The organism is Streptococcus oralis (assembly GCF_016028255.1).
In the GTDB taxonomy this organism is placed as follows: domain Bacteria; phylum Bacillota; class Bacilli; order Lactobacillales; family Streptococcaceae; genus Streptococcus; species Streptococcus oralis_AC.
This window is the reverse complement of the sequence record NZ_CP065707.1, coordinates 981,028-1,096,370: the sequence shown is the minus strand read 5'-3', so window position 1 is coordinate 1,096,370 and position 115,343 is coordinate 981,028. Positions and strand designations below refer to the sequence as shown.

The 115,343-nt window shown below is 41.2% G+C and carries 92 protein-coding genes, 2 tRNA genes, 4 pseudogenes, 1 riboswitch and 1 other annotated feature (2 of these 100 only partly in view); of the genes and pseudogenes, 28 read left to right on the top strand and 70 right to left on the bottom strand.

From position 1 onward, the window contains the following. The 15 genes and pseudogenes from ezrA to I6G42_RS05225 all read right to left on the bottom strand — a co-directional run. Positions 1-1,108: the 5' portion of a septation ring formation regulator EzrA gene (gene ezrA, locus I6G42_RS05290; protein WP_038804993.1), read on the bottom strand. The gene continues 620 nt to the left of window position 1, outside the view; the window shows 1,108 of its 1,728 coding nt (coding positions 1-1,108); its start codon is at positions 1,106-1,108; the stop codon falls past the left edge of the window. Between the two features lie 80 nt (positions 1,109-1,188). Then, positions 1,189-3,135 (bottom strand): DNA topoisomerase (ATP-hydrolyzing) subunit B, encoded by a 1,947-nt coding sequence (gene gyrB, locus I6G42_RS05285; protein WP_038804992.1) that lies wholly within the window; start codon positions 3,133-3,135, stop codon positions 1,189-1,191. A 14-nt stretch (positions 3,136-3,149) separates the two neighbouring features. Continuing rightward, complete coding sequence (locus I6G42_RS05280; protein ID WP_038805632.1) at positions 3,150-3,713, bottom strand: HAD-IA family hydrolase; 564 nt, start codon at positions 3,711-3,713, stop codon at positions 3,150-3,152. A gap of 83 nt (positions 3,714-3,796) precedes the next feature. Beyond that, positions 3,797-4,351, bottom strand: a complete 555-nt coding sequence (locus I6G42_RS05275) for a DJ-1 family glyoxalase III (protein WP_001140922.1) — start codon at positions 4,349-4,351, stop codon at positions 3,797-3,799. 10 nt (positions 4,352-4,361) lie between these two features. After that, on the bottom strand, positions 4,362-5,585 hold the full coding sequence (locus I6G42_RS05270; protein WP_038804990.1) for an FtsW/RodA/SpoVE family cell cycle protein: 1,224 nt from the start codon (positions 5,583-5,585) through the stop codon (positions 4,362-4,364). A 5-nt stretch (positions 5,586-5,590) separates the two neighbouring features. Continuing rightward, the gene (locus tag I6G42_RS05265) at positions 5,591-8,080 is read right to left on the bottom strand and encodes a bifunctional DnaQ family exonuclease/ATP-dependent helicase (RefSeq protein ID WP_038805631.1); all 2,490 of its coding nucleotides are present in this window, start codon (positions 8,078-8,080) and stop codon (positions 5,591-5,593) included. Positions 8,081-8,288: 208 nt separating this feature from the next. Beyond that, a complete protein-coding gene (locus I6G42_RS05260; RefSeq protein WP_038804988.1) occupies positions 8,289-9,140 on the bottom strand; it encodes an NAD(P)H-hydrate dehydratase in 852 nt (283 codons plus the stop codon). A 126-nt stretch (positions 9,141-9,266) separates the two neighbouring features. Continuing rightward, positions 9,267-13,892, bottom strand: a pseudogene (locus I6G42_RS05255) (SIALI-17 repeat-containing surface protein); the annotation flags it as partial. A 321-nt stretch (positions 13,893-14,213) separates the two neighbouring features. Beyond that, positions 14,214-14,279 (bottom strand): annotated as a pseudogene (locus I6G42_RS10050) (YSIRK-type signal peptide-containing protein); the annotation flags it as partial. Positions 14,280-14,444: 165 nt separating this feature from the next. Next, complete coding sequence (locus I6G42_RS05250; protein ID WP_038804986.1) at positions 14,445-21,608, bottom strand: SIALI-17 repeat-containing surface protein; 7,164 nt, start codon at positions 21,606-21,608, stop codon at positions 14,445-14,447. A gap of 353 nt (positions 21,609-21,961) precedes the next feature. Then, positions 21,962-22,735, bottom strand: coding sequence for an HAD hydrolase family protein (locus I6G42_RS05245; RefSeq protein WP_000673624.1), 774 nt, complete (start codon positions 22,733-22,735; stop codon positions 21,962-21,964). Positions 22,736-22,739: 4 nt separating this feature from the next. Next, a complete protein-coding gene (locus I6G42_RS05240; RefSeq protein ID WP_038804985.1) occupies positions 22,740-23,597 on the bottom strand; it encodes a bifunctional methylenetetrahydrofolate dehydrogenase/methenyltetrahydrofolate cyclohydrolase in 858 nt (285 codons plus the stop codon). A 148-nt stretch (positions 23,598-23,745) separates the two neighbouring features. Next, positions 23,746-24,066, bottom strand: coding sequence for a TfoX/Sxy family protein (locus I6G42_RS05235; RefSeq protein WP_038804984.1), 321 nt, complete (start codon positions 24,064-24,066; stop codon positions 23,746-23,748). 33 nt (positions 24,067-24,099) lie between these two features. Then, positions 24,100-24,834, bottom strand: a complete 735-nt coding sequence (locus I6G42_RS05230) for an amino acid ABC transporter ATP-binding protein (RefSeq protein ID WP_038804982.1) — start codon at positions 24,832-24,834, stop codon at positions 24,100-24,102. After that, positions 24,834-25,517, bottom strand: a complete 684-nt coding sequence (locus I6G42_RS05225) for an amino acid ABC transporter permease (protein ID WP_038804981.1) — start codon at positions 25,515-25,517, stop codon at positions 24,834-24,836. The genes I6G42_RS05230 and I6G42_RS05225 overlap by 1 nt, the downstream gene beginning before the upstream one ends. Positions 25,518-25,707: 190 nt before the next feature. Between I6G42_RS05225 and I6G42_RS05220 the strand changes: the two genes are divergently transcribed. From I6G42_RS05220 to I6G42_RS05205, 4 genes are all read left to right on the top strand, one after another. Continuing rightward, the gene (locus I6G42_RS05220) at positions 25,708-25,938 is read left to right on the top strand and encodes a DUF1797 family protein (protein ID WP_000443579.1); all 231 of its coding nucleotides are present in this window, start codon (positions 25,708-25,710) and stop codon (positions 25,936-25,938) included. A gap of 236 nt (positions 25,939-26,174) precedes the next feature. Then, on the top strand, positions 26,175-28,433 hold the full coding sequence (locus I6G42_RS05215; RefSeq protein ID WP_038804980.1) for an ATP-dependent Clp protease ATP-binding subunit: 2,259 nt from the start codon (positions 26,175-26,177) through the stop codon (positions 28,431-28,433). 130 nt (positions 28,434-28,563) lie between these two features. Then, positions 28,564-29,016, top strand: coding sequence for an NUDIX hydrolase (locus tag I6G42_RS05210; protein WP_038804979.1), 453 nt, complete (start codon positions 28,564-28,566; stop codon positions 29,014-29,016). Positions 29,017-29,074: 58 nt separating this feature from the next. After that, on the top strand, positions 29,075-29,374 hold the full coding sequence (locus I6G42_RS05205; RefSeq protein WP_000767191.1) for a DUF1827 family protein: 300 nt from the start codon (positions 29,075-29,077) through the stop codon (positions 29,372-29,374). A gap of 70 nt (positions 29,375-29,444) precedes the next feature. Here the strand turns inward: I6G42_RS05205 and metK are convergent, their stop codons facing one another. The 6 genes from metK to I6G42_RS05175 all read right to left on the bottom strand — a co-directional run bounded on the left by metK (position 29,445) and on the right by I6G42_RS05175 (position 43,477). Beyond that, positions 29,445-30,635, bottom strand: coding sequence for a methionine adenosyltransferase (gene metK / locus I6G42_RS05200; protein ID WP_000003926.1), 1,191 nt, complete (start codon positions 30,633-30,635; stop codon positions 29,445-29,447). Between the two features lie 468 nt (positions 30,636-31,103). Continuing rightward, positions 31,104-32,447 carry a DEAD/DEAH box helicase gene (locus I6G42_RS05195; RefSeq protein WP_038804977.1) on the bottom strand — a complete coding sequence of 448 codons (1,344 nt, stop codon included), beginning with the start codon at positions 32,445-32,447 and terminating at the stop codon, positions 31,104-31,106. A gap of 246 nt (positions 32,448-32,693) precedes the next feature. Next, positions 32,694-39,488, bottom strand: a complete 6,795-nt coding sequence (locus tag I6G42_RS05190; RefSeq protein WP_197906183.1) for an SHIRT domain-containing protein — start codon at positions 39,486-39,488, stop codon at positions 32,694-32,696. A 195-nt stretch (positions 39,489-39,683) separates the two neighbouring features. Then, on the bottom strand, positions 39,684-40,499 hold the full coding sequence (locus tag I6G42_RS05185; RefSeq protein ID WP_038804975.1) for an endonuclease/exonuclease/phosphatase family protein: 816 nt from the start codon (positions 40,497-40,499) through the stop codon (positions 39,684-39,686). A gap of 51 nt (positions 40,500-40,550) precedes the next feature. After that, the gene (locus tag I6G42_RS05180; protein ID WP_152417920.1) at positions 40,551-42,737 is read right to left on the bottom strand and encodes a PTS transporter subunit IIBC; all 2,187 of its coding nucleotides are present in this window, start codon (positions 42,735-42,737) and stop codon (positions 40,551-40,553) included. A gap of 122 nt (positions 42,738-42,859) precedes the next feature. Beyond that, on the bottom strand, positions 42,860-43,477 hold the full coding sequence (locus I6G42_RS05175; RefSeq protein WP_038804974.1) for an IS30 family transposase: 618 nt from the start codon (positions 43,475-43,477) through the stop codon (positions 42,860-42,862). 301 nt (positions 43,478-43,778) lie between these two features. Here I6G42_RS05175 and I6G42_RS05170 point away from each other — a divergent pair. Beyond that, a pseudogene (locus tag I6G42_RS05170) lies at positions 43,779-45,055 on the top strand (ISL3 family transposase). A gap of 35 nt (positions 45,056-45,090) precedes the next feature. Here the strand turns inward: I6G42_RS05170 and der are convergent. Genes der through nrdR form a run of 5 tightly spaced genes read right to left on the bottom strand, consistent with a single transcriptional unit; the run spans position 45,091 to position 49,659 of the window. Then, positions 45,091-46,401 carry a ribosome biogenesis GTPase Der gene (gene der / locus I6G42_RS05165; protein ID WP_038804973.1) on the bottom strand — a complete coding sequence of 437 codons (1,311 nt, stop codon included), beginning with the start codon at positions 46,399-46,401 and terminating at the stop codon, positions 45,091-45,093. 13 nt (positions 46,402-46,414) lie between these two features. After that, a complete protein-coding gene (locus I6G42_RS05160) occupies positions 46,415-47,128 on the bottom strand; it encodes an NADPH-dependent oxidoreductase (protein ID WP_038804972.1) in 714 nt (237 codons plus the stop codon). Beyond that, positions 47,125-48,021 carry a primosomal protein DnaI gene (gene dnaI, locus I6G42_RS05155; RefSeq protein ID WP_038804971.1) on the bottom strand — a complete coding sequence of 299 codons (897 nt, stop codon included), beginning with the start codon at positions 48,019-48,021 and terminating at the stop codon, positions 47,125-47,127. Before dnaI ends, I6G42_RS05160 begins: the two co-directional genes overlap by 4 nt. Continuing rightward, positions 48,022-49,185, bottom strand: a complete 1,164-nt coding sequence (locus tag I6G42_RS05150) for a DnaD domain protein (protein ID WP_038804970.1) — start codon at positions 49,183-49,185, stop codon at positions 48,022-48,024. It abuts the gene before it with no gap. Further along, a complete protein-coding gene (nrdR, locus tag I6G42_RS05145) occupies positions 49,186-49,659 on the bottom strand; it encodes a transcriptional regulator NrdR (protein WP_001203678.1) in 474 nt (157 codons plus the stop codon). Between the two features lie 140 nt (positions 49,660-49,799). On the opposite strand from nrdR, the gene I6G42_RS05140 reads away from it, so the two are divergent. The 3 genes from I6G42_RS05140 to I6G42_RS05130 are packed head-to-tail and all read left to right on the top strand — an operon-like array spanning position 49,800 to position 51,615. Beyond that, positions 49,800-50,165, top strand: a complete 366-nt coding sequence (locus tag I6G42_RS05140; protein ID WP_000119121.1) for a GntR family transcriptional regulator — start codon at positions 49,800-49,802, stop codon at positions 50,163-50,165. A 4-nt stretch (positions 50,166-50,169) separates the two neighbouring features. Then, entirely contained in the window at positions 50,170-50,865 is a 696-nt protein-coding gene (locus I6G42_RS05135; protein WP_038804969.1) for an ABC transporter ATP-binding protein, read from the top strand. 15 nt (positions 50,866-50,880) lie between these two features. Further along, positions 50,881-51,615, top strand: a complete 735-nt coding sequence (locus I6G42_RS05130) for a hypothetical protein (RefSeq protein ID WP_038804968.1) — start codon at positions 50,881-50,883, stop codon at positions 51,613-51,615. 31 nt (positions 51,616-51,646) lie between these two features. Here I6G42_RS05130 and I6G42_RS05125 read toward each other — a convergent pair whose 3' ends face one another. Next, on the bottom strand, positions 51,647-52,342 hold the full coding sequence (locus tag I6G42_RS05125; protein ID WP_001288937.1) for an LrgB family protein: 696 nt from the start codon (positions 52,340-52,342) through the stop codon (positions 51,647-51,649). Beyond that, entirely contained in the window at positions 52,339-52,713 is a 375-nt protein-coding gene (locus tag I6G42_RS05120) for a CidA/LrgA family protein (RefSeq protein ID WP_038805625.1), read from the bottom strand. The genes I6G42_RS05125 and I6G42_RS05120 overlap by 4 nt, the downstream gene beginning before the upstream one ends. A 196-nt stretch (positions 52,714-52,909) precedes the next feature. Between I6G42_RS05120 and I6G42_RS05115 the strand changes: the two genes are divergently transcribed. The 7 genes from I6G42_RS05115 (at position 52,910) to queF (ending at position 56,458) form a co-directional block, all read left to right on the top strand. Next, positions 52,910-53,290, top strand: a complete 381-nt coding sequence (locus I6G42_RS05115) for a MarR family winged helix-turn-helix transcriptional regulator (RefSeq protein ID WP_038804967.1) — start codon at positions 52,910-52,912, stop codon at positions 53,288-53,290. Between the two features lie 98 nt (positions 53,291-53,388). Continuing rightward, positions 53,389-53,610 carry a DUF4649 family protein gene (locus I6G42_RS05110; protein ID WP_038804966.1) on the top strand — a complete coding sequence of 74 codons (222 nt, stop codon included), beginning with the start codon at positions 53,389-53,391 and terminating at the stop codon, positions 53,608-53,610. Positions 53,611-53,625: 15 nt separating this feature from the next. After that, positions 53,626-53,940 (top strand): thioredoxin, encoded by a 315-nt coding sequence (gene trxA, locus I6G42_RS05105; RefSeq protein ID WP_001029581.1) that lies wholly within the window; start codon positions 53,626-53,628, stop codon positions 53,938-53,940. Between the two features lie 202 nt (positions 53,941-54,142). Next, a complete protein-coding gene (gene queC / locus I6G42_RS05100) occupies positions 54,143-54,796 on the top strand; it encodes a 7-cyano-7-deazaguanine synthase QueC (RefSeq protein ID WP_038804965.1) in 654 nt (217 codons plus the stop codon). After that, positions 54,796-55,239, top strand: a complete 444-nt coding sequence (gene queD, locus I6G42_RS05095) for a 6-carboxytetrahydropterin synthase QueD (protein ID WP_038804963.1) — start codon at positions 54,796-54,798, stop codon at positions 55,237-55,239. Before queC ends, queD begins: the two co-directional genes overlap by 1 nt. Then, entirely contained in the window at positions 55,232-55,948 is a 717-nt protein-coding gene (gene queE / locus I6G42_RS05090; RefSeq protein ID WP_038804962.1) for a 7-carboxy-7-deazaguanine synthase QueE, read from the top strand. The genes queD and queE overlap by 8 nt, the downstream gene beginning before the upstream one ends. An 18-nt stretch (positions 55,949-55,966) precedes the next feature. Beyond that, a complete protein-coding gene (gene queF / locus I6G42_RS05085) occupies positions 55,967-56,458 on the top strand; it encodes a preQ(1) synthase (protein ID WP_000082589.1) in 492 nt (163 codons plus the stop codon). Positions 56,459-56,675: 217 nt separating this feature from the next. Here the strand turns inward: queF and I6G42_RS05080 are convergent, their stop codons facing one another. The 9 genes and pseudogenes from I6G42_RS05080 to I6G42_RS05040 all read right to left on the bottom strand — a co-directional run bounded on the left by I6G42_RS05080 (position 56,676) and on the right by I6G42_RS05040 (position 64,227). Next, entirely contained in the window at positions 56,676-57,344 is a 669-nt protein-coding gene (locus tag I6G42_RS05080; RefSeq protein WP_038804960.1) for an MIP/aquaporin family protein, read from the bottom strand. Between the two features lie 110 nt (positions 57,345-57,454). Next, positions 57,455-58,245, bottom strand: a pseudogene (locus tag I6G42_RS05075) (DUF2785 domain-containing protein). A gap of 121 nt (positions 58,246-58,366) precedes the next feature. Further along, the gene (gene pepF / locus I6G42_RS05070; protein ID WP_038804959.1) at positions 58,367-60,163 is read right to left on the bottom strand and encodes an oligoendopeptidase F; all 1,797 of its coding nucleotides are present in this window, start codon (positions 60,161-60,163) and stop codon (positions 58,367-58,369) included. Positions 60,164-60,173: 10 nt separating this feature from the next. Next, positions 60,174-60,917 carry a 16S rRNA (uracil(1498)-N(3))-methyltransferase gene (locus tag I6G42_RS05065; RefSeq protein ID WP_038804957.1) on the bottom strand — a complete coding sequence of 248 codons (744 nt, stop codon included), beginning with the start codon at positions 60,915-60,917 and terminating at the stop codon, positions 60,174-60,176. Position 60,918: 1 nt separating this feature from the next. Further along, positions 60,919-61,869, bottom strand: coding sequence for a 50S ribosomal protein L11 methyltransferase (prmA, locus tag I6G42_RS05060; protein WP_009013695.1), 951 nt, complete (start codon positions 61,867-61,869; stop codon positions 60,919-60,921). Further along, positions 61,848-62,249 carry a hypothetical protein gene (locus I6G42_RS05055; RefSeq protein ID WP_038804956.1) on the bottom strand — a complete coding sequence of 134 codons (402 nt, stop codon included), beginning with the start codon at positions 62,247-62,249 and terminating at the stop codon, positions 61,848-61,850. The genes prmA and I6G42_RS05055 overlap by 22 nt, the downstream gene beginning before the upstream one ends. Further along, a complete protein-coding gene (locus I6G42_RS05050; RefSeq protein ID WP_038804954.1) occupies positions 62,246-62,674 on the bottom strand; it encodes an NUDIX hydrolase in 429 nt (142 codons plus the stop codon). Before I6G42_RS05050 ends, I6G42_RS05055 begins: the two co-directional genes overlap by 4 nt. A 1-nt stretch (position 62,675) precedes the next feature. After that, entirely contained in the window at positions 62,676-63,737 is a 1,062-nt protein-coding gene (locus I6G42_RS05045) for a site-2 protease family protein (protein WP_038804953.1), read from the bottom strand. 19 nt (positions 63,738-63,756) lie between these two features. After that, positions 63,757-64,227 carry a DUF3013 family protein gene (locus tag I6G42_RS05040; RefSeq protein WP_038804952.1) on the bottom strand — a complete coding sequence of 157 codons (471 nt, stop codon included), beginning with the start codon at positions 64,225-64,227 and terminating at the stop codon, positions 63,757-63,759. 115 nt (positions 64,228-64,342) lie between these two features. Here I6G42_RS05040 and I6G42_RS05035 point away from each other — a divergent pair, with 115 nt between their 5' ends. From I6G42_RS05035 to I6G42_RS05020, 4 genes are all read left to right on the top strand, one after another. Further along, positions 64,343-65,614 (top strand): replication-associated recombination protein A, encoded by a 1,272-nt coding sequence (locus I6G42_RS05035; RefSeq protein ID WP_001113236.1) that lies wholly within the window; start codon positions 64,343-64,345, stop codon positions 65,612-65,614. A gap of 264 nt (positions 65,615-65,878) precedes the next feature. Further along, positions 65,879-65,951: transfer RNA gene (locus I6G42_RS05030), tRNA-Lys, on the top strand. A gap of 326 nt (positions 65,952-66,277) precedes the next feature. After that, positions 66,278-66,793 (top strand): DUF308 domain-containing protein, encoded by a 516-nt coding sequence (locus I6G42_RS05025; protein ID WP_000672739.1) that lies wholly within the window; start codon positions 66,278-66,280, stop codon positions 66,791-66,793. Positions 66,794-66,855: 62 nt separating this feature from the next. Continuing rightward, positions 66,856-66,928: transfer RNA gene (locus I6G42_RS05020), tRNA-Lys, on the top strand. 140 nt (positions 66,929-67,068) lie between these two features. Here the strand turns inward: I6G42_RS05020 and I6G42_RS05015 are convergent. Together I6G42_RS05015 and I6G42_RS05010 are read right to left on the bottom strand one after the other, a co-directional pair. Next, on the bottom strand, positions 67,069-68,157 hold the full coding sequence (locus tag I6G42_RS05015) for an AI-2E family transporter (protein ID WP_004193676.1): 1,089 nt from the start codon (positions 68,155-68,157) through the stop codon (positions 67,069-67,071). A 9-nt stretch (positions 68,158-68,166) separates the two neighbouring features. Beyond that, entirely contained in the window at positions 68,167-69,456 is a 1,290-nt protein-coding gene (locus tag I6G42_RS05010; RefSeq protein WP_038804951.1) for a membrane protein, read from the bottom strand. Positions 69,457-70,261: 805 nt separating this feature from the next. Between I6G42_RS05010 and I6G42_RS05005 the strand changes: the two genes are divergently transcribed. Continuing rightward, a complete protein-coding gene (locus tag I6G42_RS05005; RefSeq protein WP_038804950.1) occupies positions 70,262-71,407 on the top strand; it encodes a low temperature requirement protein A in 1,146 nt (381 codons plus the stop codon). A 369-nt stretch (positions 71,408-71,776) separates the two neighbouring features. On the opposite strand, the gene I6G42_RS05000 is transcribed toward I6G42_RS05005, so the two are convergent. After that, positions 71,777-72,232 (bottom strand): GNAT family N-acetyltransferase, encoded by a 456-nt coding sequence (locus I6G42_RS05000; RefSeq protein WP_038804949.1) that lies wholly within the window; start codon positions 72,230-72,232, stop codon positions 71,777-71,779. 69 nt (positions 72,233-72,301) lie between these two features. Here I6G42_RS05000 and I6G42_RS04995 point away from each other — a divergent pair, with 69 nt between their 5' ends. Further along, positions 72,302-72,961 (top strand): prepilin peptidase, encoded by a 660-nt coding sequence (locus tag I6G42_RS04995; protein WP_038804948.1) that lies wholly within the window; start codon positions 72,302-72,304, stop codon positions 72,959-72,961. On the opposite strand, the gene trpA is transcribed toward I6G42_RS04995, so the two are convergent. The 14 genes from trpA to I6G42_RS04925 form a co-directional block, all read right to left on the bottom strand. Then, positions 72,933-73,709: a tryptophan synthase subunit alpha gene (gene trpA / locus I6G42_RS04990; protein ID WP_038804947.1), complete on the bottom strand. Its 777-nt coding sequence runs from the start codon at positions 73,707-73,709 to the stop codon at positions 72,933-72,935. The genes I6G42_RS04995 and trpA overlap by 29 nt on opposite strands. Beyond that, positions 73,702-74,925, bottom strand: coding sequence for a tryptophan synthase subunit beta (trpB, locus tag I6G42_RS04985; protein ID WP_000331265.1), 1,224 nt, complete (start codon positions 74,923-74,925; stop codon positions 73,702-73,704). The genes trpA and trpB (I6G42_RS04985) overlap by 8 nt, the downstream gene beginning before the upstream one ends. After that, complete coding sequence (locus tag I6G42_RS04980; protein WP_038804946.1) at positions 74,903-75,502, bottom strand: phosphoribosylanthranilate isomerase; 600 nt, start codon at positions 75,500-75,502, stop codon at positions 74,903-74,905. The genes trpB (I6G42_RS04985) and I6G42_RS04980 overlap by 23 nt, the downstream gene beginning before the upstream one ends. After that, complete coding sequence (gene trpC / locus I6G42_RS04975; RefSeq protein WP_038804945.1) at positions 75,489-76,256, bottom strand: indole-3-glycerol phosphate synthase TrpC; 768 nt, start codon at positions 76,254-76,256, stop codon at positions 75,489-75,491. Before trpC ends, I6G42_RS04980 begins: the two co-directional genes overlap by 14 nt. Next, on the bottom strand, positions 76,253-77,257 hold the full coding sequence (gene trpD / locus I6G42_RS04970) for an anthranilate phosphoribosyltransferase (RefSeq protein WP_038804944.1): 1,005 nt from the start codon (positions 77,255-77,257) through the stop codon (positions 76,253-76,255). The genes trpC and trpD overlap by 4 nt, the downstream gene beginning before the upstream one ends. 10 nt (positions 77,258-77,267) lie before the next feature. Next, positions 77,268-77,834, bottom strand: a complete 567-nt coding sequence (locus I6G42_RS04965; RefSeq protein WP_038804943.1) for an aminodeoxychorismate/anthranilate synthase component II — start codon at positions 77,832-77,834, stop codon at positions 77,268-77,270. After that, the gene (trpE, locus tag I6G42_RS04960; protein WP_038804942.1) at positions 77,831-79,192 is read right to left on the bottom strand and encodes an anthranilate synthase component I; all 1,362 of its coding nucleotides are present in this window, start codon (positions 79,190-79,192) and stop codon (positions 77,831-77,833) included. Before trpE ends, I6G42_RS04965 begins: the two co-directional genes overlap by 4 nt. A 71-nt stretch (positions 79,193-79,263) precedes the next feature. Beyond that, positions 79,264-79,495 (bottom strand) — a binding site (T-box leader). Beyond that, on the bottom strand, positions 79,486-80,664 hold the full coding sequence (trpB, locus tag I6G42_RS04955) for a tryptophan synthase subunit beta (protein ID WP_009730495.1): 1,179 nt from the start codon (positions 80,662-80,664) through the stop codon (positions 79,486-79,488). It overlaps the preceding feature by 10 nt. 332 nt (positions 80,665-80,996) lie before the next feature. After that, on the bottom strand, positions 80,997-82,226 hold the full coding sequence (locus I6G42_RS04950; RefSeq protein WP_038804940.1) for a DegT/DnrJ/EryC1/StrS family aminotransferase: 1,230 nt from the start codon (positions 82,224-82,226) through the stop codon (positions 80,997-80,999). A 42-nt stretch (positions 82,227-82,268) separates the two neighbouring features. Beyond that, on the bottom strand, positions 82,269-82,961 hold the full coding sequence (locus I6G42_RS04945; protein ID WP_038804939.1) for a sugar transferase: 693 nt from the start codon (positions 82,959-82,961) through the stop codon (positions 82,269-82,271). Positions 82,962-83,064: 103 nt separating this feature from the next. After that, a complete protein-coding gene (locus I6G42_RS04940; protein ID WP_038804938.1) occupies positions 83,065-84,807 on the bottom strand; it encodes an ABC transporter ATP-binding protein in 1,743 nt (580 codons plus the stop codon). Next, on the bottom strand, positions 84,797-86,542 hold the full coding sequence (locus I6G42_RS04935) for an ABC transporter ATP-binding protein (protein ID WP_038804937.1): 1,746 nt from the start codon (positions 86,540-86,542) through the stop codon (positions 84,797-84,799). Before I6G42_RS04935 ends, I6G42_RS04940 begins: the two co-directional genes overlap by 11 nt. 54 nt (positions 86,543-86,596) lie before the next feature. Beyond that, positions 86,597-87,232 carry a DUF421 domain-containing protein gene (locus I6G42_RS04930; RefSeq protein WP_038804936.1) on the bottom strand — a complete coding sequence of 212 codons (636 nt, stop codon included), beginning with the start codon at positions 87,230-87,232 and terminating at the stop codon, positions 86,597-86,599. Then, a complete protein-coding gene (locus I6G42_RS04925) occupies positions 87,229-87,684 on the bottom strand; it encodes a DUF3290 family protein (RefSeq protein WP_000675329.1) in 456 nt (151 codons plus the stop codon). Before I6G42_RS04925 ends, I6G42_RS04930 begins: the two co-directional genes overlap by 4 nt. A gap of 133 nt (positions 87,685-87,817) precedes the next feature. Here I6G42_RS04925 and I6G42_RS04920 point away from each other — a divergent pair, with 133 nt between their 5' ends. The 4 genes from I6G42_RS04920 (at position 87,818) to I6G42_RS04905 (ending at position 91,342) form a co-directional block, all read left to right on the top strand. Beyond that, entirely contained in the window at positions 87,818-88,645 is an 828-nt protein-coding gene (locus I6G42_RS04920; RefSeq protein ID WP_038804934.1) for an exodeoxyribonuclease III, read from the top strand. Positions 88,646-88,656: 11 nt separating this feature from the next. Beyond that, positions 88,657-89,043 (top strand): bleomycin resistance protein, encoded by a 387-nt coding sequence (locus tag I6G42_RS04915; RefSeq protein ID WP_038804933.1) that lies wholly within the window; start codon positions 88,657-88,659, stop codon positions 89,041-89,043. A 230-nt stretch (positions 89,044-89,273) separates the two neighbouring features. Beyond that, a riboswitch (purine riboswitch) is annotated at positions 89,274-89,369 on the top strand. A gap of 129 nt (positions 89,370-89,498) precedes the next feature. Beyond that, the gene (locus tag I6G42_RS04910; RefSeq protein WP_038804932.1) at positions 89,499-90,080 is read left to right on the top strand and encodes a xanthine phosphoribosyltransferase; all 582 of its coding nucleotides are present in this window, start codon (positions 89,499-89,501) and stop codon (positions 90,078-90,080) included. Then, positions 90,080-91,342: a nucleobase:cation symporter-2 family protein gene (locus I6G42_RS04905; protein ID WP_038804931.1), complete on the top strand. Its 1,263-nt coding sequence runs from the start codon at positions 90,080-90,082 to the stop codon at positions 91,340-91,342. Before I6G42_RS04910 ends, I6G42_RS04905 begins: the two co-directional genes overlap by 1 nt. A gap of 322 nt (positions 91,343-91,664) precedes the next feature. On the opposite strand, the gene I6G42_RS04900 is transcribed toward I6G42_RS04905, so the two are convergent. Together I6G42_RS04900 and typA are read right to left on the bottom strand one after the other, a co-directional pair. After that, a complete protein-coding gene (locus tag I6G42_RS04900) occupies positions 91,665-91,919 on the bottom strand; it encodes a DUF3165 family protein (RefSeq protein WP_000262658.1) in 255 nt (84 codons plus the stop codon). A 19-nt stretch (positions 91,920-91,938) separates the two neighbouring features. Beyond that, on the bottom strand, positions 91,939-93,780 hold the full coding sequence (gene typA, locus I6G42_RS04895; RefSeq protein WP_000164115.1) for a translational GTPase TypA: 1,842 nt from the start codon (positions 93,778-93,780) through the stop codon (positions 91,939-91,941). Positions 93,781-93,940: 160 nt separating this feature from the next. Here typA and I6G42_RS04890 point away from each other — a divergent pair, with 160 nt between their 5' ends. Further along, positions 93,941-94,666: a 16S rRNA pseudouridine(516) synthase gene (locus I6G42_RS04890; RefSeq protein WP_038804928.1), complete on the top strand. Its 726-nt coding sequence runs from the start codon at positions 93,941-93,943 to the stop codon at positions 94,664-94,666. 40 nt (positions 94,667-94,706) lie between these two features. On the opposite strand, the gene I6G42_RS04885 is transcribed toward I6G42_RS04890, so the two are convergent. From I6G42_RS04885 to I6G42_RS04875, 3 genes are all read right to left on the bottom strand, one after another. Beyond that, positions 94,707-94,940 (bottom strand): hypothetical protein, encoded by a 234-nt coding sequence (locus I6G42_RS04885; protein WP_038804927.1) that lies wholly within the window; start codon positions 94,938-94,940, stop codon positions 94,707-94,709. Positions 94,941-95,026: 86 nt separating this feature from the next. Continuing rightward, positions 95,027-95,407 carry a rhodanese-like domain-containing protein gene (locus I6G42_RS04880; protein WP_038804926.1) on the bottom strand — a complete coding sequence of 127 codons (381 nt, stop codon included), beginning with the start codon at positions 95,405-95,407 and terminating at the stop codon, positions 95,027-95,029. Then, entirely contained in the window at positions 95,404-95,637 is a 234-nt protein-coding gene (locus I6G42_RS04875; RefSeq protein WP_044135604.1) for a YqgQ family protein, read from the bottom strand. Before I6G42_RS04875 ends, I6G42_RS04880 begins: the two co-directional genes overlap by 4 nt. A 102-nt stretch (positions 95,638-95,739) precedes the next feature. On the opposite strand from I6G42_RS04875, the gene I6G42_RS04870 reads away from it, so the two are divergent. Together I6G42_RS04870 and I6G42_RS04865 are read left to right on the top strand one after the other, a co-directional pair. Continuing rightward, complete coding sequence (locus I6G42_RS04870; RefSeq protein ID WP_001222578.1) at positions 95,740-96,648, top strand: LysR family transcriptional regulator; 909 nt, start codon at positions 95,740-95,742, stop codon at positions 96,646-96,648. A gap of 45 nt (positions 96,649-96,693) precedes the next feature. Continuing rightward, positions 96,694-98,493 carry an N-acetylmuramoyl-L-alanine amidase gene (locus I6G42_RS04865; RefSeq protein WP_038804925.1) on the top strand — a complete coding sequence of 600 codons (1,800 nt, stop codon included), beginning with the start codon at positions 96,694-96,696 and terminating at the stop codon, positions 98,491-98,493. 28 nt (positions 98,494-98,521) lie between these two features. Here the strand turns inward: I6G42_RS04865 and I6G42_RS04860 are convergent, their stop codons facing one another. From I6G42_RS04860 to vncS, 11 genes are all read right to left on the bottom strand, one after another. After that, entirely contained in the window at positions 98,522-98,839 is a 318-nt protein-coding gene (locus I6G42_RS04860; protein WP_000734663.1) for a LiaF transmembrane domain-containing protein, read from the bottom strand. A gap of 226 nt (positions 98,840-99,065) precedes the next feature. Continuing rightward, the gene (locus I6G42_RS04855) at positions 99,066-99,935 is read right to left on the bottom strand and encodes a DUF6287 domain-containing protein (RefSeq protein WP_038804924.1); all 870 of its coding nucleotides are present in this window, start codon (positions 99,933-99,935) and stop codon (positions 99,066-99,068) included. A 446-nt stretch (positions 99,936-100,381) separates the two neighbouring features. Next, entirely contained in the window at positions 100,382-106,834 is a 6,453-nt protein-coding gene (locus I6G42_RS04850) for a S8 family peptidase (RefSeq protein ID WP_038804923.1), read from the bottom strand. Between the two features lie 431 nt (positions 106,835-107,265). After that, complete coding sequence (locus tag I6G42_RS04845) at positions 107,266-108,051, bottom strand: ABC transporter permease (RefSeq protein ID WP_000760716.1); 786 nt, start codon at positions 108,049-108,051, stop codon at positions 107,266-107,268. 1 nt (position 108,052) lies between these two features. Next, positions 108,053-108,871 carry an ABC transporter permease gene (locus tag I6G42_RS04840; protein ID WP_000240148.1) on the bottom strand — a complete coding sequence of 273 codons (819 nt, stop codon included), beginning with the start codon at positions 108,869-108,871 and terminating at the stop codon, positions 108,053-108,055. A 1-nt stretch (position 108,872) separates the two neighbouring features. Further along, positions 108,873-109,865, bottom strand: a complete 993-nt coding sequence (locus I6G42_RS04835) for an ABC transporter ATP-binding protein (RefSeq protein ID WP_038804922.1) — start codon at positions 109,863-109,865, stop codon at positions 108,873-108,875. Positions 109,866-110,095: 230 nt separating this feature from the next. Beyond that, positions 110,096-111,145 carry a 5-methylcytosine-specific restriction endonuclease system specificity protein McrC gene (gene mcrC, locus I6G42_RS04830; RefSeq protein ID WP_000612301.1) on the bottom strand — a complete coding sequence of 350 codons (1,050 nt, stop codon included), beginning with the start codon at positions 111,143-111,145 and terminating at the stop codon, positions 110,096-110,098. Next, positions 111,142-112,839 carry an AAA family ATPase gene (locus tag I6G42_RS04825; RefSeq protein ID WP_038804921.1) on the bottom strand — a complete coding sequence of 566 codons (1,698 nt, stop codon included), beginning with the start codon at positions 112,837-112,839 and terminating at the stop codon, positions 111,142-111,144. The genes mcrC and I6G42_RS04825 overlap by 4 nt, the downstream gene beginning before the upstream one ends. 234 nt (positions 112,840-113,073) lie before the next feature. Beyond that, entirely contained in the window at positions 113,074-113,466 is a 393-nt protein-coding gene (locus I6G42_RS04820) for a hypothetical protein (protein WP_038804920.1), read from the bottom strand. Positions 113,467-113,631: 165 nt separating this feature from the next. Then, a complete protein-coding gene (locus tag I6G42_RS04815) occupies positions 113,632-114,513 on the bottom strand; it encodes a class II fructose-bisphosphate aldolase (RefSeq protein ID WP_001019005.1) in 882 nt (293 codons plus the stop codon). A 139-nt stretch (positions 114,514-114,652) separates the two neighbouring features. After that, positions 114,653-115,343, bottom strand: partial view of a sensor histidine kinase VncS gene (vncS, locus tag I6G42_RS04810; RefSeq protein ID WP_038804919.1) — the 3' portion only. The gene runs 638 nt beyond the window's last position; 691 of the gene's 1,329 nt are visible here — the last part of the coding sequence; the start codon falls outside the window, past its right edge — the gene reads right to left on this strand; it ends in the stop codon at positions 114,653-114,655.

Below are 115,343 nucleotides of genomic sequence, written 5' to 3'. Positions count from 1 at the left end.
CTGTGATCGCTGTATCAAGCCCTGACAATTCAGCTTGAAGACGGCGGACATGGTTCCCATCACTTTCTGGGAGAAGATAGGTTTTATTCAAGCGTTCAAGATCTTGTACCAAAACCTGATTATTTTCTTTCAAGTGATTGAGGTAGGTTGGAAGCGTTGAAAGGAGACTTTCAACGACTTTTTGGGCAGCTATTTCACGCGTGAAGATATCGTAGAGCGCATTAATCTCTTCTTGGATTTGTGTATTTTCATACTCTGCATTATCCAATTCCAACTGGCGGATGTTTTCTTGATTATTTTTCAAGGATTCATGTAAAAGTTGGAAGCGTGACTCGATGTCCGTTTCAGTGAAGTGATAATTAGCATCCAAGAGTTTACGGTAGCCTTCCTCCAAATCTTCCAATTGTTCTGGAAGTTCTGTTGACAAAGTCTTCACGAGAGATGGAACACGATCAACGATATGTGTCAAAGCGAGAATATGATTTTCAGTTGAATCAAGAATTGCTGCAGCTTCAACTGGGTCACCTGAAGAGTTCAAGGTTACAAATTGAGAAAACTCTGACTGGATATTTTCCAATTGTTTCTCAATTTCAGGAAGGGCTTTACCATACTGTTCCGAATTTTCTGCTACGGTATGTTGCAGATTTTCAAATAAGTCCAAAGCATGCAGAACACGTCCGCTATTCTTAGACTCTTGTTTTTCAAGCTCTGAAAGCGCATTGCGAATCGCCGCAATGTCTTCTTCAATTAAATCAATTTGACTTTCGATTTGATCGATTTGGTGAGTCGCTTTGAAAAAGCGAAAAGAATTATTGTAGCCTTCAGCCTCAAACAGGTTATTTTCAATATCAGCAAATGAGTTGAGCGATAAATCAACCCATTTTTGATTCCATTCACGGAAGGTTACCTGACTTTGACCAATCAAATGCATGTTTTTAACCGCTTCAACCTCATCATTTACAGGAAGGTTGTAGAGTTCTTCTTTTCTTTCTTCGAGGGCCGTCAATCTACTTACATTACGCTTACGTAGGAAGATTGCCGCTACATAAGCCAGAATCAAAATGACTGCAATCGCAACCATTAGATAAATTAGTTGTCCATTAGACATATCAAACTCCTTTTATACTAGAAACAATCGTATTGATTATATCATATTTTTTAGGTCATGGGAACTATTTCCCACATTTTTTAGACGTCAAGGGTACTGTAAACGGCATTTTCTTCGATAAATTCGCGACGAGGTTCTACTCGATCTCCCATCAACATATCAAAGATTTTATCTGCTTCGGCAGCATCATCTACCGAAACACGCGCCATCAAGCGATGTTCTGGATCCATGGTTGTTTCCCACAATTGGTGATCATCCATTTCTCCCAGACCTTTATAACGTTGGATGGTTGGTTTTAAACGCCCTTCACTATGACGTGCTAAGGCTTCTTGGAGTTTAATTTCTTGATCTGCACCTGGCTGGATGTATTCTTTAATCTCACTTCCGACTTTAACCCCATAAATCGGTGGCTGGGCAATATAAACATAACCAGCTTCTAGAATTGGTTTCATGTAGCGGTAAATCAAAGTTAGCAAGAGGGTCCGAATGTGGGCTCCATCGACATCGGCATCAGTCATCAAAACGAGTTTTTGGTAACGAGCCTTAGTGACATCAAATTCTGCACCAAATCCTGTCCCCATGGCTGTGAAGAGACTCCGAATTTCTTCGTTTGCAAGGATTTTATCCATGCTAGCTTTTTCAACGTTCAAGATCTTACCACGAATTGGAAGGATAGCTTGGAATTCACGGTTACGACCAGATTTAGCTGACCCACCAGCTGAGTCTCCCTCAACGATAAAGAGTTCTGTTTCCGCAGGGTTATTTGAAGAACAATCCGCTAGTTTTCCTGGGAGATTAGAAATTTCCAAGCCAGATTTCTTACGAGTGACTTCACGCGCACGCTTGGCAGCTACACGAGCCTTGGCAGCCAAAATCCCTTTTTCCACGATGCGCTTAGCAATCTGTGGATTTTCCATGAGAAAATCAGAAAAGGCATCGCTGAAGAGGCGATTGGTAATCTTAACAACTTCGCTATTTCCCAGTTTGGTCTTGGTTTGTCCTTCAAACTGAGGATTAGGGTGCTTGACTGAGATAACAGCAGTCAAACCTTCACGAACATCTTCCCCTGTCAGGTTGTCTTCATTGTCTTTTAGCAGTTTATTCTTGCGGGCATAATCGTTGATAACACGCGTCAGTGCTGTACGGAAACCTTGCTCATGCGTACCACCTTCATGGGTGTGAATGTTATTGGCGAAACTCATGACGTTTTCGTGGTAACCGGTTGTGTACTGCATGGCTACTTCAACTGTGATATCATCCATTTCACCATCTGTATAGATTGGTTTGTCAAAGATAACATCCTTATTTTCGTTGATATACTCAACGTAGCTAGCAATTCCACCTTCATAGTGATAATGCTTGGTTTGTTCGAGACCTTCACGCTTGTCTGTAATTGAAATTCGAAGTCCTCGGTTCAAAAAGGCTAATTCTTGAACACGTTTGTTTAATTTTTCAAAGTCAAAAGTCGTTGTTTCTGTAAAAATCTCTGGGTCTGGTGTGAAGTGAACTGTTGTTCCTGTTTTATCTGTATCTCCAACGACCTCAAGATCAGCAACAACATGACCACGACGGTATTCTTGGTAATGAATTTTGCCGTTTTTGTGAACGTGGACATCTAGTTGCGTTGAAAGAGCGTTTACTACTGATGAACCCACTCCGTGGAGACCACCTGATACCTTATACCCGCCACCGCCGAATTTTCCTCCAGCGTGAAGAACCGTAAAGACTGTCTCAACAGCAGGACGTCCCGTCTTTTCCTGAATGTCAACAGGAATTCCACGACCGTCATCCACAACGGTAATGGAATCATCTGGTTCGATAAAGACTTGGATATGACTGGCAAATCCAGCCAAGGCCTCGTCAATAGAATTATCAACAATTTCCCAGACTAGGTGGTGAAGCCCCTCTTTAGCGGTCGATCCGATATACATACCTGGACGCATACGAACGGCTTCCAGACCTTCTAAAACTTGAATTTGACTGGCATCATAATCCTGTGCCTGTTGGTTTTTGATTTCTTCTGTCATTTTTTTCCTTTTTCTTACATGTCTATTGATCGTCTCAATGTTGCAACATTGTCAAAAAGATAGGCATCTAAGCCTGCAGCTTTACCTGCTTCTACATCAATGTTTCTGTCTCCGATGACCAAACCAGATGTAATATGATATTTATCACGTAAATATATCATGGACTCAGGATCTGGTTTTCGTTTAAAACCTGAACTGGCAGTCACTACTTCGGTGAAGTAGTTGGCTATCTGGGTCTTGGCAAGAAGTTCCAGAACTTGGTCATTTCGATGAGAAACTAAGAAATGGCGTCCACCCTTATCAGAGATGTCTTTGAGTAACTCTGGAATTCCCTCAAACAAAACTGGGTGCTCTAGCTCACGCGCTTCATTTTCTTTGTAGTTCTCTAAAAAATCCTCGATATCTGGGGCAAACTTCTCAATGGCAAAAGCTGTCGAAACCTTCAAGGCTTCGTAAACACGGTCGTGTTCTTGCTCAATTCCATATTGGGCCAAGGTTTCTACAAAAGCTGCTGTAGAAGTCTCGTAATTATCCAATAGAGTGCCGCCTAAATCCCATATGTAGTCGTGATATTTCATACCCTTCATTATACCATTTTTTTATGAAAAAAGCGATGATTTCCTAGATTTTTCCAAGCAAAAACGAGTGTTTAACCCTCGTTTTACTGTTGATTTTCAAAGACATCCCGATAGAGCATGCCGACTCGTAAACTTTCAGCATCTCCTCCCAACTGCTCCACCAATTCATAGGCAAAGGCAAGGGCAGTTGACGGTCCTCGGCTAGTTGTTAGATTACCATCTACAACCACTGTTTGCTTTTGATAAGTTCCGTCAGTAATGTTCTCCTGAACACCGTCATAACAGGTGAAGCACTTGTCTTTCAAAACACCTGCTTGATGGAGGGCGATTGGAGCTGCACAGATGGCAGCAATTTTCTTTCCTGCTTGGCAAAACGCTTTAATCTGTGAAATGAGGGCTTGATTATCTCGTAGATTTGCCGATCCAGGCATGCCACCTGGAAGAACTACCAAGTCATAGTCTGACAAATCGCCATCAAAGATACGGTCGGCTTTTACCTGAATGCCATGTGATCCTGTCACCTGCTCTTCAAATCCTACCATATCACAGGAAATGTTTGCTCGACGCAAAACATCAACTACTGTCAAGGCTTCAATTTCTTCAAAGCCATTTGCTAAGATAACTGCAACTTTTGCCATAGTGGCCTCCTTATTTGATTTGTTTTAAGACGACTTTTTTTCGTTTGAATGGAACTTTTCCACTTTTCTCTTCTGCTAGATTGGTCTGGTAACTCATAGACAAGAGGAGACCGACACCGATGAGGTTACTGATAATTGCGGATCCCCCCTGAGAAATGAAAGGCAGAGGAATCCCTGTCAAAGGAAGTAAGCCTGTTACGGCACCGATATTTTCAAAGATATGGAAGAGCAACATCATGATAAAACCAGTCGAAATGTAGGTGTAGAACTGGTTATTTGACCTGAGCGTAATCTTCAACATTCGATAGATGAGAAGTAAGTACAGGGCAACGACAAAGACCGAACCAATAAAGCCAAAATCTTCAGCAATTACGGTGAAAATCATATCACTTTCACGTACTGGAATGAGGAGATTGGACACATTGAACCCTTGTCCAAACAAGCCACCACTTCCAATAGCAATTTGCCCCTGAGCCTGTTGGTAAGTCGTTGTTTGCGCAAAGTCAAAGGGATTGAGCCAAGCCAAGATACGGTTGATCTGGTAAGTTGGCATCCCAATCTGATGCAAGAAGGCACGTCCATCCTTGCTTATAAAGATGGCCATGAAGCCTGCAACTGCAGTCACTCCTGTCGCAAAAACAGGAATGATAATCTTCCACGAAACTCCTGAAAGAAGAACCATACCGGAAAAAATAGCTACGAAGACCAAGGCAGTACCCAAGTCACTTTGTAGGGCTAAGAGGAGCAAGACTGGGATTGTAAAGGCAATCATCCAACCAATCAATAGGAAATCCAAGGGAATAGTCCGTCGCCACTCCTTGTGCTTTTGAGTGAATTGTACAATGACTCGAGCCAATATCAAGATGTAGGAAATCTTCATGAACTCAGAAGGTTGAAAGAGCGTGGTTCCCCCGATTGATACCCAGTTCTTGGCACCTGTAGAAGCTACCAAACTCGGATTGTAAAAAACAAGAGGGAGAACCATCAAGGCCAAGCCTAAGCCATAAAGATAGGGAGTCACCTTCCATAAAAACTCGGTATTGAAGAACATGACGACAAACCCAATGACAAGCCCCAAGGCAATCCATGCGATTTGCTGTCCTAGAATTGGTAATACATTATTTGGATAGTCATGACTAACTGCTATATAAATGGCTACTACTCCAATCACCAGTAAACAAAACACTGGCAGAAGGAGACTATAGTCGACTCGAGAGTCAAAAGAACGTTTCATATTTTTTACCTTTTCTCTTTCTGGGATTTTTCTTTCATTCTATTGCGACGGGATTGGAGAAAATCTGCTACTGCAGACTCTAGCTGATCTCTAGCCAGAACCCGAACCGTTCTTTCTTTTGACAAGGTTTGGGCGATTTGTTTGCCATAGCGCTTGCTGACGACACGACTGTCTAAGATTACAGCAACCGAACCTTGGTCAGGCCGTCTAACCGTACGACCAAGGGCTTGTTTTAGCCGAATAATAGCCATCGGCAACTGATAATCATAAAAGGGATTTTTTCCTTCTCGACGTAGTTCTTGGTTTAATTTTTTGGTTAAAGGTTCTTGCGGATTTTGGAAAGGCAATCTCGGAATCACTTGAATCACGCAAGGATGGGTTGAAAAATCAACTCCTTCCCAGAAACTACCTGTTCCAAGCAAGATCTGACGTTCACCTTTTTCAAAACGTTTTTTCAGTTGGCTTGGTTCTCCATTTTTATATTGAGCTAGATGAGGTTGGTCTAGCAGGTCCGAAACTGCCAGTAACATCTCTTTTGAGGTAAACAAAACCAATAAGGGTTCTTGAAAGGCTTGTAAACTTCGAATGACAGAAGCCACTTCACTAGCGTAATCAAAAGACGAAACTTCTGTCACAAGAGGAAAGTCATCGATTAGAAAGACTTCTTGTTGCTCCTGCTTTGCTACATCAAGCTTAACAAGTGGAGCATCTGGAAATCCCAGTAAATCTGCTAAGGAAACCCGATTGCTGATTTCAAGAGTGGCAGATACTCCTAGGAGCCTACAATCTTCTGGCAATAAGTCTGCTAGTATAAAGCGACCGTTTTTGCTTGAACAAATCAGGACATCCTTACTAGATTTCTCTGCTGGAGCAAGCCAAAATTCACGATCCGCCGTAAAAAAGTTTGCAAGCTCTCTATACTCTGGGAGAACTAGCTCCGAAAAATGTTGGCGCAACTGTTCGAGAGAATCCAACCACTTTCCATTCTTAAGACTTGACTGATACTGGTCCATCAAGTAACGACATTCAAAACCAATACTCTCAAGCAAACGTTTCTGAATCAAATCTTCCTCTGTCTCCAAGGACTTTTCAATTTGAGTAACAAGATCCTCAAGGCGATAAGCCTGTTGGGCTAGATTTTCAAGAGCTAACAGCATTTTTTGAGCTTCATCCAAGATCAGCAAACGGTTGTCGACAAACTCGGGATTGTCTTCCAAACGAGTGACCAGATAGGCATGATTGGTCAGAAGAACACGACTGGTAGTGGCCTTGTCCTGCCCTCGTTTCCAAAAATCCTCTGTAGCAAATAAACTTTTCTTTGAAAGCTTGCCGTCGTGGACTAGTTCAGGCAGAAAGTGCTGATAGCGATAAAGTTGCCCGATTTCGTCCAAGTCACCAGTCTCTGTCTCCGTAAGCCAGATGAGCAGTTGCATTTTAAAGCGTGTAAAAAGGCGATTGGACTCAGATCGATGGAGAACTCGGTGAAAGGCATCCAGTTTTATATAATTTTGAGGACCCTTGAGACTATGAATCTCCAGATGGAAAACCTCTTTTAAACGCTGACCTTCTTCTTGCATAATCTGATTTTGAAGAATTTTGGTTGGAACACTCACTAAAATCCTTGTATCACTCTTCAAATTCAAAGCTGGAAGGAGATAGCCGTAAGTCTTGCCCAGTCCCGTTTGAGCTTGGATAAAGGAAGTCTGGTGCTCTTCCAATAATCGCTCAACCTTCTCAGCAAATTCCAACTGTTGCGGACGCTCCTCCAGTCCCAATAAGGAAATGTTTTTAGCAAAATCTTTGGATAACTTTCGTGGGACTAAGCCTTTGCTTTCCTTTCTGAGGAAAAGTCCATGAAGCTCCATCAAGTCCGGTAAAGACAAGAGAGATTGTTGCTGATAGACCTCCTCAATCACCAGATAACTTTCATAGAGAAGGTTGTCTGCAAGGTTTAATAAGCTTTCTAAGAGCCCTTTTGGTAACTCAAAAAGTTTTTGACGCATGTAAAGCAAGAGTTCTGCTGTTGCCTGAGCATCTGACAGGGCAGTATGGGCATGTTCCAGCTCAATGCCCAACTCTTGACAAAGGATTCCTAAGTTATACTTTTCAAACTGAGGATACAGAACTTGAGCAAGCTCAACTGTATCCACCCGCGGTGTGCGCAATTCATATCCTTCAAAAAAGAGAAATTCTGCAAGAAGGTTGGCATCAAACTGTACATTGTGCGCAACAAAAATACCGTCCTTAACCAATTCAAAAATTTTTCCAGCCACCTGAGAAAACTCTGGCGCTGCAGCCAAACGCTGATCGGTCAGACCTGTTAATTCTTTGATATGAGAATCCAAGGGTTCGTGGGGATTGACATCAGTCGCATACTGATCGATGATTTCACCATTCTCAATCACCACAATGCCTACTTGAATAATTTTTGCCTTGCTTCCGGTGCTGGTCGCCTCTAAATCAACGACCACATACCGATCATTTCTCGCATTCATCATTAAAAATTATATCAAAAAAAGCATGATTTGACACCCCTCAACTTTGATAACAATCTCGCTTTTCTTTTGAGTTTGAGTAAAAATCAAGACCTTAAAAGTGAGAATTCCTCGTAAGTTCAGCAGTTGGTTGCTGGTTTTGAGGTATTTAAAAATCTTACCAGAAAAATAAATCAGCTGTAAAAACATAAAAAAGGCAATTAATATTTCAATTGCCTTTTTGGGATATTTTTTTCATTATTTTTGGAATTTCACAGCTAATCTGACTTGGTAAAACCACATAGTGTTCTTGGGCTAGTTCTTGGGCAATAGCTGAGTGCAGATGAGTCGCTACTACTACGCATTCATAGAGATTGACATGTGAAAACTGACCTGCAAAACCTGCAATCATCCCAGCCAAAGTATCTCCCATCCCACCAGTTGCTTGATAGGGGCCTCCAACCTGTAATTGATAGTATTCAGGTTTGCCAGCCTGCCAGATACGAGTCGCTGGACCTTTCTCCACCAAAATTGTTCCTTGAGGAAAGGAAGTCAGGGCACTAGCCGTTGCAGATTCGTTTTGCTTTTCAATCACAATACCAGACAGTCTTTCCCATTCCTTTTGGTGGGGAGTTAGGATGAGCTGACTAGGAGGTATAGACAAATGAGCTTTTGCTAAGATGCCCAAAGCACCTCCATCTACAATCAAAATCTGATTTTGGCTTAAATTAACAAAGACTTGTTTTACTAGATATTCTCCAAAAGCATCGTCCCGTAAACCAGGCCCCACTAAGACAACTTCTGCCTTCTCCAATTGCTCTTTCAACAATTGCTGGTCTTGAAGAGAAAAGGCCATAGCTTCAGGTAAATGGCTGTGCAGAGCTGGGATATTCTCCTTATCCGTCCCGACAGTCACCAAACCAGCCCCACTTTTAACAGCTGCAATGGCTGACATGATAATAGCTCCCCCATAAGGATAGGTCCCTCCCAGTAAGAGCAGACGACCGTAATCTCCCTTATGACTGTGATGAGAACGTTCCACAATGACTTTTTCTAGTAAAGTTTGATCAATCACCTTCATCGTTATTTTCCTCTCTATTCATTATACTATAAAGTCTATACACCTTGCATCTTGAACATAAATCTATTCGTTCATATAGAAAAAGAGGGGACAAAGCCCCTCTACGAAATATCTCTTTTTTCAAAGTCAATTAATTTCTTTTTTACTTTTTGAGACAAAGATAGCAGATAGAGCTAGTCCAACACTTGCCAAGAAAATAGCTGTTTCTGACTGTTTCTCACCAGTTTCTGGCAATCTCTTGTCTTCTTTGGCAATTTGAACTGGTGCTCCTGAAGTCTGAGTTTTTTCTAACGAACTTAGCTTGAACTCTGGTTTCTCTACTGTCGGTGCTGCCTGGTCGCCTACTGTTGATAAGGGAACTGTGTAAGCTGGGAGCTCATGTTTCAAGGCCATAACGGAGTTGACTCCGCCCTGGAACTCTGGTTTTTCTACTGTAGGTGCGGATTGGTCACCTACTGTTGATAATGGGCCTGTGTACTCTGGAAGCTCATGTACCAAGGCTTCAACTGCATTGACACCACCTTGGAACTCAGGTTTCTCTACCATTGGAGCAGCTTGGTCACCTACTGTTGCTAGCAGGCCTGTGTATTCTGGCAATTCATGCACTAGAGCCATCACTGCATTGACACCACCTGTGAACTCAGGAACTTCAAGCACGGGTGCTGGTTCATCACCCTTGCTTGATTGAACCGATTCTTCTGTCAATTCTTGATAGAAGCTCGCCAATTCATAAAACTCAGCCTTGCCACCTTCCCAGACTAATTTGACATCTAGAAGAGAGCCACCATTTCGGATAGCGAAGGTTTGGAGACTAGATGTAATTGCACCGAGGTCTGTCCAACTGTCTTGACCATCCTTGAGTGTTCTAGCAAGAACACGTGCCTTAGCTCCTTCAGGAAGACTGGAAACGAGACGAAGGTGGTTGGCATTGGTTGGCTCAGATAAGTGATACACCAATTCGCCCTTCTCTTTTTCAGACTTGTAGCTGGTCAAGACTTTGCCGTCTACAAGATTATTGTAAAGATTGCCTTGGCTTTCTCCACCGTTTCCTTCTACCGTTGGATCATTGATTGGTTTGACAAATTCGCCATCATTGATGACCAATTCTGTAAAGCCTACAAACCGGGCATCATAGTCTGCAGTATAGAGGACACGGAGATAGTTAGCTTTGACTGGTGTCGTCAATTCACCTTCGATGTAGCGATTTCCTGGCATCTTAGAATCATGTGTTCAACCATCTGTCAGTGAATCATCGTGTTGGCTATTAGCCACACCATCTCCTACTGTCACAACATCTGTCCAAGTTTTACCGTCTTGGCTGACTTGAATCTTACCATCACGAAGGTAGTTTTGAGTTCCGTCTTGGATGTAGGCTCTAATCTTCTTGATAGTGCGTTCGCTACCAAGTTTCAAGGTCACATGACCATCTTTATGGGCATAGTCTGAAAACTCAACGAAGTTGTTATAAACACCGTCAAATAGTTGATCTAGGTTGTTCAGTTTACGAACATCATTGCTTCCGTATGTTGGATGAATGCCCATAGTTGTAGATTCTAGTTTGGTTGGTTGTACTTCTTTGGTTGTCACAAGGAGAGAAGTGGCTGTCACAGCTTGTTCCTGATCCGTTTTGTTGACCAGACGAACATAACGTACCAAGTGGGTTGCCACAGTTCTGTCTGTCAACTGGCTGGCTGGTGTCCATTCTTGTGCATTTGCAGAATACTCTAGGCTAAGAGCAGGGTTGGCTGAGCCTTGGAGCTGGATGCTCTTGATCTGATGGATACGGTCAAGCTTCATACCTAGATAGCTATGAGCAGGGAGTTTGGTTCCAGCTGGAATTTGAAGCTCGTAACTGCCCAAGCTATCCACTACTGGCGTTTCCTTCAAGGATTCCACGTTGGTGTCTGTTAAGTCAAGATTTGGACTATCGACATCTACTGTAAATTCCGCAATTCTCCACCACTTATTTAAGGTTTGTGTATTGCGAATGCGAACAAAACGAGTTGTAAATTCTTGCACAATATCAGAAGTTCGTTGCCCTGATAAATTTTGAAGCGTTGTCCAATTTGTACCATCTGCAGAATATTCGATGACACCAGATGCTAGTTTGTCTCGTTCCCCTTGCATCAGATGAACTCGTTTTACTTTGTGCAGTCCACCTAAGTCCATTTGTACCCAGGCTTGCGCTGGTGTGACATTGGTCTGATCAACATGTGCCATCATGGATTCTGTGTTTTCTCGACCATCTTGCATCTGAACAACACTTGTTCCATATTTGTAAACAAGGTTTGGACTTAAACTAATAGTGCCCCTAACCTTCTTACTACCCAATTCTAGGGGTCTGTTAACAGCAATTTCACGCATGGCAAGCCAAGCATTATCCTTCTTAGCTGTTGCTATCATACGAACAGCTTGAGCTGTGATATCGAGGTCATTAAATTCCAGAATACGTTCTCTACCAGTATAAGCGGGGCTCGTTATGGCTACCCATTCTCCATGTTCATTTTGATATTCAACAAGAGCATTACTAAAGGTATAATTATCGGCCGTATTAGTACCCGTAGCGAAACCTAATTTGTGTATTTTAATTGCCTTATTAAAGCGCAAGCCTACATAATCGCCTCTCTCAATCACAATGGTTGTTTTGGCAATCACATGTGTATCAAAGTCACCATCTGTGACTTCTTTCAATCCGCCTTCTATTCCAGCACGATTCGTAATAAATGTTGTCACAAATTTATCTGGATTCAACATTGCTTGGATATGTAAGGCTAAGTATTCTTTGAGATTATTGATAAATGGTCGAATATGTTGGACACCAAATTCTGCGTATTCATAATGGTCAACGTAAAAGAAGGCATACTTAACTGACTGGTCATAATGTTTGACTCCGGCCTGATAATACTCCCACACCTTGGCATCATTCTTTTCAGTAAGACCTTCTGTAGCTGTTAGGAAAGCTTCAAGCGCGTTCATTTGATCTACTGTATTCTCTAACCAATAGTGAATTTGTTCGATTAATTTCTGATCACCTTTTTCTTTAAGTAATAGAGCATTGGCTTTCAAACCAGCAAAAATTTCCCTCAACTCTTTTCTTTCAGTATCCAGATTTTGACCAGATTTGAGTTTATTATAGAATTCTGTCAATTTTGGAGCCAATTCTACAGACTCTTCTAATTTAGTGACATGGGGAGGTCTATTTTGATTGCGCATGTGTTTTCCGAGTTCTCGAAAAGCCTTCGAAACACTGCTTTCTTCAAAATGATCATTAACTACATAGTTAAAGGCCATATCGTTGATTTGTTCTGCTTCTTCTACACTTCTCCATTGTTTCCATCCATACTGAGCCATATCAAAAAGTGCCACTTTAGATGCTTCAGATTGTTGCATTGGATTTAGCATAATTCCTTGTGCAAGTGATAAATCAACATTTGGATGTAAGAATTTTTCACCACCTCCAAGAATTAGGTGGGGTTTTGTATTATCATTACATGGCCAGTTAATCCAGAACTGAATTGGACGGTAAGTCTTACCACCTTCTGTTAAATTTTTCTTTAAGTTCGTTAAGAATGTTTGGTCAACAGCCCCCCAGACCTTTCCACCAGTAAGAGTTAAATGGACATTTTCAGGAAGATGTTCATTCAAGGTTCGAAGTTCAGCTTCAGTTCCTTGCCCCATGTACCAGGCAGGAACAAAAATCATATCTTTACGGAGACCACTGTATGTTGTTTGTTTTTCAGTCAACCAATTTGTGATATCCTTCATCAAGCGAACATAACTATGGTAACCACCAACTGGGCTTGGTGCATCATCTGCAAGCACACCAAATTCACGCACTCCCACGTCCAACAACTGAGTAAACTTAGCCTTTATGGTTGCAAGATCAGCCTGGTAATGCGCTTCATTGCCAAAGCGGATACGATTGTTCATAAATGGATGGATGGTCCAAACATAACGTGTTTTCGTTTGATTACCGACACGTGCAAGTTCTCGGATTTCAGCCAGTTTTTCTTCTGGGTAAAGTTCACGCCATTTCTTATTGTGGTATGGATCATCTTTTGGTGCGAAATAGTATTGAGTTAACTTCAATTCACTTCCATAACGCATCAATTCTTTACGATTTTCATTAGACCATGGATTTCCATAGTAACCTTCGATAAACCCACGGTTCTTGATTTCAGCGTAATCTTCCACTGTCACATTGCGAAGGACTGGCACTTGACTTTCCTTGAGCATATGTTTCAAGGTTGTCAAACCATAAAAGACCGCATCTGTGTCTTTTCCGACGATGGAGATAGAGTTGTCCTTGATGGTCAGAGCATAAGCATCAATTTTGTCAAAGAGACCCGCGGAAACCTTGGACAAGTTTTGTTCTGCTTGTGAACCTTGTCCATGCACTCCAAGATAGATATTAGTTGCGCCAGAAACGGCCGTTTTACTAGTTTTGTAAGATACTTGATTGTCCTGCAAAACGCTCTTCAAGCGATTGCGAGTATAGATATCGAGTTGATCGCCCATTACCAGATTGACTTGCTTACGAAGGGCTGTGACACCTTCTCCATAAGTCACTTTTTGTGGAGTTGGAAAGACCTTGTACTCTTTTTTGAGATAGTCTGAGCTCTTGCTGGCAGCTTCAATACTGGCTTCGCTAGCTGGTTTGCTTGCCGTAAATTGATTGGCCAATTCAACTGTTCCATCACCTGTTTGCTCTACTTTTGGAGTTTCAGGTGTAATTGGTTGACTAGGTTTAGCGATTTCTTTATCATTTTGTCCTCCACTCATGGCTTCAGACGGCTTTGTTTCATTCTCTGGAATTCCAGGTGCTTCAGCTGGTTTAAGATTATTTGTCGAATCAGTAGAACCAATCGTTCCTGTAGTTTCTCCATTTCCAACTGTCGAGCTAGCTTCCTTCCCAGCATTTTCTTCTGCTTTCTTCAAAACTGCTGCAAGTTCATCAGGTAACTTTTCCAATGGCTGAGCTTGAGTTATAGTTCCCTCTTTATCTCCTACACTACCTGTTTCTGCTGCCTCTACTAAATTAACACCAAAGATACTGGCACCAATCATAATAGAAGCTACTCCAATAGCGAATTTACGAATACTGTAATGACAACGTTTATTGAAAAAATTTTTATCCATCTTTATCTTATCTCCTTTCATCCAAACACGAAAGTAAACGATTCCATTTTTACTAGTAAAGACGGAGAGGCCTAATCGGTCCTCTCCATCTCTTCAACTCATTTATCGATGTGATTTTTTATCATCGACCAAGCTATACCAATAGGATAGCATTAGACGCACAAACTAATCCTCTTTTCGTTTTGCAGTTAACAGGGCTGCTGACAAGGCCAAGCTAACACCTGCCAAGAAAATGGCTGTTTCAGATTCTCCCTCACCTGTTTCTGGTAATCTATTTTGCTCTTCTTTTACTACTGAAACATTTGGTTTTATAGTCTGGTCATGAGCTAATAGCTCTACTGGATAATCTGGTTTTTCAAGAACAGGCGCTTCCTCATTTCCTACCGTGGCTAGAACACCATGATACTCTGGAAGTTTATGTTCTAGAGCCATTACAGCATTAACGCCACCCTTAAATTCAGGTTTCTCAACGCTTGGTGCCGCTTGATCTCCTACAGTAGCAAGAGTTCCTGTGTATTCTGGAACTTCGTTTACTGCTGCTTCTACAAAGTTAGCACCTCCTTTGAATTCTGGAACTTCATTGACTGCTGCTTCTACAAAGTTAGCACCTCCTTTGAATTCTGGAACTTCATTGACTGGAGCTGGCTCCTCGCCTTTACTACTTGAAATAGATGCTTTCACTCCTACTTCAACAATGCGATCCTGAGCCTTTCTTTCTTCAGAATGAACAAGATTTCTAGTAGTACCCAAAACTTGAATATAATCAACTTTTTCTCCATCTTGTCCTTCAGAAACGATACGACGTTGACCTTGAGCAAGTTCAGGGTTTTCACGAATAACTTCTTTAAACGGAAGCGGAGTCTTTTCAATTTCCAAACTTGGAGTTTCTGCTACTAAGTTCTTAACGCCTTCTGTCGGTGTTGTTTGGAAGGTAGACTTAAAGTGTAAACGATATTCTTTCACTAGATTTCCATCTTTGGAAACAAGACGAACTAGTGTTGGAAGATTGGCATTTCCAGAATCCACAACTGTAACAACTCCATGTCCACTAGTTGTTGCAGTGACTTTTGGTTTTGAACCCATTGTTGTTAGAGTATAATCTGTCACATTTGGATCAAAGTTTTCCAATGCTTTTCCGTCGATCGAAATAGTCGCTGATGGTGTTTCCACTTCTGATCCCTTGCCTGCAGAGTAGGCTGTAAATTCTACAAGTGCAAGACCATTGGTGGTAGCCTTACGAGTCATGCGCGCACGAATAGCTGTCGTTTGAACCGGTTCAAAGTTAAACTCGATTGGTTTACCAGCTACTAATTCTCCAGAAGCTTTGTAAGAAATTGGTGCCCAATTTTCTGCCTTGTTAAATGGATGATCGGCATTTTCTTCGTAACGAGAAATCGTACTTGGTTCTGTAAAAGCAGGACCAATATATCTTTCTAGAACCATTTTCTCTGGAGCATCTGTGCCACTATCTTTAAAGAACTGAATGGCTACTTTCCCAATAGATTGAGAAGCAATTTTTCCATCCTTCTTAAAGAGTAATCCAACAGAAGTTTCTTGATTTTTCGGAGTACGAGACCAGTTTGTCCAACGTCCATCTTCATTGTATTTTCCATCATTGATATAGAAAATTCGATCATGTGAAGCTGCTTGAGTATCGTTCGTTGTCGAAGCAAAGGCTTTAGAATCAGTTTCATTGTTGCTTGGATTTTCTGAAATGACTTGATTGCCTTTAGAAACAACTGTCACCTGCATTTTAGTCGTTAGATTTGTACCAATGACATGACCGGTAACTTCAAATGTTCCCTCATGCTCTGTCGCATGTTCAGGAATAGCATCCCACTTCACTGCAAGTTTATCTGTAGTCCAATTAGTTGAAGTTGGATAATAAACACTTACTTCTGAAGGAAGTTGAAGATTGTCTCCAACATTCAAGATTTTAGCACTGTTTTCTGCAGCAAGAGGTTGACTAGTTTCTCTCTCATCATTGCGGAAAATTCGATATTCTTTCAACACCGTACCATCTTCTGCTTTCAAGATGAGACGTGTTGCACCTTTTGGACTTGTTGCAGGAACAACTGTTACCAAACCATTATTGCTAGCTGTTGCTGTGATTTCTTTGCTAGATTGAGGAATATAGTAATCTGTCTTAGATGGATTAAAATGTTCAAGATCCTTGCCATCTACCTTGATAGAAATCTCTGAACTTGTTTCACTTAAGACCTTGTTTCCAAGCACAGTTAGCTCTGTCAGACCAACACCTGATGTTCCATCTGCTTTCTTCATACGAATACGAACAGCGTAGGTTTCGACCTTGTCAAATGTGAAGTGATTGGTTTGAGTTGCAGACAGCTGACTTGGAGCATGTAAGTTTTCAACTGCTTTCCAATTGTCTGGATTATTAAATGGATGATTGCTATCTCGTTGCGCATGACTGACATCACTTGGTAAATCTGGAATTTCTTTACCTACATAATATTCAACTACATATTCTTTTGGAAGACCAATTGCTCCATCAGTATAGAAATCAACCGACAAATTGTTGACAAAACGCTTCGTCAAGTCTCCTGAATTACCAAATAAGATAGAAGCCCAGTCATTATCAGTATTTGTTCTCCAAGTAGTCCATCTATTTTTAGCATCTGATGGCGTTCTTGATACAGTCAAATCGTTCAAGGTGTTGGCTGTGTCATCTCCTCCTGTATTGGATACAATGGCAGCTGGTAATTGTGAACCTGTCCATTGTTTAGAGATATTATTTCCAGCAACCACTTGACTAGACACTCGAACATGAGCTTTAGTTGTCAGATTGCTACCTACTAAACGACCATTGATTTCATAGACCCCTTCAGTTTGACTAAAGTTGGCTGGAACCTGATCCCAAACAACATCTTTATAGATAGTTGTTCCGTTAGAATGGTAAGCCCGAACATTAGCTGGCAATTGAACCGTCTCACCCTTAGGTACTGTGAGACTGATTTCCTCTGCAACTTGCAATCCTTCAACCGTTACAGTCGCTTGAGCTTCAATATCTGTGCCTTCCACATGTCCTTTAAGCGTAAAGCTATGATAGTGCCCCAACTCTTTTTCATCTACCTTATCCCAAGCTACAGATACTTTGCGTGGCAAGCCCTTATCAAATTCTGCTCCAACTTCTTTAGGTAGATTCGGTTGCTGATTGATATCTGTAGAAACAGACACAGGATGAAGTTTCACAATCTTCTTGCTGACTTTATTTTCTTTAATCACCACTTCAGTGGTTACAGATTCTGTTTTCTCTGTTTGATTATCGATTCGAGGTGTCAAAGTCACTCTTCCCTTAGTATAGAGCAATAGATTCTGACCATTCACCTCAAGATGTCCCCCATCAGATGATTTAGCTTCTAAGTGAATATCTGAAGCCGAAAACTCTGTTTGTGAACCATCCTCATAACGACCAATGACGTGATAAGTTAATACTTGATCTTCAGTGGCAGTTTCTTTTCCTTCTACAACCACTTCCAAACGTTTCAAAGCAGGAGCTTCCTTCACAAACTGAATTAAGTAAGTTTGAACCAAGTCACCCTTTTGGTCACTCAAGAAGACAGAAGCCTGATAACCATTATCAGCAGAAGCTTGCTGAACAGTTACTTGATATCCGGTAGTCTGAGCTCCAACACTTGGAATAGTTGCAGTGTAAGGAAGGGATACACGGTAATAGGTCTTGCCAGACTCAAAATTCTCAAGAGCTTTATCCCCAACAGTAAGTCCTGTAATGCTACTTGTTGTTTCCTTACTACTTGCGATAAAGGTTGCAGTCACTTCACGGTCGTCATCTACCAATTTACCAGTAGCCTCCGTACGTCCACCTTCCTTGTTCAAAGCAGCAGGGTCTTTCAAAGTCCAAGAAACAACATCAGTATCAATCAAGCTACCATCTGTCAGAACAGCTGTGACCGTTTTATCCAAATCAGCCGCATTCGTTCCAACTGGAACTGTAGCAACTTTTGGTAACCATCTATCTAAAGCAATCACTTTAACAAGTGCCTCAGCTTTAGTTTCCAAACCTTCTACACGTCCAGATACTTTTTTCTCACCTGCGCTTGTAAGCAAGTCAGATGGCATTTCCCAAGTTACAGTCTTTTCCTCAACACTACCGTCACTATAAATAGCTGTTACTGTTTGAGGTAATTCAGGATTTGTCGTCACATCAGTTGTTGCTTTTACAGGAGCAAAGGCTACAAAGTGACGATTTTCTTTCTTACCAGACACCGTTGCGACCGTTGCGCTATCAGATGTCAAACCAGCAGAATCTGCATAAAGAGTAAATTTACCTTCTTTTTCTGTTGATTTTACAATGACAACCCCTTTACCATTGAAAGCACGTCTTTGCCATGTTCCATCTGCTTGAGCTTTGTAGCGTTCACGACTAGCTTGTTCTCCATTATCCACACCAACGATTTGTCCCTGACCATGAAGATTGAAATGAACAAGATTGTTAGCTGTAGGAACCACATTACCATCGCCATCAACAATTTCATAATGGATGTAGGATAGGTCCTTTCCATCTGCAGTGATAACATGCTCTTCTTTAGTCAGACGAACTCTTGCTGGCTCCCCAGCAGTTGTCACACTATCACGCGCAATTTCATTCCCATTTTCATCTCGAGCAATCGCAGTCAGTGTACCTGGTTGGTATTTCACAAGCCACTCAAGATACAATTCACTTGGTTTAGCCCCCTCATGATATGGACGTCCATCTTCTGTCGTTTTCTTAGTAAATTCCTTTTTACCAAGTGACTCTCCATTTAAGAACAATTCGACGCTTGCAGCATTTGAGAAGGTACGAACCGGAACCTTTCCATTAACCAGCATCTTGCGTTCCTTAAGGGTCTCTTCAGTCCAGTTCCAATGTGGTAAAATGCGAACAGTTGGCTTTTCTTTAGCACTATACCATTCACTACGGTAAAGGTAGAAATCATTCTTTGGTAAACCAGCCGTATCGATGATACCAAAGTAAGAACTTTTTACAGGTGTATTATCTTGGTTATGCCATGGAGTTGGTTCACCGATATAGTCAATTCCTGTCCAGATAAATTGTCCAGCATAGCCAGCACGATCACGGTCAAAAGTCCATGATTCAGTAGCTGTTCTTCCCCATCCAACACGGTCATTACCATAGTCAGATTGTTCATAGTGACGATTTGGACGATTGTCATGTCCAAGGATTTGAGCAGGGTTATAATAAGAATCACGCGTCCTAGTAGCTGAAGAAGTTTCAGAACCATAAATGAGCCAGTCTGGATGCGCTCTACGAACAGCATCATAATTACGTTCACCATAGTTCATACCGACAGCATCCATAATTTCTGCGAGTTTCAAGAAATCACCTGTCGCCGCACGACTAAATTTGTTTTCCCCCATGGTTACATAACGCTCAGTATCAATCGCTTTGATAACTGCCTTCAAGCGTTTAGCAGTTTCGATAGAACGAGGACTACCATTTGCCTCCTCTACCTCATTTCCAAGAGACCACATGACGATAGAGGGATTGTTCTTATCACGTTCTACCATTGTTCTGAGATCAAAATCAGACCACTTCTCACCCTTCTTAGCCTCCGGATGAGTTGCATCTTGATCAAAGAACCGTCCATAGTCGTAAGTCTTCTTGCCACCATACCAAGTATCAAAAGCTTCCTCTTGAACCAAAAGACCTAAACTAGCTGCAGCATCAAGCAACTGAGGACTCGCTGGATTGTGGGTTGTTCGAATAGAGTTAACCCCCATATCTTTCAAGAGTTTTAATTTACGATAGGTAGCCTTATAATTCTCTTCTGCCCCCAAGGCTCCATTGTCATGGTGAATACTTACTCCGTGGAATTTCATGCGTTCACCATTCAGAGAGAAACCTTCCTTAGCAGTCCAATTGAAATAACGGTAACCAAATGTATCTTCTGTTACATCAACTAGTTGACCTTCTTTATAAACCTTTGTTTTCAACACATACAGTTGAGGATGATAACTTTTTGTCGTCCAAAGAGTTGGTTTATTAACTAGGATTGTTTGTCTGAAATCTGCAGTTTCATTTTCTGCTAAATTCTTCGTTTCAGAGCGGACTAATTCTGAAACAACCTTACCTTCCTTAGTAAAAATTTGTTGTTCCACAAAGACTTTAGCAGCCTTCTTATCCGTATTTTTAATCTTACTTTGAACCTGTGTTTCAACATTCCCTTCTTTTTGCTCAGCAAGTTTTGGAGTAGTGATATGATTACCATTTTCGGCAACATGGACTTTATCACGATAACTAAGGGTTACATCACGATAAATCCCACTTCCTGAATACCAACGACTACTTGGTTGCTTATTGGTCACTTGAACAGTAATTGAATTTTCACTACCATCCTTGTTTAAAAATTCTGTGATATCATATGAAAAATGATTATAGCCACTTGGATAATGTCCGACAAATTTACCATTTACATAGACCTTTGAATCCATGTAAACCCCATCAAAATTGATACGAACATCCTTATTCTTGTCTGCTTCGTCTAATGTGAAAGTCTTACGATACCAAGCTGTTCCACCATTTAACTGCCCACCTTCATTACGAGCGGGAGACTTGTGATCAAAGTCAAAATAAATACTCCAATCATGAGGAAGATTCAATTTAGACCAATCATGAACATCCACATCTTTTTTTGAAAAATCTCCTTGGGCATTTAGTTTAAAATACCAATCTTTATTAAAATCTTGTTTTCGTTCCGATAATAGCTGTTTTTCCTTTTCAACTTCGGCTTTGTTTGACTCTCTAGACAGCACTTGCGATTTTTCAGAAGAAGGTTTAATCTCTGTGTCTGCTTTCACTTGGTCCTTTTCAGAAGTTTTTTTAGAATCCTCTTTCACTTCTGTTCCAGCTGTTACTGCAGATTCAACAGGCTTTGGATTTGCCTCTTCAGATTTCTGTTTGTTATCAGCCTTGTTTCCTTCTTCTACTTTATTTGGAGTTTCCCCTTTAGGACTAACCAATTCACGACTACTCTCGTTAGTAGGTGTAGTAGGTTCTGTATCCTTAGTCACTTTGTCTTCTGCCGATTCAGCTTTTGGTTTTACAAACTCACGCCCACCATTCTCATCAGCCTTTGCAATAGCAGCTGCCACATCATCGGGAAGCTTATCTAAAGGTTGAGCTTGATGAACAGTTGTTTCTTCTGTTTTAGCATTGGATGAAGCCACCTCCTCAGCTTGTACAGCAGAAATACCAAATATACTAGCCCCAATCATTACAGATGCCGCACCTATTGCAAATTTACGAATGCTATAATGACAACGTTTATCAAAAAGTCTTTTGTTCATTAAAATCCTCATTTCTTTTTCTTGATACAAAGTAAGCGTTTACTTTATTTTAAAAAATAACCTCCTTCTGAATACACAAACAAGTACCAAGTTTTATAATATATTTTATATATTAAATATATCAAAACGCACCTTAAATTGCAATTATTTTCCATTAATTTAACCCAATAAAATGATATATAAGAAGGGGTCATTTAAAAGGAATAGTTGCAATGAAAATAGCTTTCGATTCTAGATTCTTTCTACTACAAATTGAATTCCATTAATATCTTTTTCAAACTTCAAATTTATAGTTTATAGACTGCATTACTCTACATAAAAAGAAGGCGAACCTTGTTCTACCTCCTTCTACACTATTTTCCCTTAAATTCCGCAAAAGTCTGTAAGATTTTGGCTGCTACTGCTGGAGAAGGAGCTCCTTTTAGCTCTAACGTTTCATCTGCATATGGAGTAAGGCCAGCAAAGTCTCCTATCTGAACTGAATAAAGAGATGTCTTAAACAGTTCAATATCGTTTTGATCATTTCCAAAGGCGATGAAGTTTTCCCCACATAACGTTTCAACTGTTGTAGCCTTGTGAGTATCTAAGGGGTTGACATAAAGACACTTTTCATGCGCATGATAAGACAGATGAGCCTGCCCCAGTCTTTCTAACTGACCAAGCAGATCATCAAGCAAATCCTCGTGGTCGCCCATATAAACGACTATCTTAATCGGAGTACCTAAGTCCTCGAGTTTCTGATGACGAGCTACCTTTAGGGGGTCCACACTGGAGAAAAATGGAATCTTCTCCACAATCTGACCACTATAGTCAAAGCAATCATCTACAAAGAAAGGGAGATTATAAGTCTGGCAATAATCCACTAGCGCCTGATAAACTTTAGCATCGAGATTCCTTTCGAAGATAGCCTTCCCCAGATGATAGGCTACGCCTCCATTCAACCCTATGACCAAGCGCTGACTGAGTTCGGAACCTAATAAACCCAAACAATCCCGATAAGAGCGAGCTGATGCAAACACAAGCTCATGACCATAATCTTCAGCCTTTAAAAGAACCTGCTGAATCTCCTCGTCTATGGTCATGTAGTCAAAAGATAGCGTTCCATCCAGGTCAAATACGAATTTCATTTTCCTAGTCCTTGTTTAGTGTTCGAAGCGCTGACTGATAGGTTTGCTCCATTAGCATGGTAATCGTCATAGGACCAACTCCACCAGGTACAGGTGTGATGTGACTAGCCAGTGGTGCAACAGCATCATAATCAACATCTCCACAAAGCTTGCCATTTTCATCTCGGTTCATCCCAACGTCAATGACAACCGCTCCTGGTTTGACAAAGTCAGCAGTCACAAACTTAGCGCGACCGATTGCAACGACAAGAATATCTGCTTGCGATGCTACTTGAGCTAGATCTTCTGTACGGGAATGAGTTAGAGTAACAGTAGCATTCTTGGCTAAAAGAAGCTGAGCCATCGGTTTTCCAACGATATTTGAACGACCGATGACAACCGCATTTTTACCTTCTAGATCAATCCCATATTCATGAAACATTTCCATAATTCCTGCAGGTGTCGAAGGAATCATAACTGGATGACCAGACCAGAGGCGACCCATGTTTAGGGGATGGAAACCATCCACATCTTTTTCGGGGTCAATGGCTAATAAAACTGCCTCTTCATCGATATGTTTGGGTAAAGGTAACTGAACCAAAATCCCATGCCAAGCTGAATCTTGATTGTATTTAGCAATCAAGTCCAACAATTCCGCTTGGGTAATGGTCTCAGGAACTCGCACTACTTCACTACGGAAACCAGCAGCAAGAGCTGACCGTTCCTTGTTGCGAACGTAGACTTGGCTGGCAGGATTGTCCCCCACCAAAATCACCACCAAGCCTGGAACTAGACCTGTTTCTTCTTTTAGTTTAGCCGTCTTCTCAGCCAACTGTCCTTGTAACTTAGCCGCAAGAGCCTTCCCATCGATAATCTGAGCCATATCTCTTCTCTTTTCTATCAAATATCCTCTATTATATCAAAAAATAACTCGCCATTCTAACACTTCTTGCCTAATGGACCCTATAGTCTGAAACTATAAGAAAAAGCTCGTATCGAGCTTTTATGCCTATTTATACTAGGTAAATTTGTCATGCTTTCTTTTTGACTTTTGGAGCCGGTAAGACTTCATACATCTCCTTGATTAATCTCGCTAGAAATGACTTATCTTCAAGGTCTTCTAGTAGAATCATCTCTTTTGCTCCTTCATAAGGACGTTCAAGCCTAGTCTGTCCCAGTTGACCCAAAACTACCTTCACAGGCTTCAGTAACAGACGATTATCATAGATTCCCACAATAATCTTACCACGATGATAAAGAATATACTCTCCCATCATTGGACGATAACTCATCTCCTCTAGCTCTGATAGCTGTTCGAGAATAAAATCTAAATATTCTTTACTGGAAGCCATAATGCCTACTCCATTTCTTCTAAAAATGAGGTCTTACAAAACCTTACTTAAAAATTCCTTGGTCCGTTGTTCTTTTGTTTGATTGAAAATCTCCTCTGGCCTTCCATCTTCGACAACAACTCCATCCGCCATAAAGATAACACGGTCTGCTACCTCACGCGCAAAACCCATTTCATGAGTCACAATCACCATAGTCATCCCTGATTTAGCGAGGTCTTGCATAACAGCTAGAACTTCTCCAACCATCTCAGGGTCTAGGGCTGAAGTCGGCTCATCAAAGAGCAAAACATCTGGCTCCATAGCAAGTCCACGTGCAATGGCAATCCGTTGCTGCTGACCACCTGACAAACTCTGAGGATAGGCCTTTGCCTTATCTGGCAAGCCAACTTTTTCTAACAGTTCCTGTGCTCTTTTCTCCGCAACTTCCTTGCTTTCACCTTTGGTTTTAATTGGTGACAAAGTGATATTTTCCATCACTGTCATATTGGGAAAGAGGTTGAATTGTTGGAATACCATACCCATCTTTTCACGCATGGCAAAAAGGTCATTTTTCTTATCTGTGATATCGACTCCTTCAAAGATAACCTTACCTTTACTTGCTTCTTCAAGGAGATTCATCGAACGAAGGAGAGTTGATTTCCCGCTCCCTGACGGACCAATAATGACCACAACTTCTCCTCGTTTAATCTCAAGGTCAATCCCTTTCAAGACTTCATTCTTCCCAAAAGACTTATGCAAGCCTTCAATTTTTATCAAGGTTTCTGTCATTATTTTTTGTCTCCTTGTCCAATGTAATTTTCAAATGCCTTCAAAGCCACTGTCAAAACAGAAGTCATAATCAAGTAATAAAAGGCTGCAAATAAGAGAGGCGTTAGAGGTAGATAGGTCGTCGTTGCTACCGTTGTAGCTCCATTCCAAAGTTCCATGACTCCGATTGTTGACAAAAGCGAACTATCCTTGATAATGGTGATAAATTCATTTCCCAGAGCTGGAAGAATATTCTTGATAGCTTGTGGCAAAATGACATAACGCATGGCATTTTTCGGACGAATCCCAAGAGAGTATGCGGCCTCTAACTGACCTTTAGAAACCGCATTGATCCCCGCACGAACAGTTTCTGAAACGTAAGCTCCACTGTTCATCGAGATAATCAGAATACCAGGAATCAAACGAGAAAGATCAACTCCTAAAATTCCCACTTGAATAGTCGGAGCATTGATATGCATAAGAGCAAAGGCAATCATAATCTGAACCATCATCGGTGTTCCTCGGAAAATCCATACATAGATATTCGCAAACCAGACAAGAGGTTTAAAACGTGAGCGTTGAGCAAAGGCCAATAAGACACCTAGAATGGTACCGAAAAAGACTACCAGAATTGAAATCACTACAGTGATAAGAGCTCCGTAATTAAAATAAGGTAAATACTTTGGTAAAAAGGAAAAATTCATATAAACTCAGCTTTCTAAACATTAGTTTGTATGATTATAACATATCTTGAATTAAAATTCAATATTTTTTCACTGATTTTCACCAATAATTTTATGCAAAAGAGAAATAGCGAGAAATCTTAGTTTTTTCTAGTCAAGTCCCCGTGGTTTATGGTAAAATAGTAACGATAAGAAATGGAGGAGAATCATAATGGAATCACATTTGGTTAGAATCATCAACCGCCTAGAAGCTATGACAAAAGATGGCGGAAATCTAAAACGTAATTTTGAACGTGAAGGAGTTGTTGTTGCAGAAGTTGCATACAGCTATGACGAAGAAAACGGATCACTCTTCACCCTTCGCGATGTTGAAGCACGTGAAACTTATACCTTTGATAGCATTGATTTGATTGCAATGGAGATCTACGAACTCCTTTACTAGTATAAAAACAACGGGCAGTAAGGCCCGATGAATGAGAATCCTTTTTGTCACCACAAATGGGATTTTTTTTACCTTCAATGTCGCTGGATTCTCCATAAATCCTTCTTTTAAAAACGACCACTTCCCAATCTTTTTACTTGCTTTACACCTTAATCATGCTATAATGAGAGTATAAAACTTTGACTATTCTTGACCTTTTTCTTAGGCCAAGAATAAGAATGAAATGAGGTAGATGTATGCTCTGTCAAAACTGTAAAATAAACGACTCAACAATTCATCTGTATACCAATATCAATGGACAGCAAAAACAAATTGATCTCTGTCAAAATTGCTATAAAATTATCAAAACAGACCCAAACAATACCCTCTTTAAAGGAATGACTGACCTAAACAATCGTGACTTTGATCCTTTCGGAGACTTTTTCAATGATTTGAACAATTTCAGACCTTCTTCTAATAACATTCCTCCCACTCAATCAGGTGATGGTCACGGTGGAAATGGGGGTTATGGGCCTCAAAACCGCGGTCCACTTCAAACACCTCCTAGCCAAGAAAGAGGACTCCTAGAGGAATATGGTATCAACATTACTGAGATTGCTCGTAGAGGAGATATTGACCCTGTTATCGGTCGAGATGAGGAGATTATTCGCGTTATCGAAATCCTCAACCGTCGAACAAAAAACAATCCTGTCCTCATCGGAGAACCAGGTGTTGGTAAAACAGCCGTTGTGGAAGGTCTAGCTCAGAAGATTGTCGATGGCGATGTTCCCCATAAACTCCAAGGCAAGCAGGTCATCCGTCTGGATGTGGTCAGTCTAGTTCAAGGAACAGGGATTCGAGGCCAATTTGAAGAGCGTATGCAAAAGCTCATGGAAGAGATACGCAAACGTGAGGATATCATTCTCTTTATCGACGAAATCCATGAAATTGTCGGTGCGGGATCTGCTGGCGATGGCAATATGGATGCAGGAAATATCCTCAAACCTGCCCTTGCCCGTGGTGAATTGCAACTGGTCGGTGCTACTACTCTCAATGAATACCGCATCATTGAAAAAGATGCTGCTTTGGAGCGCCGTATGCAGCCTGTCAAGGTAGATGAACCAACTGTCGAAGAAACCATTACCATCCTCAAAGGGGTTCAAAAGAAATACGAAGACTACCATCACGTCAAGTATACCGATGCTGCTATCGAAGCAGCTGCTACTCTTTCCAATCGTTACATCCAAGATCGTTTCTTGCCTGACAAGGCTATTGACCTTTTAGACGAAGCCGGTTCAAAGATGAATTTGACGCTGAACTTTGTTGATCCTAAAGTGATTGATCAACGCTTGATTGAAGCTGAAAATCTCAAGGCACAAGCTACACGAGAGGAAGACTTTGAAAAAGCTGCCTACTTCCGTGATCAGATTGCCAAGTACAAGGAAATGCAAAAGAACAAGGTGACCGATCAGGATACTCCAATCATCAGCGAGAAAACGATTGAACATATCATCGAGCAGAAAACCAATATCCCTGTTGGGGAGCTAAAAGAAAAAGAACAGTCTCAATTGATCCATCTAGCAGAAGACCTCAAGGCCCATGTTATCGGACAAGACGAGGCTGTCGATAAGATTGCCAAAGCCATCCGTCGTAATCGTGTTGGACTTGGTACTCCCAACCGCCCAATCGGAAGTTTCCTCTTTGTCGGACCAACTGGTGTCGGTAAGACAGAACTTTCCAAACAACTAGCCATTGAGCTCTTTGGTTCTGCTAACAGCATGATTCGCTTTGATATGAGTGAATACATGGAAAAACACAGCGTGGCTAAGTTAGTCGGAGCCCCTCCAGGCTATGTCGGCTACGATGAAGCTGGTCAGTTAACGGAAAAAGTTCGTCGCAATCCTTACTCTCTCATCCTTCTCGATGAAGTTGAAAAAGCCCACCCAGATGTGATGCACATGTTCCTCCAAGTCTTGGACGATGGTCGTTTGACTGATGGGCAAGGACGAACAGTTAGCTTTAAGGATGCCATCATTATCATGACCTCAAATGCGGGTACTGGTAAGGCCGAAGCCAGCGTTGGTTTTGGAGCTGCTCGTGAAGGTCGAACCAACTCTGTTCTCGGTGAACTCGGCAACTTCTTTAGTCCTGAGTTTATGAACCGTTTTGACGGCATCATCGAATTTAAACCTCTCAGCAAGGACAACCTTCTCCAAATCGTCGAACTCATGCTAGCAGATGTCAACAAACGCCTCTCCAGCAACAATATCCACCTTGATGTGACAGACAAGGTCAAGGAAAAGTTGGTTGACTTGGGATATGATCCAAAAATGGGAGCACGGCCACTCCGCCGTACCATTCAAGACCATATCGAGGATGCTATCACAGACTACTACCTTGAAAACCCAAGTGAAAAAGACCTCAAGGCAATTATGACAAGCAATGGCAAGATTCAAATCAAATCTGCCAAGAAAAGTGAGAAAGCAGAAGAGAATGCTTCTGAAAAAGAAGAATAAAACGATCTAACAGGTGCAGGAAGTCTATCATTTTCTGCACCTTTTTTACTAAAATAACTGTTTATTCTTGACAGCTTGCCCCTCGTCCATTATGATAATAATAAAGATACTAGAGAATGAGGAAAATGCAATGGTAAACCCAACTTTTGGTGAAAAAAAAGAGAATGTGACCTACCAGCCCCGCTATGGTGTGTACGCAGTTATTCCGGATGCGGAAAAAAAACAAATCGTTCTAGTTCAAGCTCCCAATGGGGCTTGGTTCTTGCCAGGCGGAGAGATTGAAGCAGGCGAAGACCATCAAGAAGCACTGAAGAGAGAACTAATCGAAGAACTAGGCTTTACAGCTGAAATCGGAACCTATTATGGGCAAGCTGATGAGTATTTTTACTCTCGCCACCGTGATACCTACTACTACAATCCAGCTTATCTCTATGAAGCCACTTCTTTCCAAGAAGTACAAAAACCATTAGAAGATTTTAATCATATTGCTTGGTTTCCTATTGATGAAGCAATTGAAAAACTCAAACGTGGTAGCCATAAATGGGGAATAGAAGCTTGGAAAATTCAGCATAGAATTGACTAAAATACACGATTTTATCCAAAAAGTGCTATAATAGAGTTAGAAAATTGGAGGAACTATTATGAAGCTTATCAACACGACTAATTCACACTCGCAACTTGTTAAAAGCCAATTAGAAAGCACAGACGCAACTCTTGTCGAGGTCTATTCTGCTGGAAACACAGATGTGATTTTCACTCAAGCTCCGCTTCACTATGAAATCCTCATTTCCAACAAACACCGCGCTATTCGTGAACCGGAAATCGAAACCATCCAAGATTTCTTCATGAAACGCAAAATCGATAAAGATAATATCGATGAAGCTAATATCAAGACGCTTTATTCAGATAAATTGATTGAAATTTCTATTCCTACAAAATAAGAAAGTCAGCCATAAGCTGGTTTTCTTTTGCAAAAAAGATTGGTAGTGCACAGCTACCAATCTTTTAGTTTTATTTCACAGCTTCTTTCAAAGCCTCTACCTTGTCCAAACGTTCCCATGGAAGGTCAATATCTGTACGTCCCATGTGTCCATAAGCCGCTGTTTGACGGTAAATTGGACGTTTAAGATCCAGCATTTGGATAATTCCTGCAGGGCGAAGATCAAAGGTTTGACGCGCTGCTTTTTCAAGTTTGCTTTCAGCTACTGTTCCTGTACCGAAAGTATCGATACGAACAGAAACAGGCTGTGCCACACCGATGGCATAGGCCAATTGCACTTCTACTTTCTTAGCAAGACCTGCTGCAACGATATTCTTGGCAATGTAGCGAGCTGCATATGACGCAGAACGATCCACCTTAGTCGCATCCTTACCAGAGAAGGCACCGCCACCATGACGAGAATAGCCACCATAGGTATCCACGATGATCTTACGACCAGTCAAACCTGAGTCTCCTTGAGGTCCACCGATTACAAAGCGGCCAGTCGGATTGATGAAGAATTTTGTTTGCTCATCCAAGTAAGAAGCGGGAATAACTTCTTTGATAACCTTGTTAATCACATCTTGATGGATTTGTTCATTAGTAGCTTCTGGATCGTGCTGAGTTGAAATAACGACTGTGTCCACACGTACTGGACGATCATTTTCATCGTACTCAACTGTAACTTGTGATTTGGCATCTGGACGAAGATAGCTGATTTCACCAGACTTACGAAGTTCTGCTAAACGACGAACCAACTTGTGGCTAAGTGAGATTGGTAAAGGCATGAGTTCTTCTGTCTCATCCACTGCAAATCCAAACATGAGACCTTGGTCACCAGCACCAATCAAGTCAAGCGGATCTTGATCTGCACTTCCACGGACTTCCAAGGCTTCATTAACACCTTGGGCGATATCCGGCGACTGCTCAACAAGCGATGGATGAACTCCAACTGTTTCCGCAGAAAAACCATATTCTGCATTCGTATAACCAATCTCTGCAATGGTATCACGAACCACACGGTTGATATCCACATAGGCATTTGTAGAAATTTCACCAAAAACATGGACAGAACCAGTGTATACAGCTGTCTCAGCAGCAACGTGCGCCTCTGGATCCTTTGCTAAAATAGCATCCAAAATCGCATCTGAAATTTGGTCTGCAATCTTATCTGGATGCCCCTCAGATACAGATTCAGACGTGAATAATTTACGTTCTGACATAAAAATGTCCCCCCTTAAAAAATATTGTTATAGAGTTACAAAGTACTGATAGGTATTTCTATAGTCTAAGAGTTACGACGCGAAAGAAATAAAACGATACTTTTTTATTTCTGAAGCTAGTAAGGCGCATAAGGTGACCGCATTATAGCGGCAACCGTAGAAGGACGAGCGACTTTGGAGCCATCATTCTTTGCGAGTTACGACGCAAAAGAAATAAAAACGATGTTTTTTTATTTCTGAAGCTAGTAAGGCGCATAGGGTGACCGCTTAATAGCGGCAACCGTAGAAGGACGAGCGACTTTGGAGTCATCATTCTTTGCGAGTTACAAAGTACTGATAGAAATTTCTACCATCTTATCGGGACTATATAACCTTATCATTATACCACTTTTTACTTTTTTTTGCAGTATTTTTGAAAATTCATAAAACGAAGTTAGAAAAAGGAGCCATTCAGCTCCAATTTTGTTCTTAGAAAGTTTGGCGTTTGGCTTTTCGCTCAGCACGCCCACGTGCGCGATTTTCAGCACGCTTGGTTTTACGGCGTTTTTCATCCACCGCCCATTGAATCTTCTTCTTATAGCCTGGTTTGACTTTTTTCTTTTTCTTTTTAACCAAGCCAATCATTTCAATATCAAGCTTATCCTGCTTCTTTTCACGATTAGCACGACGATCACGGTCATATGTATCTTGAAACTCTCCGTCTTTGACCATCTTAGGAGTAAACTTGATACCTAATTTTTCCAACTCACGGATATCCGAGTCATCACTTGGCTGGTAAAGGGTAATAGCTGTACCAGGCAGACCGTTACGCCCAGTCCGTCCAACTCGGTGAACAAAGAAGGACAAGTCTTGCGGAATGGCGTCATTGATGACATGGCTAACACCTTCAATGTCAATTCCACGCGCTGCTAAATCCGTTGCGACAATGTACTCAAAATCAAGATTTTTCACCTGATTCATGATTCGCTTTCGCTCGCGAGGAGCAATATCCCCATGAATCTTAGCTACCTTCAAGCCTTGAGCAGTCAAGTATGCATGCAATTCATCAGCACGCGTTTTAGTGTTGACAAAAATCATTGCCAAATAAGGTTGCATGACTTGAGTCAACTCATAAATCTGAGCATTCTTATCTCGGCCCTTGGTCGAAACCAACCAGTTTTCAATGGTATCAGAGATGACTGTTTTTGTTTTGATTTTTTCCATGACAGGATTTGACAAGTATTTTTTCAAGAACGGTTGCAATTTTTGAGGAATCGTCGCTGAAAAAACCATGAATTGCAAGTCTTTTGGAAGGCTCCCTGCAATCTTATCAACGGTTTCCAAGAATCCCATATCCAAGGTCATATCGGCTTCATCGACAACAAAGGTCTTGGCCTTGTGAATGGCTAAATCACCAGATTTGACCAAGTCATAGATACGCCCTGGAGTCCCGATGACAATATGGGGTTGGTTGCTGGCAAGTTTTTCAATCTGACGCGCCTTATCCGTACCGCCAACATAGTTAACCACACGGACTTCGACATCTGAGTGGGCCGCAATCTGACGAGCTGCTTGGTAAATCTGAGTAGCTAACTCACGACTTGGAGCCGTAATGACCGCTTGCACACTATCACTAGTTTCATCTAATTGCTGGAAAATGGGTAGCAAGAAAGTGTGGGTCTTTCCTGAACCTGTTTTTGACTCGCCCACCAAATCACGACCCGCCAAGACAATAGGAATCAACTTTTCCTGAACTTCGGTAGGAGTTGTAAACTTCAACTCCTCCAAAGCCTTTTCTATGTAGTTTTTAAACTGAAATTTCGTAAATGACATATTATCCTCAATTCTATTCTTCCAACCATTATAACATATTTTGTTCTTTTTCTGTAGCCACACTTATCTGACCGATCATAAAGCTCTCAACTTCTCCAATACCTCTCTTAGACTAGAAACGTAAAAAGAGAAGACCAAATTGGTCTTCTCTCAGCCTTTAGCTTGCGACTCAGATAGATTTGTTAAACAATCAAGAGGTGCTTAAGAATCTTTTAAAAGTCGAAAGTTTCTAGATAAAATTAGTGCTTAATCATCTTCACGCTTGCGACCAAGAAGCAACGCTGCTAGACCTGCAAGAAGAGAGCTAGTCATTAGACCAGTGAGTGAAAGCGGTGCAGTGCTACCTGTGTTTGGTAATGTAGCTTGTTTTTCCTTTTCTCCTGCTGGACTTTGAGCTGGTGGATTCTCTTCAGGTTTTCTTGGTTGAAGTCTATTTACCTGATTATTATCAGCCCCCTGCTCTTCCCCTAGCTTCACTGGTGGAACTGGATTTGGTTGAGGTACTGGTTGCGGAACCGGTTGTGGTTGTGGCGTTGGTGCAGGCTGTGGTTGTGGACTAGGATCTTGCTTAGCTTCAAAAATCCACTTACCGACGAAGGTTAGATTTGCCCCCTCTTCCACTTCTTGGTAACCTAGGAATGTCCATGTACCATTTGCAACAGCAACTTCTACAGGCATCGGTGCTTCTGGAACGAAAGCAATCGCTGCAGAAGAACTTGTAGTATATGTTCCACTTTGTGGAAGTAAACTCAATACTTCTGCTGGCAAGTTGTTGTCTGCGGTTGCACTTTCGAAGCGGTAAGTCACTTGATAGGTTTCAGTTACCGGTGCAGGCAAAACATTAACTGGTACAGACACTTCAGTAGAAGAACCATCTGGATAGTCAACTCGTACCTTACCTGTGTAAGTTCCTGGTTTTGTTGTGTCAATTTGACCTGCAGGTGTGATATCAACTACCTTAGTGCCAGCTGGAAGGCTTGGCAAGTTCGTCACATTATCGGTCAAGTCAGGTGTTTGTCCAACCTTGATAGTTTCTTCCGTTACCTGAGGCGTATAAGTTTCCGCATTTGTCGGATTCGCCTTGAATTCCCATTTGCCTACAAACTCAACATCGGACTTGTTGACAACGGCGCTATCTGCGTCATAATCCTTGAAGGTCCAAGTACCATCATTCACACTATCTGTGTAAGTGGTTTGGGATGGTTGCTGAGCAGAAACAGTGTCACCATTCTCATATGTTGCACTGTCGCTTGGAGTCAAGGCTGCGATGGCTGCTGGAAGAGACTGACCTGCTGTGGCGCTCTCAAAGCGGTAAGTAGCCTGGTACTTGTTGGCTTCAAAGGACCATTTCCCTACAAACTCTACATTTGCCTTGTTGACAACGGCGCTAGCTGCGTCGTAACCCTTGAAGGTCCATGTGCCGTCGTTCACAGTATCTGTGTATGTGGTTTGGGATGGTTGTTGAGCGGAAACAGAGGCACCATTCACATAAGTTGCACTGTCACTTGGAGTCAAGGCTGCGATGGCTGCTGAAAGAGACTTACCTGCTGTCTCACTCTCGAAGCGGTAAGTAGCTTGGTACTTCTTAGCTTCAAAGGACCATTTCCCTACAAACTCTACATTTGCCTTGTTGACCACAGCGCTAGCTGCGTCGTAACCCTTGAATGTCCAGATGCCGTCGTTCACTGCGTCGGTGTACGTGGTTTGAGATGGTTGCTGAGCGGAAACAGAGGCACCATTCACATAAGTTGCACTGTCACTTGGAGTCAATGCTGCGATGGCTGCTGGAAGAACCTTACCTGCTGTCTCACTCTCGAAGCGGTAACTTGCTTGGTACTTGTTGGCTTCAAAGGCCCATGTACCTACAAACTCCACATTTGCCTTGTTCACGACTGCATTGGCTGCGTCGTAACCCTTAAAGGTCCATGTGCCGTCGTTCACTGCGTCGGTGTAAGTGGTTTGGGATGGTTGTTGAGCGGAAACAGAGGCACCATTCACATATGTTGCACTGTCACTTGGAGTCAAGGCTGCGATGGCTGCTGGAAGAACCTTACCTGCTGTTGCGCTCTCGAAGCGATAACTTGCTTGATACTTGTTAGCTTCAAAGGCCCATGTACCTACAAACTCTACATTTGACTTGTTGACCACAGCGCTAACTGCGTCATATCCCTTGAAGGTCCAAGTGCCATCGTTCACTGCATCGGTGTAAGTAGTTTGGGATGGTTGCTGAGCGGAAACAGAGGCACCATTCACATAAGTTGCACTGTCACTTGGAGTCAATGCTGCGATGGCTGCTGGAAGAACCTTACCTGCTGTCTCACTCTCGAAGCGATAACTTGCTTGATACTTGTTAGCTTCAAAGGCCCATGTACCTACAAACTCTACATTTGCCTTGTTGACAACGGCGCTAACTGCGTCGTAACCCTTGAAGGTCCATGTGCCGTCGTTCACAGTATCTGTGTAAGTGGTTTGAGATGGTTGTTGAGCGGAAACAGAGTTACCATTCACATATGTTGCACTGTCACTTGGAGTCAATGCTGCGATGGCTGCTGGAAGAGCTTTTCCTGATGTTGCGCTCTCGAAGCGGTATGTTGCTTGGTACTTGTTAGCTTCAAAAGCCCATTTTCCTACAAACTCAACATCGGACTTATTGACTACAGCGCTATCTGCGTCGTAACCCTTGAAGGTCCATGTGCCGTCGTTCACTGCGTCGGTGTAAGTGGTTTGGGATGGTTGTTGAGCGGAAACAGAGTCTCCATTCACATAAGTTGCACTGTCACTTGGAGTCAAGGCTGCGATGGCTGCTGGAAGAACCTTACCTGCTGTTGCGCTCTCGAAGCGGTAACTTGCTTGATACTTGTTAGCTTCAAAGGCCCATGTACCTACAAACTCTACATTTGCCTTGTTGACTACAGCGCTAGCTGCGTCATAGCCCTTGAAGGTCCAGATGCCGTCGTTCACTGCGTCGGTGTAAGTGGTTTGGGATGGTTGTTGAGCGGAAACAGAGGCACCATTCACATAAGTTGCACTGTCGCTTGGGGTCAATGCTGCGATGGCTGCTGGAAGTGCTTTTCCTGCTGTCTCACTCTCGAAGCGATAAGTAGCTTGATACTTGTTAGCTTCAAAGGCCCATTCCCCTACAAACTCTACATTTGCCTTGTTGACTACAGCGCTAGCTGCGTCATAGCCCTTGAAGGTCCAGATGCCGTCGTTCACAGGATCTGTGTAAGTGGTTTGGGATGGTTGTTGAGCGGAAACAGAGGCACCATTCACATATGTTGCACTGTCACTTGGAGTCAATGCGGCGATGGCTGCTGGAAGAGCTTTACCTACTGTCGCGCTCTCGAAGCGGTAAGTAGCTTGATACTTGTTAGCTTCAAACTTCCACTTACCTGTGAAAGTCAAATCAGCTTTTTTCACAAACTTACTTTTGGCATCGTAACCAAGGAAAGTCCAGGTACCATCGTTCATATCATCTTTGTAAGTCTTTGTTGTCGGCTCTTCTGGTACAACTTTTTGCGTGTTGTAATAGCTTGAGCTGTCTTTTGGTGCTTTCTTCTGGATAAATTCAGGCAAATCAACACCAGCCGTTTCGCTTTCAAAAGTATAGCTTACATGATGCGGTCTAGGCGTTGCTTCCCAGATACCTGTAAATGTCACGCGCTTGCCATTATAGGTCGCATTCTTCTGATCGTAACCTTTGAAGGTCCAGACATAGTCTTTTTCTTCTTCAACTACTGATTCTTTAGCAGGTTGTTTGGCTACAATGGTGTCTCCAACCTTATAAGAAGCCTCATCATTTGGAAGCATTCCCAAAACACTTTGTGGCAATGGAACACCTGCTTTAGATGATTTGAATACATATTCTGGATTTGGAGTAGGCACCCAGCTTCCAAGGAAAGTCTGTCTGCCCTTTCCTACAACAATTTTTTCTTTATCGTATCCTGCAAATGTCCAAGTCACTTTATTCGCTGTATCAACATAAGTCGTTTCACTTGGTTGTTCAGCCAGAATTTCCTTAGGATATAACTTGTAATCATAAGGATTTTTCGGAGTCAACTTGGTGATATGATCTGGTAGTGCAAAAGCAGGATTGGTTGATTGGAACTGATAATCTATACCATTTGGCGCAAAGCTCCAAGATCCTGTGATGGTCTTCACTTTCGTACCTGCAATAGCTTTTCCGTATTTATCCGCATCAAAACCATGGAAGGTCCAAGTACCTGTCGGAACAGTTACTGTGGTTGTGTCAAGTTTGCTTGCATCTTTGTAATCATCAGCTCGTGCAACGAAATCAGTGCCAGCTGGAAGCATATCACGAATCTTATTTGGAAGAGGATACGCAGGAGTCGAGTTAGTGAATTTATACTCCACTCTGTAGATCGTATCAGACTGATCAGTAGGAACCAAGATCCATCTTCCTCTGAAGCGAACATCTTCTGTCCCTACTGTTTTCACACGTGAGGAAATAGTCGTGTTATCATCTTCATAGAAGTCATCAAATACCCAAGTCCCTCTGCCATCAGGATCCTCAAATCTTGTTTTAGATGGCATTTTAACGCGAGCTTTTTCACCCTTGACAAATTCTCTTTCATAAGTGATTAGATCATACAAAGTATGTGGTGGGTAGATTAAATTACCAGAAGAATCTTTTGAATCTGTATAGAAGTCATAGTAGACACTATGCTTGGTCGGTTCAAAGACCCAGTGGAGAGTGTAAGTAGAGTCCTCATCATCAGTTGGTTTTTCTATCTTCTCAGGAGCAATAAACTTCCAAGTACCATCATTATCATCATCTGTGTATGTATAGAAACTTTCAATGACATATCTAACATTATCAGAATAATCTTTCGGAGATGTCGTGATAGGAGCTGGAATTTGTGCCTTCAGATCATCTGGAATAGCCTTCCCTGGGGTATCACTGACAAAGTCAAAGGAAACAGTCTTATCTCTGTGTGGTGTGAAAGACCAAGTACCTGTAAAGAGAACTTTATCTTGATTAACTACCTTGCTATTAGCGTCATAGCCATCAAATTTCCAAGTTCCCTCGTTATCAAAGTCCATGTAGGTCGTCTCACGTGGATATTCCGCAAATACAGTTTCGCCATTTTTGTAAGTATTTGTATTACTTGGCGTCAAGGCCTTAACTGCAGCTGGTAGAGATCGACTAGGATCTGAGCTAACAAACTCATAGTTTTCTGAGTACTTATCCGCTACAAAAGTCCAAGTACCTGTAAACTTAAGGTTCCATCCTTTATGATCCCACTCACTTACTGGTTTTTCAGTAAAATCGTAGCCTGTAAAGGTCCAGGTACCCTTGTTAACTGCATCATAGTAGGACTCTTGAGTCGGTCTAACAGACTCAACCATCTCACCTTTCGGGTATTGCTTTCTCTTTGCATACTCCCATTCAGGCATATCTACCGGCTTCAGATTATTGATCTCAGCAGGTAGTGCTTTGCCAGCAGTCCCACTGAGAAACTCGTAAGTCGGTTTCCGAGGAACCCCTTTAAATACAAACTCCAATGGCATTGTAACTTTTGGCAATTCCCCATATGTAGCCGCCCGCTCTAGTTCACGACTGAAGGTTAAATCTACGATATCTTCCTCAAAGGTCCAATTTCCTTCATTTTCCGCATCATAAAAGGGTTTGTAGACACCTTGAACTTCATCGTAGCGAAGCAAAGCTGCTACCGTATCCCGTATATCTTGAGGTAAATGCTCATCACGTTTATCAAACTGATTGAGAGAAAGCTTGTAATCGTATAGCTTACTTTCTAGATCTTTTATCTCCTTAGGAAGAGGTAATTTATATTCGTCACGTGAGGTCTTAGGACTACTTGGTAAATGATAAAAATTCTCAAAATCGTGCTGGTTCATAGGTTTGTAGGATACAGTGACATCCTCAAAGTATTTCCAAGTTCCTACGAACTCTACATCGCCATTGTTTGCCACTTTACTTGGAGCATCAAAGCCAGTCAAAGCCCAATAGCCTTTTCGGTTAGGAAATTCTTCTGAAGTATAAAAAACATAGTGAAATTCTTGTGCTTTTACTACTTCACCCTCAGCAAATCTTCTTTTATCTTCTGGACTCCAATTTGCAACATAAGATGGCAAAGTTTTTCCAGGTGATCCATTAACCGCTCTATAGGTAGCCTTATATGGTGTCGGCGTAAATTCCCACTTACCTGTGAAGACAACATCATCTTTGTCAATCACCTGACTATCATGGTCATAGCCCTTAAAGGTCCATCTACCACTTCCATCATACTCTACATAAGTTGTTTCAGTTGGCTGGATGGCTTTTACTTTATCGCCCTTTTTGTAGATTGTTGTGTCTTCTGGCTTCAAGTAGTTCAGACCAAATGGAACCGTTTTTCCTGGTGTAGCACTTTCAAACCAATAAAGTGCTGAGCGAGGAGTCTTATCCTTGTCTGGGATGACTTTCGGATTTTTATCACGAAGACCTGAATTGACAAAGGTCACGAGATTGCGATAAACTTTATCAATTTCTTCTTGCTTTGTTGCAGTTTGAAGCACACTATCAGCAGCTGTCATCACGCCATTCAAGATTTCTAGACTATCGTCTGTCTTACTTGAAAAGTCCTTGCTGCGCAACTCTTTGAGGTAGTTCTCCAAAGTGCTCTTGTTTAGACTAGCATTTGCTGGAGTTGCTTGGGCAGTGCCTGCAGCTGGCTGGCTTGTGCCTGTAGCTGGCTGGCTTGTGCCTGTAGCTGGCTGAGCATTTTTAAAAGCAGTCGAATCTGTCGCTTCACTTGTCTCTGCTACCGCAGATTCAGAAGATTTCAAAGTAACTTGATTTTCTTTCTGACGCTCTGCTTGCTCTATTGTAGAAGAGCCCACCGAGACCTGATTCTCTGCCTTATTCTCCACTTGTTCAGTAGCCGTAAGCTCATCAGCTTGAGCTACTTGAGCGGCCCCCATGACCGCAGGCGCAAACAAAAATCCAATCGCAAGTGACACAGTAGCAACTGACAATTTGCGGATTGAATATTTTATCTTTCTATCCTGAAAAAACATTCCAGTCCTCCTTTTATTTCATAATTACTATTTTATCATAAATAGTTGATATTATCGATTTTTTTGACCGTGAATTTTTAAAAATTTATTTGTGGATATTTTCTCATAATATACAAATATACAAGAAACTTTCTTCTCTAAAATTGTGATTTTTGTAAAAAAATGAAAGGAATCGCTCCCTTTCATTTTTTGCTTTTATTTCCAATTTAATACCGCGTTCAAACCATAGTGGTCGCTGACTTGTGGACTATTCTGACCATCAAAAACCACATGCAAACTTTCGACTTCCAGCTCTTTTGTCGTAAAGACATAATCAATTCGAAGTGGTTCGGTATTTCCTTTCCAACCATCAATTTCTGGTGGAACGGTATAGCTACCGCTTCTCTCCTTAGCAACTTCAAAAGCATCTTGCAAATCCAGTGGACTAGCTAAAATCGCTTGGTAGCCTTCCTGACCAGCTGGATTATTAAAATCACCTGCTAAAATCAGAGGTTTGTTCAAACCTTTCAGCACAGCCTCAAATCGAGCCCATTCTTCCTGGAAACCTTTATCCCACCAAGAGAGATGGACGCTTGCAAGAGCAAGCTCCTTGCCTTCAACCTCTGTCTCTGCCAAGGCGACACGGCGAGTATGGTAGTCCGTTGGGTCATCTACATCAGACACTAAAATTTCACGCGCCTTAATAGGCGTTTTAGATAAGATTGCCACACCTTCATGGTAGCGGTCATAGCCGATATGATTGTAAGCCCAAGTCCAGTAGTAATTCTTCCCTTTCTCAGACAATTTTTCAACTAAAAGTCTCACATAGTGGTCTTGATGAATGGGTTCTGCCGCTGGTAAAGCTTGATAAAGATGATCAACCTCTACCTCAGGCAAAGTAATTTCTTGATTGATTTCTTGGAAGCAAATCAAATCATAGTCTTTTTCAAGAATATCCTGGAGCAAGAGCTGGAATTTTTCTTCTGCTTCCTTCTCCATCCAACTGTGGGTATTGAGTGTTAAAAATTTCATGCTTTTCTCCTAAAACAAGAGGTTGGAAAACAGCTTCCAACCTCAAGTATATTACAATTCTACTTTAGCAACTGCTGTTTTAGCTACAAGAGAACCAGTTTGTTCTAATTTAACAGATTTGAGAACATCTCCATTTGTGAAGACAACCACTGTTGAAGTTTCACGACCTGCTGCACGGATAGCATCCAAGTCAGCTGTAACAAGAAGATCACCAGCAGCAACCTTTTGTCCTTCAGAAACGTGAACTGTGAATGGTTTACCTTCAAGGCTTACAGTATCCAAACCGATGTGAACAAGTACTTCAAGACCTGCTTCAGTCACAAGACCAAGAGCGTGTTTTGTTGGGAAGATACTTGATACAGTACCAGAAACTGGAGATACGATATTTCCATTGGCTGGTTCTACTGCAAAACCATCACCCATCATTTTTTGAGCAAAAACTGGGTCTTTCACTTGTTCCAAGGCAATGACTTGACCGTCAGCTACTGAGTAGACTTCCTCAGTTACACCTTTAAAATGTACAGTATTTTGTTGAGCTTCTGTCATTTGACTTGGAAGAGTTTCAGGAATTACTTCACCTGAGTCAAGGATATCTTGGATATCAGATTTCAACACGTCAGCTTTTGGTCCATAGATAGCTTGGACACCTTGTCCTTTCATGACAAGTCCCATAGCTCCTTCTGCTTTCCATTCTTCCTCAGTACCAACGCGATCTGCATCCTTAACAGTTACACGAAGACGAGTCATACATGCATCTACATCTACAATGTTTGCACGACCACCAAGAAGGTTAATGATATTTACAGCTTGAGAAGCAGCGGCAACTTTTGTTTCACCTGGAGCTGCATCTTCTGATGCTCCTTCAGCAGTTTCATAGTTTCCGTTACGTCCTGGAGTTGCATAGTTGAATTTCTTAATCATGAAGTTCGCGATGAAGTACATGATCACTGCAAAGAGGACAGTTACCCAGATAAAGTTAATAATATCCATACCAAGACCAGCGTTGATAGCTAGCGGAGTACGAGTCAAGAATTCAATTGAACCGAATGAGTGCATACGAAGGTGAACAATATCCGCCATAGCAAAGGCAGCACCTTGAACAAGAGCATACACTAGGTAAAGAGGCGTTGCGATAAACATAAACATATACTCGATAGGTTCAGTAACCCCTGTCAAGAATGTTGCAAGGGCTGTCGCAATCATCATACCCTTGTATTGGTGTTTCTTGTCAGCATCAACATTGCGGTAGATAGCAACGATGACACCCATCAAGATACCGAATGAACCGATCATTTGACCAACTTTGAAACGAGCTGGAGTGATAGTTGTAAGAAGGTGTTGGTATTGGTCAGCATTTGAACCTTTAAGGTTAACAAGGTCTGTTACCCATGCAAGCCATAGTGGGTCTTGACCAAATACTTGAGTACCTTTAGCTGCACCAGTTAAAATGTCATAAGTACCACCAAGAGCTGTGTAGTTCATTGGGATAGTCAACATATGGTGAAGACCAAATGGCAAGAGCAAACGTTCCAAGGTACCATACAAGAATGGTGCGAGAACTGGCGCAGTTTCTTGTGAGTTGGCAATCCAGATACCAAAGCTATTGATACCTGTTTGAACTACTGGCCAGAAAGCAGCAAGTAGAATTGCAGCGATTGCTGAACGAAGAATAACAACAAACGGTACAAAACGTTTCCCGTTGAAGAATGAAAGTGCGTCTGGAAGTTTACGGTAGTTGTAGTATTTGTTAAAGGCAGTTGCCCCTACAAAACCAGAGATAATCCCTACAAAAACACCCATGTTCAATGCTGGTGCTTCAAGAACACTGATGAAGTAATCAGCAACTTTGATTGAGCCTCCAAAGAGAGTAGTGACCATAGCCTCAGGGTTTTTCAGCATATCACTTGTAACTCCAAAGATAGTACCAGTGATACGGTTAATCAAGATGAAGGCAAGACCAGCGGCGAAAGCACCACCAGCGCGCTCTTTAGCCCAGCTTCCTCCAATAGCGAGGGCAAACAAAATATGAAGGTTACCGATAACCCCCCAACCAATTTGCTCTAGTACGCCACCAGTAATAACTAGGGGAGCAAGGTTTGGGTCAATCATTGCAAGTGACTTACCGATTGAAATCATCAATCCAGCGGCTGGCATAACAGCAATAACCACCATCAAAGCCTTACCGAATTTCTGCCAAAACTCGAAAGACAAGACATTTTTGAATGTAGCTTTCATCATTCAAATCTCCTTTATTTTATTTAGGCAAACGTTTTACGAAAACGTTTGCACTTGTTTATACTCTAATTATACCACTTTATTTTTTTTTGTAAAGGCTTTTATAAAAAAATTTTCCGTTTTTCTTAAATTTTTATACAAGTGCTAAATTTCAAGTTCAAGTTAGCCAGCAAGCAGTCTTCTCTGGGCGACTTGTAGTCCAAGCATTTTTTAGGATAGTTATTGATCCAGTTTTCGATGGAGGCGACTTCTTTGGAAGTCGTTTTCTTGGTTCCTTTAGGTAACCATCTACGAATGAGCCTGTTGTGATTCTCATTTGTTCCCCTTTCCCAAGAGGCATAGGGGTGTGCATAGTAGATATGTTCCTTAGAAAACACATCAGATAAGCGGTTGAATTCGGCTCCATTATCTGCCGTGATGGAAAGAATCTTGTGTTGTCTTAAGATAAGTTTTAGAGCCTGATTGACAGACTCAGCGATTTTATTTGGAATTGATCGAATGATTTGGTGTCTGCTCCTTTGATCCGTCAAGGCCAGTAGACAGTAGTTTTTCGCTTTGAAACGTCCCTTTCCAATACATTGTAGGACTGTACCACGCTTGATTTCATTGTGGATGGTCTGAGGAGCTTTTCCAAGTAGAGAGGCGATTTCTCTATTTGATTTCTCTTCATTTTTCCATCGTTCGATTAAGCGACGACTATGGATTGTCAAGTGTTTAGCTTTTGTAGTATAATTGATTTGCATCTCTGTGCCTTTCTTGTGTTTGTGGTGAACAACAAGTCTAACACAGAGGTGTTTTCTTATGCCTATAACTAGATTTCATTTAACAACATAGACTAGTTGAACCAGCTCATTTTTAGGAAAGTTGGCTGGCTAACTTCATTATAGAACTTTCAATTTTTATACAAGCGCTAAAAGAAGAAGCTCTATAATATTTGTAGTGGGTAAATCCCCTATAGATCTTATGGAGTCTATTTTGTTGTAGAAAAAAAGTCCCATAAGATTTATAATGAAAAGCGACCAAACCATCATTAGAAAGAATCATATGGAACCATTACATTTTATCATAAAACTACTCGATATTAAAGACCCTAATATCCAAATTATGGATGTTGTTAATAGAGATACCTTCAAGGAAATCATCGCTAAACTGGACTACGACGCCCCATCTTGTCCTGATTGCGGAAGTCAAATGAAGAAATATGATTTTCAAAAACCTTCTAAGATTCCTTACCTTGAAACGACTGGTATGCCTACTAGAATTATCCTTAAAAAGCGTCGTTTCAAGTGCTATCAGTGCTCGAAAATGATGGTCGCTGAGACTTCTATTGTCAAGAAGAATCACCAAATCCCTCGTATTATCAACCAAAAGATTGCTCAAAAGTTGATTGAAAAGACGTCTATGACTGATATTGCTCATCAGCTGGCCATTTCAACTTCAACTGTCATTCGCAAGCTTAATGACTTTCACTTTAAGCCTGACTTTAGCCGTCTTCCTGAGATTATGTCTTGGGACGTTGAAACAGTCAGAGGAGTGACTATTTCAATCGGGAGATGAAGATGAGTTTCATTGCGCAAGATTTTGAAAAGCTCAATATCATCACTGTTCTTGAAGGTAGAACACAAGCTATCATCCGAAATCACTTTCTTCGCTACGATAGAACCGTTCGCTGTCAGGTGAAAATCATTACGATGGATATGTTTAGCCCTTACTATGGCTTAGCTAAACAGCTTTTTCCCAGTGCTAAAATCGTTCTAGATCGTTTTCACATTGTACAACATCTCAGCCGTGCTATGAGTCGTTTGCGGGTCCAAATTATGAATCAGTTTGAGCGAAAATCTCATGAATATAAGGCTATCAAACGTTACTAGAAGCTCATTCAACAAGATAGTCGTAAACTCAGCGATAAGCGATTTTATCGCCCTACTTTTCGTATACACTTGACGAATAAAGAAATTCTAGACAAGCTTTTGAGCTATTCAGAAGACTTGAAACACCACTATAAGCTCTATCAGCTCTTGCTTTTTCACTTTCAGAATAAGGAACCTGACAAATTCTTCGGACTTATTGAGAACAATCTAAAGCTGGTTCATCCTCTTTTTCAGACTGTCTTTAAAACCTCTCTCAAGGACAAAGAGAAAATCGTCAACGTCCTTCAGTTACCTTATTCCAACGCAAAATTGGAAGCGACTAATAATCTCATTAAACTTATCAAACGAAATGCCTTTGGTTTTCGGAATTTTGAAAACTTCAATAAAAGAATTTTCATCGCTCTCAACATCAAAAAAGAAAGGACGAAATTCGTCCTTTCTCGATCTTAGCTGACTTCAACCCACTACAGTTGACAAAGAGCCGTTTATTTCCGTTTTCTCGCAATCAAGTGAATCGGTGTTCCCTCAAAGACAAAGGCCTTGCGGATTTGATTTTCCAAGAAACGCAGGTAAGAGAAGTGCATGAGTTCTTCTTCGTTGACAAAGATGACAAAGGTTGGTGGTTTGGTTGCCACTTGGGTTGCGTAGAAGATTTTGAGTCGTTTCCCTTTGTCTGTCGGTGTTGGATTGATAGCAATGGCATCCATGATGACATCGTTGAGCACCGCAGACGGAATACGTGTATTTTGACTTTCACTGATTTGCTTGATCATCTCAGGCAGTTTGTGGAGTCGTTGCTTGGTAAGAGCGGATACAAAGACAATCGGTGCGTAAGGCAGATATTGGAACTGCTCACGGATATCCTCTTCCCATTTCTTCATGGTGTGGTTGTCTTTTTCAAGAGTATCCCACTTGTTGACCACGATAATCATCCCTTTACCGGCTTCGTGGGCAAAACCTGCGATACGCTTGTCGTACTCACGAATACCTTCTTCGGCATTGAGGACCATCAAGACCACGTCAGAACGGTCAATGGCACGCATGGCACGCATGACAGAGTATTTCTCAGTATTTTCATAGACTTTACCAGATTTACGCATACCAGCTGTATCAATCATGGTAAACTCTTGACCATCCGCATCTGTAAAATGGGTATCAACGGCATCACGAGTTGTACCAGCAACGGGACTAGCAATCACGCGGTCTTCTCCCAAAATGGCGTTGATCAAACTTGATTTTCCAACGTTAGGACGACCAATCAAGCTAAATTTAATCACGTCTGGATTTTCTTCTTCGACTTCGTGTGGTAGATTTTCCACGATGGCATCAAGCACATCCCCTGTTCCGATACCGTGGACAGACGAAATTGGCAGCGGTTCACCCAAGCCTAGTGCATAGAAATCATAGATGTCATTTCGCATCTCAGGATTGTCAACCTTGTTAACGGCAAGGATAACAGGTTTATGGGTTTTATAGAGTTTGCGAGCTACATACTCATCTGCATCTGTGATTCCTTCTTTTCCAGACACCACAAAGACGATGACATCGGCTTCTTCCATGGCAATTTCTGCTTGGTGCTTGATTTGCTCCATGAAGGGAGCATCGACATCGTCAATCCCTCCAGTATCAATCATACTAAAGGAACGATTGAGCCACTCACCCGTTGCATAGATACGGTCACGTGTCACACCCTCGACATCTTCTACGATTGAAATTCGCTCACCAGCGATCCGATTAAATAGGGTTGATTTCCCAACATTGGGACGTCCCACAATGGCAATAGTTGGTAAGGCCATGTTTTCTCACTTTCTACAATAACTTTTTCTGTTCTAGATTCTTCCGAGTTGAACTAGGTTCGGCTTGACCAAACTGCTCTGCCAAACGTTGACTCCAAGAGGTCTTCGCACGCGCACCAGCATAGTCTGCCTGTACTTTGTCATAGTCCAAAATCGCCGCTACTGGCTGTTCTTGGTATTCCTCTTCAAATACCACTTGGTTCAAAGGCAGTCTTGGTTTGACATCGTGTTGTTGATCTGGCACGCCAAGGGCAATCCCAAAAACAGGGTAGGTATAGTCAGGCAGGTTAAAAAGCTCTGCCACTTCTTCTGACTTGTAGCGGACCAAGCCGATAATAACACCACCATATCCCAGACTCTCAGCAGCAAGCAAGGTATTTTGCCCCGCAAGCGCAGCATCCACAGACGTGATAAGGAGAGCTTCTACTCCTTGGGGTTGGAAAGTGTCCGTATGAAGGTTTGCTCCCTTTTCAGCTCGGTTTAAGTCACCAACAAAGAGCAAAAAGGCTGCTGACTGGCGAATGGCTTCCTGAGGAACCAATTCATATAAGGCATCTTTCTTCTCTTGACTACGTACAAGAATCACAGAATAAGATTGAAAATTTTTCCAAGATGATGCCATTTGCCCAGCAGTCAGAATCTCGTCCAAGTCTGTTTGAGGAATATCTTGCTCCTTAAAACGACGAACTGAAGTATGAGCTTTCATCAGTTTAATGGTTTCTGTCATCGGCGATTTTCTCCTTCTAGTCTTGTCTCCTCAGCCAAATAACGGATTCGTTCCATAACCCGTCTAGCTTCCCAAGTCTCATCATTCCCATTCTTTCCTTTGGCAAAATGTTTTTCCAAATCTTGGAAATTAAAGTTGGAAGTAAAGAAGGTCGGCAAATCTTCCTGCATGCGGTACTGAAGAATGACTTGGAGAATCTCATCACGCACCCAAGGGGTAGACTGTTCTGCACCAATATCATCCAAGACCAAGACTTCTGCTAACTTGATCTCATCCACCAAAGTCTTCACAGATCCTTCACCGATAGCATTTTTTACATCAATGACAAAACTTGGATAGTGGAGAATGGTTGTTGAAGCACCACGTTTTTCAGATAGGTCGTGAGCTAAGGCCGCCATCATGAAACTCTTACCGACACCAAAATCTCCATAAAGATAGAGACCTTTTCGGATACTTGGGTAAAGGTCAACAAAAGAATAGAGTCTCTCAAAAATCGGCAAACGTCCTAAGTCATCTAGGTCAATCTGAGCCAATTTCGCTTTCTTTAGACTTGCTGGTAGATTGATCAACTTGAGACGATTCTTGATAGCTGCCTCTTTTTCAGCCGCGATTAGTTCTGGTGTTTCTTCATAAGACACATCCGCATAACCGTGATTCATGACCAAGATAGGCTTATAGCCACGCGCTATATAGTCGGCATCCCCACGAAGAAACTTATCCCGTTCTGTGATGTATTGATTGAACTTGGAGATGCTACGATTTAACTCCTCTGGACTGAGGGATTCTTTCTGGATAAAAGCCGCTACATCTGGGTCTTTCATAATCTGCTGGACTAGGTCCTGATACTGAAAACGACTTGTCTGACGTTTGATAACGTCACCCACACTTTCCATCTAGTCTCCTCCTTCTTCTAATCGGGCTAACATTTCTTGTTTTTTGCGTTCTAGTTCCAGACGAGTTTCCTCGCTGGTTTGATTTTTATATTCTGGATTACTCCACTTGGGAACATTGGTCTTAGTCGAGCTAGTTTTCGATTTTTGGTCTTCTTGCCCTTTTTGCTGACGCTCTCGAATCCGAAGCACAGCTTCTTCTGCTGTCCGAATTTTTTGATAAGCATAGTCATTTGCGACCTTCATGGCATATTTTTCATTGACATTTGCCGAATCAACCTTGTTAAAAGTTAGAAGTAAGACGATATTGATGACTTCGTCCAACAAGCCTAAAGACGCCATCTGGTGAAGAAGTTCCCGTTCGCTCTGGGTGATGTTCCCCTTACGCGTTTGTTTGATTTCCGCTAAAAATTGTAGGGGAGTTTTGTTTTTGGCTTCCCTGATAATGGTCATTTCTTTGGGGCTAAAGTCCGAAGATACCTGCTTTTGTGCTATCTTTTCACGCATGCGTTTGACTGAAATAACCTGAGCCACCGCTGTCGCCTGGGCTAGTTGATAGGTTTCAAACCAGGTCCATTTTTTTTCATCCGCAATGGCAAACAATTCCAAAACATCTGCCTGCTCGTTTTCAAAACGCAAACCATCCCGAGCCATCAGCCGCTGAAAATGCTCTAAATCAAAATCATTTTTCATCTTGATTTTTGACTCGATTGGTGTCACTTCTTCAGTCAGGGTTGGAAAGACTTGACTCAAAGAAACCGAGAGTACTTCTCCCTCACTTGGAGCCTGCCTCATGGCAGAAACAGCTGTATCACCTATCTTTTTCTCCAAAAGTCTACTATAGACAGAATGATTTAGGAATTCCTGACTGGAAAGGGGAGAATGAAGCTGCAATTCATAGACATCCTCCTTCTGATAAAGGGTCAACAAATCCAAAGCAGATAAGACTTTGAGGGATTGGAGCAAGGTCGGCATGCCAAAGTTTAAGTGGTTGAGGATGTGGGAAAAGAGGTGTTCCTTTTGCCCACCATCCCAAAAGGTAATGGCGTATAGATAGAGGCTCAGTGCCTCCTGACCGATAATCGGGAGGTAGCACTGCACCAGAGAAGAGGTATCTTGCGACACCCGATTATTCTTTAGAAAAGAAAAACGGTCATTTGGCTTCATTTACTTTTCCTTTTTCTTCTTAGAGGACTGGGTGATCTGCTGGAGCAGACTCTCCAACTCACTCACATCCTTAAAGCTACGGTAAACACTGGCAAAACGAACATAGGTAATCTCATCCAGCTCCGCCAATTCTTCCATGACTAAAGAACCAATATATTCACTTTGGATCTCATTCTCACTGCGACTGCGGAGTTTTTGCTCGATACGATTGACCACCATGTTGATTTCATCACTTGACACAGGGCGCTTCTGGGCTGAGCGGATAATCCCATTAAAGATTTTATCTCTCGAAAATTGTTCTCGCGTACCGTCTTTTTTGACGACAACCAGCGTTCTTTCTTCTACTCGTTCATAGGTTGTAAAACGATGCTGACACTCGTCGCACTCACGTCTTCGGCGGATGGTATTTCCTTCTTCGGCTTGTCGACTATCAACAACACTAGACTTGGTAGCCCCACATTTTGGACAACGCATGCATTTCCCTCCTTGTCGTTTCCTTTTCATTATACCATTTTTTGAGCAATTCCCAAAACAATTCTTATTTTTACTTGACAAGTTTTTTGTTTTATTGTATTATTTAATTAGAACAATAAAGAAAAAGAAAGGAGACTATGATGTCCTGGTCATTTGATAATACAAAACCCATTTATTTGCAGATTATGGAAAAAATCAAATTACAGATTGTTTCCCATGAACTGGAACCCAACCAACAGCTCCCAACCGTAAGGGAACTAGCGAGCGAGGCTGGGGTCAATCCCAACACAATTCAGCGTGCCTTGTCTGATCTTGAGCGCGAGGGCTTCGTTTATAGCAAGAGGACTACTGGTCGTTTTGTCACCGAGGACTTAGATCTCATCGTTCAGTCCCGCAAACAGCTTTCTGAGGAGCAACTGAAAAACTTTGTAACGGGTATGCTTCAATTCGGCTATCAAAAAGAAGAACTGCCAAGTGTGCTCAGCGAATACATTAAAGGAGTGTAAAATTATGACATTACTAGCATTTGAAAATGTATCCAAATCCTATGGGGCTACAGCAGCCCTTAACAATATTTCCCTTGAGATTCCCGCTGGAAAAATCGTCGGGCTTCTCGGTCCGAACGGATCTGGGAAAACAACCCTAATCAAACTAATCAATGGCCTCCTTCAACCAGATCAAGGACGTGTCCTTATTAACAACATGGATCCAAGTCCTGCTACCAAGGCCATTGTCTCTTATCTACCAGACACGACTTATCTGAATGAACAGATGAAAATCAAAGAAGCACTGACCTACTTTAAAACTTTCTACCAAGATTTCAATCTTGAGCGGGCTCAGCATCTTTTAGCAGATCTTGGCATTGATGAAAACAGTCGTCTCAAGAAATTGTCAAAAGGAAACAAGGAAAAGGTTCAGCTCATCCTGGTTATGAGCCGTGAAGCTCGTCTCTACGTGCTCGACGAACCGATTGGTGGTGTGGATCCAGCTGCCCGTGACTATATCTTGAACACCATCATCAACAACTACTCACCAACTTCAACTGTTTTGATTTCTACCCACTTGATTTCAGATATTGAGCCGATCTTGGATGAAATCATCTTCCTAAATAATGGAAAAGTTGTCCGTCAAGGAAATGTTGATGATATTCGTTATGAGTCAGGTGAGTCGATTGACCAGCTCTTCCGCCAGGAGTTCAAAGCTTAGTTAAAGGAGATTATTATGTTTTGGAATTTAGTTCGTTATGAATTTAAAAATGTTAACAAATGGTATCTAGCTCTCTACGGTGCTGTGCTTGCAATTTCGGTTTTGATTGGTGCATCCATTTCTGGTATTAGTCAGACCTACACTAGCTATGGTAATGATCCCTACTATCTGTTAGGCTTTCTGATCTTAGTTTTTGGTGGGCTCAGCGTTACTCTCTGGATCGCGACGATCTTTCTAATCGTTCGACGCTTCAAGGGAAGTGTCTACGATCGTCAGGGCTATCTGACATTGACTCTGCCCGTCTCTGAACACCAAATCATCAACGCCAAATTACTGGGTGCTCTCATTTGGTCAATCATAAGCTATATTGTATTTATCTTGAGTATCATTATTATCTTCTCACTCACCCCTGTAGTGAAAGATTTGCCACTCCTCTATCGATTTATCTCTCCTTATCTCGGTTACGGTTGGCTCTACGCCCTCTCTCTTCTGGTCGGTTCAATTACTTGGATTTTATCTATTTACCTTTGTATCTCAATTGGTCAACTATTTAACGAGTATCGTACCGCTATGGGAATTTTAGCCTATATCGTGATTAACATCGTGATTGGCTATATTTCTATCTTCTTCCGAATGGATTATGATTTTAACCTCCTAATTAGCGTTGATATCCTCAAAGATTTCATTCTAGCAATTATCTACTACCTCGGAACCTACTACATCTTGAAAAACAAGGTTAACTTGCAATAAAAAATGCCCAGCTAGAAAGCTGGGTTTTTCTTTAACTCAATATCAAACTGGCTACAATGGGACTGACAAAGACGTAGAGAATACCGGTGACACCGATAGCCAAGCCACCCATGGCGCCTGCTACAGAGCCGTATCGAAAGGCGGTTCCCGTTCCGACTGCGTGGCCTGTTCCTCCAAGGGAAAGCCCGACTGCTACCGGATCATCAATTTTCAACCACTTTAAAAGTGTTGGTCCGATAACACTGGTTAAAATCCCAGTTGCCACTACGACGACCAAGGTCACAGTCGTTAAACCTTGCAATTTTTCTGTGATTCCCACTGCCATGGCGGTTGTCACTGACTTGGGAAAGAGAGAAATGGCTAGGAAAAAGTCCATGCCAAAGATTTTCGCCACTATGGCAGTGAAGCTAGTATTGACAACTACTGCTAGCAGACTACCAAAGAGAATACTCCGAGCATGGTGCTTCATCAAGTGAAAGCTCTTATAAAGCGGAATCCCTAGAGCCACTGTCGATGGGACAATCAAATTATTCAGATAAACCCCACCTTGGTAGTAATCTTGGTAAGAAATACCCGTCACCTTTAGAAAGATGATAATGAAAATAGCTGACAAAAGCAAAGGCGTCGTCAATGGATGGGGAAAACGTCTGTAAATCAACATCCCCACTAGATAAGCTAGTATAGACAATGCAATCCCAAACAGAGGATTGGATACAAATTCGCTCATTTGGCATCTCCTTTCTCATAATCTCCCTCAAACCGTCTCTTGATGAACTGAACCACTAGGGCGATGAGGACAATGTTGATAACAGCCGCAAAAAAGACAATCAAGACGATAGGCAAGAGATAGGGGGCAATCACATCAAACTTTTCCATGATTCCCACTGCTGGTGGCAAAAAGAGAATGGTCATATTAGCCAGCAGAAAATTCCCCACCATATTGACATGCCTGGTCCTTAGCCACTTGAATTGCAGGGCTAGAAAAAGAATAATCAAACCGATAATACTGCCTGGGATAGGCAGATGAAAGAAACTGGAGATTCCCTCTCCGATAAGAGAAATCACAAAGAGAATCATTAATTGAACATATAACTTCATCTCAAACTCCTTGAAATAGAATTCTTGCATACCAGTTTACTCTTTTTTCAGAAAATTTCAAGGAAATATCAAAATTTTTCTTTCTTGCAAGGATTAGCTAAAAGTAGTATAATCATTGCATGCGCAATCATCTTATGTTGCAAAGACAGTCAGTAATGACTCTGCTATTTTTACTTTGAAAAGAAAGGAGAAAGCAATGACCTATTTGGAAAAGTGGTTTGACTACAATCGCCGTCAAAAAGAAATGGAAGCCTTGTTGGAAGAAACTATTGCCCAGCAGAGTGAACAAAGGCTGACCTTAAAAGAGTTTTACCTGCTCTACTATCTGGACCTAGCTGATGAAAAATCTCTACGGCAGATTGACCTGCCAGACAAACTCCATCTCAGCCCGAGCGCTGTTTCTCGAATGGTAGCTCGACTAGAAGAAAAAAACTGCGGTTTACTTAGTCGCAGATGTTGCGATCAGGATAGACGAGCTAGTTTTATCTGCCTGACTGATGAGGGACAAACAGCTCTATCTTACTTGCAAAAAGCCGTCGAAGAAAGACTGGAAACGAGTCTTGACTTCATTTCTTAATCAGATTTTTTAAAAAAAGTTGCGTGCGCAATCATTTTTCTTGACATTCCTCTGTTCAAGGAGTACAATAAAGTCAAGATCGAATAAAGGAGTTTTATATGATCGAAATTACCTACCTAGACGCCAGCAAACAAGAGAGAAGCATGACTTTCGAGTCTTACCAAGACTTTGAACGTTCTCAACATGCCTGCCTCATCGGCGTTGCTGATTACTATACTGTCCAAAAATTAACCTACAATGGTCATGACTTGGACTACCATGGGACTTATGGAGATGTCTTCTTCTATCTCATGAAACAAGATTTAAGCCAATATAACTAAAAAAGGAGAAATACAATGGCAAAAGCAATTACAGATGCAACATTTGAACAAGAAACAAAAGACGGTTTGGTCTTGGTAGACTTCTGGGCAACTTGGTGTGGTCCATGTCGTATGCAAGGACCGATTTTGGATAAATTGTCTGAAGAACTTTCAGAAGATGTCTTGAAAATCGTTAAAATGGACGTAGATGAAAATCCAAACACAGCTCGTGCCTTTGGAATCATGTCTATCCCAACTCTTCTCTTCAAAAAAGACGGCCAAGTGGTAAAACAAGTTGCGGGTGTTCATACTGCGGAACAAATCAAGGCCATCGTTGCTGAATTGAGTTAATCACACTAGAGACCAAGTGCTTTATTTGGTCTCTTTTTTCTTGCCCTTTGCCATTTTTCAAAAAATATGCTAGACTGTAGGTAGAATATTACGATGTTTGGGACATGCCATCGCTAAAAAAAACCTCTACTTGGTATTTTTTAGCTCCCCTCAAGGGAGCTTTTTGCGTGCTCTGAACATGTCCCATTTTAGAAGGAGTACTATGAAACGTCAATCAGCCTTGGTCGTCTTTAGTGGGGGTCAAGATTCCACAACCTGCCTCTTTTGGGCTAAAAAACACTATGAAACAGTCGAAGCTGTCACCTTTGCCTACGGCCAACGCCATCATCTCGAAATTCAAGTTGCCGAAGAAATCGCTAAGGAACAAGGCATTCGTCATCACATCTTGGATATGTCTCTACTGGGACAAATCACTGAAAATGCCTTGACTTCTGATCTGGAAATCGAGCAAAAAGAGGGAGAGATTCCCAATACCTTTGTTGACGGTCGCAACCACCTCTTTCTGTCCTTTGCGGCAGTTCTTGCTAAGCAACGGGACATTAAAGACATCGTGACAGGTGTCTGCGAGACAGATTTCTCAGGCTACCCTGATTGTCGGGATGTCTTTGTCAAATCCCTTAATGTTACGCTCAACCTTGCCATGGATTACGACTTTGTTATCCAAACACCTCTCATGTGGCTGGACAAGACTGAAACTTGGGAATTAGCCGACCAACTCGGTGCCTTTAACTATGTTCGTGAAAAGACCTTGACCTGCTACAATGGGATTATCGGAAGTGGCTGTGGAGATTGCCCAGCCTGCCACCTACGTCAACATGGACTAGATGTTTATCTCTCACAGAAAGGAGAGGGCTAATGTTTTTTGCTCCCAAAGAAATCAAACAGGAAACTGGGGAATCTCTTGTCTACAATCCTCACAGAACCTTGGTATCAAAAGAGTTTACTTTCGACGCTGCCCACCACCTCTTTCACTATGAGGGAAAATGCAAGTCTTTGCACGGCCACACCTATCATCTGCAAGTTGCTATCAGTGGATTTTTAGATGAACGTGGCATGACCTACGATTTCGGAGATATCAAAGCGATCTACAAGAACTACTTAGAACCCCACTTGGATCATCGCTATCTCAATGAAACCCTGCCTTATATGAATACAACCGCTGAAAATATGGTTTACTGGATTTTTCAAACCATGAGTCAAGAGTTGCCAGATGAGCGTGATCTCCGTATGGAGTACGTTCGCCTCTATGAGACTCCGACTGCCTTTGCGGAGTTTAGACGGGAGTGGTTAGATGACTAAGGAACGTGTCCTCAAACTACCAGTTCTGGAAATCTTTGGCCCAACATTTCAAGGTGAAGGCCGTGCTATTGGGCAGAAAACCATGTTTGTCCGTACTGCTGGTTGCGACTACCATTGCGACTGGTGCGACTCTGCCTTTACTTGGGATGGTTCTGAAAAGCCAACTCGCATGACCGCTGATGAAGTCATTGCTGCGTTAGATAAATTGGGAAGCTACGACTACGTTACCCTGTCTGGGGGAAATCCTGCTATCCTAGCAGCCAACATGGCTCAACTGGTCACCAAGCTCAAGGAACGCGGTGTAACTCTAGCTGTTGAGACCCAGGGCTCCCGCTGGCAAAATTGGTTAAAAGACATCGACCAGGTCACCCTGAGCCCCAAACCTCCTTCATCCAAGATGGAAGTCAACTTTGAGACCTTGGACTTTATCGTTTCCCAACTGGACCCAGACAAGGTCACCTTTAAAATCCCTGTCTTTGATGATGCCGATTTGGCCTTTGCTAAAGGGATTCAAGAACGCTACCAACCAGATGTTCTCTTCTTATCAGCAGGAAATCCCGAGCCCAAGGCTACAGGCAATATTGTCCAAGACCAACTAGACCGCCTCAAAGAACTCTGGGAACGCATCGCTGCTGACGATAGCTGGGGAAATGTCCGCGTCCTTCCCCAACTCCATACCCTCCTCTACGATAACCAACGCGGTGTTTAAAATTAGAAAGAAAAAATCATGTCACAACAAGAAGAAATGAAAAATCTAAGCCTCCTCGGCAACAAAGAAACCAACTACATTTTCGAGTATCAACCCGAAGTCCTCGAATCCTTTGACAATCGTCATGTGGAAAATGACTACTTCATCAAGTTCAACTGCCCCGAATTTACTTCCCTTTGCCCAATCACTGCTCAGCCAGACTTTGCGACGATTTATATTTCCTACATTCCTGACAAGCTCTGCGTCGAGTCAAAATCCCTCAAACTCTACCTCTTTAGCTATCGAAATCATGGGGATTTTCACGAAAACTGTATCAACACCATCGGGAAAGACTTGGTCAATCTACTAGACCCTCGCTATTTGGAGGTATGGGGAAAATTCACTCCACGTGGGGGCATTTCAATCGACCCTTACTACAACTACGGTAGACCTGGAACCAAGTATGAAGGCTTGGCAGAACAGCGTCTCTTCCAACACGACCTTTATCCAGAGAAAATTGACAACCGTTAAACTCATACTCAATGAAAATCAAAGAGCAAACTAGGAAGCTAGCCGCAGGTTGCTCAAAGCACTGCTTTGAGGTTATAGATAAGACTGACGAAGTCAGCTCAAAACACTGTTTTGAGGTTGCAGATGGACGCTGATGTGGTTTGAATAGATTTTCGAAAAGTATAATACGAAAAAGCCCTGTTCCTCAAACTGAGGAGCAAGGCTTTTTGAGTTTCAATTATTCTTCTGTTCCAAGGAAGCTTTTCGCAACAAGGGCTGCAAGAACGCCACCAACGATTGGGGCAAGGATAAAAATCCATACTTGTTGAAGGGCTGCGCCACCTACCAAGACAGCAGGTGCCAAGCTGCGAGCTGGGTTAACTGAAAGTCCAGTAATGTTCAAGCCCACAAGGATCATGGCCATCAATGACAAACCAATCACCAAACCAGCGATTGCGCCATTGCCCTTGCTTGCTGATGTTACAGTCATGATAACTAGGACAAACAAGAAAGTTGCGATGACTTCAAACAAGAAACCGCCAAAGACAGTGACACCGTTTGCCAAGGCATTTTCACCAAGGCTAGCAGTTGACATGCCTGAGTTAGACAAGAGGAAGAATACCGCAGCTGACGCAAGGAAAGCTCCAACTACTTGTCCAAGGATGTAGTTTACAAGTTCTGAAGATGACAAACGTTTGTTTACAAACATAGCGATCGAAACAGCTGGGTTCAAGTGAGCACCTGAAACAGTTCCGATTGAGAAAGCTGCAACCACAATTGCTAAACCAAAGGCAAAAGCAATTCCAAGGTGTCCAAGACCTTCAACACCATTTCCAAAAACAACAGCTCCTGTTCCGATGAACACAAGCATAAATGTACCGATTAATTCAGCAACAAATTTTTTCATGATAAGTCTCCTTTTTTTCAAACTATGTATTAGTCTATCAGAAGAAGGAAAGGGTTTCAAGAAAATTGACTGGAAAGTTCATTGAAAATCATGAAACGACTCGCTTATCCTTAGTACTGAAAGAATTGAATGGCTTCTTTCAAGGCATCTTGTAAACTGTTTTTCTGGTCAAGTTGGATATAGACTTCCAACAGACATGATCTGAAGTTGGAAAATTTATAAAAATCTTCCCTCTCTTCTATTGGAAAGTCAACAGTTTTTATCCAAGAAGCTACTTGTTCCTGCTCTAATTTTCCTTGCAAAATGGGTTCATAAAGTACTCTCGCTAAGCGCCAATCCTCATCATTTGTAAAACGAATCTCAACACGTTTAAAGATTTTCCCAATGATTTCAAATGCTTCGGCTATATTTGACTTTGGAAAGCTAGGATGACATATAACTTCCGTCAAGAGATCACCCCATGCGCAAATGCGTGGATCCAACCAAACTGAGGAGAGTAGCCCGTCGTCTCTTTTTCCTTTGTAAGATAGTACAAGCCTTGATTTAGCATGGTAGCCCTGATAGGAGAAGGCAACTGCTGGTAATAAAGTGATTCCTTAGCACCATCGCAGGACAGTAGATTGGCATAAATAAGTGCCTTAAAAGAACGTTTAAGAGCTGAAACTCCTCTACTATCAATCTCTTTGTATAGACCTTCATCAGAGGAGACCTCTTCTGAGATAAACTGAAACTGCTCAAGGGAAAACAACTCTTCTTGAATACCTCTAGCTAAACTCGTAAAAACAAGTTCGTCTCGAATTTCTGGAGAGGGATCTCCTAAATGCTCAAGTAACCACTGAATTTCTTCTCGGCTATAGCTTGGTTTTTCTTCTATCACTTTTCTTTGTAATACTTGATACATCCCTAGTACCTCTGCATTTCTAGTAGCTTATCAAAAAATCATCCGTAGATGACTTTACATTCTTTAAACTCCGAATTCAGCACATACTCTATAGTAGGTTCAATTCTGACATCCTATTCCTTTACTCCCCCAACTCAGCGCTATAAGCAATAATCTGGTCAACTGTATCAGACAGGAATTGGATGGTATCACGGAGTGGTTTGTCTGTTGAGATATCCGCTCCAATAATCATGGCTGACTCAAGTGGAGTTTTACTACCACCTGACTTGAGGAGCTCGAGCCAATCTCTAGCTCCAGTTTCTGAATGTTTCAGATGAAGGTAACCCGCAGTCGAGATAACTAGTCCCGCTGAGTAGGTATAACTATACAAGCCCATGTAGTAGTGGGCCTGGCGCATCCAAGTGAGTGCCGCATCGTCATCAATTTCAATAGCATCTCCCCAGAAGTCTGTCAAGACTTCCTTCATTATGCTGTTGAGTTTGCTTGCTCCAAAGGTTTCTCCCTCTTCAATCAATGTATAAACCTTGCGCTGGAAGGCTGCTTCCAAGAGGTGGGTGATGAAATTATGGAAGTAGGTATCTGTCAAGCGGTGGGCAAGGGCAAAGCGTTTTTGACGTGGGTCGTCAGATTGGTGTTCCAAGTAATCACTAAGAAGCAATTCATTGAAGGTTGATGGCGCTTCGACGTAGTAGGTCGACATGTGGGCATTGAAGTAACTTTGGTGATTATCTGAAAAGATAAATTGACCAGAATGCCCGATTTCATGAATCAAGGTATAGACATCGCTCAAACGACCAGTCCAGCTCATGAGGACATAAGGGTGCACGCGATATGGATCCGTAGCATAACCACCAGAATCCTTACCACTGTTAGCAGCGAAGTCTACCCAGCGCTCTTCTTGATAGCGAGCAATTTCTTGAGTATATTCTTGACCCAGTGGTTCTACCGACTTCATGACTAGATCATAGGCATCGTCAATGGTCACTTCAGGATTTAGGGCGCTGTCCAAGTCCAATTTCCAGTCTGCAAAAGTCATCTTTTCAAGACCATTAACCTTGGCAACATGCTTGAGGTATCTCTGAGCAACTGGCGCAAAATCCTTCATGATAAGGTCAATCTGACGGTCAAACATGGCACGGTCCACTTCTTGCTCAGCTAGAAGATAGTCGAATACTGAGTCATAACCTTTCATATCTGCCAGTAGTTTTTCAGACTTGACCTGAGCTAAATAGGCTGCCGCGGCAGTATTTTGGTGCTTACGGAGTCCCTCTGAGAAAGAACGGAAAGATTTCTCACGAACCTCAGCGTCCTCGTGGTTTTGGTAGAAATTTTCATAGGTCACAAAGCTATTTTTGTAGGTCTTGCCATGGGCTTCAAAGTCAGCCATTTCAAAGTCCCCAGCTCGCATCTTAGTATAAATGTCCTGTGGACTGTAGAAAACTTCACCCAGATTAGTCAAAGCCTTCTCCACATCAGCCCCTAGGTAGTGGGCTTTTTTGATTTTGGCCTGACGAATGGCTGCTGTCAAATGTGGCAAGTCACCCAAACGATTCAAAACTTCTTCATCTGCCGCCACCAAAGCGTCGTCAAAGAAGGTCAAGGCTACACTAGCATCTGTCTCAAATTCCATACCAGCTTGTGCAATATTGGCAAATTCTTCATTGCCATAGTCTGTAGTCTGCGGCATAAATGCATAATTGCCAATATGGCTCATCTGAATGTAGATTTGCTCCAATTCCGCAAAGGCCTTCTCAAAATCTTCAAAAGTATGAAGATTGCCCTTGTAGTCACGGCTAAATTGATTGATGTCTTCGCGCGTTTTCTCGATTGCACGCAAGAAATCCTCACGGTCTTGGTATAGGGCTGTTAAGTCCCAAAGTTCCTTTTCTGGAAATTCTGAACGGTGTTTTTGTTCCATTTTCTTCCTCTTATTTCTCTAATTCTAATAAAACACTAAGGGCTGATAAGGCGTAAAGTGGTGCTGTTTCTGCTCGCAAAATACGAGGACCTAGGCCTGCAAAGACGGCTCCTTTAGCTTCAAAAGACTCAACTTCTGCAGGTGAGAGCCCGCCTTCTGGTCCAAAGATAAAGAGCAATTTAGCTCCTTTTTCAAGACCAGAGACTGCTTGCAGAAGCGCAGCAGCTTCTCCTTCTTTTGCTGATTCTTCATAGGCCACTACGATAGAGTCAAACTGTTCTAGTTGGTCTAGAAAGTCAGCTTTTTTCTCAAAAAGCTTGATACTTGGAACAACATTACGCTTGCTTTGTTCTGCTGCTCCAAGGGCAATTTTTTCTAGTTTTTCAATCTTTTTACACAATTTCTTGCCATCCCACTTGGCAACTGACCAGTCGGCAGGGAAGGCCCAGATTTGACTAGCGCCTAGTTCCGTCACTTTTTGAGTGATAAACTCCAGCTTGTCTCCCTTGGGAAAGCCTGATGCGATGGTCACTTGGACTGGCAGTTCTACATTGTCGACTAATTCTTCAACCAACTCAAACTGACGATTTTCCACATCCAGCACGCGCGCCAAGCGCTTGATGCCATCATCAAAGACTAAGGTCACCTCATCCTCTTCTTTCAGCCGCATGACCTGAAACATATGCTTGATGGTTTCCTTGTCCTCGATAGTTACAGGAGAGATTGCACTGCCTTTGACAAAATACTGCTGCATGCTAGCCTCCAATCACACCAGAAATATCCTTGGTCTTCTTAAAGACACAGGCATTCCATTCCCCTTGAATCATGTGGGTTTCAAGGAAAAATCCAGCTGACTCAGCTGACTCGCGCACCATGTCCCACTTGTCCTTGATAATCCCACTCATGATCAGGTAGCCTTCGTTCTTGACCAAACGATAAGCATCATCTGTCAGATGAATGAGAATATCCGCCAAGATATTGGCCACAATGACATCTGCTTCAATCTCCACACCCTTGAGCAAATCTCCAGTAGCAACATGGATGTTTTCCATGCCAGGGTTGAGCTCGATATTTTCCTGAGCGACACGAACCGCCACATCATCCAGGTCATAGGCGAAGATTTCCTTGGCACCCAGAAGCGAGCTGGCAATAGAAAGAACACCTGAACCAGTTCCTACATCAAGCACCGTTTCGCCGCCACGAAGAACCTGCTCCAAGGCGAAAAGGCTCATCTTGGTCGTTGGATGCGTTCCAGTCCCAAAAGCCATGCCTGGATCCAGCTTGATAATCTTTTCTCCAGCAGCCGCCTCGTAGTCCGTCCAGGACGGCACAATGGTCAAGTCGTGAGTGATGCGAGCTGGCTCATAGTATTTCTTCCAGTTGTCTGCCCAGTCTTCCTCAGCCAAGGCAGTCGTGCCCATCTTGACCTCTCCTAGATCCATAAAATCAGTTAATTCTGCCAGGCGAGCCTGCAAATCTGCCTCAACCACTGCTACATCAACCGTATCAGGATAGTAGGCGGTCACTACGATTTCTTCATGTTGCTCGACCTCTGGGAAAATCTCACCAAAACGGTCGACATTCCCCACATAGTCCATGCTGTCTTCAATCGCAACACCTTGCGCCCCCAGCTCAATCAAGAGATTGGAGACCAGCTCCTCTCCCTCACGCTTCACTGTAACTTTTAACTCTTGCCATGTTTCCATTTTGAATCTTCCTTATTTTTCTTGAATTCCTCAATCACATCTGTGTAGTGTTCTTTCATTGCGCTATGAATCTGCTGTTTAAAAATACCAAACGTAAGATAATAAACAAATAGAACAATTCCTTCAAACAGTATCAGAAACAAAAAATATTCTGAAAATGAAAGTGTTTGATTATTCTCACCTTGTAAAGACAGAACATACAGCAGCCCCCAGATAACAGCCATAGAAATCCCAGCTACTTTCGTACCACCTTCTCTCTGCTTCTTTAACTTTAAATATTCCATATAGATGAATGTAGCTTCTTCTCTAGAATATTGTCCAGTTTTTAGTTTGCGTTTAACTTCCTTATTTAACGTCGTTGTTGCAATTGCAAAAATCATTTTACTTCCTCCATATAATCCCTCACTCTATCCTGCAACTGGGGTACAACCTTATCTGAGCCAAGAAATTCCTCAATGCTCATCAACTTGTAGCCCTGCCCTTCGTTACCAAAGACGATACTGTCAAACTGTTCCTGAGCCAACTTCCCAACTAGAAAGACGGATTCCTTCCCCTCAAAAAGCATACTTGGATACACCTTACTCCAAAGCAGGCAATCTTCAGTCAGATGAATTCCCAGTTCTTCATAAACTTCACGCGCCGCGCACTCAAAAGGACTTTCATCGCCTTCTCGCCCGCCACCTGGCAATTCCCATGTATTAGGGTATGGAATGTTTTCCTTATCATCACGCAAGATAGTTAAAATCCTATCCTCACAAAACAGGGCAATTTTGCAACCTGTAAAATCAGAAATTTCTATTTCCATATCAGACTCCTTCGGATAATTCTTTCTCCAACTCTGCTAACCAGTTTTCATAATAACGTTTCTCATCCCGCACCAAACGGCTAGTCACCATGTTTTTTCTAGCAATTTTTATAGCCTTGTCAGTCTGATCCCTATCTTTCTTTACCAGAAATTGATACCATGCTTGCATTATCTGCGTATCTGCCATTTTTAGAGATAAGAAGGACTTGACTCCTCGATTGCTTGCATATTCCTCTGCTTTCTCATGATCCCTTTCAAGCAAGGCAATTTGAAGAAGGTATAATTGGGAAAGAGTTTGAGACATCGGATTGTCTGTTTTATCTAATAAAAACTGAAAGTGTTTCTTGGCAGTCTCTATCTGACCATCGAATATGAAAACTAGTCCCTGGAAAATCTGAATGCTTTCTGCAAAACTCCCTCTCACATCCTCAGCAATAGGCATGATAAAGTCTTTCAAATCATATTCTTGAGGAGCTAGCAAGGTCTGAGCAGAATGCCTCAACACCGAGTAGGCGTATTTCGTATTTCCAGGATGTTGTAGCAATTCCCAGATTTTCGCTCCATCGGTAATCCCAACTGGCTTAGCATTGATGAGAAGAAAAGATAGATTTAGACAAATCCAAGTAGCTGCAAAATACCAGTTAGCTGTCAAAATTCCATACAATAGCGCCAATAAAATCAAGCCAAGATGAACCATCAAGCCTCCTGAAAGCATCAGGATGATTCTTTGATCGCTTTCATCTTCTTTTAATCCAATATACTGAGCGCCAACATTTTTCAGAACAGCTGTTCGACTAAGATGAAACTTGCCTGACTTTTTGGTCAAAAGAAAATTTCCTAATCCAAAAGCCACCAGGCGATAGCCTGTCAGGTAACCGCAAAATGCATGACCTAGCTCATGAAGGATAAATATCAGATAAATGCTGAGAAAAGTAAATAGATAGCCTGGAACAAAGACTAACGAGAAACCTAGCTCTTTAAAGGCAATCGTCCCAAAAACAAATCCCAGCATCAAAAAAACAAAGGACATACCAGAAATAAAAGACAAGCCTATTTTCTTCATATACTTTCTCCCCTAGTCTCTAATATCTCGGATAAGGATAAAATTCTCCTTCTTCCAAGCCGACTTTTCCTTCTTCAAAGACTTCTTGGTTCCATTCCATGACAAATTCTTCTGCTTCTGGGTCTTCCAAAAAGTCCATGAGGGCATCCAGCCCAACCTCGGCAGTATCTTTCAGGAAAAGGGCAAAATAAGCTAAAAACTCGCGAGAAAATCCTTTTTTAGGCAGATAAGGAATGACAGCCAAATAATCTTCTGCATTAACTGTTGACTTAGCAGGATTGTAAAAAAGCACTGCTTCTTCAAAGAGAATATCATCCGAAGAAACCTCTCCGTCTTCATCCACCATCTCCACACCTGTAGCGTTTTGCGCTTCCAAGAGAAAACTCACTTCAACCGCGTGGTTGCGCTTGTCCCAGCTAATCTCATAGTCAAAAGGAAAGTTCTTGTCCAATTCTTCCTCTAAAACATCTAAAAATCCGTATGTTGCCATTTTGTCCTCTTTCTATGCGACTCTTTAATCGCCCCGATTGCTCGGAAATATGCTAAAATAGATACTACCATCTTACCACATATACATCAGAAAATCCATGTTAGAAAGGACTGCTATGCCAGACAATCTCGCGCTTCGCATGCGCCCTAAAACTATCGACCAAGTCATCGGTCAAAAGCATCTGGTAGGACCTGGAAAAATTATCCGTCGTATGGTGGAAGCCAATCGTCTGTCTTCCATGATTCTCTACGGACCTCCAGGAATCGGCAAAACCAGTATCGCCTCTGCCATCGCTGGAACAACCAAGTATGCCTTTCGGACCTTCAATGCCACTGTTGATAGTAAAAAACGGCTCCAAGAGATTGCTGAAGAAGCTAAATTCTCAGGTGGCCTTGTACTGCTACTAGACGAGATTCATCGTCTTGACAAAACCAAGCAAGACTTTCTCCTTCCTCTCTTGGAAAGTGGACTTGTCATCATGATTGGGGCTACGACTGAAAATCCCTTCTTTTCTGTCACTCCTGCCATCCGTAGCCGTGTTCAGATTTTTGAGTTGGAACCTCTGTCCAATCAAGATGTCAAAGAAGCGATTCAGATAGCTCTAAGTAACCCTGAGCGTGGTTTTGATTTTCCAGTAGAGCTAGATGAGGAGGCGCTGGATTTCATCGCAACCTCTACAAACGGAGATCTTCGCTCTGCCTTCAACTCACTTGACTTGGCTGTTCTCTCTACCCCTGAAAATGATAAGGGCATCCGCCATATCACTCTTGATATCATGGAGAACAGTCTGCAAAGGAGCTATATAACTATGGACAAGGATGGGGATGGCCACTATGATGTCCTCTCAGCCCTGCAAAAGTCCATCCGCGGCTCGGATGTGGATGCCAGTCTTCATTACGCAGCCCGCTTGATTGAAGCTGGGGATCTGCCTAGTCTCGCTCGTCGTTTGACTGTGATTGCCTATGAGGATATTGGTTTGGCCAATCCTGAAGCCCAGATTCATACCGTAACTGCTCTAGATGCTGCACAAAGAATTGGTTTCCCAGAAGCTCGCATTCTCATTGCCAATATCGTGATTGATTTGGCCCTTTCTCCAAAATCCAACTCAGCCTATGTGGCTATGGACAAGGCTCTTGCTGACCTCAAAACATCAGGGCATTTGCCCATTCCACGACATCTGCGTGATGGACATTATAGTGGTAGCAAGGAATTGGGCAACGCTCAAAACTATCTCTATCCACACAACTATCCTGGACACTGGGTCAAACAAGACTACTTGCCAGAAAAGATTCGCAATCATAGCTACTTTTCACCAGAGGAAACTGGCAAGTACGAACGGGCCTTAGCCCAACGTAAGGAAACCATTGATAAATTAAGAAACTTGTGAAATCCTTTTCAAAAAAAATAAATTTTCCTCTTGAATTTTTTAAAAAAAGTGGTATCATATAAACATAGAAACGCTGTGGTGTACGACTTCACACTTAAGTGTTGACCGACTATTTTTTGTATTATTAGGGAAACAAAAGTCTTCTAACAGCATGTAAGCCGTCTCACACGGAAACAGCTTCAGTTAGAGCGAGTTGCCCACCTGCTTAATTGCGCGGGTTCAATACAAACCGTGAAGATTCGGCACCAATACAGCTTTTTCTTTGCCTCCTTAGCTCAGCTGGCAGAGCAGCGGACTCTTAATCCGTGGGTCACAGGTTCGATCCCTGTAGGGGGCACTAAATACAACAGGAAAAAGCCTTAATTTCAAGGCTTTTTTGCTTGTCTATAACTGATTTGCTCCATCATTTGCCCCACTTTTAAATCTATCTTTTCTTTTTGAATCAAATTACATCTTAACAAATAGTGTAAAGCCAGTTACTTTTGCTTTGATGCCATACAATATTTTCATGTAGAGAAGACAAATTTTATCTTCTCTTTTTATTTTCAAAATGATAAAAACTGAAACTTCCAAATTTTCCATTTTGTTTATTGACATTTCCTCTAAAAAGGTGTATAATATTTTTATTATCAAACTATACTATACTATATAGGGGGTATTGAAATGAAATTTTCTAATCGTTTACTGCTATTCCTTGCAGGAGTTGTTTTTGTCCTTTTAGGACTTTTCCTATTTACAAACCCAGTAGCTAATCTTGTTGCTTACAGCTGGTGGATTGCATTTGGTTTACTGGTTTCTTCTATAGCAGCTATTTTAGGCTATTTCTCTGTACCAAAAGAGCTTCGCTCACCAGCTCATCTTTTCCAAGGGATTGTTAATCTTCTCTTAGCTCTTTACCTCGTTGCCTATGGCTTTGTGACGCTGCCAGTTGTCATTCCAACTATTTTAGGAATTTGGTTAATTGTAGAAGCCATTATAGCTTTCTTTAAAGGCAATCGTCTGGGATTGATTTTCCCTATTATTGGCAACCATATCATGTGGATAGCGTTGCTTGCATTTTTACTAGGTCTAGTGATTTTGTTCAATCCAGTAGCTACAAGTGTCTTTGTCGTTTATGTCGTTGCCTTTGCATTTTTAATTGTTGGTTTCACCTATATCCTTGATGCCTTTCGTAAATAATCTAGCTGCCATTTTGGGCATATTAAAATAGCTGGGAAGTTACATTCTCAGCTTTTTCTGTTGCCTCCTTAGCTCAGTTGGTAGAGCAGTAGACTCTTAAGCTATGGGGCGCAGGTTCGAGCCCTGCAGGGGGCACATCTAAATCAACAGAAATAAGCCTTGAAACCAAGGCTTTTTTTAACGTCTAATAGCTTTTTGTAGAAAAGTATTTAAAAATAAAAGAGAAGAGAATCTCTCACTCTCTTCTCAGTATATCTTATTAAATTTAGTTTTTCTTAATCTACCTGATTTTCCTTTGCAACGACAAATTCTTTAACCAGTCGATAGATAACAGCAAATACGGGGGTAAAGAATATCATTCCAAGTAGTCCGAAAAGATTCCCTCCAATACTAGCAGCCGCAAGCGTGAAAATAGCTGGCAAACCAATAGACTGACCTACAACTCTAGGATAAATAAGGTTTCCTTCAATCAGCTGTATAACTTGATATAGAAGAAGAGAAAGTAAGGCTTGAGTAGGACTCACTGTGAAGATAAAAATCGCTCCCACAACACAAGCAATCATAGGCCCTACATAAGGAATGAACGATAGCACTCCTGCAAAGATACCTGTCATTACTCCATAGGGTATCCCAAACACGCTGTAACCAACCGCTATCATAACTCCTATGATAACTGCTTCAATCAGCTGACTCATCAAAAATTGGTCATAAGTCTCTAGTGCTACTTGTCCAATGTAAGTCAACTTTATCACCACCTTCTCTGGAAGAAAAACTTTTAGAAGTCGACTCGTCATCGCTGCCAAATGTTCCTTACTGGATAAAAATAAAAAGGTGAAGACTATAATCAAAAAGGCATTCATCAAACTTGAAAAAATATTGCCGATATTACTAGTCAGACCTGATAAAAAACCTATCAAAGCTTGGCTAATAGAACTAGATTGTCCCTGTATGCCTGATACGATAGTTGACAACATGTCTTTGGTTACAAATTCCGAGCTGCCTAGCAATTTCCCAAGTTGAGTAAGGACTGTTGAAAGGACTGTTCCCAGCTGACTAATAGTCTGGGCTAGGGTTGGCAGCACCAAAACCAAAAGAGCAATCACGATTAAGATAAGAGCTAGGAAAACAAGTACCATGGCAATCGGACGACGCAACTCTGCCTTTACCTTCAATTTAACTAAGTACTGTTCAATTTTTTTCATAGGAACATTAAGCACAAAAGCAATAACAGCACCATAAATCAAGGTTGATATTACATCAAAGAGAGAGATTGCTCCTGATATAAAGCTCGATGCATTCAGAATTACAAGAGCAACCAGCCCTATAAAAAGTATTAACGGGGTGTATTTTTTTACTAAGTTCATAAATTCTCCTTAATAAACATGTTTAGATACGACTATACTATTTGGTTTTTCAAACTCTCGATTAAGGTAGGCTTGGTAAGTTCCTGGAGCGATAAATCCTTTGGGTGAGAGGATATCGGTGCCAGCCTGACCGACTATGGTATCAGCCAAGAGCACACAGTTTGTAGATAAGACAAAGTAGGATTTAAACTTAGATTTGATAAATTTATAAAGTTCCCCATCTGTCTCATGTCTGATTTTATAAGCGTAGGTGTAGTCTTCCTTACCATCACCTGTCATGATTTTATCTGCACTTGGCTCCCATGGAATCGTCAGTTGTTTCAATTCAGCCAACTTTTTCTGAACTGCTTTTTCCATTTCAGGCGTCAAATCTATCCCATAACCAAAAAGCGTTTTTTGACTCTCACGTTTACATAGGTCAATGTACTTGTCACGATCACAGAAATATAAGACACCATCTCCTACCATGCCAAATAAGGTCTCAGAAGACGGATCATAGTTGCCATAAGAAATAACACGGCCTTGATAGCAGATATCCACATGACCAATAGCTGAAAACAGGGAGGTCTCAGCTGTATGAACAAAAATTTCTAGCTCTGCTGTCTTACCAGACTTCACTATTCCAAGATGGATATCTTCTTCCTCATCAGCATTTTCCAGCATAAATTTGTTAATTTTTGCTAAAGTTCTTGCAGGGATGAGAGCGGCTAGGACAATAGGTAAGCTAATTCTAATGCGACGTTTGAGATGGTTTTTCCCAATTTCCCCTTCAAATAAGAAACCGTCACGGATATTGGACAGACCATAAAGGAAAAAATAAGCCCCTAAAACAAAGAGTTGAAAGACAGAATTTCCCGTAGAGGACAAAAGACTAGCTCCACCAAGAAAAACTAGTAGAATACCATCTAGTAAGAGACGAAAACGAGGTCGAATATTATTTTTACGGTAGAGAACATAGGTGACAAGATTAATCGTGGCCCCAAAAATCTGATAAACTCCAATCACAAGAGCCAGAACATAAATCGGTATATCAGTCGCAAGATTAGAACCTAGCAAATATCCCAGCACTAACAATTTAACCAGTGCAACTCCCAAGGTATCCGTTGACTGGCTTTTTTTGAAAACTCTTAATAGCAAATCTACGACCGTTGCTATCCAAGCTAAAAACAGAACCAGGCGAATAACTGTTACTGGCAACCAAGTCCCCGTGACCATCAAGATGAGACCTAGCAGAACAAACAAGAACCCCTGAGCAAGTAATTTCTTACCTGTCAGACCTAAAGATAGAATTTTCGCCATATAAAAACCTTTCAACAATAAAAATTAAACACTCCGATTAAACTGACTAGTAAATAGCCAACACTACAAACAGCCTGTGCCAGCAACATATGGTGACTAGAAATGACTGTAGTAATGTCACCATCTTGTCTTATGCACTTCTAAAATTTGTTTTATTGATTCGAAAACAAAGCTAATAAAAATTAACTAAACTTGAGAGATAAGTACAATTGAGACGAAAAAATGTATAACCAATTCAACTTGTTAAGGTAAGAAAGCATTATTTCCAATCTATTAATTATTCATCTATTACCTATTATGACACAATATTCCCTATAGTTCAACTTTTTACTTGTTTTTATATTACACGGACTAAAAAGTTTTCAACAGTTGATTGCATGTGTTTTAATAAGTTTTAACCTTTCTTGGTTAGATAAAAAAAGAACCATACAGTTTAGAATCTGTATGGTTTTTGCCCCACTTTTGTCCCATTTTTAAATCATGACATTGAAAATACCTAAAATCACTTATATTTCAATATTTTTAATTGCTCTCAATATGAAAGTCCTTTCCAAATCCCTGTAGGGGGCATCTAAATACAACAGGAAAAAGCCTTGATTTACAAGGCATTTTTGTGTAGTCTTAGCACTAAAAAACGATAGAAAAAACACCCCTTCTGAACTGCACCCCAAAAGTTAGACAGAAAAAACCTAACTTTTGTGGCGCAGTTCATTCGCGTCACATGAAGTTATTTAAGCATATCCTTTTCTCTCATTGCCATTTTCTGTTATAATAAACTATACTTCTAAAATAGAAAGGACTTAAGATGACAACTCTTATTAAACATAAACGTGTAGAATTTTCAGAACTTTTTTATGACTTAGTTTTTGTTTTTGCAATTTCAAAAGTAACTACTTTAATTGACCATCTTCATAACGGTATTTTGACTTGGAATTCTTTCCTTGATTTTTTCATTGCTACTTTGTTTCTCATCGATTCCTGGATGATTCAAACCGATTATACCAATCGCTATGGAAAGAACTCTTTATTTAACATAGTAATCATGTTTATCAAAATGGGAATTTTACTCTTTATAGCCAATATGATTGGACCTGATTGGCAACAATATTTTCATTATCTCTGTTGGGCTATTGGTACATTAACCCTTACCTTATTTTTTCAATATTTGGTTGAATTTTTTAGAAAATCAACCGATGATGCTAATCGGGAAAGTATCAAAGGTTTTCTATGGATAACAGGTCTAGGAAGTTTAGGATTCTATCTAGCAGCTCTTCTTCCTATTTACCTTAGAGTCTATATCTTATTTGCTAGTATTCTGCTAACATTTATTATGCCAAGTATCTTGCTTAATAAAGATAAGCATTACCAGGTAAATCTCCCCCATTTAATCGAGCGTATCTCCCTTCTTGTCATTATTATGTTTGGAGAGATGATTACGGAGCTAGCTAACTTCTTTACAATCGAGAATTTCTCGATTTATTCGGTTCTTTATTTCATTATTATGCTTTCTCTGTTCTTGTTTTATTTTGGTCAATTCGACCATGCTATTGATGAAAAATCTAATCAAAAGGGACTATTTCTAATTTACAGTCACTATCCTATTTTCATTGGACTTATGATGATGACTGTATCGATGAGTTTTCTTCTGAATCCTGAAGCTAATCGTCTCTTTGCAACCATCTTCTCTTATATCGGATTTGGCCTCTTTCAAGCTGCTGTCCTAGTAAATGGACCCCATAACAAACACTATCTTCGCTATTCGAAAAGTTACTACTGTGTCCAAGCGACACTCTATCTGGCTGCCTTGATTCTCTCTTTAATCTTTGCTTCTAATCCTATAATAGTAGTGAGTATAACAACCATTTTAGCTCTAGCTATAGCCATTCTTTTTATTTATTTTTATATGACACAGAATAAAAAATATTCCAAATCTAACTGGGGATTATTTTAATGAGTTTATAACATTAAAAAGCTTTGGGAACCAAGGCTTTATATGATATCAATCACCGACCACGAAAATGTTTAGCTTACAGAACTGCTAGTGAAGCTCTAGAGGATGAGTTCGAGTAAATGTTGCACTTATTCTTGCAATTTATCATTTACTTGATGCACGAACTCGATATTTTTTTCGTTAATTTGTTTTTGCCCCACTTTTGCCCCATTTTTAAATCCTGACATTGAAAATACCTAAATGTATTTCCCTAAAATCAGCTATATTTCAACATTTTTGTTTATTTTCAATATGAAAAGTTCTTACAAATTCATGCAGGGGGCATCTAAACAACAGGAAAAAGCCTTGGTTTCAAGGCTTTTTTGCTTTCTATCTCCCCTTTTTCATGATGTATTTTCGTATAGGTACTTCAACCATTTGAACGATTTCAAATCCTTCTTTTTGGTAAAGCTTGTAAGCTGTTTGATTTGCCTCATAGACATTTAGAGAAATAGTATCTATGTCTTCATTTTCAAAGGCCAAACTAACAAATTTTCTTAAAGCCTGGCTACCTAAGCCCTGCCCCTGTTTCTGGGGGTTGATAAAAAATCTCCCGATATGAAGATTCCTGTCTTCTAGCCTAATTTTCTGGATAAGCCCCACAAACTCTTGTCCATCAAAGATTGAAAAGATTCCTTCCAAATCTTGCAAGATTTGAATTGTTAAAGGAAAAGGAATCATTGTTCCCATCCATTGTTCTTGAAAGGATTTGCCAAGGGAGTTGGACCATTGGCATACGAGCTGAGCATTTTCTGTGCTCACATTTTCTTCAAAACGAATCATCATCTTGACCTCACCATCTTATCAATGTTTCTTTATTATACTACTTCTTCTATTTTTTACGAATAGATAAGTATGATTGATCTTTATTTTTTTCTTGTCGGGAACATTCTCGCTTCCTTTCTAGGTTTGGTCATTGACCGTTTCCCTGACCAATCCATTATTCGACCAGCTAGCCACTGCAATTCCTGTCAGACTCGCTTGCGTCCGCTAGATTTGATTCCTATCCTTTCGCAGGTCTTCAATCGCTTTCGCTGTCGCTACTGCAAGATTCGCTATCCAATCTGGTATGCTCTCTTTGAACTCGGCTTAGGGCTTGTCTTTCTGGCTTGGTCTTGGGGCTGTATTTCCATAGGACAAGTCATCCTCATCACTGCTGGCTTGACCTTGGGTATCTACGACTTTCGCCATCAGGAATATCCCCTACTGGTCTGGCTGACTTTTCACCTAATCATCCTGGCTTTCTGTGGTTGGAATCTGGTCATGGTCTTCTTTCTTGCCCTTGGAATTTTGGCGCATTTTATCGATATTCGCATGGGTGCAGGGGATTTTCTCTTTCTGGCTTCTTGTGCTCTCGTCTTTAGTGTGACCGAACTACTCATCTTGATTCAGTTCGCTTCTGCAACAGGAATTCTAGCCTTTCTCCTGAAAAAGAAAAAGGAAAGACTTCCTTTCGTGCCTTTCCTCTTACTTGCTGCTTGCATGATTATTTTTGGTAAGCTACTGCTTGTTTGATAAAGTCCTCAATTGGCTCTCCTTGGTGGAGAGCTTTTACGATTTTTGAACCGACGATAACGCCATCTGACACTGCATTGAAACGTTCTACATCAGCTTGACTAGAAACACCAAAACCTGTCAAGACTGGGATGTCAGCTACTTGATGCAATTGTGCCAAGTGCTTGTCCAAGTCTGCACGGTAATTGCCTGACTTCCCTGTCACCCCATTAATGGCAACGGCATAGACGAAGCCTTCTGCCCCTGCAATCAACTCTTTTTGACGCTCAAGTCCTGTTGTCAAACTAACTAGGGGAATCAAGGCGATGTCTGTGTCTGCCAAAAATGGTTCTACAAAGTTAGCATGTTCATGAGGCAGGTCTGGGATAATCAAACCCTTAACTGCTGTATCTGCCAAATCTTTGACAAATTTCTCAACACCGTACTGAAATAGGGGGTTGAAGTAGGTCATAATGACAAGTGGAACTTCTGTTTCAATGCTTTTCAAGGTTTCCACCAAAGCCTGGGTAGAAGTTCCGTGAGCTAGACTGCGCAAGCCTGCTTCTTCGATAACAGAGCCATCTGCAACAGGGTCTGAAAAGGGAATACCCACTTCAATGGCTGAAACACCCAAATCTTCTAAAAAGTGGATTGTTTCACCTAGGCCATCCAGACCTTTCTCATGGTCCCCAGCCATGATATAAGGAACAAAAATTCCTTTTCCAGTCGCTTTTATAGCGTTCAATTTTTCTGTTAGTGTCTTAGGCATGAGCTTCTCCCTTCTTTGCTGCATCTGCTTCCAAGCGGTCTTTGACTTGAACTACATCCTTGTCCCCACGACCGGATAGGCAGACAATCATCGACTTGTCTGGTCCAAGTTCTTTGGCCAATTTCACTGCAAAGGCAATGGCGTGGCTAGATTCCAAGGCTGGGATAATTCCTTCCACACGAGACAAGAGTTGGAATCCTTCCAAGGCTTCCTCGTCAGTCACAGGAACATAGCTGGCACGTTTGATATCGTGGTAGTGAGAGTGTTCTGGACCGATACCAGGGTAGTCTAACCCTGCTGAGATAGAAAAGGCTTCTAAGATTTGCCCATGTGCATCTTGGAGCACATCCATAAGCGAACCGTGGAGAACACCTGGGCGACCCTTGGTCAAGGTAGCTGCGTGATGCTCTGTATCCACACCAAGTCCTGCTGCTTCAGCCCCATACATTGCTACTGACTCATCTTCTACAAATGGATGGAAGAGACCGATAGCATTAGAACCACCACCAACACAAGCTACTAGAGCATCTGGCAAATCTTGACCTGTCAAGTCACGGTACTGTTGTTTGGCTTCTCGACCGATGACACTTTGGAAGTCACGAACGATTTCTGGGAATGGATGAGGTCCTAAGGCAGAACCAAGGATATAGTGGGTATCGTCGATATTTGCCACCCATGAACGGAGGGCTGCATTGACCGCATCCTTGAGCACGCGCGAACCATCTGTTACTGCCTCAACCTTGGCTCCCAAAAGCTCCATACGGAAGACATTGAGGGCTTGTCGTTTGACATCTTCCTCACCCATGTAAATGGTACATTCCATGTTAAAGAGGGCTGCAGCTGTTGCAGTTGCTACACCGTGCTGACCAGCACCTGTTTCAGCGATAATTTTCTTTTTGCCCATGCGCTTAGCCAGAAGAACTTGGCCCAAGGCATTGTTAATCTTGTGGGCCCCTGTGTGATTGAGGTCTTCCCGTTTGAGATAAATCTTAGCTCCACCGATATGCTGGGTCAAGTTTTTTGCGTAGTAAAGGGGAGTTTCACGTCCTACATACTGGCGTAAGAGCTGGTTTAATTCCTCTTGGAAACTTGGGTCCGCCTGACTTTCACGATAAGCTTTTTCCAACTCCAAAACTGCTGTCATCAATGTTTCTGGGACAAAACGTCCGCCGAATTTTCCGTAAAATCCATCTTTATTTGGTTCTTGATATGCCATTCTTTGCCCTCTCTATAAATCTTCTAATCTTTTCATGATCTTTTTGTCCATCTGTCTCCACTCCACTTGATACATCGACTGCATAGGGAGTAAAGTGTCGAATTGCTTTTACTACATTGTCTTCCTTAAGCCCACCTGCGATAAAGAAAGGCTGAGCTAGTTCTGCCGTATCCAGTTGGCCCCAGTCAAAGATCTGGCCACTCCCTGCCACAGGGGCATCAAAGAGTAGATAATCTGCCCGAGAATTGGGCACATGCCCCTCTCCATCCACCTGCACAGCCTGAATGCTGGCACAAGGTGAATCCTCAAACAAATCATCTGCTACCTGACCATGAACTTGAACCAAGTCCAAGCCAACTTTTTTAATTGCTTCTAGTAGTTCTGTCCTACTTGGTGAAACAAATACGCCAACCTTTTTTACATCGGAAGGAATGTGCTTTGCGAGCTCAGCAGCCTCTTCCAAGCTCACCTGTCTTTTACTAAGCGCAAAGACAAAACCAATGTAGTCTGCCCCTGCTGATACGGCTGTCTCTACCGCTTCTTTGGTCGATAATCCACAAATCTTAACCTTTGTCAATCTGCAACTCCTTGATTCTTTGAGCCACATCCTCTGCCTGCATGAGAGCTGTTCCCACCAAAATTCCGTTAAAGGATGATGCTACTCGTTCCGCATCCTGTCCTGTGAAAATGGCAGATTCAGAAATGTAATAGTGACCTTTCTTAAAGTGCTGAGCCAAGTCTACACTGGTCTGCAAGTCGACTTCAAAGGTGGTCAAGTTACGGTTGTTAACCCCAATAATCTCAGCACCCAGTCTGTGGGCCACCTCTAGTTCAGCAAGATTGTGAGTCTCCACCAAAACTTCTAGACCAAGCTCTGTCGCATAGTCGTAAAGTTCCTTAAGGCGTTCTTCTGACAAGGCTGCCACAATGAGCAAGATGACTGTCGCACCCGCATTGCGAGCACGGATGATTTGCTTTTCATCGATGATAAAGTCCTTATTAAGCGTCGGAATGTTTACCTGACTGGAAATCTCACGCAAATAATCCAAATGCCCTTTAAAGAAAACTTCATCTGTCAAAACCGAAATCATCACTGCTCCGTTCGCTTCATAAGTCTGGGCCTGTTGCACAATATCCACATCGAGATTGATATCTCCCAGACTAGGGCTAGCCTTCTTGACCTCAGCGATTACCTGCAAACGGTCTTGATGTTGTTTTAAATAGTCAGCCAAGCGATAGGTCTGGCGCAAGGGCTGGATTTCCTCCAGCTCCATTTGCTCGACTTCACGCGCCTTCTGTTCTAAGATTCGTGATAAAAATTCCTGACTCATTTTTGGTACTCCTGTAACAGTCTGAGTTTTTCAAGGGCCTTGCCACTAGCAATCACTTGACGAGCCAAGGCAACTCCTTCCTTGATACTAGCTACCTTACCATTAGCATAGAAACCAAGACCAGCATTCAAGACTGTCGTTTCCAAGAATGGACTTGGTTCGTTTTGAAGAACGCTGAGCAAAATTTCTGCATTTTCCTGAGCATTGCCACCACGGATATCTTCGATAGCGTAGCGTTCCATCCCCAAATCCTCTGGAGTGAAGCTTGACAAGGTGATTTCGCCATTTTCAAGAAGAGCAATATTGGTTGTTCCGTTCAAGCCAGCTTCATCCAGCCCTTCTGGTCCAGCAACCACGATGGCACGCTTGCGGCCCATATTTTTCAAAACCTGAGCGGTACTTTCTAGCAGTTCTGGACGACTAATCCCAAGAAGCTGTGTTTCCAAGGCCATTGGGTGAATCAGTGGACCAGTCAAGTTCATGATTGTTGGAATTCCCAATTCCAAACGTGCTGGCATGATGTATTTCATAGCTGGGTGCATATTTTTAGCAAAGAGAAAGACGATGCCAGTTTTATCAAAAACCTTACCTAGTTCAGCTGGTTTGAGGTCAAGATTGATGCCCAATGCTTGAAGGACATCTGCAGAACCCGATTTAGAAGAAATCGAACGGTTACCGTGCTTAGCCATATGAATGCCGCCACCAGCCAAGACAAAGGCTGCAGTTGTGGAAATGTTAAAGCTGAAAGACTTGTCCCCACCTGTACCACAGTTGTCCATGGCATCATGTATCTCAGTTGGAATGTGTTGGGCATGGCCTCTCATGACTTGTGCAATGGCTGTGCGTTCTTCAGGTGTTTCCCCCTTCATCTTAAGTGCCAAGAGAAGAGAAGCAATCTGAGCTTCGGTTACACGCCCAGTTACGATACGCTCAATGACATCCGTCATTTCCACACCTGATAAATTTTCAAATTTCGCTAGTTTTTCAATAATTTCTTTCATCCTAGTTTCCTCACTTTACAACCTTCTCGATAAAATTTCGAATAGAAGACAAGCCATCTGGCGTTCCGATACTTTCTGGATGGTACTGGAAGCCATAAATCGGCAGGGTTTTGTGTTGAATTCCCATAATGGCCTGGTCATCAGTCGAACGAGCTGTCACTTCAAAGCCTTCTGGCATTTCTTCAATCAAAATGCTGTGATAGCGCATGACTGGACGACCATCCTCAATGCCTTGATAGAGAACAGATGGCGCTTCAAAGCTGATATGGCTCTGTTTCCCATGCATGACTTTTGGAGCCAAACCTAGCTTCCCACCAAAGACTTCTGCGATGGCTTGGTGACCCAAACAAATCCCTAGAATCGGCTTCTTGCCGGCAAAGTCACGAATCATGTCTTCCATCTTTCCAGCATCAACTGGCCAACCGGGACCAGGAGAAAAGACCAGACCATCTGCTTTTTCAGCTTCTTCATACAGCTTGGGATCATCATTTCTCAAGACCTGCACTTCTGCAAAACTCCCAATGTACTGGGCCAAGTTATAGGTAAAAGAATCATAGTTGTCAATCAATAAAATCATGGTCTTAGTTCTCCAATTCTAGTCATAGATTTAGCCTTGTTAATGGTTTCTTGATATTCGTTTTGAGCAATAGAGTCATAGACAATCCCTGCCCCAGCCTGAACATAGGCTTTTTGATTTTTGAGAATCATAGTTCGGATGGCGATGGCGAAGTCCATATCACCCGTCGCAGACAAGTAGCCGATTGCTCCTGCATATACGCCCCGTTTTTCCGTTTCCAGTTCATAGATGCGTCTCATGGCCCGAATCTTTGGTGCTCCTGAAACTGTCCCAGCTGGAAGTGTAGCTTTCAAAGCATCCATGGCAGTGAGTTCGGGAAGCAAACGCCCTTTCACCACGCTGGTCAAATGCATGACATAGCGGAAGAGCTCCACTTCCATATACTTGGTGACTTGGACACTGGCTGTTTCAGAGATGCGACCAATATCGTTACGCCCCAAGTCTACCAACATCCGATGCTCTGCTGTTTCCTTCTCATCAGAAAGCAGGTCTGTCGCCAAGGCCTTGTCCTCTTCATCCGCTGTGCCTCTTGGTCGCGTACCTGCAATCGGATTGGTTGTCACGATACCGTTTTTGACAGAAACCAAACTTTCAGGACTGGCACCGATGATTTGATAATCCCCAAAATCATAGAAATAGAGGTAATTAGATGGATTGGTCACTCGAAGATTCCTATAGAAATCAAATGGATTTCCAGTAACTTCTGCTGAGAAACGCTGACTGAGCACACATTGGAACATATCCCCGTTACGAATCAAGTCACGAGCTGTTTCGACCATTTGCTCAAACTTCTGAGGAGCGATATGCGGTTTGAAGTCGAGCGGAGATAAATCCAAATCTTCAAATTCATTTGGAGCAGGGATGCGTAATTCCACAAGCACTTGGTTCAAGGATTCTTTCAAGTCTTCTTGACTGCGCTCGCTATAGAGAGCATCCTCTATGACATGAATTTTTTCCTTCTTGTGGTCAAAGACCATATAGCTCTCATAGACAAAGAAATGCATGTCTGGCGTCCCAATGGTATCCTCAGGGATTTGTCCAATTTCTTCATAAAGAGAAATCATATCGTACCCCACAAAGCCAATAGCTCCCCCACCAAAAGGTAGGTCTGAATGGTGCTGGCTCTTATGAGTCACTTCATAAAGGAAATCCAAAGGATCCCGATCAATCACTTGACCATTTTGATAAAGGACTCCATTTTCAAACTGAATCTCAAAAACTGGATTATAGGCTAGGATAGAAAAACGAGCGGTTTCCTTGTCTCTCGGAATACTCTCTAAGATAACCTTGTGTTGCCCCTTTAGACGCATATAAGCCAATATTGGTGATAAGACATCTCCATGAATGATTCGTTCCATTGTAATTTCCCTTTCAGTTCTAATTCTAGTCCGTGGCGACTGTATGAAAAATCCCCACGCAAAATAACTTGCGTGAGGACGAAATTCGCGGTGCCACCTCAATTATAGGATTTCTCCTATCTCTCATTCCTGTCTTAGAAAGATTCTGTAACAGGCTGTGCGATAAAGGGCACTCCCTTGAGAATTATGTTTTCTTCTCTCGTTTCAGATGGACCCAACCTTACAGTTTTCTCTGCTTGTTTCCAGCAACCACAAGCTCTCTGGGAGAGAAAAGACTGTAATTTTTCCATCTCTTATTTTTTAGCTTCTAGGTAGTCTGCAATCGCAGCTACGTCCTTGTCTCCACGCCCAGAGACATTGATGATGATAATCTCATCTTTACTTAGTTTCGGTGCACGTTTAACTGCTTCTGCGATCGCGTGCGAACTTTCAATCGCTGGGATAATCCCTTCTGTCTTACTAAGAAGGAGCAAGGCTTGAACCGCTTCTTCATCTGTCGCTGCCACATATTCTACGCGGCCAGAATCTTTAAAGTAGGCGTGTTCTGGACCAACCCCTGGATAGTCCAAACCAGCTGAGATAGAGTAAACTGGCGCCAGCTCTCCATCTTCCTTAAAGACTGCATAAGTCTTCATACCGTCGACAATTCCGACACTACCTTTTGTCATAGTGGCTGCGTGCTTGTCTGTGTCAAGTCCGTGACCAGCGGCTTCTACCCCAATCAATTTGACTTCTTCATCAGCTACATACTGTGAAAAAGCACCGATGGCATTGGAACCACCACCTACACAGGCAATGACGTAGTCTGGTAAACGGCCTTCTTTTTCTAAGATTTGACGACGAGATTCTTCACTGATGACCTTTTGGAATTCATGAACAATTGTAGGATAAGGATGAGGACCTACAGCAGATCCCAAAACGTAGAAGGCTTCAAGATCATTCATCCATGCTCCAAAGGCTGCATCAACCGCGTCCTTGAGAGTTCGAGTTCCCGTTTCAACCGCGTGAACAGTTGCTCCCATCATCTCCATGCGGAAAACATTGAGGCGTTGACGTTCCACATCTTCTGCCCCCATGTAGACATCACAGGCCATACCAAACTTGGCTGCAGCCGCTGCTGTCGCAACACCGTGTTGACCAGCTCCTGTTTCCGCGATCACTCGTTTTTTGCCCATACGTTTGGCAAGAAGGATTTGCCCTAAAACGTTGTTAAGCTTGTGAGAACCCAGATGGTTCAGGTCTTCGCGCTTGAGATAAATCTTAGCGCCACCTAAGTGATCTGTCAAACTTTCCGCAAAATAAAGCGGTGTTTCGCGACCTGAATAATCCTTCAAGTAATGGCGAAATTCTGCCAAAAATTCTGGATCATCCTTGTATTTGTCAAATGTCACTTCCAACTCATCCAACAAAGCCTGAATCGGCTCCGGTACAAAACTACCACCAAATTGTCCAAAATATCCTTTAGTTGTCATAAAATTTTCCTCTTTCAGTATTAATTTAAAGATATGAAAAAAGCCCACACACAGAATCTACTTCCGTGTGAGGGCGTTGGTAACGCGGTGCCACCTCAATTATAAAGGGACTATCCCCCCTTACATCTCTGCCTTGTCTAACAACAAGTTGCACTGTAAGGTGTGCGCACCGAATTTTCATTGTTTCAAATTCATTTTTAAAATCAGCCCACTTTCACTACTTCCAACCACCTGTTCACAATCACCACAGGCTCCCTGAAGATCAAACATAGTTACTTTTCTGATTTATTGAGAATATTATATGTTATTGTTCTATCTTTGTCAAGATTTTTTTATGATTTTTTTCCAGAACCGAGGATTTCTTCGGAAATTCTCACCAAAGTCTTAACGATATAGTCGACTTCATCATCGCTTAATTTTGTATGAAGAGGGAGCGTAATTTCATTTTCAAAGAAGGCATAGGCTCTTGGATAATCTGCCATATCGAAGCCAAGATTCTTATAGGCTGTCAAGAGAGGAAGTGGTTTGTAATGTACGTTACTTGCAATTCCTGCTTTAGCCAATTCTTGGATGATTTGGTTACGCTCTTCTAGGCTAGCACCTTCTACATGGGTGATGTAGAGGTGACGACAAGATTCGACAGTATCAGTCTTGTGTGCCAATGGGTGAATACGAGTACCCGCAAAACCACGATCATAGCGGTCCACGATGTCCTTACGACGTTGCAACAAACCAGGGTAACGATCCAATTGTACCAAACCTATCGAAGCCATGATATCCGTCATGTTGCACTTGTAGGCCGGTGTTACGATATCGTACTCCCATGAACCCAATTGCATCTTAGCAAGAGCATCCTTAGTCTGACCATGAAGGGAAAGGATTTGGAATTCCTTGTACATCTCTTCGTCATCAATCGCTGGATTGGCCTTCCAAGTCGCACTTCCTCCCTCAGCCGTTGTAAAGTTTTTAACAGCATGGAATGAGAAGGAAGTAAAGTCAGCGATAGAGCCAGCGGGGTGTCCTTTATAAGTTGATCCCAAAGCATGGGCACTATCAGAGACAATCACAATACGGTTAAAGACCTTTTGCCACTTGCTTGAAGCAGTAAAGAGGTCGCGTTTCTTCTCCACAATTTGGAACAAACGGTCATAGTTGCAAACAATCCCTGCAAGGTCTACTGGGATGATCACCTTAGTCTTTTCAGTGATGGCTTGCTCAAGAAGGTCATAGTCCATCTCAAACGTATCTGCTTGAATATCCACCATGACAGGTGTCGCTCCTACGTGTGTGATGACACTACATGAAGCTGTATAGGTCATGGCTGGAACGATGACTTCATCACCAGGGCCCACTTCCAAAACACGCAAAATCAACTCAAGAGCGGCTGTCGCAGAGTTGAGGCAGACAGTCTTAGATGTCTGTGTGTATTGGGACAAGCGACGCTCCAGTTCTTTTGTCTTCGGACCTGTTGTGATCCAACCAGAACGAAGGGTATCCGCTACTTCAGCAATTTCAGCTTCGGTAATATCGGGTGGTGAAAATGGAATATTGTAATTTGGCATTGATTTGCTCCTTTTATCTGTACTCATTTTCTCATGACTACTTTATTTTAGCACTTCAAACACGGTTTGAAACATGATTTTGATGTCTCCAAGGAAACTAAACTCTCGGAGATAGGCGAGGTTATAGCGCATCTTTTCAGGAAGGACGTGTTCGACATAGGCCTTGTCAACTGATAGACCTTTCTCCGTCATTTGGCTGATGATCGTATCCTCATCCTTGTAGTTGATGCTGGCTGGAGAGGTGATTCCTGCTGGCAAGAGCAAGGTCGCCATCATTTCAGGACTATACTGCTCGGTATAACGTGGCACTTCAGGTCGTGTACCGACAAAAGACATCTCGCCTTTAAGGACATTGACCAGCTGAGGCAGTTCATCCAAGCGCACACGACGAATGAAATTTCCCACTTTGGTAATGCGGCTATCGTTAGCAGAAGTCACCAGACTTCCTTTTTTATCCGCATCCGTTACCATAGTACGGAACTTCCAAATCTTGAACGGACGGTTGTACTGGGTCACGCGCTCTTGCTTGTAAATGACAGGTCCCTTGCTATCCAACTTGATCCAAATACTCAAGATGAGAAAGACGGGAGAAGTCAAAAGTAGCAAAAACAGGGCCAGAACCCAATCCAGACAACGCTTGAAAATCAGCGAACCCTTCCTTTTAGAGACAAGCTGGTAGTAAGACTCAACCTCGCTTGATTGCATTTCCACGGGCAAGTCTTCCCATTTCAGCATGCTGTTTCTCCTTTGTTTTTATTATACTATTTGTCAACATTTTTCATTATACCACAAAATGGAAAAGGCGGTGCAAGAAAGCTGTAATTTGGAGGAATTCTTATTAGGACATGGCTCCAGCCTGCAAACGATACATCTTGTGATAGGTTCCTCCCAAGGCCAAGAGTTCCTCATGGGTTCCACTCTCGATGATGCGCCCCTTATCCAAGACATAAATGCAGTTGGCGTCTTGGATGGTAGAAAGGCGGTGGGCGATAGCAATGGTCGTCCGCCCCTGCCTCATCTTGGCTAGGGAAGCTTGAACCAAGCTTTCTGTTTCAGAGTCAATATTGGCTGTTGCTTCATCCAAAATCAGGATTTTAGGCTGACTGGCGACTGTTCTGGCAAAGGCAAGAAGCTGACGCTGGCCAGTAGAGAAGCTCGAACCACGCTCAGAAACAGGGGCATCATAACCCTGCGGAAGGTCCTGAATAAAGGAATCTGCATCGACAAAGGCAGCCGCAGCCTGGACCTCTTCATCACTAAGATCTTGGTACATGGCGATATTGGACTTGATAGTCCCATGATAGAGGAAGGGATCCTGCAAGACCAGACCGATGTTCTTTCTCAGCTCTTCCTGACTGTAGTCCCTAATATCCACACCATCCAAGAGAACTCGGCCTGACTGAAATTCATAAAAACGCATGAGGACATTGATAATAGATGATTTCCCCGAACCTGTATGACCTACAAAGGCAATGGTTTCCCCCTTGTTAACTGAAAAAGAAATGTCATCCAGAATCGGGTGTTTGCCATCATATGAGAAACACACATGTTCAAAACGAATATTGCCTTCTGTAATCTTTGCTTGGCTATCCTTTTGAAGGGGTTCATAGGTCCTCTCATCAATCAAGGCAAAAACACGGCCTGCAGAAACCATAGAAGTTTGAAGGGTTGAAAAGTTTTGCGTCACCTCAATCAAGGGGTCAAAGAGACGATTGATGTACTGGATAAAGGCATACATAGTTCCTGCTGTTATTCCCAGATAAAGCCCACGGTAGCCAAAATAGGCCATCAAAACTGCGTAGCCTAGGAGTTTCAACAAACTCATGGCAGGTCTCAAAAAGAGGGCATCCAAGGCTACAGAACGGTTGGCATAGACCAAATGTTCTTGGTTGATTTCATCAAATTCTGCCTGCAGGCGCTTCTCTTGATTAAAGGCCTGGATAATCCTGATTCCCTCGATATTCTCTGCCAGCTTACTATTGATATCTGACAAGAGACTTCTGGTTTTTTCGATGATTTTCACTGACTTTTTCCGGTAGAGATTGACCAACAGGAAAATCAAGGGTAGAAAGAGCAGGACTAAAGCTGTCAAACGAAAATCCAGCACCAACATGGTATAAAGGGTTGTTAGAAAAATGAAAACTGCTGAGATAAAGCTGGATAAAATCCCTGAAAACATATCACTGATGGTCTCGGTATCATTGGTCAAACGAGAAACGATGGAGCCTGCTGGCGTCTTGTCAAAATAAGACATGCCCAGTTTCTCCATATTGGCAAAGGCATCGCGACGAATATCTCTAACAATACTGTAGGATACCCGCGCAAAGAGAAGATTCCCGACATACTGAACTAGAGTTTGTAGGAGATAAAGGCCATAGTAGGCCAGCAAAACGGTCACGGCCAGTTGATTAAGATTACTGAGGTACTGGTCGATAAAGTGGGAAGCTACAAGGGGAATGACACTTTTAATGACCGTCGTCGCAAGGAGAAAACTGAGTGCCAAAAAAGTCAGGAGTCCATAGGGCTTGAGATAGGACATCAAGCGCTTCAATACAGCCCATTGTTCTTGTTTATTCTGCATCTTCTTCTCCCTTCATTTCCAGTTGCTGAGACTGGTAGGTTTGGGCATACCAGCCATCCAAGGCTAGCAAGTCATCGTGCCTACCTCGTTCGATAATCTGTCCATTTTGCAGGACTAAAATCAAATCTGCATGGACAACTGCACTCAGGCGATGAGCCGTAATAATGGTTGTCTTGTCCTTTCGCGTCTCCTTGAGGTTGTCAATAATCGCATACTCCGTCTTGGCATCCACGGCCGACAAAGAATCATCCAAAATCAAGATATCAGGGTCTAAAATCATAGCCCGACTCATGGCCAGACGCTGCTTTTGACCACCAGAAAGACTGACTCCCTTTTCACCAATCAGTGTATCAAATCCTTGAGGCATGTCTACAATGTCTTGATAAACTTGAGCTAGCTTAGTCGCTTTCTCGACCGCTGAAAGGGGCAAGTTAGGTTTGCCAAAGCGGATATTGTCTAAAATCGAAGTCGCAAAGAGGAACTGGTCCTGAGGAACATAGCCCATGAGACTGCGAAGGTCTGTCAGACGATAGTCACGAATATTATGACCGTTTAGGTAAATTGCACCCTTGTCCACATCGTATTCACGCAAGAGCAGTTTGATTAGAGATGTTTTCCCAGAGCCTGTTTGCCCAACCAAGCCCAGCGTTTGACCTTTTTCCAAACTAAAGTGAACATTTGTCAGTGTTTCCTCATTTTCAAAGGCAAAGCTATCAATGGCATACTGCAAGCGCCCATTTTCGATACTGTCTAGAGGAAACTCAGGGGCTTGTACGGGTGATTCCTGAGACAAAAGATCTTCAATCCGCTGGTAGGAAACCTTCCCTCGCTGGGTAATATTAAAGAGGAAGCCGATGGCCATAAGAGGCCAAACCAGCATATCCAAGTAGCTGATAAAGGTAACTAGATTCCCAACCGTGATTTGCCCTTTCTGAACCATCAAGGAGCCTACCAAAAGCGTTAAAACATAAGAGGAACCAACAAATAAGAGAACCATAGGGTCAAAGAGACTATCGTATTTCATGGTTTGGAGGTTCTTTTGGAAGGTCAATTCATTGACTGCCTGAAAGGACTTCAACTCGTCCGCCTGATAACCGAAAGACTTGGTCACTTTAATACCTGATACAGACTCCTGCACCTTGTTATTGAGTTCAGAAAAGGCAACCTGCGATTCTCCGAAAGCCTTATGAGTCTTTCTCCCTAAACGACTGGTCGCATAAGCCATGAAAGGCAGGGGTAAAATGGCAACCAGAGTCATTTGCCAAGAAATGCTAAAGAGCATGGTCAGCAAGGTCACTAAAGCCGTGATAGAGGCATCCACGGCAGACATAACACCGCCTCCTGCCAGACGAGTCAAGGCATTGATATCGTTGGTTGCATGCGCCATCAGGTCCCCCGTCCGATAGGTCTGATAAAAGGCTGGAGACATTTTTGTAAAATGCTCAAACAAGCGAGATCGCATAATCTGCCCCAAACGGTAGGAAGTTCCAAGGATATACATACGCCAAACATAGCGCAGATAGTACATCCCAAAGGCCGCAAGAAGCAAGTAAAATAGGTCAAAAAGGAGGTCCTGCTGGGTTAATTTCCCCGATGTGATGGCATCGATGACCCGCCCCATAACCATAGGGGGAATAAGATTGAGGACGGAAACCAAGATCAGGGCCACAATCCCGACTAAATAACGGTGTTTTTCTAACTTGAAAAACCACCAAAGTTTTTGAATAATGGACATAAAATCCCTTTCTGATTGCAAATTGAAACCTGAGGCCAAGACCCCAGGTTTTTCTTATTCATAGGTTACGACTGAGACGACACCCTTGTCATACTCAGCGATAAAGATATTGGCTACATTGTCATGTCCTTGTTTGCTGAGATTATCAAGCAACCACTCTTCGCTACGACCAATCGACTCCAAGACATCGACTTGGATCACACCGTCAGTCACAACTGGATACTTAGGATTTTCATCTCCTATTTGGACCACGATGAGTTGGCCATTTTGCTCCTGCACAGCGCATTTGACCTGTTTCATCTGGAAAATCCCTTGGCTACGAAGTTTGAGAGCAACTTCTGCTGCAGACAAACCAACTGAACGACAGGCTTCTGGGTCAATCTGCCCATTTTTGATAAGGAGAGTTGGTTTTCCATCAATCAAGCGTTTGACAAAACGAACATTGTTATTGAGCCACTTGAGGGTCAAGACCAAAATCGTCCACATCATCAAAATCACTGCGTACTGCAGAATACTGATTGAACTATTGTAAATCACCCCACCGATGATACCACCAAGAACATAGTTCTGAATTTGGTCTATAGCAGAGTTAGGTGCTAGATTCCCCTTTCCTGTCACATTAATAACAAAAACAAGAGAGAAAAGACCCAGGGCCAGTTTGATTAAAATTTCCATATAATTGAGTGTCATTTGTTTACCTCCACCAATTCAATAGCGTCTGTTTGATGCAATTCTAATTTCTCTAAAAGATACTTGTCTGGTTGGCTCCCGTTCATGGCACGATAGAAATTTGAACCTACCTTGATAAGTGCTCCATCAGTGGCTGCAGAAGTATTGACATAAACTTCTGATTTATCCACCCCCAAGTCTTTGGAAACAACCTCTATGAAATGAAGGGAAGTTTGAAATTGGTTGTTAGAGGCTTGATTGGTCTGGTATTTTGAGATTGTCACCAAAAGCATGGCCACCAAGGTCAAGGCCAAAATCATGACCAATTCCCGAAACTTAGTCCCCTTTTTATCTCGATAGGCTTTAAAAGCAAAAAATCCTGTGATAGCTAGGAGAACAATTCCAAAGCCAATCATGATGCCATTTTGCTGACTGATTTGGCTAAGTACATAGTCATATGAGTAAAATTTCATTTATTTTCACTCCCTTTCATAAAATCATTCTTAATTATAAACGAAAGAGAGTGATTTTTCAAGCCATACGTTGGGGAAATAGACCTTTTTTTGGTATAATAAAATCTATAATCTGAATGAAAAAGGTAACTTTATGAAACTTATCTCATGGAATATTGATTCCCTAAACGCTGCCCTAACTAGTGACTCAGCTCGTGCCAAATTGTCCCAAGAAGTCCTACAAACCTTGGTCGCTGAAAATGCTGATATCATCGCTATCCAGGAAACCAAGCTTTCTGCCAAGGGTCCTACAAAGAAACACTTGGAAATTTTAGAGGAACTCTTCCCAGGTTACGAAAACACGTGGCGCTCTTCCCAAGAACCTGCCCGTAAAGGCTATGCTGGAACCATGTTCCTCTATAAGAAAGAACTTACGCCTACTATCAGCTTCCCAGAAATCGGTGCCCCTTCTACCATGGACTTGGAAGGCCGTATCATCACTCTAGAATTTGATGAATTTTTCGTAACCCAAGTTTACACTCCAAACGCTGGCGACGGTCTCAAACGCTTGGAAGAACGTCAAGTCTGGGATGTCAAATATGCGGAGTATTTGGCTGAACTAGACAAAGAAAAACCAGTCCTTGCGACCGGTGACTACAACGTAGCCCACAATGAAATCGACCTTGCAAATCCTGCTAGCAACCGCCGTTCACCTGGATTTACCGACGAGGAACGTGCTGGATTTACCAACCTCTTGGCAACTGGATTTACGGATACCTTCCGCCACATTCACGGCGATGTTCCAGAACGCTACACTTGGTGGGCACAACGCAGCAAGACTTCTAAAATCAACAATACAGGCTGGAGAATCGACTACTGGCTGACAAGCAACCGCGTGGCTGACAAGGTGACCAAGTCTGATATGATTGACTCAGGTGCGCGCCAAGACCACACACCCATTGTCATGGAGATTGAGCTCTAAGGAGAAAGCTAATGGACTATCAAGCTATCATTCCTGAATTTGTAGTATCTGACATCGAAAAATCACGCCACTTCTACTGCGACTTGTTGGGATTCTCTGTCGAATACGAGCGCCCCGAGGAGAAATTTCTCTTTCTCTCTCTTGAAGACTGCCAGCTCATGTTAGAAGAAGGCAGCGCAGAAGAATTAGCCCAACTGACCTATCCTTTCGGGCGCGGTGTCAATATTTCCTTTGGCATTGCAGATGTTCCTCAGCTCCACCAAAAAATGCTGGAAGCTGACTATCCTATCCATCGTCCCCTGACAAAAAGAGAATTTCGAGTAGGAAATAGCTTTATATATCCTCATGAATTTGCAGTTTTGGATCCAGATGGCTATTTTTTAAGATTTAGCGAGTAGAATAATAAAGATTGGGAAAAGTCTTTAAAGTTAGAAAAAGGCATATTGTCAGGTGTTTAAAAACCTAATAATGTGCCCTTTTATGATGGAAAAACCTTCTAAATGTTAGCCAATGATGGATTTTTGTCCATTTTCTTACATTTGTTCGTTTTTTATATCTAAATACTGACAAAATATTTGATTTTTAAAGTTATTTAGTGTAAAATAAAAACATTGGCTCAAGCCTATTTGAAATTGAATATCATTTTACTTGTTTATGTCGTGAATTGGCACGACGTTTCTACAAGGTGCCGGAACACCTAACAATAAGTAAGTTATCTTGGAGGTATGGTCGTTTTTGCCATACCTATTTTGGGGACTTACTTAGAGATTAAGTAGGTCCTTTTTCTATCAGTTTTACTGGATAGAAATCTGGAACAAGCAAATGGATTGGCTTTTAGACTTTAGGAGGTCTTATGAAATTACTAGAAGAGCGCATCCTTAAGGATGGGCATATCTTGGGTGATAACATCCTCAAGGTGGATTCCTTTTTAACTCACCAAGTTGACTTTAGCTTGATGCGAGAGATTGGTAAGGTTTTTGCGGAAAAATTCGCTACTGCTGGCATTACCAAGGTCGTAACCATTGAAGCTTCAGGCATTGCCCCAGCCATTTTTACAGCTGAAGCCTTAAACGTTCCCATGATTTTTGCTAAAAAAGCTAAAAACATCACTATGAACGAAGGTATCTTAACTGCCGAAGTTTACTCCTTTACCAAGCAGGTAACCAGCACCGTTTCTATCGCTGGAAAATTCCTCTCACCCGAGGACAAGGTCTTGATTATTGACGATTTCCTTGCTAATGGCCAAGCAGCTAAAGGCTTGATTCAAATCATCGAACAGGCAGGTGCCACAGTCGAAGCTATCGGTATCGTGATTGAAAAATCCTTCCAAGATGGTCGTGATTTGCTTGAAAAAGCAGGCTATCCTGTCCTATCACTTGCTCGTTTAGATCGTTTTGAAAATGGTCAGGTCGTATTTAAGGAGGCAGATCTCTAATGCAAACTCAAGAAAAACACTCGCAAGCAGCCGTTCTTGGCTTGCAGCACTTACTAGCCATGTACTCAGGATCTATCCTAGTTCCCATCATGATTGCGACAGCCCTTGGCTATTCGGCTGAGCAGTTAACCTACCTGATTTCCACAGATATCTTCATGTGTGGGGTGGCAACCTTCCTCCAACTCCAACTCAACAAATACTTTGGAATTGGACTACCAGTCGTGCTCGGAGTTGCATTCCAGTCGGTCGCTCCCTTGATTATGATTGGGCAAAGCCATGGTAGTGGTGCTATGTTTGGTGCCCTTATCGCATCAGGGATTTACGTGGTTCTTGTTTCAGGCATCTTCTCAAAAGTGGCCAATCTCTTCCCATCTATCGTAACAGGATCTGTTATTACCACGATTGGTTTAACCTTGATTCCTGTCGCTATTGGAAATATGGGAAATAACGTTCCAGAGCCAACTGGTCAAAGTCTCTTGCTTGCAGCTATCACTGTTTTGATTATCCTCTTGATTAATATCTTTACCAAAGGATTTATCAAATCTATCTCTATTTTGATTGGTTTGGTTGTTGGAACTGCCATTGCTGCTAGCATGGGTTTGGTGGACTTCTCTCCTGTTGCAGCAGCACCTCTTGTCCATGTCCCAACTCCACTCTACTTTGGGATGCCAACCTTTGAAATCTCATCTATTGTCATGATGTGTATCATCGCAACGGTGTCTATGGTTGAGTCTACTGGTGTTTACCTAGCCTTGTCTGATATCACAAAAGACCCAATCGACAGCACGCGCCTGCGCAACGGTTACCGCGCAGAAGGTTTGGCCGTACTTCTCGGAGGAATCTTTAACACCTTCCCTTACACAGGATTTTCACAAAACGTTGGTTTGGTTAAATTATCAGGTATCAAGACTCGCCTGCCAATCTACTACGCAGCTGGTTTCCTCGTTCTCCTTGGACTCCTTCCTAAGTTTGGTGCCCTTGCCCAAATCATTCCGAGCCCTGTCCTCGGTGGTGCTATGCTGGTGATGTTTGGTTTTGTATCTATTCAAGGGATGCAAATCCTCGCCCGTGTTGACTTTGCTAACAATGAACACAACTTCCTTATCGCAGCAGTTTCAATCGCTGCAGGTGTCGGACTCAACAACAGTAATCTCTTTGTCAGCATGCCGACAGCCTTCCAAATGTTCTTCTCAAACGGAATCGTCGTAGCCAGCCTACTTGCCATTGTCCTCAATGCCATCCTAAACAGGAAGAAGAAATAAGAAAAAGAGGTGTGAGCCTCCAGATTGAAGAAAAGTTCATTTTGGACGATTTCTTCAATCTTTTTCTTTCGGTCCAAAATGAGACTACCCTTAAAAAAGTTGGAATAATAGCCCTTCTGAGAAAATATACGTTAAATCAGAAATTAAATTATTTCCAAAATAATTGTAAGAGTATCCACTTTCTAATAGGTCGCTCAAAAAGTTTTAAAAATCATAAAAACGCATAATATCAGGCATTCAAAAACCTTAATATTATGCGTTTTATCAGGGAAAAATTTGCTAGATTTTCTCCTCAAATTGGGTCATTATCCAGCCTCTTCTATTATCTTCTTTTACCCTTTTTTACAGGCATGAGCGTAATATCTCTCAAGCTAAAGTAGGCTAGAGCCAGCATGGCGATTGTGACAAAGAATTCTGTCGGTAACTGGAAGATTTGCAAGATGGACAACATCAGCAAAATCAAGAGTGCAACAACTAAAAAGACCAAGATAACGATGTTGACTGTTCCTTTGATACTTTGGGGTGTCGCAAATACATAGAGTAGTAATAAGAGTATCCCTATGATTAAATAGACCATCTTTATCTCTTTCTAGCTCTTACTCAGCTGATTTTTTCTTTTTGTTGGCTTTCTCACGCTCTGCCTTGTTGAGGATTTGCTTACGCAAACGGATAGACTCCGGCGTTACTTCCATGTACTCATCGTCGTTCAAGAACTCAAGTGACTCTTCAAGGGTCAAGATACGAGGTGTCTTGATAACTGCTGTTTGGTCCTTGGTAGCTGAACGAACGTTGGTCATTTGTTTGGCCTTAGTGATGTTAACTGTCAAGTCATTCTCACGAGAGTTTTCACCGATGATCATTCCTTCATAAACTTCAGTACCTGGGTTGACAAAGATCGTACCACGCTCTTCGATAGACATGATTGAGTATGTTGTAGCCTTACCAGCATCGATGGAAACAAGGGCTCCACGGTGACGACCACCGATTTCACCTGGAATCAATGGCAAGTATTGGTCGAAGGTATGGTTCATGATACCGTAACCACGAGTCATTGACAAGAACTCAGTTGAATATCCGATCAAACCACGCGCAGGAACAAGGAAGACCAAACGAGTTTGACCATTACCAGTTGAAATCATATCCAACATTTCACCCTTACGTTCGGAAAGACTTTGGATAACCGATCCTTGGTATTCTTCTGGAGTATCGATTTGAACACGTTCAAATGGCTCACATTTAACACCGTCAATCTCTTTTACGATAACTTCTGGACGAGATACTTGAAGCTCATAGCCTTCACGACGCATGGTTTCGATCAGGATTGACAAATGCAATTCTCCACGTCCTGAAACAGTCCATTTATCTGGAGAGTCCGTTGGGTCAACACGAAGGGAAACGTCTGTTTGCAATTCTGCCTGCAAGCGTTCTTCTACCTTACGAGAAGTCACCCACTTACCTTCTTTACCAGCAAATGGTGAGTTGTTGACTAAGAAAGTCATTTGAAGAGTTGGCTCATCGATGTGTAGGATTGGAAGTGGTTCAATAGCATCCGTCGGCGTAATAGTTTCACCGACAAAGATATCTTCCATACCAGATACGGCAATCAAGTCACCTGCTTTGGCTTCTTGGATCTCACGACGTTCCAAACCAAAGAAACCGAAGAGTTTTGTAACACGAAAGTTCTTCGTTGTGCCGTCTAGTTTAGAAAGGGTAACTTGGTCCCCAACTTTCACACTACCACGGAAGACACGACCGATACCGATACGACCTACGAAGTCATTGTAGTCCAAGAGTGATACCTGGAACTGCAAAGGCTCATCTGAGTTATCGACTGGAGCTGGAATATGGTCGATGATGGTATCAAAGATTGGTGCCATTGTTTTTTCTTGATCAGCTGGATCATCTGACAATGAAGATGTTCCGTTGATAGCTGAAGCATAAACAACTGGGAAATCAAGCTGGTCATCATCTGCACCAAGCTCGATGAAAAGTTCCAAGACTTCATCCACTACTTCTGCTGGACGAGCTGATGGTTTATCGATTTTATTAACAACCACGATTGGAACAAGGTCTTGTTCCAAGGCTTTTTTTAATACGAAACGAGTTTGTGGCATGGTTCCTTCGTAGGCATCTACGACCAAGACAACACCATCAACCATTTTCATGATACGTTCCACTTCTCCACCAAAGTCCGCGTGTCCTGGTGTGTCCATGATGTTGATACGTGTGCCATTGTAAGCTACAGCAGTATTCTTGGCAAGGATGGTAATTCCACGCTCTTTTTCGATATCGTTTGAGTCCATAGCACGCTCTGCCAATTCAGTACGTGCATCAAGAGTTTCAGATTGTTTCAATAATTCGTCAACGAGGGTTGTTTTCCCGTGGTCAACGTGGGCGATAATCGCAATGTTACGGATATCTTCTCTTAATTTTGTCATGATTTCCTCTATAATATTTAAAATTTATTTTCTAACTGAGCAATTATACCACATTTTCAGTCAAATGACATAACTCAAGCAAGTGTAAATGTTTTCACTTTACTTTTCTGGCCATGTCATCCCTTTTCAAAGTCAGAGACTTATGATAAGATAGGTTGGTATGCGTTTAGATAGATTATTAGCCCAAGAAAAGATCAGTCGCAAAGCTATGAAACAGGCTCTATTAAAAAAAGAAATCCTAGTGGACGATTTTCCAGCTCGCTCCCTCGCTCAAAATGTCGATACTGGATTACAGAAATTAGTCTTTCAAGGGAGGCAAATCCAAGGCTACGAGCACAACTACCTCATGCTTCATAAATCAAACGGAGTCGTTACAGCTAGCAAGGATAAGAAACTTCCAACCGTCATGGACCTAGTCCCCAAAAATATCCAGTCAGACCAACTCTACGCGATAGGTAGGCTAGACCGCGATACGACAGGACTGCTCCTTTTGACAGACAATGGACCTCTTGGATTTCAACTCCTTCATCCCCAGTACCATGTCGATAAATCCTATCAAGTGGTGGTAAACGGACCGCTCACGTCAGACCATATCCAAAAATTCAAAGAGGGGATTGTCTTTCTAGACGGGACCACTTGTAAACCTGCTCAGCTTGAAATTCTGTCCGCAAGTCCAACAGAGAGCCAGGCCTCCATCACCATCTCTGAGGGCAAGTTTCATCAAGTCAAGAAGATGTTTCTATCAGTTGGTGTCAAGATAACTGCCCTAAAACGCGTCCAATTCGGTGATTTTACATTAGACCCAGAGCTAGCAGAAGGGCAATACCGTCCCTTGAATCCAGAGGAATTGGAAATCATAAAAAACTACTTAGAGATGAGTCGATAAAATAAAAAAGCTTTAAATTTAAAGCTTTTTTGTTTATTGCTTATCTAAAAACTAATGCGATGGCTAATATCCAGTTAAGTACAGAAACCACAAGTCCTACGATGTTGAGAATTTTTTCTGTTTTATAGTCTAGTCCAGATTCTTTTTGGTATGAAAAAGCCAAGACCAATCCTATGATCCCCAAAATCAGACCTACTATTGGAAATAGCAAACCAAGGACGATAGATAAGATACCTAAAACAAGTGAAGGTTTTTTCTTTTGTTGTGAATTCATATTACAAAATCTCCTTAAATTTAATATAAATGATGATACTATAAAATGCAAGCTTTATCTATCATCCGACAGGTTTTAACAGAATGTTAACTCGTCTTGACCTTCCCTGTCCAAGAATCCAATCCATAAGAAAGGATATAAATCTCAGAAAAACCTTGTTTTTTCAGATAAAGTGCTGCATTAGTCACTCGTTGTCCGCGTTGGTTTTCGTAGAGAAGGACAGGTTTATCCTTGCGAAGGGCTGCAAGGCTTGACTTCAACTGATTTGAAGGAATATTGCGCGCTCCGAGGATATGTTTTCTGTGAAACTCTGCTGGTTCACGGACATCAACCAATTGCCCTTTCCGAATCAAGGCTTCAAATTCTGCATTGTCCACAATCTTAGCCGCACGACGAATACGAAGGTAGTTATAACCCATCCAGGCCACCATTGCCAGAACGATTCCCCAAACAACCCAAATTGTCATAAGTTCTTATCTCCATTTTTCTCTATGTAGTCTAATTCTATCTTGTGCTCTCTACGAAGAACAGCTTCCGCTTCTAGGTAATCTAGCTTGTCCATGAGACCTGCATCATAAATCCGAGAGAGTTCGAGCTTCATCAGTTCAATATCATACAAACGCTTCCCCATGTAAACAATAATGCCAAATTGTTTGAGAAATTGCTGCACATCATAGAATGTTTTCATAGCTTCCATTCTAACAGATTTTAGACTTTTTTTCAATACTGGACCGGTTCTTTCCCCCTATTTTCTTCGTCTTCATTGCCCATTCTTCCGCAAGTATGGTACAATAAAAACATGAGAATTCAACAACTACACTATATTATCAAAATCGTCGAAACTGGCTCTATGAATGAGGCAGCCAAGCAACTCTTTATCACCCAACCCAGTCTCTCTAATGCCGTTCGAGACTTGGAAAATGAAATGGGCATTGAAATCTTTATCCGCAATCCCAAGGGAATTACCTTGACGCGTGATGGGATGGAGTTTCTCTCCTACGCTCGTCAAGTTGTCGAGCAAACTCAGCTTCTGGAGGAACGTTATAAAAATCCTATCGCCCACCGCGAACTTTTCAGCGTTTCCTCTCAGCACTATGCCTTTGTAGTCAATGCCTTTGTCTCTCTGCTCAAGAAAAGTGATATGGAGAAATACGAGCTCTTCCTTCGTGAAACTCGGACTTGGGAGATTATCGATGACGTCAAGAACTTCCGTAGCGAGGTCGGTGTCCTCTTTTTAAACAGCTACAATCGTGATGTTTTAACGAAAATGCTGGATGACAATCACCTGCTAGCCCACCACCTCTTTACCGCTCAACCCCATATCTTTGTCAGCAAGACCAACCCTCTAGCTAAAAAAGACAAGGTCAAACTGGCTGATTTGGAAGACTTTCCTTATCTGAGTTATGACCAGGGGACGCACAACTCCTTCTACTTTTCAGAGGAGATTCTTTCACAAGAGCACCACAAGAAATCCATTGTAGTCAGTGACCGCGCCACCCTCTTTAACCTCTTGATTGGTTTGGATGGTTACACCATTGCAACAGGGATTTTGAACAGCAACCTCAACGGAGATAATATCGTTTCCATTCCGCTGGACATTGACGACCCGATTGAACTAGTCTATATCCAGCATGAAAAAACCAGCCTGTCTAAGATGGGCGAACGCTTTATCGAATACTTACTAGAAGAAGTTCAATTTGATAATTAATGGGAAAAATGAAAAAGGGAAAAAGAAAAAGTTAGGAAATAGAAAGTGAAAAAGATACTACTGACCAGTGCTTTAATCCTTTCAATCGTAGGATTAGCACCCACATCCGTCTTAGGAGAAGAAAACACAACTCAATCCACACCTGCTGTCAAGGAAATAATTGCCAAAGAAGAAAAGAAAGAATCAAGTGTTGAGGAAAACTCTAAATCAGAAGTTCTTCCGAAAGTAGATGCGCAAGAAGACAAGACAAAAAAAGAAGGGTGGTACCAAGAAAATCATCACTGGCGTTTTTACCAAGATGATAAGCCTGCTTTGAACTGGAAACAAATCCAAGGCAAATGGTACTACTTCGATCAAGATGGTAATCGTCTTCATTCTACTGTCTACAAAGGCTATGCCTTTGACCAAGATGGTGTCATGATAGAAAATAGCTGGACCAAACTGGACAATCAATGGTATTATGCTGATTCCTCTGGACGACTAGCTCAGAACACCTGGAAAAAAATCAATGGTTCTTGGTACTATTTTGACCAAACTGGAAGCATGCTCAGCAACACCGCCGTTGACGGCTATCTTCTCACAAAAAGCGGAGCTATGGCAGAAAAGGGCTGGACTAAATTAGACCAAATTTGGTATTATGTCGCTCCTTCTGGAAAGATCTCACAGGATAAATGGGAGAAAATCAACGGTTCTTGGTATTACTTTGACAAAGACGGTGGAATGCTGAGTGCGACAACCTTCAAGGGCTACCTCTTTAACCAGAGCGGAGCTATGGCAGAAAACAACTGGGTCAAAATCAAGGATACTTGGTTCTATGCGAACGGGTCAGGGAGATATGTCCAAGAAAACTGGCAAAAAATTCAGGGTTCTTGGTACTCATTTGACCAGAATGGTGGGATGCTAGCAGACAAATGGAAAGAAAGCTACTACCTTAAAACCAGTGGAGCTATGGCGGAGAATGAGTGGATCTTTGATAAAGCCTACAAGAGCTGGTTCTATCTAAAAGCGGATGGTCGTTATGCAAATCAGGAGTGGATTGGAGCATACTACCTCAAGTCAGGTGGTTACATGGCAAAGAGTGAATGGATTTACGATAACGCTGACAAAGCTCGCTACTACCTAGATAATAATGGGCATTATGTTTCAGGAACTTACAAGATAGACGGTAAGGAACACCTGTTCCAAAAATACGGTCAATGGATTTCTGAAGTTTCAACTGAAGGCGGATTTACAAAAGGACTATACAGCAATACCATTTTCCTAGATCCTGGGCATGGTGGTCGAGATTCAGGTGCCTTTTACTACAATGTTGCTGAAAAAGACCTCAACATGCAGATTTACCGTAAGCTTCGTACTAAGTTAGAAGAACTAGGCTACAAGGTCCTCACTTCTCGTGATAGTGATATTGACGTTGACTTTGTTACTGAACGTTCTCGTATGGTTAATAAAACCAACTCTGACATCTTTATCAGTATTCACTTCAACGCTACTGGTAATACCTACTCAAAAGCGAGCGGTATTCAAACCTACTCCTATAGCGATGAACCTGATTATCCAAGTAAGATTAATAAATACTGGCACAATCACCCAGATCGTATGAGTGAAAGCAAACGCCTCGCCGCTGCCATCCACTCCTCTCTTCTAGCAGAAACAGGAGCTAAGGATGCTGGCCTGTTGGAGAGCAGCTATGCCGTACTACGCGAAACAGCCAAACCAGCCGTTCTCCTAGAACTTGGTTATATGGATAATTTCTCCGAAAACCAACAAATCAGAGATAGCCACTACCAAGATAAACTGGTCGCAGGCATCGTAAAGGGGATCCAAAAATATTATGCTGGTCAGTAAAAAAAGTCTCGAGAAATCTCGAGACTTTTTATTTGCCTTCTTTTTTATCTTTATCAGGAAAGAGGTAGCCAAGTCCTACACAAGCTAGCACACCGGCACCAATCACCAAACCACTTGAAATTGGCAAGAGATCAAAAATAGCATTTGCAATGATAAAGGCAATGATCAAGCACATCAGACTAGACTTGTAGTCTTTTTTCAAAAAGTTTTCTAGCGTGAAATAGAGGAACAATCCTACCGGAATGAGTGACCAGAGGTTGACATCCAAACTTGGCCAGCCAACAGATCCGAAATACAATACTAGCGCTGCTGCTACTAAAAATACAAGTCCCAATAATTTTTTCATTTTTATGTCTCCATTTTCTTTTTTAGGTTCTTGAGTTGTCTGATACTGACCCCTCACGTCCCTTACATGAATCATTATAGCAGAGGAATTTTTCAAGAACAAGCCCTTTTGCCTATCTGGTCAATATCTCTGTCTAAGTGGTTGAATAGTCGTGATAAAAGAAAAAGAAGCCCTAATGGGCTTCTTGATTCTGCCGATTGTAACAGTATTTTTGAACGAATACAATCTAGTTTTTCTTTTCCTTTGACTCTAGAGAAGATTTGATTGCTTCACGATCAGCTTGCAGTTGAGCTAAGTTCTTTTCTGCTTCCTCAAGTTTACTGGTATCTGGTTTCACACGATAATAAACATTTTCTGGTTTCATTAACATAGACCCATAATCTTGTCCTGAAAGTAGTCTTTCCTCAGCATGATTGCTTTTATCCGTAATCTTTCCGTCATCAGCAGGTTGCATAACAACTCCACTTGGCACAGCTACTACTACGAATCCTCCAGCAACAGAATCTTTTACCCATGCACTAATAGACGCTGTCTCAGGGTTACGACTATCTTGTCCTTTTGATACCTTTAATCCAACTACAGATTCGTACTTTTGATCATTTGTAAACCAAGTCGCACGTACTTCTCCAGAATCATTAATAATGTATTCATTGCCAGATTGACTACGCCAAGTACCTTCTAAACTAGACAAATCATTGTTCTTGATTGCTTCAATATCTAGTTTTGGAACGGTAGTTTCTTTCTTCAACTTGCTAACAAGTGCTTCTGCTTCCGTAATTTTGGTATCTAAAGCAGTCAGTTGATCCTTGAGTTTTTGAATTTCCACTTGTTTATCCTTATCAGTCTCATCTGTTTTTCCTTGGCTTGTAGACGCTTGACTTGTTGACTCTGTAGTTGAAACTGAAGACGATCCTTGATTTGGCTCTTTCTTTCCAATCAGAAGATATGAGAAAATACTTACCAAGATGAGAGTGACTAAAACAGAGAGTGCTATGCCAATATAGATTTTTATATTTTTATTCGGAGCCGACTTTGATTCAGACCGCTTAGGTCCATTGATCTCTTCAAATTGTTTTTCCCGTTCTTTCTTATTCATAATTTTCTCCTTTTTGATTGATATTCAGCCAAGCTTACGATACTTCATTCGTTACTATCCATGAACTTTTATGACTTTTAAAAAAAATCCAAGCAAAAATTTCTAGAATAAATAACTATAAAAATATCTCTAGATTGGTATCAAAACAAGTATTTATTACAATACATTATACCACAAAATATAAACAACCGTTTGTATTTATATTTTTATAAGCCGAAGAAATGGATTTTAAACAGAACCCATCTCCATTAGAAAAAGCCTGTCCTGAGACAAGGCTTTTACATATATCTCTTTTAAATCTCCCATTTTCATAGAAATCTAAATAATATATTTATAAATCAATACTTTCACAAAACTATGTCACCTCCTCACTATCTAATCTCAGTACATAAACCATTTTTTCTATAGCTTTTGTCTTAATCTTTATTTTTTCTATAGCTTTTGTCTTAATCTTTATTTTTTCTCTTCAATCCAAGAAAAGCTCCTACTATAAACATGATTCCGGCAGCTAATAGTGTCTGGGCTCCGCTTGCTGTTCCGGTTTTTGGCAACTCATTAGGATTGTTACTAGTTGATTTACTATTGATGTTGGTATTTTTATTAGTTAAGTTCCCTTCTTCATTTAGATAAACGTTCTTGTTAATTTCAAAGTTTTTATCATTTTCATCAGAAACAATACTATTGACATCATTAGTTGAATCAGATTGTGTTTTTTCTTTCTTTTTCGATACATCAAAAGTAGGTTTATTTTCCTCCTCCTTTTTCTCCTCTATTTTCTTGAATACAGGTTTTATAAAGGTATCTTTTGATAGATTAAGAACATAGCCGGCGTCTTTTTTCCCTTCGAAACCAGAAATTTCCCAACCATCAAATTGGTATCCTTTTTCTAATTCACCCTTATAGACAGGTAACATAAAATCTTCTTCCGACACTATCGTTGAACTCATTTCTTTTCCATTTTGAATGGTCACAGTTACCCTATGAGGTTTTAATTCACTTACCTCTCCCGTGTCTTTATTTAAAATGAATTCTTTTACGGTAGTATTTCTTGCAAAATCTTTTACAACAATCTTAATGTTTAGTGTCTTATCTGTTAGTTGTTTAATATCATCAAATGATTTGTATTCTTTTCCATTTACATAAATATGTTGTTCTTGAATCTCACCATCGAATCCATTATTTCTCTTATCATTGATGTTAAAAACTACAGATTTTCCATTAGCATATTCGATACTAGTATTTCCCTTAGGATCAATGCTTACTTCAGGTTTTACATTATCATATAAGAATTGATAGTGTACTCCAACTGCTTTTGCATTCAAATCGCTATAGCCAGTTTGAAGATAAACATTTCCATCCATATCTGTTACCTTATCTGGAAATCCGTTTGCTTTATAGTCTTTCATTCCCCAGTCCATGATGTCACCGTCTTTAACATTAAGCTTAATGTTAAAATCTCTAGTGTTATCAATGTGTAAATCTCCGTAGATTAAATAATTGTCTACAACCGATTCATTAACTCTCAACTCCCAGTTAAAACCACCCTTATCAGAAATCTTACCTCTTAAATAGAATTCTGGATTTCGTACATAAATTTTATTAGTTTTAGATGGATTAAAGTAGTTCTTGTCCATTGAAAGATTTACTGGTTTTGCATCAATAAATAACGTAGAGCCATCTTCTTTTATAGCTTCTACATTGGACTTATCCTCTCCTGTGTACTCTTTACTATCCTTACCAAATAATACCAGTTTAGAAGAATCTGTCACAAGATTGCCATCGTTATCGATTGCTTCCCCTTTATCATTCATTTTAAATGTAAACACTTGATATCTTACAATGTTAAAGCCGTCCAAAGCCGACATTAATACTGATTGAGTACTTCTTCCATCTTCAACATTTCTACTATCAGCATAAATTGTTGTTTCTGATAAGACTCTTAGATTAGGATTGGCCTTTTGGATTTTTGCTATATCTTCCTTGCTATAGACTCCATTTCCTTCTAACATATCCGTTTTTCCAGGATTATAGGTAGTCACTTTTAGTGCATAGCCTTTTCTTAGAATGATGTTATCCTTTAATAGATATTGTTGTTTTTCTGAATCAGAATAGATTTTACCAGATTCCATGTCCGTTAAATTGTTTGGTTTATTTTTTGAAAGATCTCCTTCTCCTAATTCTATTACATTCCCATAACTTGATGCATACGGATATTCTGCTTTAGTTTCCTTATTTTTTTCAGGCATTCTAATTTTAGTTTCAGCTTTTATCTGATCATCATCTTTGACAAAAAACCTCATATCTCCTGCAAAAGCTAATCCATCCACAATATCATTAATATTAGCGTATAAATCAAATGTCATCGTTTTTGAGTGGGAATCATACTTGGTCGTTTTGATTTCTATCGATTTATAGTTATTTCCATAATATACCTTGGCATTTTTAGAAACATTACTGATCTTTCCAAGAATTTCAAAGTGTCCATCTTTAGATGGGTTTAGAATGCCATAAATTTTTGATTTGATTTCATCAAGTTTTTCAGTTTCATATTGTAAGGCACTACCATCGTCATAAGCAATGATATTTCCCTTATCATCGTATTTATAATCGTATTCCTCTATTCTCTTACCAGTTTCACTTGTAAAGTCATCAACTTCTCTAAATTTCTTTTTAATGAGTTTCTTTAAGTCTTTGCTTTCAAAATCTCTAATTGTTGAAATAGTTTTATGAATAGTAAAACTAGATTTTTCTTCGGTAGCCTCTTCATTTTCTTGATGATGTTCTACCTCAGTTGTATCTTTTTTAAGACTATCATCTTTAACGTTTTTTATATTCTTAAATTTAGATTCAGGAATTTCTCCAAGCTTTTGGTATTTAGATGAATCTTGATCAGGATCTACTAGATAATAGGAAATCATCCCCTTTTCATCAGCATGATCAGCAAATTTAATTCTATGAATCTTTGTGAAATTGCTAGAACCGTCTAATGCAATCACTTCAATGATTTTGCCTCTTAAATCTCCTGCTCCACTAATTTCATAAATAGTATTTCCGTCTTTATCAAGTTTCCTATTTCGTCCTTGACCCTCACCTGCATAAGTTACTTCAAGATTTTTCTCAACCTCTCCATCTTCATTAACAAGAGCGGCCCCAGCATACCAAACTTCGTTGGCAATCTCGTCAAATTTTTCAGGATGTTCTTTTTGATCTCTCGCAAATAGCGTTTCATTCTTGTATTGCTCTTTGACCTTGTGATAAGTATCCTTTGTAATCAACTTAATTTTTTCAGGGTTTGAAAAATCAATTGAAACAATCTTTGGAGGGGTGTTATCAATTTTTACAGGAATATAGGAAACCTGCCATGGGTAATCCTTGGTTAATCTATATTTAAATTTATAGAAATATTGGCCTTCCGCAATCGGTTCAAATTGTCCTCGTATCTTAGTAGCAGGATCTTTTTTGTCATTACTTTCTGGGGCATTTTCTTCTCTACCTCTAGGGTTATAAATGAGTCCATCCCATTTCAAATCACCCCAAACTTTTAGCTTAGAAGATTTAATGCCCTTTGCATCATTTCTTTTAGAGTTTAAAATTCCTTTAATAAAGTGTTCTCTCGAAATGACTTTTAAGTCTCTTTGATTTTCTCCTTCTTTATTTGTATTTACTATTGAAATCACCCCTTCTTCTGCACTTCTTAATACAAGTGGAGAAGGCGTTAATCCTCTCTCAAGTTGAGCATCTTGAGGATTTCCATTTGAATCTAAAGGATAAATTTTAGCAATATTAGAACCACTTGATGAGGGTGCGTTGATTCCTTCGTTATTGAAAGCAAATAGTTCTGGATTTTGATCTAGGGATGTTGTATTTCTATCTTTTCTATTTTGGATAACTCCTGCTGGATTAAATTTATCTATACCATGTTCTCCACCAATCCCCTTATTTAAGGTACCTGGAATTTTTGGTTTGCCATCATCATCATAACCTTCCATCGCTTTTGATTTTGACCCTTCTTCCCAGGCCCATTTATCAAGGATTGGTTCGTGGTTCCAATTCCCAGCAAATCCCATTAGAGGCATGGACAAAGAAGGTTGGAAGTTTCTTTTCTTACCGTTGGAGTTTAGAGCTTCCATTTCTTCCACTGACTCAAAATGAATAAATGATTCTACAAATTTATTTTTATTTTTTGCTTCCCCAACATTTATAACCGCATTTAAATCAAAGCTGGAATTTGGACCTATAGTGAAAGTATCATGCTCAAATGTGATATTTGCTCCTTTGACTTTTTCTGGGTGAATTTCTGGAACAATTTGCTTCCCGTCCGGAGATTTTTCATCTTTATATGTTTCATCGAGTTTTAGCCTATCAGTTAGAGCATCTGTAGTTACAGTTGATGCAGAAACTTTAAAGGTTAAAGGTCTATTTGAGGTATTGTGAAGCTTGATTGTAAAGTATTTTTTATCACCTTTTATTTCTTTAAGAGAAATGGAACCATATGAATTTACCAAACCTTTAGAATCTATATTTTTGAAAGTCGCTACAACTTCATTTCTCAAAGCGTTGGCAACATTAATTAGTCCCGCTCCCTGCTGTCTAGGTGATGCAAAGTATTGACTCTTTTCTTTCCAAGAGGTTGCATCCATCATAGGTCTTGCAGTATTTTGTAGGGCTATTTTTGTAAGACTTGTAAGGTCTATTTTGTCATCTCCCTTAAGATTTTTCAAGACAGGTCTTTCAAGCAATTCCTTTAATTTTGGTCGAATCAAAACAGTAGAAGCTGCTACAATTGGAGTTGCCATGCTAGTTCCTGACATATAACCATAAGTAGATTTACCATTAATAACATTTAGAGTAGATTTAATATTTTTACCTGGTGCTGAAACATCCGGTTTTAAAAGCAAATCTGTTCTTGGCCCCCAAGATGTAGACCCTGCTGGAACTATAATATCTTCTTTATAAAGTTCTTTGTCTGTGTCAGGTGCAAATTTAAAGTCAATTTCTTTTTCATCACCTACATTCGGTTTATTAGAATTATAGCTTTCCATATCAATTGGATAGTATTGTTCTAAGTTATCTTTAAAATCTTCCTTATTATTTCTTTTGACTTCAGTTTTTTTATCAGGGTTAATCATGTTCCATAATTTTACACCATCATCTCCTGAAATTGAAAATACTTGACTAGTAGTCCCTTCATCCGCTTCATATCCCATAGCTGGAAGGTCTGTCCAATTATCTCTATTGTAGTAATTTACAGTATTTACAACCATAATGGCACGTGCGCCTTTATCCATAGCTCTTTTAAAAGCATCTTTTAAATCCTTGGTATAAATTCTATCCATTACTGCAATTTTGCCCTTAAGATCCAAGCCTATCAAATCTTGGTCTTGACCTTTGCCTATATATACAAATTTTAATTTATTTGGAGTTTTTGAGCCATCCTCATTTGTTAGGATTTTGTTTTTATCGAAAAAAGCCCCTATATTTCTGTATTTAAAACTTTGTCCTCCAATGTTAACCTTATCAAACTCAATGGTTTGATTTTTAGCAGAAGCGACCGCTATCGCATCTTCATGTGCGGCAGTTCGTGTTACATTTCCAGTATCTGTCATTTTCAGATTATTATTTGCTACTAAATCCCAAGAAGAACTTGAAGCAGAAGTCGCAAAGTTACCTGTAGCAACAACCATTGGGATTCCAGCTTTTCTTAATGCTCTAATAGCCTCCCAATATTTCTCGCCTACAAGACCGGTTCCCGTAAAGCCAGATGATACCGAAACAACATCGACATTGTGTTTGATCGAATCTTCAATAGCATGAAACATTGTTTCATCACCTGCAAACCCAGATCCTGCGTCAGAGTACATTTTATAAGAGAAAATTTGTGCATTAGGCGCAATTCCATCTATGCCATTAAAGTTCTTGATATCTTTTTCAGTATCATTTCCAGCAAGAATCCCTGCAATATGCATCCCATGTGGGTCAAAATAATCCCTTCCATCATCATATTTTTCTACAGTGATTTTACCACCATTATAATAATTGAACGCATGAGGGATTTTATCACTCAACCAATAATTCTTATCAGTGCCTTTTAAGTCATCTTTTTTAAATTTCATTGAGTCTTTGGCATCATCATCAATCCTCATAGCCTTATGCCTATAATCTGTTCCAGTATCGATATTTGAAATGACCATACCTCTACCATCAAAATTTTTCCCAAATGGAGCATTGATAGACTTTAGGTAATCAATAGCTTCCTCAACTCCAATTTCCTTTCTGGCATGATTCATCATTGGTTGGAGTTTTTGTGATCGTTCAACCGACGAAACACCTTCTATTTGTTTAATTTTGTCCAAATTATCTGGAGTTGTTTCAATGGCAGCGCCATTAAAAATCGTATTATAGGTATATAAAACTTTTGTATCCTTAAGATTTGATAGTTCCTTAATTACTTTTTCTCCAGATTGTTTATCTTTAAATTCAGCAATATAGACAACTTTATCTTCTTTTTTCGGATTTTCTGTATCTTTATTTACAAATGAGTCCGCATCATTTCCTTGGGATTGATTGGAGTCTTCTTTGATACTTGCTCCTTCGTTACTAGTTTTTTTGTCTATCACAGACTTTTTACTAACAACCTCTTTTTCCTCAATAACTGTTGTCTTCTTCTCCTCAGTATCCTTTGAAGTTTCTATAACATTATGAAGTTCTTCAGATTGTTCATTGTTTTCTGTTTCTTTATCTGCTACTACTTTTTCTTTATCTGCTACTACTTTTTCTTTATCAGAAATTCTTAAAGCATCTTCAGAACTAGGTGCATCTGCTAAAATTACCTCATTGGGGGCATATGCTGCTAAAATAACTGCAGCAGTAGTTAATGACAATACCGTACTTTTTTTCATTTTAATTCCTTAATTTTTTATTTTAAACCCAATAGATAGAAAACTTTAACCTTGCTAGCCTTTGTTATAAAAAGTTTTATGACGTATCATCTAGTGGGGTAGAGTAGTACATTTATATATAATTGTTAGCTCTCTGAAAAACAGTATATCAATTAAAAAAATTTAAGTCAAGAAAAATTAACCCAGGTTAATTTTTTTTTTAATCCATGTTAACAAATAGTCTAGTCAATAAATATTATAGTTAACTGGCTACAATATAAACTCATTCCTACCATCAAAAATATTATCAATTAACCGGAATAACTACCAAAATCGCAAAAAGGGGGGATGGATACAACTTATACTTAAATAAATATGCAAAAACAACCGCTATAATTTTCAACGGTTGTTTGTAACATATTTAATTTTTAACTCTCATCCTATCTTATCTCTTACGAACCCGCACTTTCGTAGGCATCTAAGCCCCTGTCCCATAGTTTCAAAGAAATTGCAAAGAAGATAAGTGAAATCAGAATCAACCCACCAATGTTAAAGAGCCCATTCTTGTCCTCTAAGAAATAGCTGGCAGGATAGTAGGCTGTAAAGGCAAAGGGGATGATAAAGCTAATCAACCAACGAAGAAGGGAATTGTAAATGGAAATTGGATATTTGGCAAAGTCATTAAACATATAAAAAATGTAAATCATGGCGCCTGACTGCTTGGTCCAAAAAGCGATGCTGGCAGTCGCGATTTTCAAGGAAGTATAAATCAAGGTCGCAAAAGGAATACAGACTAAGAAAAGCAGGAATTTGGGAAGAGTCCAAGCAATGCTTGATACTGTTGTCGCTAGCAAAATACCTCCGACCAAAAGTTCACCCAAGGCATCAATCTGAAAGGTCTCAACGAGGATATGGAAGAGAGGATTGATAGGACGAGTCAGATACTTGTCAAATTCTCCCTTTCGCACCAAGCGCTGCCCCAGTGCCCAGAGATTATCAAAAAAGAGATGGTCCAATCCCTTGGGAATCAAGGAAAAACCATAGATAAAGGCAATCTCTTGAAAGGCCCAGCCTTCTAGGGATGGAATGTGTTGAAAGATGACATTGAGAAACAAGAGGTTCAAACCTTGGGTCAGAAAGACACCTAAAACACCAACCACAAAATCAACCTTGTATTCCATGATTTGCTTGATGTATTGTCTGATAAAAATCAGATGCATGCGTTGATATTTTTTCATACTAACCTCCTTGAATGGTGATGAAGGACTGGACTCGTTTCCAAATCAGCTGAGACAAGCCCACCATCACTAAGAGCCAGAAAAACTGCAAAGCGAATGCCTGAAGAATCTGACTGGCATCGTACTTCCCAACAATGATCATAACCGGAGTATAAATTAAAGATGAAAAAGGCAAGAAGGACAGAATATCTGAAACAAGCTTTGGAAAGAAAGCCAAGGGAATCAGACTTCCAGACATAAAGGCCACTATGGAAGTTTTAAGTAGATTGGAACCCCAAAGATTTTTAAACACAAAAGCTGAAAATCCAAAGCAGATATTAAAGAAAAAGTTAATCAGATAGGCCAGCGTCAAGCTAAATAGATAAAGGGTAGTTAGCCCCAGCACTTCTACAATCCCTTGCCCAGAAAGGATTTTCATCAAGACAATCACACTCAAGAAAGGAAGTCCAACAGAGATAAAAATCAACCACTTGGAGCCAAGCTCGGTGAAGAGATAAGAGGCCGCAAAATGCACCGGTCGCAACAAGCGCATGATAATGGAGCCATCCTTGACCTCCTCCCCAATCATAAAAGAAGAATCCGACCTAGTCAAAAGATTAGTCACAAAACTCATGATAATGTAGAGAGTGATATCTGCCATACTAAAGCCCTGAATCAAAGACTCCTGCGAGGAATCAAAGACCGCCTTCCAGAGATAGAAAGCCACAAAAGCTCCCATAACATCCCCAATCCGATAGAGAATAAAGTTGACTCGATAAGTAATCAACTCCTGAATCCCTGCATTGATAAAGGGTTTATAACGTCTCCACAATTTGACCATATTAGAGCTCCTTTCGATAGAAGCGACGGATAATATCCTCAATATCCGTATCCAACATCTTCAAATCGCGGATTTCAAAATCAGACAGGGTTTGCTTGATAATATCGGCCGACTGGTAGCAGGAACTATCGAATTCAATATTGAGGCTATTTCCTTGTCTATCAATGGTCATATCAGGCAGGCCTTCATAGTGAGAAGCGAGATGACTTTGACCTGGCACCAGTTCAAAAGAAAGAGTCTTCATCTTGCCAAAGGTTTCCTTGAGCTGGCTCACCGTTCCATCAAAAATCTCTTGCCCCTTATCAATCATAAAAATCCGATCACAGAGTTGCTCAATATCACTCAGGTCGTGAGTGGTCAAGAGAATGGTTGTTTCTTCCTCCTGATTGATCTGGGTGATGGCGCGACGAATGTTGTCCTTGACCGAAACGTCCAAACCAATAGTCGGCTCATCTAAAAAGAGAACTTTGGGATTGTGGAGCAAGGACGCCGCAATGTCCGCCCGCATCCGTTGGCCAAGTGAAAGAGTCCGCACGGGGTCTTTGATAAATTCCTTCAAATCCAAGACTTCATTCAAAAAGTCCATGCGCTTGTGGAAAAGCGAGTCCGGCACATCGTATATCTCTTTCAAAACCGTGTAGGTCTCTTGCAGAGCCAAATCCCACCATAGCTGGGTGCGTTGTCCAAAGACCACTCCAATATCCTTGACATAATCCTGACGGTTGTCCTTCGGAATCTTACCATTAATCCGACAAAAACCAGATGTCGGTTTCAAAATCCCTGTCAGCATTTTGATGGTGGTTGACTTCCCAGCACCATTTGCGCCGATAAAACCTAAAATCTGGCCCTTTGGTACCTCGAAGGTCAAATCCTTGACCGCTTCAAAAGTCTGCTTTTCAGGATGAATAAAGGAGTGCAAAGCTCCATTCAAACCAGGTTCCTTTACTGTCTTCACAAAATTTTTCTGAAGATGTTCCACTTCTATCATTGCCATATCTATCTCCCCTTAGTAAGAAATCAACAAACCGTGTCCTCTAAATACAAAAAGCCAATTTCTCATCTTCTAAAATCTGCCTTCTTTATCACATTAGAAGGCCTCAGTAACACTCTATTATAAAGTAATTAAGAAGGGAAAACAAGTGTTTTTTGTGGGATAGGAAAGAAAGCATAGAATATCCCAGTGATCGAATATCTTGAAAACGACTAGATTCACTCTCCGCTGCTTCATCGGAACTTTTTTGCATTTCCAAAATGAGATACAACAATGGTATCCAATTGATTCGCTATTTCTTTAAAGGAAAGATTTAAGTCCAAAGTCTGAACACTGATTTGATTACCGTGCATTTGATAAACATTATCTGGTTGAACTACTTCATCTGTCTTTGCATAGAGCAACATCCCCGACACTTTGCTACCATGTTCTTGATTTTGGTATTCTCTATTTTTGACATATGTAAAAATCTGATAAAGATTGTTGGAGTGGAGAGAATACTTTTTAAAATTCATTTGAGTTGTACTTTTATAGTATTTAGCATCAATAATCAAGATAGAATTCTCTTTTTGAAGCTGAATATCACTTTGCATGATAGGGAGCATCTCACCGATACCATCGTCTAACGCCCACGGTATCTGTGCTGCATTCGCATTTAATTCTGGATAATGTTTTTTATAATACTCAAGGATAAATTTTTCATACAATCTGTTCATTCGTCGCTCATCTAAGAAACTCATCATCTTCATGTTACCATCTGATGTTGTTTGCAATAAACCTTTTACCACTAAATAGCAAATGGCAATCATCATTCTATAAGATTGATTATTTTTGTTGTATTGCAGATTCCAGTTAACAGTTTCCAAATCAATCGGTTCAACATCACGGAAATAAACCATCAATTTCCGCAATTCTTTCTTCCTATCCTTGGAGATATCTGCTTTCAACAGAAGATTGACCGTTGATTTTATAATACGGTTCATCCTATTATTTACTGAAAACTCTTCATAAGTACAAAATATTTTCTTCCCAAGAGTACATTGACTTTTGATTGACTCTGTAATCTCAATTTTTCCCCTTAGTGTAGAGAGTTCTTCCACTTGAGCAAGGTATTCCTTTCCCAGTCCTCTCTTAAGCTGTATGGCAATTCCTTTAGCCAAGATAGCACTCATCAAATCAGCCGTATGATGAAACTCCTCTGTGGCAAGTTTCTGATATCCTTGCCCCTTAAGAACCTTAAAAGCATAAGTCAGCATGTAATAAACATTCTTTATCGGTATCACTTAATCGCACTCCTTAGATTGCCACTCCATTCTTTAACTAAGCTAGGTTCATCAAACCAATACTCCTTTAAAAGAGGTATCAGTTCATACTCTACAATACTCGAAAGAACTTGTTGGTCGATACTATTCGGTATTAGATTACAAAAATAACTATGGCCTATGCAAAAACCCTCTCCTAAACTTTCATCAGAAGCGATGATTTCATTTAGATGCTTCACAGTATTTATTAATGCATCAAATTTTTCATTCTTCAAGTGTGATTGATATTCTTTGAAGCCATCCGAATCAAATCCTGGTTTCAGCTCAAAAAATGCAAATCTTCGTCTCAAGGCAAAATCTAGCATGGCTAAGCTACGATCGGCAGTATTCATCATACCAATAATGTATAAGTTCTCCGGAATTGAGAATTGTTCATCCGAATAAAGAAGCTGTAGATCTCTTCCTCGCTTATCCATTTCGATAAGCATAAACAATTCACCAAATATTTTGCTCAAATTTCCTCGATTAATTTCGTCAATGATAAAGAAATAATCATTGCTTTCATCGCCCTCAGCCTGTTTACAAAATTGATAGAAGGGACCTTTTCTTAGTTCAAAACCACTGGCAGAAGGTCTAAATCCCATAATAAAGTCTTCGTAAGAGTAACTTTGGTGAAACTGAACCATCTTTACCCTATCGATCGCTTTTTCACCCATCAGTGAGTAAGCTAGTCGATCAGCAGTAAATGTTTTTCCAACACCCGGAGCCCCCTCCAATATGATGTTCTTCTTGAGGCGAAGAATCGTTGCCAATCGATTATAATCCTCTGCTGATACAAAAACTTCTTTTAGAAAATCTTCCCTAGTATAGCTAGTATCCACTTTTTCTGATTCTTTAGTGTCTTCAGATGGTAGATCATATCTAGGTGCTGAACTCTCAGTAACTTCATTTTTTGCTTGTTTTTCTTTTTTCACTTGTTCAGAATACTTCCACGCTGCAAAAGACAATTCATTGAAGTTTTTCAATTCAGACTGTGGACTACCTAAATAGTTTTTAAGTATTTCAACAATAGAAAAATAATCTGATGCAGAAACTTTCGAATTCACCTTTGGGAGTTTATGGACTAATTCTAAAGGTAATTTCCCAGATTCGTAAATATACTCCTTGTTTGGTCCATCTATATTTAAAAACGAATTGGAGGCAATCCAATATAAGCCCATCGTAACTTTAGCAGTACCATTGTTTTTTCTATTGATGACTTTATCAAAATAGCCTGAGAGAAGCTCCTTATTTTCAGATGATGAATCTTCGGAATAAGCTAATGCCGCTACAAAAAGCTCCCACAAATCATCAATATCACTAACCCCTCTATCTGTATAAAAAAGATAATAGGTCGCATTCTGTTTATTGAGAACGGGAATACTGTCGAATGAAGTTGGAACATCATGAGATAATTCAAATAATTCTGCAATAGCAGTCAAAATTTTAATCCGATTTTCATTTTTCAACCCTTTATTGAATAGACCAAAAATTGTAAAAGGGTCAATATCCATGATATTGTTGTCCTTGTCCAAGGTTGGCATTGAAATGCCCGTCATTTGATAAATTGCCTTAACCTTTTGAATGAGCTCTGCCCTTTTCTCTTTATAGCTCACAAGTTTAAACGCAAATTCTTTATAAAAATCTACCCAATCAAATTGTCCTGCTTGTCTCATCTTAAACCTCACATCCCACATCTCTAGTAATTTTTGATGTACTAAATTTTATTGTTAATTAATATTATAGCACGAAAACCTTTCCAATACGATGCAACATTGCTATACATATACGATAAAAATTTCACTATCTTTAATCAACTTCAACAGTACACAAACAGGTGACCTTTGTCGCCTCAAATGATTCCTTCTGATACTTTGAAATTCAATAATGAATCTATTCGATTCACTTTTTTATCCTTCATTATGAAGTTTCATTTCAATCTCCTTTGTAGATATGTCGTGAGGAAGAGGAAATATCTTCGTGTAGCCCTCATCACAAAAGAGAACCTTCTGATCTGATGGAAACCATTCCCGAAGCCAGAGGATATAGGCGGCATAATCTTGTAACCGATTTTTTGAATCAAAGTAGTTTATAACGAAGACATCATTTTTTCGATTCAAAGCACCCTCAACTGAGACCTCGGGACTTTGGTAATCCCATAAAAGACGATAGGCTTTTTCATGATCGTTTTCTTCCCTTATAATCACACCTGAATACCTATCTCTCAGCGAAGCACAAAATGCTTGGATATCAAATTCTGCATTTTCATAACCATCTAAAAAGATAAAATCTGCTGAACTCATGACTCTCCTCCTCTCTTTGAAAGCCTGATATTATTTTATCATAAATTAAAAAATTTCTTAGAATCAAATTAAATTCCACCTCCTAAACTTGAAAAATAATTTATTTCCACCACACAAAAAACCCACCCTCATGGGCAGGTTTCTGTTTTGTATTGTTCAGCTAGATTAAGCTTTACCTTCTGAACCGAATACGTCGATACGTTCTTCAACTGATGCTTGGATAGCTTTTACACCGTCAGCCAAGAATTTACGTGGGTCGAAGAGTTTTTTCTTGTCGTATTCTGCTTCGTTTGCTTCGTAGTCACGAGCAAATTTACGAGTTGCGTTAGCGAATGCGATTTGGCATTCAGTGTTAACGTTAACTTTTGCAACACCAAGTTTGATAGCTGCTTGGATTTGGTCATCAGGAATACCTGAACCACCGTGCAATACGATTGGGAATCCTGGTACAGCTTCAGTCAATTTTTGCAAGTGGTCAAGGTGAAGACCTTTCCAGTTTGCAGGGTATGGACCATGGATGTTACCGATACCAGCTGCCAAGAAGTCGATACCAGTTGCAACCATTGCTTTAGCATCTTCGATTGGAGCCAATTCACCATCACCGATGATTCCGTCTTCTTCACCACCGATAGTTCCAACTTCAGCTTCTACTGACACACCATTTGCGTGAGCAAATTCTACAACTTTACGAGCTTTTTCAAGGTTTTCTTCAACTGGAAGGTGTGAACCGTCAAACATAACTGAAGTATAACCAACTTGAATACACTCAAGTGCATCTTCGTAGTGACCGTGGTCAAGGTGGATAGCTACTGGTACAGTGATACCCATTGATTCAACAAGGTTAGCGATCAAGTTGCGAGCAACTTTGTAACCACCCATGTATTTAGCAGCACCCATTGAAGTTTGGATCAAAACTGGAGCTTTTTTAGCTTCTGCTGCGCGCAAGATAGCTTGAGTCCACTCAAGGTTGTTTGTGTTAAATCCACCAACTGCATAACCGTTGTCACGAGCTGCTTGGACAAATTTTTCTGCTGAAACGATTGCCATTTGTCAGGCCTCCTATATATTTTTTGGGACATCCCATTTACATTGTTCATTTTATCACTTTTTGATAAAAAAAGCTAGTTTTTCCCATACTTTAGATTGAATTTCTTCTAGCCCAATCAATGTAAACCCTTTCTTTCCCTTAGTCTTGCACGACTTTAGGATAACGTATGAAAAAGATCAAGCGATCATCTTGCATCTCAAAATGATAAGGTAATTTCTCATGTTCTAATAAACTTTTGACCACAAAGAGTCCCATCCCCGAACCCTTGGCCTTGCGACTGGCATTTTCAGAAAAAGACTGGGCCAATTTTTCTTGTTCTTCAGGACTACAGCTATTTTCGATAAAGAGTTCCCCTTCTTTCTCCCCGATACGAACCAAGCCGCCTAGAGTGGAGTGCTTGATAGCATTACTGATGAGATTCGATAGGATTAGTTTCATGACAGATGGGTTTATGTAAGCCTGCTGATGGGTCAAGCGATTGTCTATCTGAAGTTCTTCCTCCTTGGCGAGCAAAGCATAATCCTTGACTAGACTTTGTGTCATCTGAAGGAGGTCAACCTCTTCTTTCTCCTCTCGCAATTCCTGTACAGAAGAAAGAGACAATATCTGGAGAACGTGGTGACTGAGGTCGTCCACAATCCCCAAGGCAACTCCAAGATAGTGGTCTCTATCCTTATAACGACCGATATTTTCTTTCATATTTTCGATTAGGATTTTCAAACTAGCCAGAGGTGTTTTCAGTTCATGAGAAGCCCCTCGAAGAAACTCAACCTTCATCTTCTCCAGCTGGAGAATAGCTTCATTCTTCTCATGCAAGTCCGCAATGACA

What these genes read in the sequence shown, in the direction of transcription:
- gyrB (WP_038804992.1), bottom strand. Translation starts at nt 3,135, where the DNA reads ATGACAGAAGAAATCAAAAACCAACAGGCACAGGATTATGATGCCAGT.
- I6G42_RS05280 (WP_038805632.1), bottom strand. Translation starts at nt 3,713, where the DNA reads ATGAAATATCACGACTACATATGGGATTTAGGCGGCACTCTATTGGAT.
- I6G42_RS05275 (WP_001140922.1), bottom strand. Translation starts at nt 4,351, where the DNA reads ATGGCAAAAGTTGCAGTTATCTTAGCAAATGGCTTTGAAGAAATTGAA.
- I6G42_RS05270 (WP_038804990.1), bottom strand. Translation starts at nt 5,585, where the DNA reads ATGAAACGTTCTTTTGACTCTCGAGTCGACTATAGTCTCCTTCTGCCA.
- I6G42_RS05265 (WP_038805631.1), bottom strand. Translation starts at nt 8,080, where the DNA reads ATGAATGCGAGAAATGATCGGTATGTGGTCGTTGATTTAGAGGCGACC.
- I6G42_RS05260 (WP_038804988.1), bottom strand. Translation starts at nt 9,140, where the DNA reads ATGAAGGTGATTGATCAAACTTTACTAGAAAAAGTCATTGTGGAACGT.
- I6G42_RS05250 (WP_038804986.1), bottom strand. Translation starts at nt 21,608, where the DNA reads ATGAACAAAAGACTTTTTGATAAACGTTGTCATTATAGCATTCGTAAA.
- I6G42_RS05245 (WP_000673624.1), bottom strand. Translation starts at nt 22,735, where the DNA reads ATGAAATTCGTATTTGACCTGGATGGAACGCTATCTTTTGACTACATG.
- I6G42_RS05240 (WP_038804985.1), bottom strand. Translation starts at nt 23,597, where the DNA reads ATGGCTCAGATTATCGATGGGAAGGCTCTTGCGGCTAAGTTACAAGGA.
- I6G42_RS05235 (WP_038804984.1), bottom strand. Translation starts at nt 24,066, where the DNA reads ATGGCTTCCAGTAAAGAATATTTAGATTTTATTCTCGAACAGCTATCA.
- I6G42_RS05230 (WP_038804982.1), bottom strand. Translation starts at nt 24,834, where the DNA reads ATGACAGAAACCTTGATAAAAATTGAAGGCTTGCATAAGTCTTTTGGG.
- I6G42_RS05225 (WP_038804981.1), bottom strand. Translation starts at nt 25,517, where the DNA reads ATGAATTTTTCCTTTTTACCAAAGTATTTACCTTATTTTAATTACGGA.
- I6G42_RS05220 (WP_000443579.1), top strand. Translation starts at nt 25,708, where the DNA reads ATGGAATCACATTTGGTTAGAATCATCAACCGCCTAGAAGCTATGACA.
- I6G42_RS05215 (WP_038804980.1), top strand. Translation starts at nt 26,175, where the DNA reads ATGCTCTGTCAAAACTGTAAAATAAACGACTCAACAATTCATCTGTAT.
- I6G42_RS05210 (WP_038804979.1), top strand. Translation starts at nt 28,564, where the DNA reads ATGGTAAACCCAACTTTTGGTGAAAAAAAAGAGAATGTGACCTACCAG.
- I6G42_RS05205 (WP_000767191.1), top strand. Translation starts at nt 29,075, where the DNA reads ATGAAGCTTATCAACACGACTAATTCACACTCGCAACTTGTTAAAAGC.
- metK (WP_000003926.1), bottom strand. Translation starts at nt 30,635, where the DNA reads ATGTCAGAACGTAAATTATTCACGTCTGAATCTGTATCTGAGGGGCAT.
- I6G42_RS05195 (WP_038804977.1), bottom strand. Translation starts at nt 32,447, where the DNA reads ATGTCATTTACGAAATTTCAGTTTAAAAACTACATAGAAAAGGCTTTG.
- I6G42_RS05190 (WP_197906183.1), bottom strand. Translation starts at nt 39,488, where the DNA reads ATGTTTTTTCAGGATAGAAAGATAAAATATTCAATCCGCAAATTGTCA.
- I6G42_RS05185 (WP_038804975.1), bottom strand. Translation starts at nt 40,499, where the DNA reads ATGAAATTTTTAACACTCAATACCCACAGTTGGATGGAGAAGGAAGCA.
- I6G42_RS05180 (WP_152417920.1), bottom strand. Translation starts at nt 42,737, where the DNA reads ATGATGAAAGCTACATTCAAAAATGTCTTGTCTTTCGAGTTTTGGCAG.
- I6G42_RS05175 (WP_038804974.1), bottom strand. Translation starts at nt 43,477, where the DNA reads ATGCAAATCAATTATACTACAAAAGCTAAACACTTGACAATCCATAGT.
- der (WP_038804973.1), bottom strand. Translation starts at nt 46,401, where the DNA reads ATGGCCTTACCAACTATTGCCATTGTGGGACGTCCCAATGTTGGGAAA.
- I6G42_RS05160 (WP_038804972.1), bottom strand. Translation starts at nt 47,128, where the DNA reads ATGACAGAAACCATTAAACTGATGAAAGCTCATACTTCAGTTCGTCGT.
- dnaI (WP_038804971.1), bottom strand. Translation starts at nt 48,021, where the DNA reads ATGGAAAGTGTGGGTGACGTTATCAAACGTCAGACAAGTCGTTTTCAG.
- I6G42_RS05150 (WP_038804970.1), bottom strand. Translation starts at nt 49,185, where the DNA reads ATGAAGCCAAATGACCGTTTTTCTTTTCTAAAGAATAATCGGGTGTCG.
- nrdR (WP_001203678.1), bottom strand. Translation starts at nt 49,659, where the DNA reads ATGCGTTGTCCAAAATGTGGGGCTACCAAGTCTAGTGTTGTTGATAGT.
- I6G42_RS05140 (WP_000119121.1), top strand. Translation starts at nt 49,800, where the DNA reads ATGTCCTGGTCATTTGATAATACAAAACCCATTTATTTGCAGATTATG.
- I6G42_RS05135 (WP_038804969.1), top strand. Translation starts at nt 50,170, where the DNA reads ATGACATTACTAGCATTTGAAAATGTATCCAAATCCTATGGGGCTACA.
- I6G42_RS05130 (WP_038804968.1), top strand. Translation starts at nt 50,881, where the DNA reads ATGTTTTGGAATTTAGTTCGTTATGAATTTAAAAATGTTAACAAATGG.
- I6G42_RS05125 (WP_001288937.1), bottom strand. Translation starts at nt 52,342, where the DNA reads ATGAGCGAATTTGTATCCAATCCTCTGTTTGGGATTGCATTGTCTATA.
- I6G42_RS05120 (WP_038805625.1), bottom strand. Translation starts at nt 52,713, where the DNA reads ATGAAGTTATATGTTCAATTAATGATTCTCTTTGTGATTTCTCTTATC.
- I6G42_RS05115 (WP_038804967.1), top strand. Translation starts at nt 52,910, where the DNA reads ATGACCTATTTGGAAAAGTGGTTTGACTACAATCGCCGTCAAAAAGAA.
- I6G42_RS05110 (WP_038804966.1), top strand. Translation starts at nt 53,389, where the DNA reads ATGATCGAAATTACCTACCTAGACGCCAGCAAACAAGAGAGAAGCATG.
- trxA (WP_001029581.1), top strand. Translation starts at nt 53,626, where the DNA reads ATGGCAAAAGCAATTACAGATGCAACATTTGAACAAGAAACAAAAGAC.
- queC (WP_038804965.1), top strand. Translation starts at nt 54,143, where the DNA reads ATGAAACGTCAATCAGCCTTGGTCGTCTTTAGTGGGGGTCAAGATTCC.
- queD (WP_038804963.1), top strand. Translation starts at nt 54,796, where the DNA reads ATGTTTTTTGCTCCCAAAGAAATCAAACAGGAAACTGGGGAATCTCTT.
- queE (WP_038804962.1), top strand. Translation starts at nt 55,232, where the DNA reads ATGACTAAGGAACGTGTCCTCAAACTACCAGTTCTGGAAATCTTTGGC.
- queF (WP_000082589.1), top strand. Translation starts at nt 55,967, where the DNA reads ATGTCACAACAAGAAGAAATGAAAAATCTAAGCCTCCTCGGCAACAAA.
- I6G42_RS05080 (WP_038804960.1), bottom strand. Translation starts at nt 57,344, where the DNA reads ATGAAAAAATTTGTTGCTGAATTAATCGGTACATTTATGCTTGTGTTC.
- pepF (WP_038804959.1), bottom strand. Translation starts at nt 60,163, where the DNA reads ATGGAACAAAAACACCGTTCAGAATTTCCAGAAAAGGAACTTTGGGAC.
- I6G42_RS05065 (WP_038804957.1), bottom strand. Translation starts at nt 60,917, where the DNA reads ATGCAGCAGTATTTTGTCAAAGGCAGTGCAATCTCTCCTGTAACTATC.
- prmA (WP_009013695.1), bottom strand. Translation starts at nt 61,869, where the DNA reads ATGGAAACATGGCAAGAGTTAAAAGTTACAGTGAAGCGTGAGGGAGAG.
- I6G42_RS05055 (WP_038804956.1), bottom strand. Translation starts at nt 62,249, where the DNA reads ATGATTTTTGCAATTGCAACAACGACGTTAAATAAGGAAGTTAAACGC.
- I6G42_RS05050 (WP_038804954.1), bottom strand. Translation starts at nt 62,674, where the DNA reads ATGGAAATAGAAATTTCTGATTTTACAGGTTGCAAAATTGCCCTGTTT.
- I6G42_RS05045 (WP_038804953.1), bottom strand. Translation starts at nt 63,737, where the DNA reads ATGAAGAAAATAGGCTTGTCTTTTATTTCTGGTATGTCCTTTGTTTTT.
- I6G42_RS05040 (WP_038804952.1), bottom strand. Translation starts at nt 64,227, where the DNA reads ATGGCAACATACGGATTTTTAGATGTTTTAGAGGAAGAATTGGACAAG.
- I6G42_RS05035 (WP_001113236.1), top strand. Translation starts at nt 64,343, where the DNA reads ATGCCAGACAATCTCGCGCTTCGCATGCGCCCTAAAACTATCGACCAA.
- I6G42_RS05025 (WP_000672739.1), top strand. Translation starts at nt 66,278, where the DNA reads ATGAAATTTTCTAATCGTTTACTGCTATTCCTTGCAGGAGTTGTTTTT.
- I6G42_RS05015 (WP_004193676.1), bottom strand. Translation starts at nt 68,157, where the DNA reads ATGAACTTAGTAAAAAAATACACCCCGTTAATACTTTTTATAGGGCTG.
- I6G42_RS05010 (WP_038804951.1), bottom strand. Translation starts at nt 69,456, where the DNA reads ATGGCGAAAATTCTATCTTTAGGTCTGACAGGTAAGAAATTACTTGCT.
- I6G42_RS05005 (WP_038804950.1), top strand. Translation starts at nt 70,262, where the DNA reads ATGACAACTCTTATTAAACATAAACGTGTAGAATTTTCAGAACTTTTT.
- I6G42_RS05000 (WP_038804949.1), bottom strand. Translation starts at nt 72,232, where the DNA reads ATGATGATTCGTTTTGAAGAAAATGTGAGCACAGAAAATGCTCAGCTC.
- I6G42_RS04995 (WP_038804948.1), top strand. Translation starts at nt 72,302, where the DNA reads ATGATTGATCTTTATTTTTTTCTTGTCGGGAACATTCTCGCTTCCTTT.
- trpA (WP_038804947.1), bottom strand. Translation starts at nt 73,709, where the DNA reads ATGCCTAAGACACTAACAGAAAAATTGAACGCTATAAAAGCGACTGGA.
- trpB (WP_000331265.1), bottom strand. Translation starts at nt 74,925, where the DNA reads ATGGCATATCAAGAACCAAATAAAGATGGATTTTACGGAAAATTCGGC.
- trpC (WP_038804945.1), bottom strand. Translation starts at nt 76,256, where the DNA reads ATGAGTCAGGAATTTTTATCACGAATCTTAGAACAGAAGGCGCGTGAA.
- trpD (WP_038804944.1), bottom strand. Translation starts at nt 77,257, where the DNA reads ATGAAAGAAATTATTGAAAAACTAGCGAAATTTGAAAATTTATCAGGT.
- I6G42_RS04965 (WP_038804943.1), bottom strand. Translation starts at nt 77,834, where the DNA reads ATGATTTTATTGATTGACAACTATGATTCTTTTACCTATAACTTGGCC.
- trpE (WP_038804942.1), bottom strand. Translation starts at nt 79,192, where the DNA reads ATGGAACGAATCATTCATGGAGATGTCTTATCACCAATATTGGCTTAT.
- trpB (WP_009730495.1), bottom strand. Translation starts at nt 80,664, where the DNA reads ATGACAACTAAAGGATATTTTGGACAATTTGGTGGTAGTTTTGTACCG.
- I6G42_RS04950 (WP_038804940.1), bottom strand. Translation starts at nt 82,226, where the DNA reads ATGCCAAATTACAATATTCCATTTTCACCACCCGATATTACCGAAGCT.
- I6G42_RS04945 (WP_038804939.1), bottom strand. Translation starts at nt 82,961, where the DNA reads ATGCTGAAATGGGAAGACTTGCCCGTGGAAATGCAATCAAGCGAGGTT.
- I6G42_RS04940 (WP_038804938.1), bottom strand. Translation starts at nt 84,807, where the DNA reads ATGCAGAATAAACAAGAACAATGGGCTGTATTGAAGCGCTTGATGTCC.
- I6G42_RS04935 (WP_038804937.1), bottom strand. Translation starts at nt 86,542, where the DNA reads ATGTCCATTATTCAAAAACTTTGGTGGTTTTTCAAGTTAGAAAAACAC.
- I6G42_RS04930 (WP_038804936.1), bottom strand. Translation starts at nt 87,232, where the DNA reads ATGACACTCAATTATATGGAAATTTTAATCAAACTGGCCCTGGGTCTT.
- I6G42_RS04925 (WP_000675329.1), bottom strand. Translation starts at nt 87,684, where the DNA reads ATGAAATTTTACTCATATGACTATGTACTTAGCCAAATCAGTCAGCAA.
- I6G42_RS04920 (WP_038804934.1), top strand. Translation starts at nt 87,818, where the DNA reads ATGAAACTTATCTCATGGAATATTGATTCCCTAAACGCTGCCCTAACT.
- I6G42_RS04915 (WP_038804933.1), top strand. Translation starts at nt 88,657, where the DNA reads ATGGACTATCAAGCTATCATTCCTGAATTTGTAGTATCTGACATCGAA.
- I6G42_RS04910 (WP_038804932.1), top strand. Translation starts at nt 89,499, where the DNA reads ATGAAATTACTAGAAGAGCGCATCCTTAAGGATGGGCATATCTTGGGT.
- I6G42_RS04905 (WP_038804931.1), top strand. Translation starts at nt 90,080, where the DNA reads ATGCAAACTCAAGAAAAACACTCGCAAGCAGCCGTTCTTGGCTTGCAG.
- I6G42_RS04900 (WP_000262658.1), bottom strand. Translation starts at nt 91,919, where the DNA reads ATGGTCTATTTAATCATAGGGATACTCTTATTACTACTCTATGTATTT.
- typA (WP_000164115.1), bottom strand. Translation starts at nt 93,780, where the DNA reads ATGACAAAATTAAGAGAAGATATCCGTAACATTGCGATTATCGCCCAC.
- I6G42_RS04890 (WP_038804928.1), top strand. Translation starts at nt 93,941, where the DNA reads ATGCGTTTAGATAGATTATTAGCCCAAGAAAAGATCAGTCGCAAAGCT.
- I6G42_RS04885 (WP_038804927.1), bottom strand. Translation starts at nt 94,940, where the DNA reads ATGAATTCACAACAAAAGAAAAAACCTTCACTTGTTTTAGGTATCTTA.
- I6G42_RS04880 (WP_038804926.1), bottom strand. Translation starts at nt 95,407, where the DNA reads ATGACAATTTGGGTTGTTTGGGGAATCGTTCTGGCAATGGTGGCCTGG.
- I6G42_RS04875 (WP_044135604.1), bottom strand. Translation starts at nt 95,637, where the DNA reads ATGGAAGCTATGAAAACATTCTATGATGTGCAGCAATTTCTCAAACAA.
- I6G42_RS04870 (WP_001222578.1), top strand. Translation starts at nt 95,740, where the DNA reads ATGAGAATTCAACAACTACACTATATTATCAAAATCGTCGAAACTGGC.
- I6G42_RS04860 (WP_000734663.1), bottom strand. Translation starts at nt 98,839, where the DNA reads ATGAAAAAATTATTGGGACTTGTATTTTTAGTAGCAGCAGCGCTAGTA.
- I6G42_RS04855 (WP_038804924.1), bottom strand. Translation starts at nt 99,935, where the DNA reads ATGAATAAGAAAGAACGGGAAAAACAATTTGAAGAGATCAATGGACCT.
- I6G42_RS04850 (WP_038804923.1), bottom strand. Translation starts at nt 106,834, where the DNA reads ATGAAAAAAAGTACGGTATTGTCATTAACTACTGCTGCAGTTATTTTA.
- I6G42_RS04845 (WP_000760716.1), bottom strand. Translation starts at nt 108,051, where the DNA reads ATGAAAAAATATCAACGCATGCATCTGATTTTTATCAGACAATACATC.
- I6G42_RS04840 (WP_000240148.1), bottom strand. Translation starts at nt 108,871, where the DNA reads ATGGTCAAATTGTGGAGACGTTATAAACCCTTTATCAATGCAGGGATT.
- I6G42_RS04835 (WP_038804922.1), bottom strand. Translation starts at nt 109,865, where the DNA reads ATGGCAATGATAGAAGTGGAACATCTTCAGAAAAATTTTGTGAAGACA.
- I6G42_RS04825 (WP_038804921.1), bottom strand. Translation starts at nt 112,839, where the DNA reads ATGAGACAAGCAGGACAATTTGATTGGGTAGATTTTTATAAAGAATTT.
- I6G42_RS04820 (WP_038804920.1), bottom strand. Translation starts at nt 113,466, where the DNA reads ATGAGTTCAGCAGATTTTATCTTTTTAGATGGTTATGAAAATGCAGAA.
- I6G42_RS04815 (WP_001019005.1), bottom strand. Translation starts at nt 114,513, where the DNA reads ATGGCAATCGTTTCAGCAGAAAAATTTGTCCAAGCAGCTCGTGACAAC.